Source organism: Marinicauda salina (assembly GCF_003122085.1).
Taxonomy (GTDB): Bacteria; Pseudomonadota; Alphaproteobacteria; order Caulobacterales; family Maricaulaceae; genus Maricicauda_A; species Maricicauda_A salina.
On record NZ_QEXV01000003.1, the window covers coordinates 224,672 to 333,774 of the forward strand.

The 109,103-nt window shown below is 69.0% G+C and carries 113 protein-coding genes and 2 tRNA genes (2 of these 115 running past the window's edge); 56 read left to right on the top strand and 59 right to left on the bottom strand.

Annotated features, from left to right (window positions below; translation table 11 throughout):
* Both DDZ18_RS06540 and DDZ18_RS06545 read right to left on the bottom strand, forming a co-directional pair.
* A protein-coding gene (locus DDZ18_RS06540) for a DNA polymerase III subunit chi (RefSeq protein WP_109252570.1) crosses the window boundary here: on the bottom strand, positions 1–339 show its 5' portion. 111 nt of this gene lie to the left of the window's left edge; the window shows 339 of its 450 coding nt (coding positions 1–339); its start codon is at positions 337–339; its stop codon lies off the left edge, out of view.
* Positions 340–515: 176 nt separating this feature from the next.
* Positions 516–1,994 carry a leucyl aminopeptidase gene (locus DDZ18_RS06545; protein WP_109253075.1) on the bottom strand — a complete coding sequence of 493 codons (1,479 nt, stop codon included), beginning with the start codon at positions 1,992–1,994 and terminating at the stop codon, positions 516–518.
* 155 nt (positions 1,995–2,149) lie between these two features.
* On the opposite strand from DDZ18_RS06545, the gene DDZ18_RS06550 reads away from it, so the two are divergent.
* The 6 genes from DDZ18_RS06550 (at position 2,150) to rsmA (ending at position 9,777) form a co-directional block, all read left to right on the top strand.
* Positions 2,150–3,256: an LptF/LptG family permease gene (locus tag DDZ18_RS06550; RefSeq protein ID WP_109252571.1), complete on the top strand. Its 1,107-nt coding sequence runs from the start codon at positions 2,150–2,152 to the stop codon at positions 3,254–3,256.
* Positions 3,253–4,350 (top strand): LptF/LptG family permease, encoded by a 1,098-nt coding sequence (locus DDZ18_RS06555; RefSeq protein ID WP_233245743.1) that lies wholly within the window; start codon positions 3,253–3,255, stop codon positions 4,348–4,350. The genes DDZ18_RS06550 and DDZ18_RS06555 overlap by 4 nt, the downstream gene beginning before the upstream one ends.
* A gap of 88 nt (positions 4,351–4,438) precedes the next feature.
* Entirely contained in the window at positions 4,439–6,604 is a 2,166-nt protein-coding gene (locus DDZ18_RS06560; protein WP_109252572.1) for an LPS-assembly protein LptD, read from the top strand.
* 83 nt (positions 6,605–6,687) lie between these two features.
* Positions 6,688–7,926 (top strand): peptidylprolyl isomerase, encoded by a 1,239-nt coding sequence (locus DDZ18_RS06565; RefSeq protein ID WP_109252573.1) that lies wholly within the window; start codon positions 6,688–6,690, stop codon positions 7,924–7,926.
* Positions 7,923–8,927 (top strand): 4-hydroxythreonine-4-phosphate dehydrogenase PdxA, encoded by a 1,005-nt coding sequence (gene pdxA, locus DDZ18_RS06570; RefSeq protein WP_109252574.1) that lies wholly within the window; start codon positions 7,923–7,925, stop codon positions 8,925–8,927. The genes DDZ18_RS06565 and pdxA overlap by 4 nt, the downstream gene beginning before the upstream one ends.
* Entirely contained in the window at positions 8,914–9,777 is an 864-nt protein-coding gene (gene rsmA, locus DDZ18_RS06575) for a 16S rRNA (adenine(1518)-N(6)/adenine(1519)-N(6))-dimethyltransferase RsmA (protein WP_109252575.1), read from the top strand. Before pdxA ends, rsmA begins: the two co-directional genes overlap by 14 nt.
* A 6-nt stretch (positions 9,778–9,783) precedes the next feature.
* Here the strand turns inward: rsmA and DDZ18_RS06580 are convergent, their stop codons facing one another.
* The 10 genes from DDZ18_RS06580 to DDZ18_RS06625 all read right to left on the bottom strand — a co-directional run bounded on the left by DDZ18_RS06580 (position 9,784) and on the right by DDZ18_RS06625 (position 18,492).
* A complete protein-coding gene (locus tag DDZ18_RS06580) occupies positions 9,784–11,760 on the bottom strand; it encodes a S9 family peptidase (protein ID WP_109252576.1) in 1,977 nt (658 codons plus the stop codon).
* A gap of 54 nt (positions 11,761–11,814) precedes the next feature.
* Positions 11,815–12,489, bottom strand: a complete 675-nt coding sequence (gmk, locus tag DDZ18_RS06585; RefSeq protein WP_109252577.1) for a guanylate kinase — start codon at positions 12,487–12,489, stop codon at positions 11,815–11,817.
* Between the two features lie 3 nt (positions 12,490–12,492).
* Positions 12,493–13,380: a YicC/YloC family endoribonuclease gene (locus DDZ18_RS06590; RefSeq protein ID WP_109252578.1), complete on the bottom strand. Its 888-nt coding sequence runs from the start codon at positions 13,378–13,380 to the stop codon at positions 12,493–12,495.
* A gap of 1 nt (position 13,381) precedes the next feature.
* Positions 13,382–14,431 carry an endolytic transglycosylase MltG gene (gene mltG, locus DDZ18_RS06595; RefSeq protein ID WP_109252579.1) on the bottom strand — a complete coding sequence of 350 codons (1,050 nt, stop codon included), beginning with the start codon at positions 14,429–14,431 and terminating at the stop codon, positions 13,382–13,384.
* 14 nt (positions 14,432–14,445) lie between these two features.
* A complete protein-coding gene (gene fabF, locus DDZ18_RS06600; RefSeq protein WP_109252580.1) occupies positions 14,446–15,735 on the bottom strand; it encodes a beta-ketoacyl-ACP synthase II in 1,290 nt (429 codons plus the stop codon).
* Between the two features lie 14 nt (positions 15,736–15,749).
* Positions 15,750–15,986, bottom strand: coding sequence for an acyl carrier protein (locus DDZ18_RS06605; RefSeq protein WP_109252581.1), 237 nt, complete (start codon positions 15,984–15,986; stop codon positions 15,750–15,752).
* Between the two features lie 188 nt (positions 15,987–16,174).
* Positions 16,175–16,912, bottom strand: a complete 738-nt coding sequence (gene fabG, locus DDZ18_RS06610; RefSeq protein ID WP_109252582.1) for a 3-oxoacyl-[acyl-carrier-protein] reductase — start codon at positions 16,910–16,912, stop codon at positions 16,175–16,177.
* Positions 16,913–16,917: 5 nt separating this feature from the next.
* On the bottom strand, positions 16,918–17,862 hold the full coding sequence (fabD, locus tag DDZ18_RS06615) for an ACP S-malonyltransferase (RefSeq protein ID WP_109252583.1): 945 nt from the start codon (positions 17,860–17,862) through the stop codon (positions 16,918–16,920).
* An 86-nt stretch (positions 17,863–17,948) separates the two neighbouring features.
* On the bottom strand, positions 17,949–18,239 hold the full coding sequence (locus DDZ18_RS06620) for a type II toxin-antitoxin system RelE/ParE family toxin (RefSeq protein WP_109252584.1): 291 nt from the start codon (positions 18,237–18,239) through the stop codon (positions 17,949–17,951).
* The gene (locus DDZ18_RS06625) at positions 18,232–18,492 is read right to left on the bottom strand and encodes a type II toxin-antitoxin system ParD family antitoxin (RefSeq protein WP_109252585.1); all 261 of its coding nucleotides are present in this window, start codon (positions 18,490–18,492) and stop codon (positions 18,232–18,234) included. The genes DDZ18_RS06620 and DDZ18_RS06625 overlap by 8 nt, the downstream gene beginning before the upstream one ends.
* Before the next feature lie 226 nt (positions 18,493–18,718).
* Between DDZ18_RS06625 and rpsF the strand changes: the two genes are divergently transcribed.
* The 13 genes from rpsF to DDZ18_RS06690 all read left to right on the top strand — a co-directional run bounded on the left by rpsF (position 18,719) and on the right by DDZ18_RS06690 (position 29,992).
* Complete coding sequence (gene rpsF, locus DDZ18_RS06630; RefSeq protein WP_109252586.1) at positions 18,719–19,069, top strand: 30S ribosomal protein S6; 351 nt, start codon at positions 18,719–18,721, stop codon at positions 19,067–19,069.
* Between the two features lie 12 nt (positions 19,070–19,081).
* On the top strand, positions 19,082–19,336 hold the full coding sequence (gene rpsR, locus DDZ18_RS06635; protein ID WP_109252587.1) for a 30S ribosomal protein S18: 255 nt from the start codon (positions 19,082–19,084) through the stop codon (positions 19,334–19,336).
* Between the two features lie 14 nt (positions 19,337–19,350).
* A complete protein-coding gene (gene rplI, locus DDZ18_RS06640; RefSeq protein WP_109252588.1) occupies positions 19,351–20,004 on the top strand; it encodes a 50S ribosomal protein L9 in 654 nt (217 codons plus the stop codon).
* A gap of 84 nt (positions 20,005–20,088) precedes the next feature.
* Positions 20,089–20,577 carry a GNAT family N-acetyltransferase gene (locus tag DDZ18_RS06645; RefSeq protein WP_109252589.1) on the top strand — a complete coding sequence of 163 codons (489 nt, stop codon included), beginning with the start codon at positions 20,089–20,091 and terminating at the stop codon, positions 20,575–20,577.
* 78 nt (positions 20,578–20,655) lie between these two features.
* Positions 20,656–22,125: a replicative DNA helicase gene (locus DDZ18_RS06650; RefSeq protein ID WP_109252590.1), complete on the top strand. Its 1,470-nt coding sequence runs from the start codon at positions 20,656–20,658 to the stop codon at positions 22,123–22,125.
* 52 nt (positions 22,126–22,177) lie between these two features.
* The gene (gene alr / locus DDZ18_RS06655) at positions 22,178–23,227 is read left to right on the top strand and encodes an alanine racemase (protein WP_269845070.1); all 1,050 of its coding nucleotides are present in this window, start codon (positions 22,178–22,180) and stop codon (positions 23,225–23,227) included.
* Complete coding sequence (locus DDZ18_RS06660) at positions 23,227–23,994, top strand: MlaE family ABC transporter permease (RefSeq protein WP_109252592.1); 768 nt, start codon at positions 23,227–23,229, stop codon at positions 23,992–23,994. The genes alr and DDZ18_RS06660 overlap by 1 nt, the downstream gene beginning before the upstream one ends.
* Positions 23,995–23,999: 5 nt before the next feature.
* The gene (locus DDZ18_RS06665; protein ID WP_109253077.1) at positions 24,000–24,749 is read left to right on the top strand and encodes an ABC transporter ATP-binding protein; all 750 of its coding nucleotides are present in this window, start codon (positions 24,000–24,002) and stop codon (positions 24,747–24,749) included.
* Between the two features lie 66 nt (positions 24,750–24,815).
* Positions 24,816–26,183 (top strand): DNA repair protein RadA, encoded by a 1,368-nt coding sequence (gene radA, locus DDZ18_RS06670; RefSeq protein ID WP_109252593.1) that lies wholly within the window; start codon positions 24,816–24,818, stop codon positions 26,181–26,183.
* A 27-nt stretch (positions 26,184–26,210) separates the two neighbouring features.
* Positions 26,211–26,795, top strand: coding sequence for a CvpA family protein (locus tag DDZ18_RS06675; protein ID WP_109252594.1), 585 nt, complete (start codon positions 26,211–26,213; stop codon positions 26,793–26,795).
* Positions 26,792–28,258, top strand: a complete 1,467-nt coding sequence (gene purF / locus DDZ18_RS06680) for an amidophosphoribosyltransferase (RefSeq protein WP_109252595.1) — start codon at positions 26,792–26,794, stop codon at positions 28,256–28,258. Before DDZ18_RS06675 ends, purF begins: the two co-directional genes overlap by 4 nt.
* The gene (locus DDZ18_RS06685) at positions 28,255–28,971 is read left to right on the top strand and encodes an SDR family NAD(P)-dependent oxidoreductase (RefSeq protein ID WP_109252596.1); all 717 of its coding nucleotides are present in this window, start codon (positions 28,255–28,257) and stop codon (positions 28,969–28,971) included. The genes purF and DDZ18_RS06685 overlap by 4 nt, the downstream gene beginning before the upstream one ends.
* Before the next feature lie 79 nt (positions 28,972–29,050).
* Positions 29,051–29,992 (top strand): hypothetical protein, encoded by a 942-nt coding sequence (locus DDZ18_RS06690; protein WP_146190620.1) that lies wholly within the window; start codon positions 29,051–29,053, stop codon positions 29,990–29,992.
* On the opposite strand, the gene der is transcribed toward DDZ18_RS06690, so the two are convergent.
* The 8 genes from der to DDZ18_RS06730 all read right to left on the bottom strand — a co-directional run bounded on the left by der (position 29,989) and on the right by DDZ18_RS06730 (position 36,409).
* On the bottom strand, positions 29,989–31,374 hold the full coding sequence (der, locus tag DDZ18_RS06695; protein ID WP_109252598.1) for a ribosome biogenesis GTPase Der: 1,386 nt from the start codon (positions 31,372–31,374) through the stop codon (positions 29,989–29,991). The two genes, DDZ18_RS06690 and der, sit on opposite strands and share 4 nt — an antisense overlap.
* A 23-nt stretch (positions 31,375–31,397) precedes the next feature.
* The gene (locus DDZ18_RS06700) at positions 31,398–32,801 is read right to left on the bottom strand and encodes an outer membrane protein assembly factor BamB family protein (RefSeq protein WP_109252599.1); all 1,404 of its coding nucleotides are present in this window, start codon (positions 32,799–32,801) and stop codon (positions 31,398–31,400) included.
* On the bottom strand, positions 32,798–33,484 hold the full coding sequence (locus DDZ18_RS06705; RefSeq protein WP_158272088.1) for a tetratricopeptide repeat protein: 687 nt from the start codon (positions 33,482–33,484) through the stop codon (positions 32,798–32,800). The genes DDZ18_RS06700 and DDZ18_RS06705 overlap by 4 nt, the downstream gene beginning before the upstream one ends.
* An 80-nt stretch (positions 33,485–33,564) precedes the next feature.
* The gene (gene panB / locus DDZ18_RS06710; RefSeq protein ID WP_109252601.1) at positions 33,565–34,392 is read right to left on the bottom strand and encodes a 3-methyl-2-oxobutanoate hydroxymethyltransferase; all 828 of its coding nucleotides are present in this window, start codon (positions 34,390–34,392) and stop codon (positions 33,565–33,567) included.
* 75 nt (positions 34,393–34,467) lie between these two features.
* Entirely contained in the window at positions 34,468–34,806 is a 339-nt protein-coding gene (locus tag DDZ18_RS06715; RefSeq protein WP_109252602.1) for a hypothetical protein, read from the bottom strand.
* On the bottom strand, positions 34,803–35,345 hold the full coding sequence (locus DDZ18_RS06720; protein ID WP_109252603.1) for an RNA polymerase sigma factor: 543 nt from the start codon (positions 35,343–35,345) through the stop codon (positions 34,803–34,805). Before DDZ18_RS06720 ends, DDZ18_RS06715 begins: the two co-directional genes overlap by 4 nt.
* Positions 35,346–35,375: 30 nt before the next feature.
* Positions 35,376–35,768 carry a DUF6249 domain-containing protein gene (locus DDZ18_RS06725; RefSeq protein ID WP_109252604.1) on the bottom strand — a complete coding sequence of 131 codons (393 nt, stop codon included), beginning with the start codon at positions 35,766–35,768 and terminating at the stop codon, positions 35,376–35,378.
* Positions 35,769–35,824: 56 nt separating this feature from the next.
* Complete coding sequence (locus DDZ18_RS06730; RefSeq protein WP_109252605.1) at positions 35,825–36,409, bottom strand: NnrU family protein; 585 nt, start codon at positions 36,407–36,409, stop codon at positions 35,825–35,827.
* Between the two features lie 107 nt (positions 36,410–36,516).
* Between DDZ18_RS06730 and DDZ18_RS06735 the strand changes: the two genes are divergently transcribed.
* The gene (locus DDZ18_RS06735; RefSeq protein WP_109252606.1) at positions 36,517–36,747 is read left to right on the top strand and encodes a hypothetical protein; all 231 of its coding nucleotides are present in this window, start codon (positions 36,517–36,519) and stop codon (positions 36,745–36,747) included.
* A gap of 18 nt (positions 36,748–36,765) precedes the next feature.
* On the opposite strand, the gene DDZ18_RS06740 is transcribed toward DDZ18_RS06735, so the two are convergent.
* The gene (locus DDZ18_RS06740; protein WP_109252607.1) at positions 36,766–39,495 is read right to left on the bottom strand and encodes a cation-transporting P-type ATPase; all 2,730 of its coding nucleotides are present in this window, start codon (positions 39,493–39,495) and stop codon (positions 36,766–36,768) included.
* Between the two features lie 132 nt (positions 39,496–39,627).
* Positions 39,628–41,199: a glutamine-hydrolyzing GMP synthase gene (gene guaA / locus DDZ18_RS06745; RefSeq protein ID WP_109252608.1), complete on the bottom strand. Its 1,572-nt coding sequence runs from the start codon at positions 41,197–41,199 to the stop codon at positions 39,628–39,630.
* Positions 41,200–41,351: 152 nt separating this feature from the next.
* Here guaA and DDZ18_RS06750 point away from each other — a divergent pair, with 152 nt between their 5' ends.
* The 4 genes from DDZ18_RS06750 (at position 41,352) to DDZ18_RS06765 (ending at position 44,941) form a co-directional block, all read left to right on the top strand.
* A complete protein-coding gene (locus DDZ18_RS06750) occupies positions 41,352–42,149 on the top strand; it encodes a sulfotransferase family protein (RefSeq protein ID WP_109252609.1) in 798 nt (265 codons plus the stop codon).
* Complete coding sequence (locus DDZ18_RS06755; RefSeq protein WP_109252610.1) at positions 42,142–42,972, top strand: sulfotransferase family protein; 831 nt, start codon at positions 42,142–42,144, stop codon at positions 42,970–42,972. Before DDZ18_RS06750 ends, DDZ18_RS06755 begins: the two co-directional genes overlap by 8 nt.
* Before the next feature lie 22 nt (positions 42,973–42,994).
* Positions 42,995–44,113 carry a serine hydrolase domain-containing protein gene (locus DDZ18_RS06760; RefSeq protein WP_158272089.1) on the top strand — a complete coding sequence of 373 codons (1,119 nt, stop codon included), beginning with the start codon at positions 42,995–42,997 and terminating at the stop codon, positions 44,111–44,113.
* A 105-nt stretch (positions 44,114–44,218) separates the two neighbouring features.
* Positions 44,219–44,941 (top strand): sterol desaturase family protein, encoded by a 723-nt coding sequence (locus tag DDZ18_RS06765; RefSeq protein ID WP_109252612.1) that lies wholly within the window; start codon positions 44,219–44,221, stop codon positions 44,939–44,941.
* A 3-nt stretch (positions 44,942–44,944) separates the two neighbouring features.
* Here the strand turns inward: DDZ18_RS06765 and DDZ18_RS06770 are convergent, their stop codons facing one another.
* From DDZ18_RS06770 to DDZ18_RS06790, 5 genes are all read right to left on the bottom strand, one after another.
* A complete protein-coding gene (locus DDZ18_RS06770; RefSeq protein ID WP_233245744.1) occupies positions 44,945–45,217 on the bottom strand; it encodes a DUF2442 domain-containing protein in 273 nt (90 codons plus the stop codon).
* A 318-nt stretch (positions 45,218–45,535) separates the two neighbouring features.
* Entirely contained in the window at positions 45,536–46,849 is a 1,314-nt protein-coding gene (locus DDZ18_RS06775) for an RsmB/NOP family class I SAM-dependent RNA methyltransferase (RefSeq protein ID WP_109252613.1), read from the bottom strand.
* Between the two features lie 3 nt (positions 46,850–46,852).
* Complete coding sequence (locus DDZ18_RS06780) at positions 46,853–47,284, bottom strand: MAPEG family protein (RefSeq protein ID WP_109252614.1); 432 nt, start codon at positions 47,282–47,284, stop codon at positions 46,853–46,855.
* A gap of 39 nt (positions 47,285–47,323) precedes the next feature.
* On the bottom strand, positions 47,324–48,799 hold the full coding sequence (guaB, locus tag DDZ18_RS06785) for an IMP dehydrogenase (protein ID WP_109252615.1): 1,476 nt from the start codon (positions 48,797–48,799) through the stop codon (positions 47,324–47,326).
* Positions 48,800–48,870: 71 nt separating this feature from the next.
* On the bottom strand, positions 48,871–49,665 hold the full coding sequence (locus tag DDZ18_RS06790; protein WP_109252616.1) for a sulfite exporter TauE/SafE family protein: 795 nt from the start codon (positions 49,663–49,665) through the stop codon (positions 48,871–48,873).
* 139 nt (positions 49,666–49,804) lie between these two features.
* Between DDZ18_RS06790 and DDZ18_RS06795 the strand changes: the two genes are divergently transcribed.
* On the top strand, positions 49,805–50,677 hold the full coding sequence (locus DDZ18_RS06795; protein ID WP_109252617.1) for an MBL fold metallo-hydrolase: 873 nt from the start codon (positions 49,805–49,807) through the stop codon (positions 50,675–50,677).
* 31 nt (positions 50,678–50,708) lie between these two features.
* On the opposite strand, the gene DDZ18_RS14210 is transcribed toward DDZ18_RS06795, so the two are convergent.
* From DDZ18_RS14210 to DDZ18_RS06805, 3 genes are read right to left on the bottom strand one after another with little or no spacing between them, the layout of a single operon-like run.
* Positions 50,709–50,831, bottom strand: a complete 123-nt coding sequence (locus tag DDZ18_RS14210; protein ID WP_269845061.1) for a hypothetical protein — start codon at positions 50,829–50,831, stop codon at positions 50,709–50,711.
* Positions 50,832–50,888: 57 nt separating this feature from the next.
* Complete coding sequence (locus DDZ18_RS06800; RefSeq protein ID WP_109252618.1) at positions 50,889–51,647, bottom strand: RlmE family RNA methyltransferase; 759 nt, start codon at positions 51,645–51,647, stop codon at positions 50,889–50,891.
* Positions 51,644–52,744, bottom strand: a complete 1,101-nt coding sequence (locus DDZ18_RS06805) for a Ppx/GppA phosphatase family protein (RefSeq protein WP_109252619.1) — start codon at positions 52,742–52,744, stop codon at positions 51,644–51,646. The genes DDZ18_RS06800 and DDZ18_RS06805 overlap by 4 nt, the downstream gene beginning before the upstream one ends.
* Positions 52,745–52,941: 197 nt before the next feature.
* Between DDZ18_RS06805 and hspQ the strand changes: the two genes are divergently transcribed.
* Positions 52,942–53,274: a heat shock protein HspQ gene (hspQ, locus tag DDZ18_RS06810; protein ID WP_109252620.1), complete on the top strand. Its 333-nt coding sequence runs from the start codon at positions 52,942–52,944 to the stop codon at positions 53,272–53,274.
* A 6-nt stretch (positions 53,275–53,280) separates the two neighbouring features.
* Here hspQ and DDZ18_RS06815 read toward each other — a convergent pair whose 3' ends face one another.
* From DDZ18_RS06815 to DDZ18_RS06830, 4 genes are read right to left on the bottom strand one after another with little or no spacing between them, the layout of a single operon-like run.
* The gene (locus DDZ18_RS06815; protein ID WP_109252621.1) at positions 53,281–54,294 is read right to left on the bottom strand and encodes a fumarylacetoacetate hydrolase family protein; all 1,014 of its coding nucleotides are present in this window, start codon (positions 54,292–54,294) and stop codon (positions 53,281–53,283) included.
* Between the two features lie 59 nt (positions 54,295–54,353).
* The gene (locus DDZ18_RS06820) at positions 54,354–55,379 is read right to left on the bottom strand and encodes a sulfotransferase family protein (RefSeq protein ID WP_109252622.1); all 1,026 of its coding nucleotides are present in this window, start codon (positions 55,377–55,379) and stop codon (positions 54,354–54,356) included.
* Positions 55,380–55,393: 14 nt separating this feature from the next.
* A complete protein-coding gene (locus DDZ18_RS06825) occupies positions 55,394–56,041 on the bottom strand; it encodes a carbonic anhydrase (protein ID WP_233245745.1) in 648 nt (215 codons plus the stop codon).
* 48 nt (positions 56,042–56,089) lie between these two features.
* Positions 56,090–57,238 (bottom strand): homogentisate 1,2-dioxygenase, encoded by a 1,149-nt coding sequence (locus DDZ18_RS06830; RefSeq protein WP_109252623.1) that lies wholly within the window; start codon positions 57,236–57,238, stop codon positions 56,090–56,092.
* Between the two features lie 219 nt (positions 57,239–57,457).
* Here DDZ18_RS06830 and DDZ18_RS06835 point away from each other — a divergent pair, with 219 nt between their 5' ends.
* Both DDZ18_RS06835 and DDZ18_RS06840 read left to right on the top strand, forming a co-directional pair.
* Complete coding sequence (locus DDZ18_RS06835; protein ID WP_269845062.1) at positions 57,458–58,039, top strand: helix-turn-helix domain-containing protein; 582 nt, start codon at positions 57,458–57,460, stop codon at positions 58,037–58,039.
* An 86-nt stretch (positions 58,040–58,125) separates the two neighbouring features.
* On the top strand, positions 58,126–58,752 hold the full coding sequence (locus tag DDZ18_RS06840; protein WP_109252625.1) for a helix-turn-helix domain-containing protein: 627 nt from the start codon (positions 58,126–58,128) through the stop codon (positions 58,750–58,752).
* 4 nt (positions 58,753–58,756) lie between these two features.
* On the opposite strand, the gene DDZ18_RS06845 is transcribed toward DDZ18_RS06840, so the two are convergent.
* The gene (locus tag DDZ18_RS06845) at positions 58,757–58,954 is read right to left on the bottom strand and encodes a putative 2OG-Fe(II) oxygenase (RefSeq protein WP_109252626.1); all 198 of its coding nucleotides are present in this window, start codon (positions 58,952–58,954) and stop codon (positions 58,757–58,759) included.
* Positions 58,955–59,255: 301 nt separating this feature from the next.
* Here DDZ18_RS06845 and DDZ18_RS06850 point away from each other — a divergent pair, with 301 nt between their 5' ends.
* A complete protein-coding gene (locus DDZ18_RS06850; RefSeq protein WP_158272091.1) occupies positions 59,256–60,092 on the top strand; it encodes a tellurite resistance TerB family protein in 837 nt (278 codons plus the stop codon).
* Here DDZ18_RS06850 and DDZ18_RS06855 read toward each other — a convergent pair whose 3' ends face one another.
* The 4 genes from DDZ18_RS06855 to DDZ18_RS06870 form a co-directional block, all read right to left on the bottom strand.
* Entirely contained in the window at positions 60,093–61,157 is a 1,065-nt protein-coding gene (locus DDZ18_RS06855; protein WP_109252628.1) for an isoaspartyl peptidase/L-asparaginase family protein, read from the bottom strand.
* Positions 61,158–61,224: 67 nt separating this feature from the next.
* Complete coding sequence (locus DDZ18_RS06860) at positions 61,225–61,788, bottom strand: isochorismatase family protein (protein ID WP_109252629.1); 564 nt, start codon at positions 61,786–61,788, stop codon at positions 61,225–61,227.
* 2 nt (positions 61,789–61,790) lie between these two features.
* Entirely contained in the window at positions 61,791–62,465 is a 675-nt protein-coding gene (locus DDZ18_RS06865) for a GNAT family N-acetyltransferase (RefSeq protein ID WP_109252630.1), read from the bottom strand.
* Complete coding sequence (locus DDZ18_RS06870) at positions 62,446–63,066, bottom strand: hypothetical protein (RefSeq protein WP_109252631.1); 621 nt, start codon at positions 63,064–63,066, stop codon at positions 62,446–62,448. The genes DDZ18_RS06865 and DDZ18_RS06870 overlap by 20 nt, the downstream gene beginning before the upstream one ends.
* A 168-nt stretch (positions 63,067–63,234) precedes the next feature.
* Here DDZ18_RS06870 and DDZ18_RS06875 point away from each other — a divergent pair, with 168 nt between their 5' ends.
* A complete protein-coding gene (locus DDZ18_RS06875; protein WP_109252632.1) occupies positions 63,235–64,224 on the top strand; it encodes a LysR family transcriptional regulator in 990 nt (329 codons plus the stop codon).
* A gap of 9 nt (positions 64,225–64,233) precedes the next feature.
* On the opposite strand, the gene DDZ18_RS06880 is transcribed toward DDZ18_RS06875, so the two are convergent.
* Complete coding sequence (locus tag DDZ18_RS06880; protein WP_109252633.1) at positions 64,234–65,208, bottom strand: NADPH:quinone oxidoreductase family protein; 975 nt, start codon at positions 65,206–65,208, stop codon at positions 64,234–64,236.
* A 213-nt stretch (positions 65,209–65,421) separates the two neighbouring features.
* Between DDZ18_RS06880 and DDZ18_RS06885 the strand changes: the two genes are divergently transcribed.
* The 5 genes from DDZ18_RS06885 to DDZ18_RS06905 all read left to right on the top strand — a co-directional run bounded on the left by DDZ18_RS06885 (position 65,422) and on the right by DDZ18_RS06905 (position 71,976).
* The gene (locus DDZ18_RS06885) at positions 65,422–66,216 is read left to right on the top strand and encodes an outer membrane protein (protein ID WP_109252634.1); all 795 of its coding nucleotides are present in this window, start codon (positions 65,422–65,424) and stop codon (positions 66,214–66,216) included.
* A 145-nt stretch (positions 66,217–66,361) separates the two neighbouring features.
* Positions 66,362–66,673, top strand: a complete 312-nt coding sequence (locus DDZ18_RS06890; protein ID WP_109252635.1) for a hypothetical protein — start codon at positions 66,362–66,364, stop codon at positions 66,671–66,673.
* 231 nt (positions 66,674–66,904) lie between these two features.
* Positions 66,905–69,511 carry a TonB-dependent receptor gene (locus tag DDZ18_RS06895; RefSeq protein ID WP_109252636.1) on the top strand — a complete coding sequence of 869 codons (2,607 nt, stop codon included), beginning with the start codon at positions 66,905–66,907 and terminating at the stop codon, positions 69,509–69,511.
* Between the two features lie 100 nt (positions 69,512–69,611).
* Positions 69,612–71,609, top strand: a complete 1,998-nt coding sequence (locus tag DDZ18_RS06900) for a tetratricopeptide repeat-containing sulfotransferase family protein (protein WP_233245746.1) — start codon at positions 69,612–69,614, stop codon at positions 71,607–71,609.
* Positions 71,610–71,655: 46 nt separating this feature from the next.
* Complete coding sequence (locus tag DDZ18_RS06905) at positions 71,656–71,976, top strand: antibiotic biosynthesis monooxygenase family protein (protein ID WP_109252637.1); 321 nt, start codon at positions 71,656–71,658, stop codon at positions 71,974–71,976.
* Here the strand turns inward: DDZ18_RS06905 and DDZ18_RS06910 are convergent.
* Positions 71,973–72,485 carry a protoglobin domain-containing protein gene (locus DDZ18_RS06910; protein ID WP_109252638.1) on the bottom strand — a complete coding sequence of 171 codons (513 nt, stop codon included), beginning with the start codon at positions 72,483–72,485 and terminating at the stop codon, positions 71,973–71,975. The two genes, DDZ18_RS06905 and DDZ18_RS06910, sit on opposite strands and share 4 nt — an antisense overlap.
* A gap of 258 nt (positions 72,486–72,743) precedes the next feature.
* On the opposite strand from DDZ18_RS06910, the gene DDZ18_RS06915 reads away from it, so the two are divergent.
* The 6 genes from DDZ18_RS06915 (at position 72,744) to DDZ18_RS06940 (ending at position 77,607) form a co-directional block, all read left to right on the top strand.
* Positions 72,744–74,690, top strand: coding sequence for a PAS domain-containing hybrid sensor histidine kinase/response regulator (locus tag DDZ18_RS06915; RefSeq protein WP_158272092.1), 1,947 nt, complete (start codon positions 72,744–72,746; stop codon positions 74,688–74,690).
* On the top strand, positions 74,687–75,061 hold the full coding sequence (locus DDZ18_RS06920) for a response regulator (RefSeq protein WP_109252640.1): 375 nt from the start codon (positions 74,687–74,689) through the stop codon (positions 75,059–75,061). The genes DDZ18_RS06915 and DDZ18_RS06920 overlap by 4 nt, the downstream gene beginning before the upstream one ends.
* A gap of 42 nt (positions 75,062–75,103) precedes the next feature.
* Positions 75,104–75,550 carry an RrF2 family transcriptional regulator gene (locus tag DDZ18_RS06925; protein WP_233245747.1) on the top strand — a complete coding sequence of 149 codons (447 nt, stop codon included), beginning with the start codon at positions 75,104–75,106 and terminating at the stop codon, positions 75,548–75,550.
* A 143-nt stretch (positions 75,551–75,693) separates the two neighbouring features.
* Entirely contained in the window at positions 75,694–76,350 is a 657-nt protein-coding gene (locus DDZ18_RS06930; RefSeq protein ID WP_109253082.1) for a peroxiredoxin, read from the top strand.
* A gap of 175 nt (positions 76,351–76,525) precedes the next feature.
* Entirely contained in the window at positions 76,526–77,125 is a 600-nt protein-coding gene (locus DDZ18_RS06935) for an SAM-dependent methyltransferase (RefSeq protein ID WP_109252641.1), read from the top strand.
* Between the two features lie 17 nt (positions 77,126–77,142).
* On the top strand, positions 77,143–77,607 hold the full coding sequence (locus DDZ18_RS06940; protein WP_109252642.1) for a hypothetical protein: 465 nt from the start codon (positions 77,143–77,145) through the stop codon (positions 77,605–77,607).
* Positions 77,608–77,629: 22 nt separating this feature from the next.
* Here the strand turns inward: DDZ18_RS06940 and DDZ18_RS06945 are convergent, their stop codons facing one another.
* The gene (locus DDZ18_RS06945; RefSeq protein WP_109252643.1) at positions 77,630–78,100 is read right to left on the bottom strand and encodes an MAPEG family protein; all 471 of its coding nucleotides are present in this window, start codon (positions 78,098–78,100) and stop codon (positions 77,630–77,632) included.
* 141 nt (positions 78,101–78,241) lie between these two features.
* On the opposite strand from DDZ18_RS06945, the gene DDZ18_RS06950 reads away from it, so the two are divergent.
* On the top strand, positions 78,242–78,607 hold the full coding sequence (locus DDZ18_RS06950) for a hypothetical protein (protein ID WP_158272093.1): 366 nt from the start codon (positions 78,242–78,244) through the stop codon (positions 78,605–78,607).
* Between the two features lie 129 nt (positions 78,608–78,736).
* Here the strand turns inward: DDZ18_RS06950 and DDZ18_RS06955 are convergent, their stop codons facing one another.
* Positions 78,737–79,426: an outer membrane beta-barrel protein gene (locus DDZ18_RS06955; protein WP_158272094.1), complete on the bottom strand. Its 690-nt coding sequence runs from the start codon at positions 79,424–79,426 to the stop codon at positions 78,737–78,739.
* A gap of 22 nt (positions 79,427–79,448) precedes the next feature.
* Positions 79,449–80,009 carry a PEGA domain-containing protein gene (locus tag DDZ18_RS06960; RefSeq protein WP_233245748.1) on the bottom strand — a complete coding sequence of 187 codons (561 nt, stop codon included), beginning with the start codon at positions 80,007–80,009 and terminating at the stop codon, positions 79,449–79,451.
* 534 nt (positions 80,010–80,543) lie between these two features.
* Between DDZ18_RS06960 and DDZ18_RS06965 the strand changes: the two genes are divergently transcribed.
* Positions 80,544–81,461 carry a retropepsin-like aspartic protease gene (locus DDZ18_RS06965; RefSeq protein ID WP_109252647.1) on the top strand — a complete coding sequence of 306 codons (918 nt, stop codon included), beginning with the start codon at positions 80,544–80,546 and terminating at the stop codon, positions 81,459–81,461.
* Positions 81,462–81,524: 63 nt separating this feature from the next.
* Here the strand turns inward: DDZ18_RS06965 and DDZ18_RS06970 are convergent.
* Positions 81,525–81,600: transfer RNA gene (locus DDZ18_RS06970), tRNA-Phe, on the bottom strand.
* Between the two features lie 226 nt (positions 81,601–81,826).
* On the opposite strand from DDZ18_RS06970, the gene DDZ18_RS06975 reads away from it, so the two are divergent.
* Positions 81,827–84,502, top strand: coding sequence for a TonB-dependent receptor (locus DDZ18_RS06975; RefSeq protein ID WP_109252648.1), 2,676 nt, complete (start codon positions 81,827–81,829; stop codon positions 84,500–84,502).
* A 523-nt stretch (positions 84,503–85,025) separates the two neighbouring features.
* Here the strand turns inward: DDZ18_RS06975 and DDZ18_RS06980 are convergent.
* The 9 genes from DDZ18_RS06980 to DDZ18_RS13965 all read right to left on the bottom strand — a co-directional run bounded on the left by DDZ18_RS06980 (position 85,026) and on the right by DDZ18_RS13965 (position 90,038).
* On the bottom strand, positions 85,026–85,223 hold the full coding sequence (locus DDZ18_RS06980) for a DNA gyrase inhibitor YacG (RefSeq protein ID WP_109252649.1): 198 nt from the start codon (positions 85,221–85,223) through the stop codon (positions 85,026–85,028).
* Positions 85,220–86,281, bottom strand: coding sequence for a ribonuclease E/G (locus tag DDZ18_RS06985; RefSeq protein ID WP_109252650.1), 1,062 nt, complete (start codon positions 86,279–86,281; stop codon positions 85,220–85,222). Before DDZ18_RS06985 ends, DDZ18_RS06980 begins: the two co-directional genes overlap by 4 nt.
* Positions 86,278–86,874 (bottom strand): Maf family protein, encoded by a 597-nt coding sequence (locus DDZ18_RS06990; protein WP_109252651.1) that lies wholly within the window; start codon positions 86,872–86,874, stop codon positions 86,278–86,280. The genes DDZ18_RS06985 and DDZ18_RS06990 overlap by 4 nt, the downstream gene beginning before the upstream one ends.
* A gap of 4 nt (positions 86,875–86,878) precedes the next feature.
* Complete coding sequence (gene infA, locus DDZ18_RS06995) at positions 86,879–87,097, bottom strand: translation initiation factor IF-1 (protein WP_109252652.1); 219 nt, start codon at positions 87,095–87,097, stop codon at positions 86,879–86,881.
* Positions 87,098–87,204: 107 nt separating this feature from the next.
* Positions 87,205–87,651: an arsenate-mycothiol transferase ArsC gene (locus DDZ18_RS07000; protein ID WP_233245749.1), complete on the bottom strand. Its 447-nt coding sequence runs from the start codon at positions 87,649–87,651 to the stop codon at positions 87,205–87,207.
* Positions 87,648–88,124, bottom strand: a complete 477-nt coding sequence (locus tag DDZ18_RS07005; protein ID WP_109252653.1) for a UPF0262 family protein — start codon at positions 88,122–88,124, stop codon at positions 87,648–87,650. Before DDZ18_RS07005 ends, DDZ18_RS07000 begins: the two co-directional genes overlap by 4 nt.
* Positions 88,125–88,127: 3 nt before the next feature.
* The gene (locus tag DDZ18_RS07010) at positions 88,128–88,562 is read right to left on the bottom strand and encodes a DUF2948 family protein (protein ID WP_109252654.1); all 435 of its coding nucleotides are present in this window, start codon (positions 88,560–88,562) and stop codon (positions 88,128–88,130) included.
* Complete coding sequence (murA, locus tag DDZ18_RS07015) at positions 88,559–89,836, bottom strand: UDP-N-acetylglucosamine 1-carboxyvinyltransferase (RefSeq protein WP_109252655.1); 1,278 nt, start codon at positions 89,834–89,836, stop codon at positions 88,559–88,561. The genes DDZ18_RS07010 and murA overlap by 4 nt, the downstream gene beginning before the upstream one ends.
* 61 nt (positions 89,837–89,897) lie before the next feature.
* On the bottom strand, positions 89,898–90,038 hold the full coding sequence (locus DDZ18_RS13965; protein WP_199241139.1) for a hypothetical protein: 141 nt from the start codon (positions 90,036–90,038) through the stop codon (positions 89,898–89,900).
* 114 nt (positions 90,039–90,152) lie between these two features.
* On the opposite strand from DDZ18_RS13965, the gene DDZ18_RS07020 reads away from it, so the two are divergent.
* The 5 genes from DDZ18_RS07020 to DDZ18_RS07040 all read left to right on the top strand — a co-directional run bounded on the left by DDZ18_RS07020 (position 90,153) and on the right by DDZ18_RS07040 (position 95,104).
* Positions 90,153–90,227 (top strand) — tRNA-Thr (locus DDZ18_RS07020).
* 114 nt (positions 90,228–90,341) lie between these two features.
* A complete protein-coding gene (locus tag DDZ18_RS07025; protein ID WP_109252656.1) occupies positions 90,342–91,772 on the top strand; it encodes an NfeD family protein in 1,431 nt (476 codons plus the stop codon).
* A gap of 24 nt (positions 91,773–91,796) precedes the next feature.
* Complete coding sequence (locus DDZ18_RS07030; protein ID WP_109252657.1) at positions 91,797–92,573, top strand: slipin family protein; 777 nt, start codon at positions 91,797–91,799, stop codon at positions 92,571–92,573.
* 59 nt (positions 92,574–92,632) lie between these two features.
* Positions 92,633–93,634, top strand: a complete 1,002-nt coding sequence (locus DDZ18_RS07035; RefSeq protein WP_109252658.1) for an alpha/beta fold hydrolase — start codon at positions 92,633–92,635, stop codon at positions 93,632–93,634.
* 105 nt (positions 93,635–93,739) lie between these two features.
* On the top strand, positions 93,740–95,104 hold the full coding sequence (locus tag DDZ18_RS07040; protein WP_109252659.1) for a class I SAM-dependent methyltransferase: 1,365 nt from the start codon (positions 93,740–93,742) through the stop codon (positions 95,102–95,104).
* Between the two features lie 7 nt (positions 95,105–95,111).
* On the opposite strand, the gene DDZ18_RS07045 is transcribed toward DDZ18_RS07040, so the two are convergent.
* Positions 95,112–96,482 carry a DUF2793 domain-containing protein gene (locus DDZ18_RS07045; RefSeq protein WP_109252660.1) on the bottom strand — a complete coding sequence of 457 codons (1,371 nt, stop codon included), beginning with the start codon at positions 96,480–96,482 and terminating at the stop codon, positions 95,112–95,114.
* A gap of 158 nt (positions 96,483–96,640) precedes the next feature.
* On the opposite strand from DDZ18_RS07045, the gene DDZ18_RS07050 reads away from it, so the two are divergent.
* Positions 96,641–98,611, top strand: coding sequence for a methylmalonyl-CoA mutase family protein (locus DDZ18_RS07050; RefSeq protein ID WP_109252661.1), 1,971 nt, complete (start codon positions 96,641–96,643; stop codon positions 98,609–98,611).
* A complete protein-coding gene (gene scpA, locus DDZ18_RS07055; protein WP_109252662.1) occupies positions 98,608–100,746 on the top strand; it encodes a methylmalonyl-CoA mutase in 2,139 nt (712 codons plus the stop codon). Before DDZ18_RS07050 ends, scpA begins: the two co-directional genes overlap by 4 nt.
* 708 nt (positions 100,747–101,454) lie before the next feature.
* On the opposite strand, the gene DDZ18_RS07060 is transcribed toward scpA, so the two are convergent.
* Positions 101,455–102,693 carry a DUF445 domain-containing protein gene (locus DDZ18_RS07060; protein WP_158272095.1) on the bottom strand — a complete coding sequence of 413 codons (1,239 nt, stop codon included), beginning with the start codon at positions 102,691–102,693 and terminating at the stop codon, positions 101,455–101,457.
* Positions 102,694–102,789: 96 nt separating this feature from the next.
* Here DDZ18_RS07060 and DDZ18_RS07065 point away from each other — a divergent pair, with 96 nt between their 5' ends.
* Genes DDZ18_RS07065 through meaB form a run of 4 tightly spaced genes read left to right on the top strand, consistent with a single transcriptional unit; the run spans position 102,790 to position 105,091 of the window.
* A complete protein-coding gene (locus tag DDZ18_RS07065) occupies positions 102,790–103,110 on the top strand; it encodes a heavy metal-binding domain-containing protein (protein WP_109252664.1) in 321 nt (106 codons plus the stop codon).
* Entirely contained in the window at positions 103,107–103,580 is a 474-nt protein-coding gene (locus DDZ18_RS07070) for a hypothetical protein (RefSeq protein WP_109252665.1), read from the top strand. Before DDZ18_RS07065 ends, DDZ18_RS07070 begins: the two co-directional genes overlap by 4 nt.
* A gap of 3 nt (positions 103,581–103,583) precedes the next feature.
* Positions 103,584–104,078, top strand: a complete 495-nt coding sequence (locus tag DDZ18_RS07075; protein WP_109252666.1) for a CC0125/CC1285 family lipoprotein — start codon at positions 103,584–103,586, stop codon at positions 104,076–104,078.
* 50 nt (positions 104,079–104,128) lie between these two features.
* Positions 104,129–105,091, top strand: a complete 963-nt coding sequence (gene meaB / locus DDZ18_RS07080; protein ID WP_109252667.1) for a methylmalonyl Co-A mutase-associated GTPase MeaB — start codon at positions 104,129–104,131, stop codon at positions 105,089–105,091.
* A 6-nt stretch (positions 105,092–105,097) separates the two neighbouring features.
* On the opposite strand, the gene DDZ18_RS07085 is transcribed toward meaB, so the two are convergent.
* The 3 genes from DDZ18_RS07085 to DDZ18_RS07095 all read right to left on the bottom strand — a co-directional run bounded on the left by DDZ18_RS07085 (position 105,098) and on the right by DDZ18_RS07095 (position 108,202).
* On the bottom strand, positions 105,098–105,598 hold the full coding sequence (locus tag DDZ18_RS07085; protein ID WP_109252668.1) for a hypothetical protein: 501 nt from the start codon (positions 105,596–105,598) through the stop codon (positions 105,098–105,100).
* 1 nt (position 105,599) lies between these two features.
* Entirely contained in the window at positions 105,600–106,718 is a 1,119-nt protein-coding gene (locus DDZ18_RS07090; RefSeq protein WP_109252669.1) for a BON domain-containing protein, read from the bottom strand.
* 74 nt (positions 106,719–106,792) lie between these two features.
* Entirely contained in the window at positions 106,793–108,202 is a 1,410-nt protein-coding gene (locus DDZ18_RS07095; protein ID WP_109252670.1) for a helix-turn-helix domain-containing protein, read from the bottom strand.
* A 134-nt stretch (positions 108,203–108,336) separates the two neighbouring features.
* On the opposite strand from DDZ18_RS07095, the gene aceA reads away from it, so the two are divergent.
* On the top strand, positions 108,337–109,103 hold the 5' portion of the coding sequence (aceA, locus tag DDZ18_RS07100; protein WP_109252671.1) for an isocitrate lyase. The gene runs 532 nt beyond the window's last position; only the first 767 of its 1,299 coding nucleotides appear in the window; it begins with the start codon at positions 108,337–108,339; the stop codon falls past the right edge of the window.

Genomic DNA, 109,103 nt, shown 5'->3' on the forward strand with positions numbered 1-109,103 from the left:
ATCGGCGTCCTCGAACATCACGACCACGCGCTCCCAGCCGTCCATCTCGCCGGGATCGGCGCCGTCGAGGCAGAACAGCATGCTCGCCTGATTGACGTTGCGCGGCTCGCCGGCGAGCAGGACGGGCTGGCGCGCCGCGTCGGCGCCGGTGGCCAGCCCGTGCGGCAGGAAGCTGTCGTCGCGCCAGGTCCACAGCCGGGCGTCGAGCGACTCGATGCGGTTTTCGTCGGGCGAGACGACGAGCGCGCGCCCGCCGCGTTCGAGCAGCTTGTGAAGAAGCTCCGGCAAGGCCTCGTCAACGCTGGCGCGTTCGAGATGGTAGAACCAGAGTTCGGTCATTCAGCCCGCTCGCCCTCCAACACGCCTCCCTCATCCTGAGGAGCCCGATTTCCCGTCCTTCGAGACGCTCCCCCGGATCAAGTCCGGGGTCGCCTCAGGATGAGGGAAATCGGGCGTCTCGAAGGATCGGGCCACCTCCCCGGCAAGCGGGGGAGCAAAGTGACCGGAGCGCCCGATCACCCCTCGTAATAATCCCGCACCATGCGGTCGAGCAGGCGCACGCCGAAGCCGGTGCCGAAGGCGGGCAGGCGCGGATCCTCGGAGTCCGACCACATGCCCGCGCCGGCGATGTCGATATGGCACCAGGGCTTGTCGTTGACGAAGCGCTGCAGGAACACCGCCGCGGCGATCGAGCCGGCGTTGCGGCCCTTCCCGAGATTCTTCATGTCGGCGATCTTGGAATCGATCTGGCGGTCGTATTCGGGCCCGACCGGCAGACGCCAGACCTTCTCGTCGGAGGCGACGCCCGCCTTCGACATGTTGGCGGCGAGATCGTCGTCATTGGAGAAGATGCCCGCGTATTCGTGACCCAGCGAGATCAGGATCGCGCCGGTGAGCGTGGCCAGGTCGACGATGAATTTCGGGTCGAAGCGGTCCTGCGTGTACCAGAGCGCGTCGGCCAGCACGAGCCGGCCCTCGGCGTCGGTGTTGAGGATCTCGATGGTCTGGCCCGACATCGAGGTGACGATGTCGCCCGGGCGCTGGGCGTTTCCGTCGGGCATGTTCTCCACCAGCCCGATGACGCCGACGACATTGGCCTTCACCTTGCGGCCCGCCAGCGCGTGCATCAGGCCGACCACGGCGGCCGAGCCGCCCATGTCGCCCTTCATGTCCTCCATGCCCGGTCCGGGCTTGATCGAGATGCCGCCGGTGTCGAAGCACACGCCCTTGCCGACGAAGGCGAGCGGCGCGTCGCCGTCCTTGCCGCCGTTCCAGCGCATGATCACCATCTGCGACTTGCGCACCGAGCCCTGGCCGACGCCGAGCAGCGCGCCCATGCCGAGCTTCTTCATCGCCGCCTCGTCGAGCACCTCGACCTCGGCGCCGAGCGGCTCGAGCAGCTTCTTGCAGCGCTTGGCGTATTCTTCCGGGTAGAGGACGTTCGCCGGCTCCATGACGAGATCGCGGGCGGTCTCGACGCCGTCGGCGACGGCCTCCCAGCCCTTCCAGGCCTTCTTCGCGCCCTTCTCGTCGTCGACGACGACCTCGACGGTCTTGAGCGAGGGCTTCTTGTCGGCGGCGAGCTTCGTCCGGTACTGGTCGAAGCGATAGGCGGCCAGGCGCGCGCCGAGGCCGGCGCGGGCGGCGGCCTCGAGATCGGCCGCGCCGTCGAGCCTGAGCGACAGCGTCTTCGCGCCCGAGGTGAGCAGGCGCTTGGTCACCGCTGCGGCGGCCTTCTCGATCACATTGCCGTGGGCGTCCTTCTTCTCGCCCAGCCCGAACAGGATGATCCGGTCGGCGTCGACGCCCGACGGCGCGGCGAGCTCGAGGACCTCGGCGGCCTCGCCCTTGAACCGCGACGCCTGCAGCGCGCGCGAGAGCGCGCCGCCGCTGTCGGAATCGAGCGAACGGGCCGCCTCCGACAGAACGGCGTCGGCGTACGCCGGAACGGCGATCGCATCGCCCGTGGCGCTTTCAGCGAACTTGATTTTCATGATCATCCTCGTGTCTCGTTTGCGGCGCGAAGGCGCGCCCGACGGCGGTCAGGCGCGGAGCCGGGTCGGCCGGATCGCTCGCGTCGAGCGAGTGGTATCCGATCGAAAGCCGCGTTAGAAGACCGTCCTTCCGCCTGCGTCAACGGCCCCGCCCAATGAAGCTCTTCCAACGCTACGTGTTCCGGCAGGCGCTGTGGCCGTTTCTCACGGCGATCCTGGCGCTGTCGGCGCTGGCGATCCTGACGCAGTCGCTGTCGAATCTCGATCTGATCACGGACGAAGGCGGCACGGCGCTGCTGTTCGCCTGGATCACGCTTCTGGCCATGCCGCAGGTGATCGCGCTGATCGTTCCCATCGCGCTGTTCATCGGCTGCGCTGTGGCGCTCAACCGGCTCACCACCGATTCGGAGTTCATCGTCGGCGCGGCGGCCGGATTGAGCCGCTTCGGGCGCCTGACGCCGTTCATCCGGCTGGCGATCTACGTCGCGCTCGCCAACCTGGTGATCAATCTCTTCGTCCAGCCCGCCTCCTTCCGGGAAATGCGCCAGGCGCTCTACGAGATCCGGACCGACCTCGCCGCGAGCTTCATGCGCGAGGGCGAGTTCGTGCCCCTGGGCGGCGAGGTCACCTTCTTCGCGCGCGAGATCGGCGAGAATCGGGTGATGCATGACATCTTCATCGAGGACGGCCGCGGCCGGGGCGGCGTCGCCTACTCCGCCTCGGAGGGCGTCATCACCCAAACCGCCGAGGGGCCGGTCATGCTGCTCAACGACGGCGTTCTCACCCAGATCGACGAGAACGGCGAGCTCTCGACGTTGAGCTTCGAACGATACGAATTCGATCTGACCGCCTTCATCGATCCCGGCGCGGCCTTCTTCTTCAAGGAAAGCGACAAGTATCTCTCCGAGCTGCTTGACCCCACGGCCACCGACCTCGCCCGGGCGAGCAGCCGCGACAGCCTGCTGGCGGAGGGCCATTACCGGCTTTCCTCGCCGCTCTACAATATCGCCTTCGCCCTGATCGCGGCGGCGGCCTATTTCTCGGTGGAGTTCCGACGAACCGGCTACGGGCGGTTCATCGCCGCGGCGAGCGCCGCCGCGCTCATGCTGCGTCTGCTGGGATTCGCCGTCCAGGCCGCCGCGGCCGGCGATTCTGGTCTCAACGCGCTGCAGTACGCCGTTCCCGTGCTGGGCTCGATCGGGGCCGTCCTCGTGATCAGCCGGCCGATGCGGCGGTTCCGGGCGGCGGGAGCGCACGCGTGAGCATCATCAACCGCTATCTCCTGATGCAGACCCTGTGGGGCGTCCTCGGCGCCGCGGCGGTCGTGAGCGCGGTGATCCTGCTTGTCGATTTCGTCGAGACCTCGCGCGACATCGCCACGCGCGTCGACATCTCCGCGCTGCGCGCCTTCTGGCTGACGCTGCTTCGCGCGCCGATGCTGATCCAGGAGACCCTGCCCTTCATCATGCTCTTCGGCGTGCTGTGGACCTTCTTCCGCCTCAACCGCCAGAGCGAGCTCATCGTCCTGCGCGCCTCGGGCGTGTCGGCCTGGCGCATCCTCGCGCCGCCGCTCCTGCTCGCCGTGGTGATCGGTCTGCTCGGCGCGACGGCGCTCAATCCGCTGGGCGCGGCGACGAACGCCCGGTTCGAACTCGCGCGCGAGCGCCTGCTCGGCGGCCGAACCGGCGTGGCGGCGCTGGCGACCGGGCCGGTCTGGCTGCGCGAACCCACCCAGGACGGCTACGCCATCATCACCGCCGACGGGCTCGACGCCGGGGAGTCGGCGCTTTCGGACCCGATCATCCGGATCTACGAGGCCGGCGCGGCCGGCTCGCCGGAATTCGCCCGGCGCATCACGGCGTCGCGCGCCGTCCTCAGCGGCGGCTTCTGGTCCATGACGGACGCCGTCGAACACCGCCCCGGCGAGGCCCGCGTGGAGCTCGGCGACATCGCCCTGCCGACGACGATCGGCCGCCAGGCGCTGTTCGAACGCGCGCGCTCGCCCGGCGGGGTCTCGTTCTGGCGGCTTCCCGGCATCGCCGCCTCGGCGCAGGAGGCGGGGCTTTCCTCGCGGGCCTACGAGCTCAGGTGGCAGGCGCTGCTCTCCCAGCCGCTCATGCTCGCAGCGGCGACGCTGCTCGCCGTGGCCGCGACCCTGCGCCTGACGCGGTTGGGTGGAACGGCGGCGTTCGCGATCGCGGGCGGGCTCGCGGGATTCGTGCTCTACTTCATGCAGGAATTGATGATCAATCTCGGCTCGGCGGGCGCGGTGAACCCCGTGACCGCGGCCTGGACGGCCCCCGCGCTGTTCAGCCTGGCCGGGCTGTTCTTCATCGCGTCCACTGAGGACGGGTGATGCGTGGACGCGCCGCGGCCGATCCGATACAGCTGCGGCGTTCGGGACTTGCGCGGAGGGGCCGGCGGGCATGTTCACGCCATTGAGGATGCTTTGCTCCGCCCTCGCGCTCCTCGCCGCGGACGCCGCCGCCGCCCAGGACGCCCCCGCCGATTCGCGCGAGCCGGTCTATCTGGAGGCGGACGAACTCGTCGAGGACCGCCGAGAGGGCCTTTATATCGCGCGCGGCGACGTGCGGATGCGCTCGGGCGATCGCGTCCTGATCGCCCGCGAGATCGTCTACAATCCCGGGCTCGGCCGGGTCACCGCGCGCGGCGGCGTCGAGATCTACGAAGGCGACCAGCCCGCACAGCTGTCCGACGAGATCGTTCTCGATGACGCGCTCAGCGAGGGCGTCGCGCGCAGCTTCGCGACAATGCTGGAGAACAACGGCCGGGCGGCGGCCTCCCACGCGCTGCGCCGCCCCGACGGCTCGGTGGAGCTGTCGAGCGCCTACTACACGGCGTGCGAACTGTGCGAGAGCGGCGAAGGCACGCCGACCTGGCGGCTGAGGGCGAGCCGCGTGGTCCGCGACCGCGACGCGCAGATGATCTACTACCGCGACGCGCGCCTCGAGATCCTCGGCGCGCCGGTTTTCTACGCGCCGGTCTTCTCCCACCCGGACCCGTCCACGCCGCGGCGCTCGGGCCTGCTGATGCCGCGCATCGACATCTCCAACCGGCTCGGCTTCGTCTACCAGCAGCCCTATGTCTGGATCATCTCGCCGTCGCAGGACCTGACGATCGCCCCGCAGCTCATGACCGAGGCGAATCCGCTGCTGGAGCTCGAATACCGCAAGCGCTTCTACTCCGGCGAGCTGCGCGTCGAGACCAGCTTCACCTACGAACGCGAATTCGACGAGGACGGCTTCTTCGGCGAAGAGGAGCCGAGGGGTCATGTCTTCGCGGTCGGCGAATTCGATATCACCGACCAGTGGCGCTGGGGGTTCGGGGCGCAGGCCGCGACCGAGGATCTCTATCTGCGCCGCTACAGCTATGAAGAAGAACCGGTCGCCTATCGCTCCTTCTACACCGCCGACAAGCGCCGCCTGATCAGCCAGCTCTATGTCCAGGGCAAGGGCGACCGCTTCTACGCCGACATCGCCGCAGCGCGCATCACCTCGCTGATCGAGTGGGAGGACGACGACACGCTGCCGATGATCGCGCCGCTGTCGCGCTTCGATGTGGACCTGCCGTTTCCCGACTGGGCCGGCCGGCTCGACGGCGGCCTGTCCACGGTCGGCCTGCGCCGCGAGGACGGCGACGACTACGTGCGCGCGAGCGCGGATGTCGAGTGGGCGCGCCCGACCGTGCTGCCGGGCGGCCTGCGCCTCGAGCCGTTCGCGCTCGGCCGCGTCGACGCCTACTCGGTGACCGAGACCGACGGCGCCGGCGTCGAGCTCGACACGCGCAATTTCACGCGCGCGATGGGCGCGGCCGGCGCCGAACTTTCCTGGCCGTTCGTGCGGCGGGCGTCATGGGGCGACGTGATCGTCGCGCCGACGGTCAACCTGGCCGCCGCGTCCGAACTCGCCGACGACCGCATCGCGCCGAATGTCGACAGCCTCGTGGTGGAGCTCGATCGTTCGAACCTGTTCTCGCGCAACCGCGCGTCCGGCTACGACGTCTGGGAGGAAGGCGTCCGGCTGGACGTCGGCCTCAGCGCCGAGATGGATTCGCCCGGCGGCGGCCTGCCCTCGGTGGAGGTGTTCGGCGGCCGGAGCCGCAGGCTCGACGGGGATCCGGCCTTCAGCGAAGGCTCCGGCCTGTTCGAGGAGGACTCCGACTGGATCGCCGAGATGAAGGTCGATTTCGGCTATCTCGAGACCGAGGCCCGCACGCGGCTCGACTCCGAGGACGCGAGCATCAACCGGCTGGATCTCAGCACGCGCCTCGACGTCTGGCGCATATCCGCCGACGCCGACTACACCCGCCTGGCCGACGACGCGGTCTTCAGCGGCGACGGGCGCGAGGAGCTCCGCTTCAGCGCCGCCTTCCAGGTGCGCGACTCCTGGAGCGTGTCCTACTCGGTCACGCGCGACCTGGCGAACGACATCAGTCGCAGGGTCCAGGCGGCGGTGATCTATCGCGACGAATGCACGGACTTCCGGATCGTCTACGAGCGCGACGACTTCGACATTGGCAATCTCGGCCCCTCCGAGTCCGTCCAGCTGCAGCTCACGCTTTTCACGCTCGGCGGTGTTGACGGAGATTGATGTCCGCTCCAGCCGAGATGCGTCGTTGCCTCACAGTGGATGATCGGTATCTTCGCGCGGAACACGAACGGGAACAGGCCGACATGGCTATAAGATACGCGGTTCTGGCGCTATGCGCCGCCCTCCTGACGGCGGCGGTCGCGCCGCGCGCGCCGGCACAGCAGGTCGAGGGCATCGCCGCCGTCGTCAATGACGAGCCGATCACGACGCTCGATGTGCGCGACCGGATGCGGCTGATCATCTTCTCCGCCGGCGTACAGCCGACCGAAGAGGCGCTGGTCCGCATCCAGGACCAGGCCCTGCGCGGGTTGATCGACGAGACCCTGCAGCTGCAGCAGGCCCGCGAATACGAGGTCGAGGTCACCCAGGAGGAGGTGGATGCGGCGATCGCCGATATCGCCGAGCGCAACGGTTCGACGGTCGAGGAGATCGAGCAGCAGCTGACGTCGAACGGCATCAGCGTGGCCACCCTCCGCCAGCAGATCCGCGCCGAGACCGCCTGGCAGATCCTCGTCAGCGGCCGCTATCGCAGCCGCGTGCGCATCTCCGAACAGCAGATCCAGATGACGCTCGAGCGGATGGCGCAAAACGCCTCGGAGCCCCAGTACCGCCTCGGCGAAATCCTCATCGAGGTCACCGGCCAGAACGAGGACCGGGCGCGCGGGATGGTCCAGACGGTCTACGAGCAGCTCAATCAGGGCGTCTCGTTCACGACGCTCGCCCAGCAATTCTCCGACGCGCCGTCGGCGGCGAACGGCGGCGACACTGGCTGGCTGACGGAAAGCCAGCTGCGCCCGCAGATCGCCGAGGCCGTCCAGGAATTGCCGGGTCCCGGCTCCATCTCCCCGCCCATCCGCGTGCCCGGCGGATACCGGATCATCGCCCTCATCGACAGCCGCGAAGGCGCGGCCGTCGAGCAGCTCACGCTCAAGCAGATCACCCTGCCCGCCTCGCAGATCGACGAGGACAGCCGCAGCCGGCTCGAGCGGGAAGTCGACCGGCTCGAGGGGTGCGAGGGCGTCGAGGCGGCCGCCGGACAGGTCGAGGGCGCCATCGCGACCGACCTGGGCACGATCGGCGCGAACGCCGTCATCCCCCGGATCCGCGACGCCCTCTCGGGTCTCGAGCCGGGGCAGGCGACCGACCTGATCGAGACCGCGGCGGGCCTGCAGGTCTTCGTGCTGTGCGACCGGTCGATCGGCGGCGCGGGCATTCCGAGCGCCGATCAGATCGAGAACCAGCTCACCAACCAGCAGCTCTCCCTGCTGTCGCGCCGCTGGCTCCGCGACGTCCGGCGGGAAGCCACGATCGATATCCGTTGAATGACGCTCCGCTCGCGCTGACCATGGGCGATCCCGCCGGGATCGGACCGGAGATCGCGCTCAAGGCCTGGAACGCGCTGCGCGCCCGCAGGGAGGCGTGTTTCGCCGTGACCGGCGATCCCGACGCGATGGCGCGCGCCGCGCGCGCGCTGGATCTCACCGCCCCGCAGGTCATCGCGCACATGCGCGAGGCCGCCGCCGCGTTTCCCGAGCGCCTTCCCGTCCTGCCCGTCCAGGACGCCTCGGCGAGCCCGGAAGCCGCGACGATCGCCGCGATCGAGCGCGCCGTCGAACTCGCGCTCTCCGGCGAGGCCGGCGGCGTCGTGACCAATCCCGTCTCCAAGGCCGCGCTGTACGCGGCCGGCTTCACCTTTCCCGGCCATACCGAGTTCATCGACCACCTGACGCGATCGGCCGGGACGAGCGGGCCGCGCGGGCCCGTGATGATGCTCGCCGCGCCGGAGCTGAAGACGGCGCTGGTCACCATCCACCTGCCGCTGCGCGAGGCGATCGCGGCGATCACGACGGAACGGATCATTCATGTCGCCCGGGTCGTCCAGCAGGCGCTGACGCGCGATTTCGGCCTCGCCGAGCCGCGCCTGGCCGTCGCCGGCCTCAACCCCCACGCCGGCGAAGGCGGCGCGCTCGGCCGCGAGGAGATCGAGATCGTCGCCCCGGCGATCGAGGCGCTCGTCGCCGAGGGGGTCGCCGCGACCGGGCCGCACCCGCCCGACACCATGTTCCACGCCGAGGCGCGCGCGAAATACGACGCCGCGATCTGCCTCTATCACGACCAGGGCCTGATCCCGGTGAAGACGCTGAACTTCCACGGCGGCGTCAACGTCACGCTCGGCCTGCCGATCGTGCGCACCTCGCCCGATCACGGCGTCGCCTACGACATCGCCGGAGAGGGAATCGCGCGCGCCGACAGCCTGATCGCCGCCATCCGGATGGCCGGCGAGATGGCGCACAACCGGGCCCGGGCCGATGACAACGCGTGACCCGGCCGATCTGCCGCCGCTGCGCGAGGTGATCGCCCGGCACGGCCTGCGCGCGGAGAAGCGCTTCGGCCAGCATTTCCTGCTCGACCTCAACCTCACCGCCAAGATCGCGCGGCTGTGCGGCGACATGACCGAGGCGACGGTGTTCGAGATCGGTCCCGGCCCCGGCGGCCTCACCCGCGCCCTGCTTGCCGAAGGCGCCGGGCGGGTGATCGCCATCGAGAAGGACCGGCGCTTCGCCGCCGCTCTGGCCGAACTCCCGGACGTCTGGCCCGGCCGCCGCGACATCGTCGAGGCCGACGCGCTCGACGTCGACGAGCCCGCGCTGGCGCCAATGAGCCCGCGGATCATCGCCTCCAACCTGCCCTACAATGTCGGCACGGCCCTGCTCATCAAGTGGCTCGAGGCCGAGCCCGTCTGGTGGGACCGCATGGTGCTGATGTTCCAGAAGGAGGTCGCCGAGCGCGTCGTCGCCGCGGTCGGAGACAAGGCCTATGGCCGGCTCGCGATCCTCACCGCCGCGCGCGCCTCGGCGCGCTACGCCTTCACCGTGCCCGCGCGCGCCTTCACCCCGCCGCCCAAGGTCGACAGCGCGGTCGTCGTGTTCGAGCCCCTGCCCGCGGAGGCGCGCTTCGACGATCTCGACGCGCTCAAGGCGGTCACCGAGAGCGCCTTCGGCCAGCGTCGCAAGACGCTGCGCCGCTCGCTGTCGGCAGCCGCGGCGAAGGCGGGAACCGCCGCCGAAGCGCTCCTGGCCGCCGCCGACATCGATCCCGCCGCGCGCGCCGAAACGATCGAGCCGGCCGGCTTCTTCCGGCTCGCGCGCGCCTGGCGCGCGGCGAAGGGCTGAGCCCGCCTACTCCGCCGCCTCGGACGCCGCCTCAGAGTCGCCGGCCTCGCCCTTCAGGTGGGTGTCGAGAAACTCGACATAGGCCTCCGACGCGGTGATCCGGTTCTCGCGCTTGAGGAAGCCGTGACCCTCGTCGGGGAAGACGATGTACTCGACCGTGGCGCCGTTCTCGCGGGCCGCCGCGACGAGTTCGTCGCTCTCCACCTGCAGCACGCGCGGATCGTTGGCGCCCTGGATCACCAGCATCGGCTTGACGATCTGGTCGGCGTGGAAGAGCGGCGAGATCGCACGATGCCGCTCGGCGTCCTCGGCGGGATCGCCCATCTCGTCGTAGAGCGCCTCGCGGAAGGCCTCCCACCAGGGCGGGATCGATTGGAGCGTGCGCACCCAGTTGGTGACGCCGAAGATGTCGATGCCGGCGTCGAACGCCTCGGGACGGAAGGCGAGCGCGGCGGCCGTCAGGTAGCCGCCGTACGAGCCGCCGATCACGCCGACCGCGTCGTCCTGCACCCAGTCGAGCGAGCGCAGCCAGTCTCCCGCGGCGACCACGTCGCCGAGATCCTCCTCGCCATGGCGCCGGTCGTCCATGTGGAAGAAGGTCTTGCCGTAGCCCGACGAGCCGCGATTGTTCACCGCGTAGACGGCGTAGCCGTGATTGACCATGTGCTGGATCGTCGGCGAGTAGCCGACCCGGCTCTGGCCGCCCGGCCCGCCATGGACCCAGACCATCGCGGGCACAGGGGCGTCGGCGGTCGCGCCGTGCGGGCGGTAGAGCACGCCCGGGATTTCCAGCCCGTCGAAGCTCTCGAAGCGCACCACCTGCGCGGGGACGAGGTCGGTCTCGTCGATGGCCGGATTGAGGGCGTCGGTGAGACGCGCGTGATCGCCGCTCTCGAGATCGACGATGTGGATGTTCGCCGGCGAGGTCGCCGCATCGATGGTGAAGGCGATGCGCTGTTCGTCGCGATCGAACCGAACCTGGCCGAGATCGCCCTCGGGCAGCGGCGGCAGCAGCACTTCGCCGCCGGTCTCGGTGTCGACGATGGTCACCTCGGTGCGCGCATCGGCGTTGATCGCGCTGACCCGGTAACGGCCGGACGGGGAGTCGGAGACGTACATGACGTCCCAGTCCGCCTCGATCAGGGGCGCCGTCTCGCCGGTCTCCAGGTCGCGGGTCCAGGCCTGGTTGAACTCGCCGTGCTCGTTGGTGGCGTAGACGAGCGTTTCGGAGTCCGCCGTGAAATCGTAGACGCCGTAGGCGATGTCGCCCTCGTGCTCGGTGATCAGCTCCGGTTCGGCGGCCTCGGCCTCGAGATCGACCAGGAAGATGTTGCTGTCGGCCGAGGTGCGCGGACGCGTGAGCGCAAGCCAGCGCCCGTCCGGGCTGATGTCGGAGAGCTGATAGGCGTCGACGTTCTCGAACACCAGCGCGCGCTCGTAATCGTCTGCGTCGTAGGCGTAGAGGTCGAAGGCCGCCGCATCGCGCTCGTTGGTGGCGATCCAGAAGGCCTCGCCGTCTTCGGCCCAGCCCATGAAGTTCGCCTTCACCTCCTCGCCGGGGGTGAGGTCCTCGAGCGTTCCGTGGGTCTCGCGCGCGTAGATGTGGGTGAGCTCGTCGCCGCCCTCGTCGGCGGAGACCAGCGCGCGGCCGTCATCGGGAAACCAGCTCACCGCGAAGGTCGCGTCGTCCTCTGAACCCGTCAGCGCGGTCTGCTCGCCGGTCGCCGGGTCGAGCGCATAGGCGTTGTAGACGCCGGTCTCGTCCGAGCTGATGAGCAGCGTGCCGTCGGCCGCCCGGAAGCCGTGGCCGTTCGACGACGCCATCACATAGCTGGTCGTCTCGAAGAACGCCGCGGCGTCGTAGGTCTGGACCGCGTCGTCTCCGGTCCGCGGGGCGGCGCCGTCGGCCGCCTCCTCTCCGGAGGGCGAACAGGCGACGGCGAAGCCGAGCGCGGCGGCGGCGAAGATGCGAGCGCGATTCATGGAGTCCTCCCCTGGCGACGTCGGCGGGAACGCTGCGCCGCGCGCCGGGGGGAGTCAATTATCGTAGCGGTCCGGACCTTCGCCGGTGAGCGCCTCGACGAATCCCTCGAGCCAGGGATGGCGGACCCGCCTCAGACGCTCTGCGTGAAGAATCTCCGACAACTTCTCGAGCGCCCTTGAGAAATCATCGTTGAGGATGACGTAGTCATACTCGTCCCAGTGCGCGATCTCGCTCCTGGCGCGCGCCATGCGTCCCTCGACGATCTCGTCGGTGTCCTGGCCGCGCTTGGTCAGCCGCTCGCGCAGCAGCGTCAGCGACGGCGGCAGGATGAAGATGCGCACCACGTCGTCGGGGCTGTGTTCGGCGAGCGCGCGCGCGCCCTGCCAGTCGATGTCGAAGACGACGTCCCGGCCGTCCTCGAGCGCTTCCTCGACCGGGGTCTTGGGCGTGCCGTAATAGTGGTCGAACACCTTCGCCCACTCGTAGAACCCGCCCTCGTCGACCTTGGCGAGGAACGCGTCCTCGCTCATGAAATAGTAGTCCTCGCCGTCGACCTCGCCCGGTCGCGGCGGGCGCGTCGTCGCCGACACCGACAGCACGAGATCGGGATTGAGCGCGATCAGGCGTTTCGACAGCGTCGTCTTTCCTGCGCCCGACGGGCTCGACAGCACGAGCATCAGCCCGCGCCTGCGTCCGCGGAACACCGGTCCGGTGAGGGCCTCGCTCATCGCCTACTCCACGTTCTGGACCTGCTCGCGCATCTGATCGATCACCGCCTTGAGGCCCAGCCCCAGATCGGTCAGCTCGCGATCGGTCGATTTCGAGCACAGCGTGTTGGCTTCCCGGTTGAATTCCTGGGACAGGAAATCGAGCTTGCGCCCGCACGGCGACCCGCCGGACAGAAGCGCCCGCGCCGCCTCGACATGGGCGGCGAGCCGGTCGAGCTCCTCGCGCACGTCGGCGCGGACGGCCAGCGCGGCGGCCTCCTGGGCGAGCCGGTCCTCGTCGAGCCCCGACGGCAGAAGCTCGTCGAACTTCGCCTTGATGCGGTCGCGGATCGCGGCGGGCTGGCTGGCCGCGTGAGCGGCGGCGCGTTCACGGAGCGCCTCGATCTCGGCGACCTGGCCCTCGATCACGCCCGCAAGCGCGGCGCCCTCCTCGCGACGCGCGGCCTCGAGCCCGTCGAGCGCCTCGTCCAGAGCCGCCAGCGTCGCCGCATCCAGCTCGGCGGCGCGCTCGGGATCCGGCGCGGCGTCCTCGGAGACGATCACGCCGCGCAGCCCCAGCAGGCCGTCAGCCCGCGGCGGTTCGGCGAGCCCTTCATGGGCGAGTTTCCGGCCGGCTTCAGCGAGCGCGCGCAGGCGCGCCTCGTCGAGATGCAGGCTGTCGGCGCCGGCGGGCTCCTCGAAGGTGACGTTGACGGTGACCGCTCCGCGCGAGAAGCGCGCCTTCACGCGGTTGCGCAGCTCGGCCTCGAGATGATCGAGGACGGCCGGCGTGCGCAGGCGCGCGTCGAGCCCCCTGGCGTTCACCGATCGCGCCTCGATGGTGACCGAGCCGAAATCGCCGGCGCGCTGGGCGCGCGCGAAACCCGTCATGCCCGAAACCGGGGCGGCCATTTCAGCCCTCCGCCTCGCGCTCGATGCGCCGCCAGCGCGCGACATTGCGATTGTGCTCGGAGATCGTCTCGGCGAAGGCGTGGCCGCCCGTGCCGTCGGCGACGAAATAGAGGAAATCGGTCTCCGGCGGGTTCAGCACCGCGGCGATCGACTCGCGCCCGGGATTGGCGATCGGCGTGGGCGGCAAGCCCCTGATCTGATACGTGTTGTAGGGATTATCCACATCGTCGAGCTCGGAGCGTCTCAGCCCGCGGCCGAGGGGCTCGCCCTGCGTCAGCCCGTAGATGATCGTGGGATCGCTCTGCAGGCGCATTCCCCGGCGCAGCCGGTTCGTGAACACGCCGGCGACGAGCGGGCGCTCCTCGGGCACGCCGGTCTCCTTCTCCACGATCGAGGCGAGGATGAGCGCCTCTTCGCGCGTGTCGAACGGCAGATCGCTCGCGCGTTCCGCCCAGAGCTCGTCCATCAGCGCGTCCTGGGCGGCCGCCATGCGGTCGATCACCGCCTGCCGCTCGGTCCCCCGCGTGACCATGTAGGTCTCGGGCAGCAGCGAGCCTTCGGCGGGAACCGTCTCGATCTCGCCCGTGAGAACGGGTTCCTCCTCGACGATGGCGACGATCATGGCGCTCGTCAGACCCTCGGGCGCGGTCACGGGGTAATGGATCGTCTCGCCGAAGCGGAGAATGTCGTAGATCTCCGCCATCGAGGCGTTCTCGGGAATGGCGTACTCGCCGGCGCGCAGGCTGCGCTCGCCGCCGTCGAGCATCACGTTGATCCGGAAGATCAGCCCGTTCGAGACGAGGTCCTCGCGCTCGAGCTGGGCGGCGATGCTCGCCAGCCCGGCGCCCCGCGGCAGCAGGACGACGGCGTCCTCTTCAGCCGGACCGGGCTGATTGAAGGCGTGGCCCAGCCAGACATAGCCCGCCACGCCCGCGGCGACGCCCGCCGCGGCGAGGCCGGCGAACGCCATCATGAGCCGCTTGAAGAACCGGCCGAGCCCGCCTCGCGGCCGGCCGTCCGTCTGCGCCTGGTCGGAGGATTCGTCGTTCATGATCTCGCGCGCCCTCAGTCGGGCCGGGAGAATATCACGGACGCGTTGGTGCCGCCGAAGCCGAAGGAGTTGGACAGCACTGCTTCCAGATCCTTCTTCACCGGCGTGTGCGGCGCGAGATTGATCGGGCTCTCCACCGACGGGTTGTCCAGGTTGAGCGTCGGCGGGCAGACGCCGTCGCGCATCGCCAGGATGGAGAAGATCGCCTCGACGGCCCCGGCCGCGCCCAGCAGATGGCCGACCGCCGACTTCGTCGAGGACATCACCAGATCGCCGGCCTGGTCGCCGAACAGGCGCTCGACGGCGCCGAGCTCGATCTCGTCGCCCTTGGGCGTCGAGGTGCCGTGGGCGTTGATGTAGCCGATCCGCTTCTTGTCGACGCCGGCATTCTTCAGCGCCGCCTTCATGGCGCGGAACCCGCCGTCGCCGTCCTCGGCCGGCGCGGTGATGTGATAGGCGTCGCCGGAAAGCCCGTAACCGTTGACCTCGGCGTAGATCGTCGCGCCGCGGGCCTTGGCGCGCTCGTACTCCTCGAGCACGACGATGCCGGAACCCTCGCCCATCACGAAGCCGTCGCGATCCTTGTCATAGGGACGCGAGGCCGCCTTCGGATCGTCGTTGAAGCCGGTGGACAGCGCCCGGGCCGCGGCGAAGCCCGCGAAGCCCAGCCGCGTGATCGCGGCTTCCGCGCCGCCGGCGACCATCAGGTCGGCGTCGTCATGGGCGATCAGGCGCGCGGCGTCGCCGATGGCGTGCGCGCCTGTCGAACACGCCGTGACCACGGCGTGGTTCGGGCCCTTGAGGCCATGACGGATCGACACCTGGCCCGAGGCCAGGTTGATCAGCATGGACGGGATCACGAAGGGCGAAAGCTTGCGCGGGCCCTTCTCCTTGAGCGTGATGGCGGCGTCGTAGATCGTCTGGAGACCGCCGATTCCCGAGCCGATAAGAACGCCGGCGCGCTCGCGGGCCTCTTCGTCCTCGGGCTCCCAGCCGGAGTGCGCGAGCGCCTCGTCGGCCGCGGCGATCCCGTAGAGGATGAACTCGTCGATGCGCCGCTGCTCGCGCGGCGGCATCACCGCATCGGGATCGAACGCGCCCGCGACATCGGGCCCGCCCCCGTTGCGGCCGTCGACGCGGGGCACGATGCCCGCGATCCGACAGCTCAGATCCTCGGTCTCGAAATGCTCGATGCGGGCGAGGCCCGACCGGCCCTCCAGAAGGCGCGACCAGACGGTCTCGACCCCGCAACCCAGCGGCGTGACCAGTCCGAGACCGGTGACGACGACGCGGCGCTTCGACATGAAAACTCCGGGCCTTAGCCGGACTTCTCGGAGATGAACTTTACGGCGTCGCCGACCGTCTTGATGTGCTCGGCGGCGTCATCGGGAATCTCGATGTCGAACTCTTCCTCGAACGCCATGACCAGCTCGACATTGTCCAGCGAGTCCGCGCCGAGATCGTCGATGAAGGACGCCTTCTCGGTGACCTTGTCGTCCTCGACGTCGAGATGCTCCACGACGATCTTCTTCACACGCTCCAAAACGTCAGCCATGTCGGACCCTTCTCAAAATAATTTCGCGGCCTGAAGAACGCCGCTCGGGACTACGGGAGCACGACCCGGGAACCGGCCCCCGAACGGAGTGCGCGGGCTGATAACACGCCTTTCCCGGCTATGCCAGCAGCCGCGACGACTTCCGAGCCGGGAGCGCACGCGGGCGCGGCGACCCCGACTCGCGCGCGTCAGATCATGGCCATGCCGCCATTGACGTGCAATGTCTGGCCGGTCACGTAACCCGCTTCATCGCTGGCGAGATAGACGCAGGCCGCGGCGATGTCCTCGCCGGCGCCCAGCCGGCCGGCGGGAATCCGGCCCAGGATCGAGTCCTTCTGGTCGTCGGTGAGCGCGTCGGTCATCGGCGAGGCGATGAAGCCCGGCGCGACGCAATTGGCCGTCACCCCGCGCGCGGCGACCTCCTGGGCGATCGACTTGGTGAAGCCGATCATGCCCGCCTTCGAGGCGGCGTAGTTGGACTGGCCGGGATTGCCGGTCACGCCCACGACCGAGGTGATCCCGATGATGCGCCCCCAGCGCGCCTTCATCATGCCGCGCATGACGCCCTTGGTGAGGCGGTAGTGGGCCTCGAGATTGACCTTGATGACGGTCTCCCAGTCCTCGTCCTTCATTCGCATCAGCAGCTGGTCGCGCGTGACGCCGGCGTTGGAGATGAGGATGTCGAGCCCGTCCATCGCCTCGCTCGCCTGCTTGGGCAGGGCGTCGACGGCCTCGGCGTCCGAGAGATTGCAGGGAGTCACGTGAGCGCGCTCGCCGAGCTCGCCGGCGAGCTCGGCGAGCTTCTCCTCGCGCGTGCCCGACAGCGCGACGGTCGCGCCCTGGGCGTGGAGCGCGCGGGCGATGGCGCCGCCCAGCCCGCCGGTGGCGCCGGTGACGAGGGCTTTCTTTCCGGTGAGATCGAACATCGCGTCTATTCCTTCATCGACTGGGCGAAGGCCTCGAGGTCCTCGGGCGTGTTGAGCGCCACGCCCTGAGCCTCCTTGGTGGTGCGCTTGAGCATCGAGGTGAGCACCTTGCCGGCGCCCGCCTCGGCGAAGCGGTCGACGCCGTGATCGGCCATCCACAACACGCTCTCACGCCAGCGCACGCGGGCGGTGACCTGCTCGACGAGCTGGGCCTGGATGAGATCGGCGTCGTCGATCGCCTCGGCGCTCACATTGGTCACGACGGGGACCTTCGGCGGACGGATCTCGGTCTTCCTCAGCGCCTCGGCCATGGCCTCGGCGGCGGGCTGCATCAGAACCGAGTGGAACGGCGCGGACACGGGCAGAAGCGTCGCCTTCTTCAGCCCCTCGGCCTTGGCGGCTTCCATGGCGGCCTCGACGGCGGCCTTGTAGCCGGAGATCACGATCTGACCGGGCGCGTTGTCGTTGGCGATCTGGACAGGGCCTTCCTCGGAGCCGGCCTCGACGGCCTTCTCCGCCAGCGCCTCGTCGGCGCCGAGCAGCGCGGCCATCGCGCCCTCGCCCACAGGCACGGCCTGCTGCATGGAGCGGCCGCGCAGCTTCAACAGCTTCGCCGCGTCGTCGAGCGACAGCGCGCCCGCCGCGCACAGCGCCGAGTATTCGCCCAGCGAGTGGCCGGCGACGTATTTCGCCGCGGTCACCGGCACGTCGAATTCCTTCTCAAGCACCTGCATGACCGCCACCGAACACGCCATCAGCGCGGGCTGGGCGTTCTCGGTGAGCGTGAGCGTCTCCATCGGCCCGTCGCGCATGAGCCCGGACAGGTTCTCGCCGAGCGCGTCGTCGACGGTCTCGAACACCGATTTCGCCACCGGGAAGGCGTCGGCCAGCGCCTGGCCCATGCCGACGGCCTGACTGCCCTGGCCGGGAAAGATGAATGCGAGCGCCATGCGCGTCGTCCTCCGCGTCGTTCTCGTCGGCGGGCTCGATAGACCGGGCGGAGGCGCGGTGGCAAGGCGGGAGGGACCGCGTGCGTCTAAAGATGCCGCTCGGGGTCCATCCTCATATGGAGAATACGCACGACTTCAATCGCCTGTCCGAGAGGGCGGTAGATCACCAGATGCGACTCCGCTCTCACCATCCGGTAGGTTGCGCGCACGCTTTCAAGGCTCCGCCCGCGCTCGGGAAATTCGAGCAGCGAGAGCAGGGTTTCGTTGAGCGTCCGCAGGTAGCGATCCGCCTGATCTTCTGACCATCGGTCCGCGGCGTAGCGCCAGATATCGGTCAGATCGCGCCGGGCGAGCGGACGAAGGCGCAGCTCAGGCACGCTTCGGGGCTTCGCCGCGCAGCTCTGTCAGGAATTCGTCCATGTCGAACGGTTCAGCCGGTCCGCTCTCCTCGCCTGCAAGAATCGCCGTGCGCAATTGCTCGCGCTCAAGGGCGCGCCGTTCGAGCAATCGCAACGAATCCCGCACGACCTCGCTCGCCGACGCGTAGCGTCCGCTCGCCACCTCGCGCTCGATAAACGCACCAAGCTCATCGCTGATGATGATCGAGGTATTCTTCATGGCGCTCATCATATACCAGTTTCTGGCAGGCTCGACCAGCGCCCGGCGTCCAGCGCCGCCGCCTCCATCGCTTGCCCTTTAAGCGCGCATCCTGTATCTCCCGCGCCTCCACGGGCTGCGGTCTTCGCAGGCGCAACCGGTTTCCCGCGTGGTGCGGGCCGGGCCATGCGAAGAGCCATCGCGGTCGGTCCGACCCTTCGGCCGATCCGCGCCGCAGCCGAACCAGAAGGGACCAGAGATGGCCTATTACGAGCACGTGTTCGTCGCGCGTCCCGACGTCGCGCCGGCGCAAGTCGAAAGCCTGCTCGAGGAGCTCAAGCAGCTCGTCGAGGAGAAGGGCGGCAAGGTCGGCAAGACCGAGTACTGGGGTCTGCGCACCCTCGCCTACCGCATCAAGAAGAACCGCAAGGGCCATTACGGCCTGATCGACATGGAGGCCGGGCCGGAAGCGCTCGACGCCCTCGACTATCGTCAGCGCTACGCCGACGACATCATGCGTCACATCACCGTCAGGGTCGAAGAGCTCAGCGAAGAGCCCTCCGCGATCCTGCGCAAGGGCGACGACAAGAAGCGCCGCGACCGCCGATAGGAGCCCGGAACCATGGCTGATCTCTCGATTTCGAACATCCCCGCGCGGCGCGCCTTCTCGCGCCGGCGCAAGGTGTGCCCGTTCTCGTCCGACGACGCGCCGAAGATCGACTACAAGGACGTCAAGCTGCTGCAGCGCTACCTCTCGGAGCGCGGCAAGATCGTGCCGTCGCGCATCACCGCGGTGTCGGCCAAGAAGCAGCGCGAACTCGCCCGCGCCATCAAGCGCGCCCGTTTCCTGGGCCTGCTGCCCTACGCGGTCGATTAAGGGAGGACGGAGCAATGGAAGTCGTTCTTCTCGAACGAGTCGACAAGCTCGGCGGCATCGGCGACGTCGTCACCGTGAAGCCGGGTTTCGCCCGCAACTTCCTGCTGCCGCAGGAAAAGGCGCTGCGCGCGACCAAGGCCAATCTCGAGCGCTTCGAACGCGAGCGGGAGGCGCTGGAGAAGCGCAACGCCGAACGCGCCGAAGCCGCGCGCAAGGAAAGCGAGCACCTGGACGGGGCGAGCTTCGTGCTGATCCGCCAGGCCTCCGAATCCGGCCAGCTCTACGGCTCGGTCTCCACGCGCGACATCGCCGAAACGGTCTCGACGGATGACTACAAGGTGACCCGCGACAAGGTCGACCTGAACAATCCGATCAAGACGCTGGGCCTGCACGAGATCCGTCTCGTGCTGCACCCCGACGTCGACGTCGCCGTGACGATCAACGTCGCGCGCACGCCCGACGAGGCCGAGCGCCAGGCCAAGGGCGAGGACGTCATCGCCTCGGCGGCCGAAGAGGACAAGGCGCTGGCCGAAGCCCAAGCCGCCCAGCTGTTCGAGGAAGGCGCCGAGCCCGAAGAACTCGCCGCCTCCGAGGGCGAGGAAGAGACCGAGGAAGGCGGCGAGGCCGAAACCGCCGAAGCCGCCGACGAGGACGCCGACAAGGCCTAGGCCGGGTCCGGCGCATATCGGTTCGACAAACGGGCGGCTCCTCGCGGGGCCGCCCGTTTTTCGTCGGCGGGAGGAAGGCGAGATATGACCGTGCGCGTGCGAGCCTATCGCCAGGACGACGCTCCGGCGCTGGCCCGCGTGCTGTTCGACGCGGTGCGCATCGGCGCGGCGGAGCATTACACCTACGCCCAGCGCGAAGCCTGGGCGCCGCAGCCGCCCGACCCGGCCGGCCTGGCCGCCCGCCTCTCCGAACAGACCTGCTTCGTCGCCGAGGATGCGCGCGGCGTCGCCGGGTTCGCCGCGTACGACGCGTCCGGCCATCTCGACCTGCTCCATGTCCGCCCCGACCTGCGCGGAACCGGAACAGCCGGCCTCCTGCATGACGCCGTCATCGACCACGCCCGCGCCGCCGGCCTGACGGCGCTCACCGTGGAGGCGAGCCATCCCGCGCGGCGATTTCTGGCGCGGCTCGGCTGGACGTTGATCGAAACGCAGACTGTCACGCGAAACGGCGTCGGACTGCAGAATCACCGGATGATTTTCATCATCGTCGGAGATGCGTGCGATGCCTGACGTCCGCGGCCGTCTGTGGAAAGACGGCGGAAAACTTCGACTTCAAACCCGGCCGCGTCTGGCCCTATACCCGAGCCCATGACCGCAGAGACCGCCGACCACCATCAGACCGACGAAGGTCACGCCCCGCCGCACAATATCGACGCGGAACAGGCGTTTCTCGGCGCGCTGCTGTACGAGAACGAGATCTATCACCGGGTCGCCGACTGGCTCAGGCCGGAGCATTTCTACGACCCCCTGCACGGGCGCATCTACGAGGCCGCGAGCCAGCTCATCACGCGCGGCTCGCTCGCCGACGCGGTCGTCCTGAAATCACGCTTCGAACGCGACGAGGGGCTCAAGGAGATCGGCGGGCCGATCTATCTCGTCGACCTCATGCGCGAGGCGCCCGAGCCCGCCAGCGCGCCGGAATACGCCCGCCTGGTCTACGACCTCGCCCTGCGCCGCGCGCTCATCTCGCTGGGCTCGGAAATCTCCAAGACCGCGACCGACGCCGAGACCGACACCCACGCCAACGCGCTGATCGAGCAGGCCGAACGCTCGCTGTTCCAGCTCGCCGAGAGCGGCACCGCGTCGAAGGGCTTCATGGCTTTCCACGAGGCGCTGGGCGAGTCCGTGGAGATGGCCGCGGCCGCCTACAAGCGCGGCGGCGGGCTGTCGGGCATCTCGTCGGGCCTCAACAGCCTGGACGCCAAGCTCGGCGGACTGCACCGCTCCGACCTGATCATCCTCGCCGGCCGGCCCTCGATGGGGAAATCCTCGCTCGCGCTCAACATCGCCTTCGCCGTGGCGCGCGCCCACCAGGCGGAGGAACTGCCCGACGGCACGCTGCGCACCGCCAATGGCGGCGTCGTGGGCTTCTTCTCGCTGGAGATGTCGGCCGAGCAGCTCGCCACGCGCCTGATCGCCGACTTCACCGGCATTCCCGGCTATCACATCCGCCAGGGCAAGATCGACGCGGCCCAGTACGAGGACATCCGCGAGGCGGTCGGCGAGATCCAGCACACGCCGCTCTTCATCGACGACACCGGCGGCCTGTCGATCGGCGCGCTGGCCGCCCGCGCCCGGCGTCTGAAGCGCACCCACGGCCTCGACGTCATCGTGGTGGACTATCTCCAGCTCATCACCTCGTCGAACACGCGCTCGGACAGCCGCGTCCAGGAGGTCTCGGAGATCACACAGGCGCTCAAGGCGCTGGCCAAGGAGCTCGACGTGCCGGTGATCGCGCTCTCCCAGCTCTCCCGCCAGGTCGAGCAGCGCGACGACAAGAAGCCCCAGCTCTCCGACCTGCGCGAGTCGGGCTCGATCGAGCAGGACGCCGATGTCGTCATGTTCGTCTATCGCGAGGCCTACTACCTCGAGCGCCAGGAGCCCAAGGAAGGCACCGAGGAGCACCTCAAGTGGGAAGACGAGATGCGCGAGATCCGCAAGCTCGCCGAGGTGATCATCGGCAAGCAGCGCCATGGCCCGATCGGCACGGTGAAGCTCGCCTTCGATCCGGAGCGCACCAAGTTCTCCGATCTCGAGCACCCCGGGCGGTACGATTAGCGCCGACTTCGCCTCCAGCGCCGCCGGATCGACGAGCGCGCCGCGCCTGATCATCGACCGGGACGCGCTGGCGCGTAACTACGCCCGCCTCGTCGAACGCGCCGCGCCCGCCCAGGTCGCCGCGGTGGTGAAGGCCGACGCCTACGGGCTCGGCGCCGCGGCGATCGCGCCGCGGCTGGCGCGCGAGGGCTGCCGGGCCTTCTTCGTCGCCACCGCCGAGGAAGGCGCGAACCTGCGCGCCGCCATCGGCCACCGCGAGGCCGAGATCTTCGTCTTCAACGGCTACATGCCCGGCGACGCGGCGCTCTATCCCGAGCATCGCCTCACCGCCATCCTCAACGATCCGGATCAGCTGGAGCTGTTCGCCGCGGAACAAACCGGTCCGTGCGCGATCCATGTCGACAGCGGCATCAACCGGCTCGGCTTCAGCACCGCGCAGGTCGAGGCGCTGGCCGCGCGCGCGGACCTGCTCGAGCGCCTCGATCTCCGGCTGGTTCTCAGCCACCTCGCCTGCGCCGACGAGCCCGATCACCCGATGAACCGCGAGCAGCTCTCGCGCTTCACCGCGGCAGCCGGGCGCCTGCCCGCGACGCGGCTCAGCCTCGCCAACACCGGCGGCGTGCTGCTCGGAGCCGACTATCACCTCGATATGGCGCGGCCCGGAATCGGCCTCTATGGCGGCAGCCCGTTCGCCGAGGCCGACCACCCGTTCGAGCCCGTCGTGCGGGTCGAAGCGCCGGTCCTGCAAGTGCGCGCGCTCGAGCCCGGCGACGCGGTCGGCTACGGCGCGACCTATGTCGCCGATCGGCAACGCAGCGCGGCGACGGTCGCGCTCGGCTACGCCGACGGCTTGCCTCGCGCCGTCGGAGGGTCAGGATACGGCCGGATCGCAGGGCGAAAGGCGCCCGTGCTGGGGCGTATATCGATGGACCTGACCGTGCTGGACGTGACCGGGCTCGAGGCCGACGCGGCTCCGGGAAGCCCCGCCGTTTTCCTCGGCGAGGACCTTGACGCCATCGCGCGGGCCGCCGGCACGATCGGCTACGAGCTGCTCACCCGGCTCGGCGCCCGGTTCCAGCGCGTCTACGAGGGAGCGGCGTGATGAACCCGGTCCAGGCTCTCGGCGCCGGCGCGATCTCGCTGCTCCGCAGCGCGGGACGCATCACGCTGTTCGCCGGCGAAGCGCTGGCCGCGGCCGCCCGGCCGCCCTGGTTCGCCGGCCAGTTCGCCGGCCAGGTGCTCAGGATCGGCTTTCTCTCCCTGCCCGTCGTCGGGCTGACCGCGCTGTTCACCGGCGCGGCGCTGGCGCTGAACATCTATACCGGCGGGGCGCGCTTCAACGCCGAGAGCTTCGTGCCCAACATCGTCGCCATCGGCATCGTGCGCGAGCTCGGCCCGGTGATCGCCGCGCTGATGCTCGCCGGGCGGGTTTCGTCGGGCATCGCCGCCGAGATCGGCGCCATGCGCGCGACCGAGCAGATCGACGCCCTGCACACGCTGTCGACCGACCCGATGCGCTACCTCATCGCCCCGCGCATCCTCGCCGGGCTGGTGACCCTGCCGCTGCTGGTGACGATCGCCGACATCATCGGCGTGTTCGGCGGCTATCTCGTCGCGGTGAACACGCTCGACTTCGACGGCACGGTCTATATCCGCAACACGGTGGATACGCTGGAACGCTGGGATTTCCTCTCGGGCCTGATCAAGGCCGCGGCGTTCGGATTCCTGCTCACGCTGATGGGCTGCTATCACGGCTTCCACGCCAAGGGCGGCGCCCAGGGCGTGGGCCGCGCCGCGACTCACGCCGTCGTGTCCGCGGCCGTGCTGATCTTCGCCGCCAACTTCCTGCTCACCTCGCTCTTCGTGTGACCGCGATGCCCGATCCCAAGGTCAAGATCGCCTGGAAGAAGGTCACCAAGCGCTTCGACGACAAGCTCGTGCTCGACGGGCTGAATCTCGAGGCGCACGAAGGCCGCTCGCTGGTGATCATCGGCGGCTCGGGCTCGGGCAAGTCGGTGACCATCAAGCTCGCGCTCGGCCTGCTCGCGCCGGACGCCGGCCGCGTCGAGATCGACGGGCGCAAGATCTCCTGCAATCGCGAGGACGATCCCGGCGTCTCCCAGATCGGCATGCTGTTCCAGTCGGGCGCGCTGTTCGACTCGCTCAATATCTGGCGCAACGTGGCCTTCCGCCTGCTCAACGCCGACCACATGAAGCCGAAGCTGGCGCGCGAGCGCGCCATCGAGGCGATGGAGCAGGTCGAGCTTTCGCCGTCGGTGGCCGAGCAGAACCCGAGCGAGCTGTCGGGCGGCATGCTCAAGCGCGTCGCGCTCGCCCGCGCGATCGTCACCAACCCGAAGATCCTGTTCTTCGACGAGCCGACGACCGGGCTCGATCCCGTCACCGCCGACGTGATCAACAAGCTCATCGTGCGCCAAGTGAAGAATCTCGGCGCCACGGCGGTGAGCATCACCCACGACATGGCCTCGATGCGCACGATCGCCGACGACGTCGCCATGATCCGCGACGGGAAAATCCTCTGGCGCGGCCCGCTCGAGGACGTGAACACCTGCGTCGAGCCGGAAGTCTGCCGCTTCGTCGAGGGCCGCAGCGACGGCGACTGATGCGCGCGCTGCGGCGCGCCGCCGTTCATGTTATGTTCGAGTGTTGATTCCCGAAGGATCGAGCGCGTGCCCCGTTCCGACACTGTCTTCGTCTGCCAGTCCTGCGGCGCGGTCCACGCCAAGTGGGCGGGCCGATGCGACGATTGCGGGGCGTGGAACACGCTCGCCGAGGAGACCCAGGACGCCGCACCGATGGGAACGGCGGCGAAGGCCAAGCCGCGCGCCCGCCGCTCGCGCATGGAGCTCGTCGATCTCGGCTCCGAGACCGACGACCCGCAGCGCTTCGAGACCGGCATCGCCGAGTTCGACCGGGTCGCCGGCGGCGGTCTCGTGCCCGGCTCGGCCGCGCTCGTCGGCGGCGATCCCGGCATCGGCAAGTCGACGCTGCTGCTACAGGGCGTGGCCCGGCTGGCCCAGTCCGGCGTGAAGACGGTCTATGTCTCGGGCGAGGAGGCCGCCGACCAGGTGCGCCGACGCGCCCGGCGGCTGGGGCTGGCCGACGCGCCGGTCGGCCTGGCCGCGGAAACCTCGCTCGAGGTCATCCTCGACGGCCTCAAGGCGGAGAAGCCCGACGTCGCGGTCATCGATTCGATCCAGACCCTGTGGTCGGACCAGCTCGCCGCCGCGCCGGGCACGGTCGCCCAGGTGCGCGCCTGCGCCCAGGAGCTCGTGCGCTTCGCCAAGAAGCGCAACACCGCGGTGATCCTCGTGGGCCACGTCACCAAGGACGGCCAGATCGCGGGCCCGCGGGTAGTCGAGCACATGGTCGACGCCGTGCTCTATTTCGAGGGCGAGCGCTCGCACCAGTTCCGCATCCTGCGCGCGGTGAAAAACCGCTTCGGGCCGACCGACGAGATCGGCGTGTTCGAGATGGCCGACGCCGGACTGCAGGAAGTGACCAATCCCTCCGCGCTCTTCCTCGACCAGCGCGGCGACGCGGCCTCCGGCGCGGCGGTGTTCGCCGGCATGGAGGGCACGCGCCCGGTTCTCACCGAGATCCAGGCGCTCGTCGCGCCTGCGGCGTTCGGCACGCCGCGGCGCGCCGTCGTGGGCTGGGATTCGGGCCGGCTCGCCATGGTGCTCGCCGTGCTCGAGGCCCGATGCGGCCTTGGCTTCGGCGGGCGTGACGTTTATTTGAACGTGGCCGGCGGGCTGAAAATCGCCGAGCCGGCGGCGGACCTGGCGGTGGCGGCGGCCTTGGTTTCATCTCACTTCGATACGCCTCTCCCCGCGGACGGGGTGGTGTTCGGCGAAATCGCGCTGTCGGGCGACGTGCGCCTGGTCGGGCGCAGCGACGCGCGCCTGAAGGAAGCCGCCAAGCTGGGATTCACGCAGGCGATCGCGCCGCCGGGCGCCGAGGCGGGCGGGCTCGCCGTCGCCGAGGTGGACACGGTGCGCGCGCTGGTGCGAAAGCTGGAGCCGGCCGCGGACTGACGCACGCCGGGTCGTCGGGAGGGGGACATGGACGCATCAATGGCCGGTTTCGATCTCTTCGCTCTGATCGTGCTCTTCATTTCGGGCGTGATGGCGCTGCTGCGCGGTTTCGTGCGCGAGGCGCTGACGGTGACCGCCTTCGTCGCCGCCGCGCTGGCGGCGCTGTGGACGCGGCCGGTGTTCGCCGGGCTGACGATGAGCATGGTGGACTCCGCCCTCGTCGCGAACCTGCTGGCGATGGGCGTGGTGTTCATCGTCATCTACCTCGCCGTCAGCTTCGTCACCGCCTCGCTGCAGAAGAACGTCAAGAAGGGCGAGGACGTGAACGTGCTCGACCGCACGCTCGGCTTCGTGTTCGGGCTTGTGCGCGGGCTGGTCCTGCTCGGCCTGCTGGTGCTCGTGTTCAAGAACACCATGCCCGGCGCCACGCCCGACTGGATGCGCGGGGCGCGCATCTACCCGCTCGCCAACGCCACCGCCACCATGCTGCAGGCCCTGGCGCCCGACGGCTCCTGGGCGCGCGAGGGCGCTGAAGGCGAACAGCAGGAAGACCTTGACGACGACCCGCTCGGACGCCTTATCGAGCGCTCCACGGAGAATCCGCGCCGATGACATTCCCCTCCCTCGCCTACGACCCGCATTCCGACCGTCCGCGCGAGGAATGCGGCGTTTTCGCCGTGCGCGGGCTCGACGAAGCCTCCGTGCTCGTCGCGTTCGGGCTGCACGCGCTGCAGCATCGCGGCCAGGAGGCCTGCGGCGTCACCAGCTATGACGGCGTGCGGTTCCACTCCGAGCGCCATCTCGGCCTCGTGGGCGAGCACTTCACCGATCCCGAGACGCTGCAGACGCTGAAGGGCCACATGGCCATCGGCCATGTGCGCTATTCGACCTCGGGCGGCACGGTGCTGCGCAACGTCCAGCCGCTCTACGCCGACGTGCGCGGGGGCGGCGTGGCGGTGGCGCACAACGGCAATCTCACGAATTCCCGCCAGCTGCGCGAAGAGCTCGTCTCGCGCGGGGCGATCTTCCAGTCGACCTCGGACACCGAGGTCATCATCCAGCTCGCCGCGCGCTCGCAGAAGACCAAGGCGGCCGATCGCCTGCTGGCCGCGCTGAAGCAGGTTGAAGGCGCCTTCGCCCTGGTGGCGCTGGCCAACGACAAGCTGATCGGCGCGCGCGACCCGCTCGGCATCCGCCCGCTGGTCATGGGCGAGCTCGACGGCGCGGTGATCTTCGCCAGCGAGACCTGCGCGCTCGACATGATCGGCGCGACCTTCCTGCGCGAGGTCGCCCCCGGCGAGGCCGTGATCGTCTCCGACGACGGGGTGGAGAGCCGCCGCTACGCCCCCGAGCAGCCCGCCCGACCCTGCGCCTTCGAGTACATCTATTTCGCGCGGCCCGATTCGGTGATCGACGGGCGCTCCGTCTACGAGACCCGCAAGCGGATGGGCGCGCGCCTTGCCCAGGAGGCGCCCGCCGACATCGACGTCGTCGTGCCGGTGCCGGACTCGGGCATGGCCAGCGCGCTCGGCTTCGCCGAGGAGATCGGCAAGCCGTTCGATCTGGGCATCATCCGCTCGCACTTTGTCGGGCGGACCTTCATCCAGCCGACCCAGGCCAAGCGCGATCTCGGCGTGCGCCGCAAGCACGCCGCCAACGCCGCGGTGCTCAAGGGCAAGCGCGTGCTGCTGATCGACGACTCGATCGTGCGCGGCACGACCTCGAGCAAGATCGTGCGCATGGTGCGCGAAGCCGGCGCGACCGAGGTGCATTTCCGCTCGGCCTGTCCGCCGATCACGCACCCGGACTTCTACGGCATCGACATGCCGATGCGCGAAGAGCTGCTCGCCGCGAGCCACGAGCCGGAACGCATGCGCGAGAAGCTCGAGGCCGACTCGCTCGGCTTCCTCTCCGTCGACGGGCTCTACTGGGCGGTGTGCGGCGAAGCCCGCAATGATCGCCAGCCGCAGCTCGCCGACCACTACTTCACCGGCGAATACCCGACGCGGCTCGTTGACCGCGATCGCGACTTCTTCGCCAAGGAACAGCAGCTCTCGCTTCTGGTCGACGCATGAGCAAGGACAAGCCGCTCGACGGCCGCGTCGCGCTGGTCACAGGCGCCTCGCGCGGCATCGGTTTCGCCGTGGCGAAAGCGCTGGCGGAAGCCGGCGCGCACGTCATCGCCACCGCGCGCACCCAGGGCGGGCTGGAGGAGCTCGACGACGCCATCCGCGCCGAGGGCGGCGCCTGCACGCTCGTCCCGATGGACCTCGCCGCGCCGGATTCGATCGAGAAGCTCGCCGAGATCGTCGCCGAGCGCTGGGGCCGGCTCGACATCCTCGTCTGCAACGCCGGGGTTCTGGGGACGATCACCCCGGCCCACCAGATCACGGCGAAGACCTGGAACGAGGTGATGGGGATCAACCTCATCGCCCCGGCGCGCTTCATTCGCGCCTTCGAGCCGCTGCTGAGAAAATCCGACGCCGGCCGCGCCGTGTTCACCACATCGGGCGCGGCGACCAACCGGCGCGCCTACTGGGCGGCCTATTCGGCGTCGAAGTCCGCGCTCGACGCGCTGGTCCAGTGCTGGGCCGGCGAGCTCGCCGAGAGCGATGTGCGCGCCAATCTCGTCGACCCCGGCCGCACGCGCACGAAGATGCGCGCGAAGGCCGCGCCGGGCGAGGATCCCATGACCCTGCCCCATCCCGACGAGATCGCGCCGGTCTTCGTGGGGCTCTGCCTGCCCTCGGAGACCCGCAACGGCGAGATCGTCGCCGCGCAGGGCTAGAGCCCGCCTCCATTCCATCGCAGTTGTCGCCTCGAGCCTCCCTCAGTAAGGTCACGTGGAGGGTTAACGGGGGGATTGGATGACTGCAGAGGCTGCGCCCACGGCGCCTGCCGCGCCCAACGCGTTCGAACGCGCGCTGGGAGCGCTCTTCATTCCCACCATGCTGTCGTCGGTCATCGCGTTCGTCGCGCTGCTGGACGAGCACTTCAATCTCGCGATCCGGCTTTCGATCCTGGTGAAGCTCCTGACCGACGCCTACGCGTGGGTCAGAAGCTGGCTGTTCGACCTCTTGCCGTTCGTGGTGCCGCCGCTCGTCCAGGATGCGCTGGTGATCGGCTCGCTGGTGTTCGTCGCGCTCAATCTCGAAAGCCTGCGCAGAACGCGTCGGCCTTGGGTGATCAGCCTCGTGCGGCACGCGATCACCTTCGCGCGCGACAAGAACGACGCCGAGAAGCGTTACTTCCAGAACCTGTACATTTACGCGATCGTGCCGGTAATTTCTTTTGTCATTGCATGCATTTATATCGCGACATCGGTGTCCGGCTCCATCGACATTCCGTTCCTGAACCGGCTGGAGGCCGACTCCCTCCTGTATCAGTCCGCCATCGCCGGCGGTTTATTCGTCGCGAGCGCCAGCATACTCATCGCGATCTTCTTCTCGATGGCGTTCCTGCTCGAGGATGTGAACTGCGTCGTCGACCCCAAGACCAAAGAAAAGGCGTGCGACGACCGGATCGACACGATCGATCCGCTGCCGCTTCGGATCATTTTCTACATCTATCTCGTGGTGGTGGCGCTGGGCGTCGTCGCGGCGGCCTTCATGACGGTGCTGATCTCGAGCATCATCACGTCCCTCTTCCGCTCGTGGCGATCGATCGGGCTGCTGGCGGGCGGTCTCTGCGCCCTGATCGGCCTGAACTTCCTGTTCCTGAACTATCTCGACCCGATCCTGCTGGATCCGCCGCCCGCGCTTCGGGACCTGATCAACGCCGATCTCTCGCGGCTCGTCGAAGACCGCTAGCGCCGCCGCCCCCGACCGCCGGACGCGTCGGCGTAGGGGTTCTTGCCAGCCTTCACGATCAGCCGGATGGGCACGCCCGGCAGGTCGAAGGCCTCGCGCAGGCCGTTGACGAGATAGCGCTTGTAGCTCTCCGGCAGGTGCGCCGCGCGCGTGCAGATGAGCACGAAGGTCGGCGGCCGCGCCTTGGTCTGGGCGATGTATTTCGGCCGGATCGGGCGGCCGTCGACGGCCGGCGGGGGATGGCGCTCGACCATCTCGCGCAGCCAGTCGTTGAGATCGGACGTCTTGACCTTGGCCGCCCAGTCGGCGTGCAGCGCCGCGACGGCGGGCATGATCCTGTCCAGCCCGCGGCCGGTCTTCGCCGAGACCGGCACGAGCGGCGCGCCCTTCACCTGCGGCAGCAGGCGCTCGAATTCCTCGCGCAGCTCGGCGAGCTTGGCCTGCTTGTCCTCGACCAGATCCCACTTCGAGATCAGCACGACCAGGCCGCGCCCCTCCTCGACGACGCGGTCGGCGATGGTGAGATCCTGCTTCTCGAACGGCCGCTCGGCGTCGACCAGCAGCAGCACGATCTCGGCGAAGCGGATGGCGCGCAGCGTGTCGGCGGCGCTCATCCGCTCGAGCCGGTCGGAAACCTTGCCCCGCTTCCTGAGCCCCGCCGTGTCGTGAAGACGAACCCGCCGGCCGTCCCATTCCCAGGCGACGGCGACGGCGTCGCGCGTAAGGCCGGGCTCGGGGCCGGTGATCAGGCGCTCCTCGCCGATCAGCGCGTTGACCAGCGTCGACTTGCCGACATTCGGCCGACCGACGACGGCGATGCGCAGCGGCGCGCCGTCCTCGTCCTCCTCTGCGCCGTCCTCTTCCGGCGCCGCGGTCTCGAGGCGGTCGCCCCCCTCCAGAGCCTCGCGCACGGCGGCGTAGAGATCGGCCATGCCCTCGCCATGGGCCGCCGAGATGGGCACCGGTTCGCCCAGTCCCAGCGACCACGCCTCGGTGACGCCCTCCTCGCCGCGCCGGCCCTCGCACTTGTTGACGGCGAGCACGACCGGCTTGTCGGCCCGGCGCAGCACCTCGGCGAAACGCTCGTCGAGCGCGGTCACGCCCTCGCGTCCGTCGATCAGGAGGATGCAGACATCGGCGTGGGCGAGCGCGGCCTCGGTCTGGGCGCGCATGCGCGCCTCGAGCCCCTCGCCCGCGTCCTCGTAGCCCGCCGTGTCGATGAGCCGAAGCTCGAGATCGCCGATCCGGCCCCGCGCCTCGCGACGATCGCGGGTGACGCCGGGCCGGTCGTCGACGATGGCCAGGGGCTTGCCGGCGAGCCGGTTGAACAGCGTCGACTTGCCCACATTGGGGCGGCCGACCACGGCCAGCGTGGGCGCCATGGCTTCAAGTCCTCTCCGCGCCTTCAGCGCAGCGCGATCAGACGCGCTTCGTCGGTCAGAAAATAGACCGTCTCACCGGCGATGATGGGCGCGATATAGACATTGTCGCCGAGATCGCGCGACCCGATCCGCTCGCCGGTCGCGGGATCGAGCATCATCATCGTGCCGCGCGAGTTCGCCAGCACGAGCCGCCCGCCGGCGAGAATCGGCCCGGCCCAGGCGATGCGGTGCTTCCGACGGTCCGCGTCGCGGAACGACGCCAGCTCGGTGATCCACCGCACCGCGCCGGTGTCGCGCTCCATGGCGACGACTTCGGCCTCGGTGGTGACGAAGAACAGGAAATCCCCGGCGACCCAGGGCGCATGCAGGCCGCCCGCCGGCTGGGACCAGATGCGCTCGCCGGTCCGGATGTCGAAGCCCGCCATCTGGCCGGAATGGCTCATGGCGAAGACCTGATCGTCGATGATCACCGGGCTCGCGGCGATGTCGTTGATCGTCGACATCGGGGTGAGGCCGCCCGCCCGCGTCAGCGAATCCGACCACAGCACGGTTCCGTTCTGCACGCGCAGGGCCACGATCTCGCCCGACGAGTACGGCGCGATCACCACTTCGCCGCGAACGGCGGGGCTCGCCGCGGTCAGCAGGCGCGCGGTTTCGGCGATGCCGCGATGGGTCCAGAGCACCTCGCCCCCGTCCGCGTCGAGCGCGAGCAGTTCATTGTCGTTGGTGCTCACGAAGACCCGGCCCTCCACCGCAGTGGGCGCCGAATGGAACGGCGTGAGCGCGCTCTGGCGCCACAGCTCCTCGCCGGTTTCGGCGTCGAGCGCGTAGAGCGTTTCGCCGCCCGCGTGGGCGATCAGGCGCCCGGCGTCGACGGCGAGTCCCCCGCCGAAGGTGAGGATGCGTTCGCCGCTGCCGATGAACGGGACCCATCCGCCGCCCTCGCGGTCCTCGCCGGTGATCAGCCGCCGGTTCCAGAGCTCCTCGCCGGTTTCGGCGTCGCGCGCGGTGACGCGCCCCGCCCCGTCGATGGCGTAAATGACGCCCTCGGCCAGAACCGGCCGCGCGGTGAGGCGGTGGTCGCGGCCCGAACCCGCGCCGATCCGCTGCCGCCAGAGCACGTCGAGATCGCCGGAGGCCTGGGTGTGCTGCATGGCGTGCGTGGCGTAGCCGTCAGGCTGCGGCCAGCGGTCGTTGACGTAGGCGCGCGGCACCGCGACCGGCGCGCCGAAGGACTCGCCCCGGTTCAGGCGCTCCTCGAACTCCATGATGGAGATGCGCTCGGACTCGGCCGGCGCGTTCGGGTCGTCCGTCTCCGGGCCGCCGAACGGATTGAGGTCCCGGATGCGCTCGCCCGCTCCGCAGCCGGCGAGGACCAGCGCCGACGCCGCAAGAAGCGCCAGCGCGATGCGATGGGCCAGTGTCACGCGTCACTCTCCTCGTCCGCCGCCGCGGTCCCGGCCGGCGCGTTCTGCTCGATATAGGCCAGCGCCTCGCGCGCCCGTCGCGATTGATTGGGCGAGCCGTCGAGCGCGAGGCTGAGCAATTCGTAGTGACTGCGCGCCTCTTCCCAGCGCGCCTCGCGCATGGCCGCAGCGCCGGCGAGTTCGCGCGCCAGCGGCCCGAACGCCGCATCGCCGCCCATGAGCGGTTCGAGGCGCAGCATCACGTCGTCATAGGACAGGTCGTCGAAGCCGGCGAGCACGCCGCGATACCGCGCGAGATCGCGCGTGAGCCGGTCGGGGGCGCGCTCGGCGGCCTGCTCGTAGAGCTGCGCGGCGCGGGCGGCGTCGCCCTGTTCCAGCGCGATGGCGGCGCCCTCCATGAGCGCGAGCGTGGCGTAGCCGCGCGGCCCCTCCTCGGCGAGGGTCGCGAAGGCCTCGTCGGCCGCGTCGAGCCGGCCGGCCTCGAACGCCTCCTGGCCTGCGATGAAGGCGTCGGACGCGCGCGACTGGACCCCGCCGCGCCAGAATTCGTAACCCTGATAGCCGGCCACGCCCGCCACGATCGCGGCGGCGGCTCCGGCGACCCAGGGACCCCAGCTGCGAAGAAGCTGCTGATACCGCTCGTGGCGCAGCTCTTCCTCGACCTCGTCGAATATGTCGACCAATGCGGCGCTCCGCCTCTCGACCAAAGAATGCGGCGGACCCTAGCCGCGTTGGAATCGCCCCGCAATACGCGCCTGCGGCGTCAGGACTTTTTGGCGCCGTAGACCTGATCCGGACCGGGGAAGGCCCGCGCGCGCACATCGTCGGCGTAGGCCTTGACCGCCTGCTCGGTGAGCGACTTCAGATCGCCGTAGCGCTTGACGAAGCGCGGCGTCCAGTCGAACTGGCCGAGCATGTCGTTGGTCACCAGGATTTGGCCGTCGCAGGCCGCCGATGCGCCGATGCCGATGGTCGGCGCGGAAACCTTTTCGGTGATCTCGGCGGCGAGGTCCTCGGCGACGCCCTCGATGACGAGGGCGAACGCCCCGGCCTCGTCGGCGGCGACCGCCTCGTCGAGTACGCGCGCGCGCTCGTCGGCCTTGCGGCCCTTGGCCTTGAATCCGCCTTCGACGAGGGCCGCCTGCGGGCGCAATCCGACATGGCCCATCACGGGCAGGCCGCGCTCGACCAGGAAGCGGACGGTCTCGCCGATATAGACCCCGCTCTCGACCTTCACCGCCTGGGCGCCCGTCTCGCGCAGAACGCGGGCGGCGTTGTCGAAGGCCTGCTCCTTCGAGCGTTCGTAGCTGGAGAACGGCATGTCGACGACCACCAGCGCGCGCTTCGAGCCGCGCATCACCGCCTGTCCGTGCAGGATCATCATCTCCAGCGTCACGGGAATGGTGTTGGGCAGGCCGTGAACGACCATGCCCAGCGAGTCCCCCACCAGCAGGACGTCGCAATGCGGGTCGAGCAGGCCCGCCGTCGGCGCGTCGTAGGCGGTCAGGCAGACGAGCGGATCGCCGCCCTTGCGCGCCCGGATCTCCGGCGGAGTCAGGCGTTTGACCGGGGTTTCGGACTGAGCGGACATGGACGGCCTCTCCCTGCTAGGCGGGCCGACCCTAGCTGTCTTCGCGCATGCAAAAAAGCCTTGTGCGCCGCAAGGTCAGGCGAAGCCGCGACGCGGAAGGACCCAGGCGAAGCCGAGCGCGATCGCGGCCATCGCGACGGTCACGATCGCCTCGGGCCCCATGAAACCCGCCAGTTCGCCCAGCAGCCCGCCCATCTGCTCGACGGGCGTGTCGAGGAGGCGCTCCAGCTGCGTGCCCGCCACGGCCGAACCGCTGGCGCCGGCGCCGCCGAGCAGCAGGAACCGCCGGCGTTCCGGCCGCGCGAGATGCGCGACGACGTCCTCGACGAACGCGGGGTCGTCCTCGGGCGGCGCGGCTTCGGCGAACATCGCCTGAAGCCGGGCGTCGAAGGGATCCTGCTCGATCTCGGTCACGCCGCCTTCTCCTTCTCCTCGAACCACGTCTTGAGCTTGTCTCGTCCGCGGTTCACATGGGACTTCACCGTGCCCAGGGGAATGCCGGTGACGTCAGCCGCCTCCGAGTGGCTCATGCCGCACGCGTAGCACATCACCACGCACGCCCTTTCGTCTTCCTTCAGCGTCGCCAGCGCCCGGTCGAGATCGACCTTGCCGCCGGCGTCGCGGGGCGCCTCGCTGGTCTCGGCGGGCTGTTCCTGGAACCGCTCCAGCGCCCGATCGGCGGCCTTGCGCTTGCGCGCCGACTGCAGGAACTCCGTGTAGGCGATCCGGCACAGCCACGCCTTGAAGCTTCCATCGCCCTTGAAGCCGTCGATCTTGTTGAAGGCGCGTATGAACGCGTCCTGGGCCAGATCGTCGGCGAGCGCGTGGTTTCGACACAGACGCATCATCATCGCCCTCACGAGGGACTGGTGACGGCGCACGAGTTCGCCGAAGGCGCGCGTGTCGCGCGCCGCCACCACCAGAGCGACAAGCTCCTCGTCGCTTGCAGCCAAGCCGCATCCCCCTGAGCGGGCGGCTCCGACCTAGTCGGATGAACCGCGCTTTTCACGGTTGAACCAACCGAACACTAGCAGAACCACGCCGATGAAGCCCGGAAAGGCGGCGACGCCGGCCATGATCGGCATCACCTCGGAGGCCTCCTCGGGCTCCACCGCGGCGATCGAGCCGCCCAGCACGAGCAGCGCCAGGGCGATCGCGATCATGATCGCGCCCGCCTTGAGGTCGCCGCCGCCCGTCTTCTTCGGCATGCCGAGCGCGCGGATCGTTTCGGGCGTGAGCTGCTGGCCCGAGCGCGCGGCTTCGCGCACGGTCTCGAGCACGTTCTGCCGGTTCTTCGATGCGAAATGCATGCTCACCCAGACGATGGCCACAACCATCAGAAACAGGGAGACCGGTACGACGATATCAGGACCCATCTTTGAGTTCCTCTCTTCGCATTGTCTGGACCAACCGTTCGGCGTCCTTGCGAATCCTAGATGCCCGGGGGCGCGGTTTCGGATGCAAACCCGACCACGGCCACGCCGAACAGCTGCATGTGGAACCAGGCCAGCGCCGCCGCCGCGCCGAGGCCGAGGACGATGGCGACGAAATCGGCGCCCCAGTTTCCGGAGTCCTCGAACTGGCCGCCGCGCGCGTAGGCCGTCACCAGCGTGAGCAGCGACCACGCGCCGAGCGCGCCGAACAGGATCAGCGAGGCGCGCTCGCCGTTCGCCAGGAAGTGGGCGACCGCCCAGAGGAAGATGCCCAGCGTCATCGGGTGCCGGATAAGGGAGCGGATATGCGTCGGCAGATAGGCCGCCACCACAAGCACCAGAGATATCGGCACGGCGACCAGCGCGAAGGACCGCGTCCACACCGGCGGGTTCCAGACCGTGGCCGACGGGTGGGCGAGGATGTGGCCGTACACGATCAGCGCCAGCCCGACGGCGCTCACGATCGAGTAGACGATGAAGAAACCCGTCTCGCCCAGCATCCGCGCGAATGCGCCGCGCAGGCCGAGCATGCGCAGCGAATGAATTCCGATGAACACGATCAGTCCGGTGACGAGTACGCCCAAGAGCCCCTCCCTTTACGGGCTGCAATCTAAGGCGACTCCCGGCCGCATGGCGACCGCTTTCCGGGCGGGTATTATGATTTCACTCCATCGTGTTGGAAAAACGCCTCTTGCCCGGCCTCGTCATCTTCCTCGTCCGCCACGCCTTGCTCGGCTTCGCGATCGGCGTCGTCTTCACCGGCGTGCTGCTGGCGTTCGACGTCGCGCGCCTGCGCTCGCTGATGCTCGGCTCGCCGTCGGGATGGCTGGGGGCGGGCCTGCTCGCCTTCTTCGTCGGCTCGACCTTCGCCGCCGCCCAGATGGGCATGGCGGTGATGCTGAGCGGGCGGGAGGACGACTGAGCGTCGCAGCGACTCCGCTCAGTCGCCCGCTCCCGGAGCGGGCGCCGGCGGCGGCCGCCGGAAGGCGAGCCGCATCTGCTTCTCGGTTTCGATCAGGACGAAGAACACCGCGCCCACGGCGACGATGAGCGCGCCGTCCGTCAGCGCCACCGCATGCGTGCCGAATATCGCCTGCATCGGCGGCAGATAGGTGATGGCGAACTGCGCCGCCGTGACGGCGACGACGCAGGCCCAGACCACCTTCGTCCCCTTCGCCGCCGACCAGGTCAGCGAGGCCCCGTAAATATTGCGAATGAAGAAGAGGTGGAAGATCTCCAGCACCACCAGCGTGTTCATCGCCATGGTCTGGGCGAGCGCCGGCGGATAGCCCCGGTCGATCGCGTAGAAATACATTCCGAACACCGCGACGAGGAACAGCGTCGCGACCATCACGACGTGCCAGACCAGCGCGCCGGTGAGCAGCGGCTGGCCGCGCGGGCGCGGCGGCCGGCGCATGACTCCGGGCTCGGACGGTTCGAAGGCGAGCGCCAGGCCCAGCGTCACCGCCGTGACGAGATTGATCCACAGGATCTGAACCGCCGTGATGGGCAGGGCCATCCCGGCGAACAGCGCGACCATGATCGTCGCGGCCTCGCCCGCATTGGTCGGCAGCGTCCAGCTGATCACCTTCTTGATATTGTCGTAGACGGTGCGTCCCTCGCGCACCGCCGAGGCGATGGAGGCGAAATTGTCGTCGGCGAGCACGAGCTCGGCGGCCTCCTTGGCGGCCTCGCTGCCCTTGCGGCCCATGGCGATCCCGGCGTCGGCGCGCTTGAGCGCGGGGGCGTCGTTCACTCCGTCCCCGGTCATCGCGACCGTCAGGCCGCGGGCCTGCAGGGAGGTGACCAGACGCAGCTTGTGGGCGGGCGACGTGCGGGCGAAGACGTCCGTCTCGACCACGGCCAGGGCGAGCGCGGCATCGTCCATCGACTCGATCTCGGCCCCGGTCAGGATTCGGGACGTGTTCCTCAACCCGATCATGCCGGCGATGGCGCGGGCCGTGGCGGCGTGGTCGCCCGTGACCATCTTCACGCTTATGCCCGCCGCGTGACATTCGGCGACGGCTTCGATCGCTTCGGGCCGCGGCGGATCGATCAGCCCGACGAGGCCGATCAGCGTGAGCCGCCCTTCGAGATCGGCGGGCGTCAGCGCCGTCTGATCCTGCGGCGCGGCGCGGACGGCGACGGCGATCACGCGCTGCCCCCCGGCGGCCAATGTCTCGACCTGGTCGCGCCAGTGGTCCCCGTCGAGCGCCTCGACATCTCCGCCGGCCGCGCGCTGATCGGCGCACATCCCCAGCACCGCTTCCGGCGCGCCCTTGACGTGGATGCAGGCCTGGCCGTCCCCGTCGGCATGGAGCGTCGCCATGTAGCGGTGAGCCGCGTCGAAGGGGATCGCGTCGACGCGGCGCCACTCCGAAAACGGCGCGGCCCCGGCGCCGGTGATCTTTCCGGCGAGCGCCATCAGCGCGCCCTCCATCGGATCGCCCTCGACGCGCCAGCCGTCATGCGCCTCGTGCAGCGCCGCGTCATTGCAAAGCCCCGCCGCGCGGGCGAACTCCATCAGCACCGCGTGCTCGCCGGGATCGGCGTCGGCCTCGCGCCAGCGCACCGCGCCTTCGGGCGCATAGCCCTCCCCGCCCACCGAATAGACGCGCTCCGCCGCGGCGAGGCTCGCGGCCATCATCTCGTTGCGCGTGAGCGTGCCCGTCTTGTCGGTGCAGATGACGGACACCGACCCCAGCGTCTCGATCGCGGGCAGCCGGCGGACGATGGCGTTGCACCGCGCCATGGCCTGAACGCCGACCGCCAGCGTGATCGTCAGCACCGCCGGCAGGCCTTCCGGGATCGCCGCCACCGCCAGACCGACCACCGCCATGAAGAGTTCCGAGAACGGAAGATGGCCGACGAAATACCCGTAGGTCAGCAGCGCCCCGGCGACGATCAGGATGAAGACGGTCAGCCATCGGGCGAAGCGGTCCATCTGCGCGACCAGCGGCGTGGTCAGGACCTGAACTTCCGACAGCATCCCGCTGATCCGCCCGATCTGGGTGGACCCGCCGGTCGCCGCGACCACGCCGCGTCCCGTCCCCGCCGCGACGAGCGTGCCCGAGAACAGCACCGAGGCGCGATCGCCGAGCGCGGCGTCTTCGGCGACCGGCGCGACCGCCTTGTCCACGGGCGCCGACTCGCCGGTGAGGATCGCCTCCTGGACCCTCAGCCCGCGCGCCTCAAGCAGGCGCAGATCGGCGGGGACGCGATCGCCGGCCTCCACCAGCACGACATCCCCCGGCGCCAGCTCGGCGGCGTCGACGGTGCGGCGGCGGCCGTCGCGCAGCACCGCCGAGCGCGGCGCGAGCATGCCGCGGATCGCCTCCATCGCCTGTTCGGCCCGGCCCTCCTGGACGAAGCCGATAACGGCGTTGACCAGGACCACCGCGAGGATCACCCCGGTGTCGACCCAGTGGCCGAGCGCCGCGGTGACCGCAGCCGACGCGATCAGCACGTAGATCAGCACGTGATGGAAATGCGCGAGGAAGCGCAGGACCACGCTGCGCCTCGGCGGTTCGGGCAACCGGTTCGGCCCGTGCTCGGCGAGACGCCGGGCGGCTTCCTCCGAGCTCAGCCCTTCCCGCGCGGACTCGAGCGCGCGCAGCGCGTCCTCATCGGACAGCGCGTGGAAGGCGGCGGCGTCGGGCTCGCCCGGCATCGGCTTGAAATCAACCTCTCAAGGATCGGTGCGCATCCCCTCGGGGGAGCGATGCGACGCCGGCGATTCTCGCCGCGCCCGCATCCGACGCCATGAGATAAGTCGTCGCGGATACTCCGACGCCAGAGCCCCCTACTCCCACTCGATGGTCCCCGGCGGCTTGGACGTCACGTCGTAGACGACGCGGTTGACGCCGCGCACCGCGTTGATGATGCGCGTCGCCGTGCGCCCCAGGAAGTCGTGGTCGAAGGGGAAGTAGTCGGCCGTCATGCCGTCGACGCTGGTCACCGCGCGCAGCGCCAGCACGTGGTCGTAGGTGCGCGTATCCCCCATCACGCCCACGGTCTGGACGGGCAGCAGCACGCAGAAGGCCTGCCAGATCGAGTCGTAGAGCCCGGCGTTGCGGATCTCCTCGATATAGATCCGGTCGGCGTGGCGCAGCGTGTCGGCCTTGTCCTTGGTGACCGCGCCGGGAATGCGGATCGCCAGGCCCGGGCCCGGGAAGGGATGGCGGCCGACGAAGCTCTCGGGCAGGCCGAGTTCGCGGCCGAGATCGCGCACCTCGTCCTTGAACAGCTCGCGCAGCGGCTCGACGAGATTCATGTTCATGCGCTCGGGCAGCCCGCCGACATTGTGGTGCGACTTGATCGTCACGCTCGGCCCGCCGGCGAAGCTGACGCTCTCGATGACGTCGGGGTAGAGCGTGCCCTGGGCGAGGAAATCCGCGCCGCCGGCGGCCTTGGCCTTCTCCTCGAACACGTCGATGAAAAGCCCGCCGATGATCTTGCGCTTCTTCTCGGGATCGTCGACGCCGGCGAGCGCGGTGAGGAAGCGGTCTTCCTCGTCGGCGGCGACGAGCGGGATGTTGTAGTGCTCGCGGAACAGCGAGACGACCTGTTCCGCCTCGCCCTCGCGCATCAGCCCGGTGTCGACGAAGACGCAGGTGAGCTGGTCGCCGATCGCCTCGTGGATGAGCACCGCGGCGACCGAGGAATCCACCCCGCCCGACAGCCCGCAGATGACGCGGCCGTCGCCGACCTGGTCGCGGATCTTGGCGATCGCCTCGTCCTTGAAGGCGGCCATCGTCCAATCGCCCTTCAGCCCGGCGATCCGGTGAGTGAAGTTCCTGAGGATCACCGCACCGCGCGGCGTATTCATGACCTCGGGGTGGAACTGGACGCCGTAGAAGCGCCGGCCCTCGTCGGCGATGGCTGCGAAGGGGGCGTGGCGCGTCGCGGCGATCGGGTGGAAGCCTTGGGGAAGCGCGTTCACGCGGTCGCCGTGGGACATCCACACGCGCTCCTCGTGACCCACGCCGCCGACGCCGTCGAAGAGCGGGCTCTCGGCGACGATCTCGATGTCGGCGCGGCCGAACTCGCGCTCGATCGCCGGCTCCACCGAGCCGCCGAGCTGGGCGACCATGGTCTGCTCGCCATAGCAGATGCCAAGCACGGGGACGCCTATCTCGAAGACGCGCTGCGGCGCGCGCGGCGTGCCCTCGCCGTGGACGCTCGCCGGACCGCCCGACAGGATCACCGCGGCCGGGCCGAATTCCGCGAGGAAGTCCTCGTCGACATTGTTGAACGGGTGGATCTCGCAATAGACCCCGCTCTCGCGGAGCCGGCGGGCGATGAGCTGGGTGACCTGGCTGCCGAAGTCGATCACCAGCACGCGTTCGTGGTGTTTGTGGATGTCCGTCGTCATGGCGCGCGGATTAGCGCGGTTCAGGCGGATGCGCCAGAGGGTTCCGCGCACGCCGCGCCGCAGCGGCGGATGAACAGGAATTCAGGAACCGGCAATCCGCGCGTCATGCGAAACCCCCGCATCCTCGCGCCGGGAATCGCGAAGGAAGCGGCATGGGTGTTTCGGCCTCGCAGGCGCCGATCTTCATCGGCGGCGCGCCCCGCTCGGGCACGACGCTGGTGCGGGCGATGCTCAACGCCTCGGGACGCGTCCGGTGCGGACCGGAGCTGCGCGTCATCCCCGCCCTGTGCCACCTGGCCGGTCAGATCCGGGCGAGCGCGCTGCCTGTCCTCCAGCGCCAGGCGGGGCTGACGCCCCAACGGATGGACGATCTGTTCGCCGAGACCATCTCCGGTTTCCTGGACGGCGCGGGCGGCGGCGACCCCTCGCGCCGCGTCGCGGAGAAGACGCCGGCGAACGTGCTGCATTTCCCGACCTTGCGACAGCTCTTCCCGGAGAGCCCGCTGGTCGCCGTCGTGCGCGACGGCCGCGACGTGGTCGCCTCACTCCTCGATTGCGACTGGATGGACGCGCGCACCGGCCGGCCGATGGACATCGTCGTCGATCCGGCCGCCGCGGCGCGGCTCTGGCTTCGAAGCGTCGAAGCCAGCGAAGCGATGGCCCGCGATCCGCGCCTGCACGTCGTCCGCTACGAAGGTCTCGTCGCCTCGCCCGGGGACGCGCTCGAGGCGCTGTTCAACCGTCTCGGCGAACCCTTCGATGCGGCGGCGCTCGACCATGCACGCGTCTTCGACCCGGCCGCCGGCCAGAACGAGACCAGCGCCGCGCGCGTCAGCCAGCCCCTCGACACGGCTTCGGTCGGTCGCTGGCGACGTGATCTGACGCGCGATCAGCTGCGAACGGTCGAGGCTGTCATTGCGCCGGCGCTGGACCGCCTCGGCTATGAATGAGCCTGCGCCGGCGCAGCTTGTCTTCCTCGGCGGATGTCCGCGGTCCGGCCTGACGCTGCTGCGCCGCCTCCTCGACGCGCATCCCGACATCCATTGCGGTTCGGACAGCGGGATCGCACCAGGCGTCTGCATGCAATGGCGAGACTTCGCCGACCGGCTCGGCGGGCTGCACGCGCGCGATTTCGGTCTGTCCGCGGAAGCGGTTCGAACACAGATGGCGGAGCTGCTGGCGGGTCTCCTGACGCCGGAAGGGGCCCGCATCGTGTGCGAAAAGACCAGCGTCAATGTCGTCGCCTTCACCGAGCTGGCCCGGCTCCTTCCCGAGGCGAAGTTCGTTCATGTCGTTCGAGACGGGCGCGACGTCGCCGCCTCCCTGCTCGAGCGCGACTGGCGCGACGGCCACGGCCGGCGCTTCCCTCACGTGAGCGATCCCGATCGCGCCCTGCTCTACTGGGCCGAGTTCGTCCGCCGGGGCCTGGAAGCCGAAACCGCGATCGTCGCCGACCGGATCCTGCGCGTGCGCTACGAGGATCTCGTGCGCCGCCCCCGCCGCGCGCTGAAGCGGCTGACCGGCTTCATCGGCGCGCCGATGCGCGAAGAGATGCTCGCCGCGCCGCCGCGCGAGATGGAGCTGGTCGGGGCGGAGCGGGACAGCCTGCCGCTGCTGCGCCAGCCGATCACGACGAAGCGGACGGGACGAGGGCCTGCGGCGCTGACCGCGCGCGCCGGCGGCCTGGCGCCGGTCGCGGCGGCGCTGCGCGCGCTTGGCTATGCGAGCGACGTCGACGGGATTCAACATCGAGCTGCGCCGCCGGGCTGCTAGGCTGGCTCCGGGAGACGAAGGCATGATCCGGATTGCAGCCATCACCGCGACCGCGTTCTGGGCCGTTTCAGGCGCAGCCGCCCAGGCGCAGGCCGACCTGTCGGCCTGCAGCGTGGAATCGGCCGTCGCGGAAATCGATGACGTGATGACCGGTTTCGGCGCCGACGGCCATGCCGGCGCGGTGATCGTCGAGGTCGAAGGCGAAGTGATCCTGAGCCGCGGCTATGGCCTCGCCGAGCGCGACGGCGAAACGCCCTTTACACCCGACACGATCGCCCAGATCGGGTCGCTGACGAAGCAGTTCACCGCCACCGCCGTCCTGCTGCTCGCCGATCGCGGCGCGATCGCGCTCGACGACCCGATCGGGGCCCATATCGATTCAGCCGACGGGCCGGTGGCCGACGTGACCATTCACCAGCTGTTGACGCACAGCGGGGGGCTTCCGGAGTATTGCGGCCGCGACTTCGACGCGGCGAGCCGGGCGAGCCTTTTCGGCGATTGCCTGTCCGGACCGCTCCTGTTCGAGCCGGGGACCGACACCGCCTACTCCAATGCGGGCTACAGCGTCCTCGCCGCGCTGGTCGAGACCGTCTCGGGCGAGGACCTCGAGACGTTCCTCGAAACCGAGATCCTGGAGCCCAACGGACTGGCGGATACCGGCTACCATTTCGACGAATCCGACCGCGCCCGCCTTGCGCACGGCTATCTCGACGGCCGGGACCAGGGCGTCATCTCCGATCGCATCGCCGCGCTCGGCGACACCTGGTGGAACCTCAAGGGCAATGGCGGCATGCAGGCCTCGACCGAGGACATGCATCGCTGGCGGCGCGTGCTGCAGGGCCGGGGCGCGCTGCCCGATCCGGTGGTCGAACGACTCCGCACGCCGGCCGCGCCGTTCGAGGACGGCGTCGCGGAGGGCTATGGATGGTTCTTCCGAGACGACGGTACGGGCGAGGCCCGCCAGATGAGCCATGCCGGCTCGGACGGGGTGTTCTTCTCGTACTACTGGGACCGGCTCGTCGACGGCGTGTTCCTGTATTTCGTCAGCAGCACCGGCGAGGAGGCAGGCGTCGACGCGCTCCGCGCCGCGCGCGGCGTGCTTCGGGAAGCCTTCGTCGAGGATTGCCCCGCGCCGGATTAGGCGCGTTTCTCCGTCACGCAGGGATCGAGACCGCTCGCTGCGGCCCGCCGCAAATGGAGACAATCTCCGCGCGATCGGCTAGACACGCAAGCGGAGGGCTGATCGATGGTTTTCGTCTACCTGCTGACCTTCGGCCTGTTCGTCTTGCTCTTCACGCGCGAGGTGATCGCGCCCGCGTCGGGGGCGAGCTGCGACAAGCGCTGGCGGCTGTTCGCGGGCGCGATCAACATCCTCAATATCGTCGTGGTGCTGACCGCCGGCGTCATCTTCAGCGGCTGGATCGACGCCAACAGCCTCGTCACGCTTCCGCCCCGCTTCGGCGTGATCGGGACGAGTTTCGCCGTCTTCCTGACCGCCGGATTCGTCACCTACTGGTGGCACCGGCTCATGCACGCCTCCGACACGATCTGGCGGATGGTGCATCAGCTCCATCACAGCCCGTCGCGCGTCGAGACGCTGACGGCCTTCTACGTCCATCCGCTCGACAGCTTCGCGGCCGCCTTCCTGAACGCCGTCGTGGCCTACTGGATCCTCGGCGCGTCGGCCTGGGCGACCGGTCTGGCCTTCTTCTACGTCTCGGTGTTCAACCTGATCGCCCACGCCGACATGCGCACGCCCTACTGGTTGGGCTTCTTCCTCCAGCGCCCGGAGATGCACCGCATCCACCACGAGCGCGGCGCTCACCGGAACAATTACGGCCTGCCGATCTTCGACATGCTGTTCGGAACCTGGTGCAATCCGACCGGCGCGCCGGTCGCGTGCGGCTTCTCCGAGCCGAACGAGTACCGCGTCCGCGACATGCTGCTGATGCGCGACGTGGGGGAGTAGGCGTCAGGCCGGATGACCCGCTGCCTCCAGCGCGCCCGACCGCTTCAGCCGGTCGTGCAGCGCCCAGGGCGCCAGATCGAATCCGTTGGGCCAGGTCGGCGCGCCGGCCTCGAGGAAGACACGGGCGAAGTAGTCCGGATCGCGAAGCGGCTCCACCATCGTCCCGCCGCGCGCGAGCAGGTCCGACAAATCGGCGACGCCGCGCGACCCATCGGAGAAGGTCAGGCGCAGCTTGTGGGAACCGGCCGGCTGGACGTCGAGCACCTTAATCAGCATCGATGCCTTCAATTTTTGTCGAAAGCTCAATTCGCCTACTCTATGCGAGATCACCTATGCGAGCAGACACAATGCGCACATCATATTTCATAATTCTCTCCGCTATTCCGATCCTATCAAATTGTGGCGCACCACCCTCTAGCGAAGCCGATGGATTACCGAGCCTTCGCGAATGCGCTGAGCGCGGTGAACAGTATTTCCGCGATATCGGCTCTTACCCGAGATTGAGTGATGGCCGGCTCGCCGAGAACGTCGCGGCCGAGAGATGTAGACGGTCAAGGCTAGCGTTCGGGAGCGAGGAACGCTGAAACTCCTCGACTAACCCCCCTTCTCCATCACGCACACGTAAAACCCGTCCGTGCCGGTGCGCGCCGGGGTGAGCTGGAGCGCGCCGTGGCGGCCCTCGCAGGCGCCGACCTGGATCTCGCCCTCGTCGGTGAGCTCGCCGGAGGCCTGGATCGCCTCGATCGCCGAAACCGGTTCGAACTCGGGATGGAGCTGCAGGAAGTCGGTGATGCGGTCCTCGTTCTCCTCGGGCAGAACCGAGCAGGTGACATAGACGAGGCGGCCGCCCGCCTTCACGTATTTCGACGCATTTTCAAGAACTTCCTGTTGTTCCTTGATGCGCTTGTAGAGGGCGTCGGACTTCAGGCGCCATTTCGAATCCGGCCGCCTTCGCCAGGTGCCCGAGCCGGTGCACGGCGCGTCGACGAAGACGACGTCCATCTTGCGCTCGAGATCGGAGAGCGCCTCGGCTTCCGCCCCGTCGCGGACCTGCACGTCGCGCACGCCGGCGCGCTTGAGCCTCGGCCAGATCGCGCGCAGCCGACGCCAGTCCCTGTCCCAGGCGTAGACCTGCCCGGCGTTTCCCATCATCGCGGCGAGCGCGAGCGTCTTGCCGCCGGCCCCAGCGCAGTAGTCGAGCACCTGGCCGGCCTCGCCGGTCGCCGCGGCCAGCGCGGCGATCTGGCTGCCGAGATCCTGCACCTCGACCCAGCCCTTGCCGTAGGCGGGGATGGAATCGGCCGGCGGCGCCTTGGCCCGCGGATCGGTTTCGGGAATGCGGATGGCGGATTTGACCAGCTCGCTGGCGCGGGCGTCCTTGAGTTTGGCGACGACGGCGGCGAGCGCCTTGTCGGGGTCGGTCTTGAGGCGATTGACGCGGAGATCGACGGGCGCGCGGGCGGCCATCGCCCGGCCCTCCAGGGCGGCGTCCTCGCCGAAGGCGCGGCTGAAGCTCTGCTCGAGCCAGTCGGGGATCTCGGCGAGCACGTGGAGCGGCGCGTTCTCCACCGGCCGGGCGAGGCCGGCGCGCTCGGCCGCGCTCATGGGCTCCGGGGCGTGCTCGTCATCGGCGAACATCGCCTCGATCTCGTCGACCGACAGGCCCCAGGCGAGATGAAGCGCGCCCAGCACCAGCGCGCGCGGCGCATCCTCGCTCATGACGAAACGCGCCGAGGCGCGCCGACGGAGCGCATCCAGCGCCAGTCCGGAGATCCAGGCGCGGTCCTTCGAGCCGGCGAAGCGGTGGGCCTTGCCCCAGTCTCGCAGCGCGGTCTTGACCGGCTGGTGTCGGTCGAGGACGGCGTCGACGACCTCGATCGCCGCCGCGACGCGGCCGCCGTCCTTCATGGGCTAGCCTCCGCCGAAGACGGCGACGGCGAGCCTCGCCCACATCACCAGGATCGCCAGGAAGCCGACGAAGTACATCATGAAGCGCGTCCGGATGCGGTTCGTCGTGAGATAGACGAAGGCGTGCACGATGCGCGAGGCGATGAAGACCCAGGCCGCCGCGATCATCCACATGTCCTGGACGGCCAGCGCCATGCCGAGGATCGCCGCGACGAAGAAGTAGGTCGGCGACTCGTACTGGTTGTTGAGCGTGTTGGAGAGCTGCTGGACCTTCTTCGGGTAATTCAGCTGGCCCAGCGCGACGTCCTCCTCCTTCACCGCGCCCGAGCCGAGCGCGCCGGCGCGCGCCCGCACCGTCATGAAGGACAGGATGAAGTAGAACAGCGCCTGCGCGAACATCGGCGCAAGCAGCGGATAGGTCTCCAGATAGTCCATGTCGCCCTCCCCGGCGGCCCCTGAGCGCGCCGCAGCGGGTTACTGCGGCGTCGGATAGTTCGGCGCCTCGCGCGTGATCGCCACGTCGTGGACGTGGCTTTCGCGAAGCCCGGCGTTCGTGATCCTCACGAAAACCGCCTTCTTCTGGAAGTCCTTGATCGTCGCCGCGCCGGTATAGCCCATCGCCGCGCGCAGGCCGCCGACCATCTGGTGGAGGATCGGCGAGACCGGCCCCTTGTAGGCGACCTGACCCTCGATGCCCTCGGGCACCAGCTTCATCCGGTCGGTGACTTCCTTCTGGAAGTAGCGATCGGCCGAGCCGCGGGCCATCGCGCCGACGCTGCCCATGCCGCGATAGGCCTTGTAGGAGCGGCCCTGGTAGAGAAAGACCTCGCCGGGGGCCTCCTCGGCGCCGGCGAGCATCGAGCCCATCATCACGCAATCGGCGCCGGCGGCGATCGCCTTGGCGATATCGCCGGAGAACTTGATTCCGCCGTCGGCGATGATCGAGCCGCCGCTCTCGTCGGCGGCCTTGCGGCAATCCATGATGGCGGTGAGCTGGGGCACGCCGACGCCGGCGACGACGCGCGTGGTGCAGATCGAGCCCGGCCCGATGCCGACCTTCACGCAATCCGCGCCGACGTCGAACAGCGCCTTGGCGCCGTCATGGGTGGCGACGTTGCCGGCGACGACCTGGGTCTTGTTCGAGGCGCGCTTGATGCGGGCGACCTGGTCGACGACGGATTTCGACATGCCGTGAGCGGTGTCGATGACGACGACGTCGACGCCGGCGTCGATGAGGTGCTCGGCGCGCTCGAAGCCCGCATCGCCCACGGTGGTCGCCGCGGCGACGCGCAGGCGGCCCTGTTCGTCCTTGGCCGCGTTCGGATGGGCCTGGGCCTTCTCCATGTCCTTGACCGTCATCAGGCCGACGCAGCGGCCGGCGTCGTCGACGACCAGCAGGCGCTCGATGCGGTGGCGATGCAGCAGGCGCCGGGCCTCGGCCTGGTCGATATGGGGTTTGACGGTGACCAGCCCCTCGCGGGTCATCAGGCTGGCGACGGTCGCGTTCATGTCGTCGGCGAACCGGACGTCGCGATTCGTGATGATGCCGACGAGCTTGCCGGGCTGGCCCTCCGAGCCGCCCTCGACGACGGGGATGCCGGAGATCCTGTGATGGTCCATCAGGGCGCGCAGCTCGGCGAGGCTCGCCTCGGGATGGATGGTGATCGGATTGACCACCATGCCGCTCTCGTAGCGCTTCACCCGCCGGACCTCTTCGGCCTGGCCCTCATTGGTGAAGTTGCGGTGGATGACGCCCACGCCGCCGGCCTGGGCCATCGCGATCGCCAGCGGCGCCTCGGTGACGGTGTCCATCGCCGCCGACAGGATCGGGATGTTCAAACCGATCGAACCGGTCAGGCGGGTGCGGACGTCTGCGGTTGCGGGCAGGACTTCGGACGGGCCGGGTTGCAAGAGCACGTCGTCGAAGGTGAGCCCTTCGCGAATCTCCATCGGGAGACCTCCATCTCTCTTGCGGGGCCGCTTTAGTCGGGATCGCTCCGGCTGGCAAGACCGCGTAGCGGTCAGGCGAACAGGACGAGCGCGCCGCGGATCGCGATGAACAGGCCGAAGCCGATGACCACGGCCGAAAACAGGTATTTCAGCGCGTTCCGCCGCCCGCCGAGAACCCGCGCCAGCCAGGCGCCCAGCAGACCGCCGGCGAATCCGCCCGCGATGAACAGGCCGGCCACGGGCCAGTCGACCCATCCCGCGAGCGCATAGTTCGCCGCCGTAGTGGCGCCGAACGCGGTCACGGCGACCAGAGAGGAGCCGATCGAGTTGAGCAGCGGCATCGCCGTCGCCGCGATCAGGCCGGGCACCACGAGGAATCCGCCGCCGATGCCGAAGAAGCCCGACAGCGCGCCGACCAGCGTGCCGCTGGCGCCGAGCCGGGGCAGCAGCCGGGCGGCGCTGTCGCGCGTGAGCTTCACCTCGGCGTCCTCGCCGCCGGCCTGCCGGCGCAGCATCGCCGCGCCGACCGCGATCATGATCAGGCCGAACAGGGTGAGCAGAAGCTGGCCTTCGGTGATCTTTCCGAGCGTCGAGCCCAGCGCCGCGCCGACGACGCCGAACGCGGCGAAGACCAGCGCGCAGCGCCATTTCACCGTGCCCGCCCGGGCGTGGAACACGAGGTTGAACGCCGCGCTGACAGCCACGGCGAAGGCCGAGGTGCCGATCGCGGCGTGCGGGTCGTCCATCCCCACGACATAGACGAGCAGCGGCACCGCGAGAATCGAACCGCCGCCGCCGATCAGGCCGAGCACGAGCCCGACCACGGCGCCCGACAGCAGGCTTGCGATAAGCGAGGCCTCGAACATGACGGCTCCTCGTCTAGGATGGACCCGCGGCGCGGGATGCGGCGCAGCGACGCGGCGCTTCATCAGGTGTTGCTAAATTAGTTTTCACTAATACATTGGTCAACGAGAAACGCGAACGCCAGGAACGAGGCAGTCAGTCATGTCCCGAGAACCGTCCATCCAGGCCTTCTTCGACGAGCCGACCAACACGGTGAGCTATCTCGTCTGGGACCCGGAAACCGCCGATGCGGCCGTGATCGATCCGGTGCTCGACTACGACCCGGCGAGCGGGAAGGCCTCGGCCGACTCCGCGCAGGCGATTCTCGACGCCGCCGAGAAACAGGGGCTCAGCATCCAGTGGGTGCTGGAGACCCATGCTCACGCCGACCATCTCAGCGGCGCGCCCTACATCAAGGAGAAGACCGGCGCGCCGGTCGGGATCGGCGAGCGGATCTCCGAGGTGCAGACGATCTTCCGGCCGGTCTTCGGCGCCGACGACGTGTCCGGCGAGGGCGCCGAATTCGACCGCCTGTTCAAGGACGGCGAGACGTTCGAGATCGGCGGCCTCGAGGCCGAGGTGATCGCCACGCCCGGCCACACGCCGGCCTGCATCAGCTACAAGATCGGCTCGAACGTGTTCGTCGGCGACACGCTGTTCATGCCCGACTTCGGCACCGCGCGCGCCGATTTCCCGGGCGGCGACGCGCGCACGCTGTTCCGCTCCATCCAGAAGCTGCTCTCGCTGCCGGGCGAGACGAAGCTCTTCATGTGCCACGACTACAAGACGGACACCCGCGACAGCTATGCGTGGGAGACGACCGTGGCCGAGGAGCGCGAGAACAACATCCACGTCCACGAGGGCGTTACGGAAGAGGCGTTCGTGAAGATGCGCGAAACGCGCGATTCGACGCTGTCGGCGCCGAAGCTGCTCCTGCCGTCGATCCAGACCAATATCCGCGCAGGCGCGCTGCCGCCCGCCGACGGCGAGGGCCGGCGTTTCCTGCGCATTCCGGTCACGCTCGTCGACGGCTGAGCCGGCCCGGGAGGCCGCCCGCGTCGCGACCTCAGCTGATCGCGGCGTAGGCGGCGGCGATCGCGAAGAACAGCGCGATCATCAATGCGATCACGCCCCAGCGTATGCTGTGCGGACGAACGAACCCCTCGTCGTGATGTTCACCGTCATCCATTACGGATGCTCCGTGCGTCACATCGGCCCATTAACGCGCAGCGACGAAAAAATTTCCCTAAGGCCGCGGTGAGTCGGTTTCAACCGCCTTTCCGGAACCGCGGAAACCGATCGCGACCAGATAGGTCTCGGCGCTTTCGGACCGGCTGGCCTCGGGCTTGTAGTGGCGGACGGTCTCGAAACGCTGCTTCAGCTCGTCGAGCAGGGATTGCTCGGCGCCGCCCTGGAACACCTTCGCCACGAAGGCGCCGCCGGGGCGCAGGGTGGACATGGCGAAATCCGCCGCCGCCTCCACCAGTGCCATGATTCTCAGGTGATCGGTCTGCTTGTGCCCGGTCGTCCAGGGCGCGAGGTCGGAGAGAACCACATCGGCCGGACCGCCCAATGCCTCGCTGACGCGATCGGGCGCGCCCGGCTCGGTGAAGTCGTCCTGCAGCAGGACCGCGCCGGGGATCGGCTCGATCTCGAGCAGATCGACGCCGACCACGCTCGCCGCGCCGCGCTTGAGCGCGACCTGCACCCAGCCGCCCGGCGCCGCGCCGAGATCGACCACGGCCGCTCCGGGCTTGAGAATGCGGAAGCGATCGTCGATCTCGGCGAGCTTGTAGGCGGCGCGGGAGCGGTAGCCCTCCATCTTGGCGCGCCGGACATACGGGTCGTTCAGCTGCCGCTCGAGCCAGCGCTTGGACGACAGCTTGCGTCCGCGCGCGGTCTTCACCCGGGTGTGCAGCTGCTTGGCCGCGCGCTTGTCGCCGCCCTTCGAGACCGGCCCCGAGCGCCGGCGCCGGCGGCGATCGTCTCCGCCCTCGTCGCTCATGCGTCGCCTCCGCCGCCACGCTTGCGCCCCCGCCGGCGCCCGCGCCGGCGCTTCGGCCGCATCAGGTTGAGCAGCATGCCCTCGCGCAGGCCGCGATCGCCGACGCGGAGGCGCTCGCACGGCCAGGCGTCCATCACCGATTCGAGGATCGCGCTGCCGGCGAGCACGAGATCGGCGCGCTCGGTTCCGATGCAGCCCTCCTCGGCGCGGCCGGCGGCGTCCTTGGCCGCCAGGCGGGCGCAGGCCGCGCGCGCCTCTTCGGCGCTCATCCACAGCCCGTCGACGCGGGAGCGGTCATAGCGCTCGAGCTCGAGATGCACGCCGGCGACCGACGTGACCGTGCCCGACGTCCCGACCATGTGGGCGCGGCCGTCCTCGAAAAGCGGGCGCAGCCGCCGCGCCCCGCGCGGCGCGTTCATCTGCTCGTTCACATAGACCTTCATGTGCTCGTACCACTCGGCCCGATTCTCGTCGGGCTCCGGGAAGCGCTCGGACAGGCTGACGACGCCGACCGGCATCGTCATCCATCCCCGCAGCGGCGGACGCCCGCCCTGCTGGAAGCCGCCGCGCGCGCGCCACTCGGCGAGATCGACCCAGCACAGCTCCGTCGACCCGCCGCCGATATCGACCACGATCGCCGCGTCCATCGCCTCGTCGAGCAGGTCGAGACTGCCCTGGACGGCCAGGCGGGCCTCCTCCTCCGGCGTGATCGGCTCGAGTTCGAGGCCGGTCTCCGCGCGCACGCGGTCAAGGAAGACATCGGCGTTCGACGCCGCCCGGCAGGCCTCGGTCGCGATGGCGCGGACATGGGCGACCTTCCGGCGCTCGAGCCGGTTGGCGCAGGCGGTGAGCGCCGCCAGCGCCCGGTCCATCGCCGCGTCGGAGAGGCGGCCGCTCGCGCCCATCCCCTCGCCCAGCCGGACGATGCGTGAATAGGCGTCCACGACGCGGAACCCGCGATGGGTCCGCTTCGCCACCAGCATGCGGCAATTGTTCGTCCCGAGGTCGATGGCCCCGTAGAGCGGACCGCCCGCTCCGCGGCGGTTGCGGCCGGGACGCGGGCGCGCCGGGCCGTCCCCGGCGGCGTCCTTCGCCATGAATCACCTTCCTGTTCTGCCCGTCGAGCGGCGCGTCGCGCGGCCTTCGGAGCCGGCGCGGCCCCGCGCCGTCGCGGGCGGAAACGTCCTGTTGTCGAAATGATAGCATGATGGGCGATGCGCGAAAGCGGCCCGCGCCGCTGGAGCGCTGTCGGCGCCGAGCTATGTTGGACGGTATGGAAAGCGCAACGCCTGACATGCGCGAAGCGAAATTCGCGATCGGCGATGTCGTCAGACACCGCATGTTCCCGTTTCGCGGGATCGTCTTCGACGTCGACCCCGAGTTCGCGAACACCGAGGAATGGTGGCTGGCGATCCCGCCCGAGATCCGCCCGCGCAAGGACCAGCCCTTCTACCACGTGCTCGCCGAGAACGAGGAGACCTACTACACGGCCTACGTCTCGGAGCAGAACCTCGTGCCCGACGCGCACAACGGCGCGGTCGGCCATCCCGGCGCGAAGGAGCTGTTCGAGGGCTTCGACGGCGCGCGCTACGTGCTCAAGGCCGAGGCGTCCGGCAAGGCGAACTGAGCGCCCTCAGCGCTCGTAGCGCACCACGTCCTGCTCGATCGCGCCGAAGATCGACCTGCCCTCGGCGTCGGTCATCTCGATGCGGATGGTGTCGCCCGGCGTCATGAAGCGGGTTTTCGGCTCGCCGTCGTAAATCGTTTCGATCATTCGGATTTCGGCGATGCAGGAATAGCCCTTCCCGCCTTCGCTGACCGGCTTGCCCGGCCCGTCGTCGAGCTTGTTCGACACCGTGCCCGAGCCGACGATCGTGCCCGCCGTCAGCGGCCGGCTCTTTGCGACGTGGCTCACCAGGCGGGGGAAGTCGAACGTCATGTCGACATGGCAGTCGGGCTCGCCGAAGCGTTCGCCGTTGAGCGTCGAGCGCAGCGGCAGGTGGATCTTGCCCCCGTCCCAGGCCTCGCCGAGCTCGTCGGGCGTGACCGCCACAGGCGAGAACGCGCTGGGCGGCTTGGACTGGAAGAAGCCGAAGCCCTTGGCCAGCTCGGCGGGGATGAGGCCGCGCAGGCTCACGTCGTTGACGATCATGATCAGCCGGATCTTCGACTTGGCCTCTTCCGGCGTCAGGCCCTGCGGGCCGTCGCCGGTGATCACGGCGACCTCGGCCTCGAAGTCGCAGCCCCAGGAGTCATCGGCCAGCGGAATGGGATCGCGCGGGGCGAGGAAGGAGTCCGAGCCGCCCTGGTACATCAGCGGGTCTTCCCAGAAGCTGTCGGGCAGCTCGGCGCCGCGCGCCTTCCGCACCAGTTCGACGTGGTTCACGTAAGCCGAGCCGTCGGCCCATTGATAGGCGCGCGGCAGCGGCGAGAGCGCCTCATGCTCGTGAAAGCGCTCGCGCGGGATCGCCTCGCGCTCGAGCTCGTCGGCCAGCGTGCGCAGCGCCGGCTCGGCGCGCTCCCAGTCGTCGAGCGCGGCCTGCAGCGTCGGCGCGACATGGCTCGCGTCGGCGCACCAGGCGAGATCCTTCGAGACCACGACGAGACGGCCGTCGCGAGTGTCGTTCTTGAGGCTGGCGAGTTTCATCAGCGGCGCTCCGCGGCTTGTCGGTTGAAGGGGACGGCGCGTCCCCCGGCTCGGTCGGACTAGATCAGGGCGTTGGCGAGATAGGCGCTTCGCGGCGTGCTCGGCAAGACCTGGAAGCTCCACTCGACGATGCGGCCGAGATCGTCGCCGAGCTGCTCGCGCACCGCCGCGCCCTCCGAGCGCCGGGTCTCGGCGCCGAAGGCGCGTCCGGGATCCTTGGCGTCGCGCGCCATCAGGGGACCCGAGACGACCTCCGCGATGCGGTCTTCTCCAAGCCCGATGTCGAAAAAGGCGTCGGCCGCGGCGAGCGCTTCGGCCGGGCGCGCGATGAAGGCGTCGCCGTCCAGCCAGGCGGCGCGCCCGGTTCCGAGCGCGGCCTGGGCGGCGCGCATCTGCTCGATCTCCATGTGCCAGACCAGAGCGGCGACCTGCATGTCGGTCAGGCCGAAGAGCTGCTCGCCCGGGATGCGTCCCGCCGACAGGCCGTCGCGGGCGAACAGCGCGAACATCCGCCGCGCGAAAGCGCGGCCGGGCTCGGCCTTCTTGGCGATCGAGACGATGAACGCCTCGATGTCGGAGGTCAGGAACAGATGCTTCGCGTCGGGGAACGCTTGAGCCGCCTCGCCGACGAGATTGTTGACGATGTTGGTCGGCTTGATGACGGCGCGCTCGCCCGCGCCCGCCGTCCTGCCGAGCGTGCGGAACGTCGGCGCGGCGAGCTGCTGGAACCGGGCCGTGTGGCCGTGGCGCTTCAGGCTCGCCAGCGCCATCAGCGCCGCCGGCTCGCGCAGGCAGACCGACGCGCCCTCCGCGCTCAGGCACCGCGCGAGCAGGGTCGAGCCGCAGAAGGCCGAATGCCAGATGAAGACCGGGGCGCGATCCGGCGCGGGAATCGAACCGGACGCCAATTCGCCGAGCGCGATGTCGGCGCTCTCCAGGCTGGTCCGGTCGAGCCGCTCGTCGAGAAACGGCGTGTCCTCGAGCTGGCCGCGCGCGAGCTTGACGAAACGCGCGCGCCCGGCCTGGAGGTCGAGGGCGTCGAGATGCCAGGCGGAGTCGGCGAGCAGAGCCGCGGGATCGGTCATCGAAGCGCTCGCCGTCACAGCGCGACGGGGGCGAATTCGCCGTCGACGGTCAGCCATTCGAGCTCGCCGTCGGCGATGCCGAAGCGCGCGCCGTGGAGCTTGAGACGCCCGTCGGCGAGGCGTTCGGCGACGAAGGGATAGGTCTTCAGGCGCTCGATCGACCGACGGATCGAGCATAGCTCGACCCGCTCGGAGAGCGCGTCCTCATCCGTCAGCTGCGGCTCCTCGGAGCGCGCATCGGCGAGCGCTTCGCCCAGCGGTTCGATCCACTGATTGATGAAGACCGCGTCCGCGTCCTCGCCGCCGCCCGCCACGCACGCCTTCACGCCGCCGCATTGGCGATGGCCCAGCACCAGGATGTTCGGCACCTCGAGCTTCTTGACGGCGAACTCGAGCGCGGCGGACACGCCGTGATGCCCGCCGTCGGGCTCGAAGGGCGGGACGATGTTGGCGACGTTGCGCACCACAAAAAGCTCGCCGGGACGGGCGTCGAACACCTGGGCGGGATCGACCCGGCTGTCGCAGCAGGCGATCACCAGCGTATGCGGATGCTGGCCGTCCTCCGCCAGCGTTTCGAACAGGGCGTGCTGGCGCGGGTAGAGCTCGCTTCGGAACCGCGAGAATCCCTCGGTGAGGGGCGAAGGCATGGAACGCTTGGGCATCGGACGCACCCTAACGCGGGCCGGCGATTCCGCCAGCCGCGCGTTCGATCACTCAGCCGCTTCGCGGGCGCGCCAGGAATTGACGTAGTCGGCGTTCTCCACGCTCGCCGCGCCCTCGCCGACCTCCAGCGGATCGCGCGTGTCGATCATCACCGCGTACTCGTCGGTCGCGGGCTTGGACTGCTCCATCATGTTCTTGAGCGCCTTGGGATGCGGCCCGTGAGTGAAGCCCGACGGGTGGAAGGTCATCATGCCCGCATCGATGTTGTCGCGGCTGAAGAAGTCGCCGGCGTGGTAGAACAGCACCTCGTCGTAATCGTCGTTGTTGTGGAAGAACGGCACCTTGAGCGCGCCGGGGTCGGTCTCGAAGGGCCGCGGCGCGAAGGTGCACACGACGAAGCGGTCCGACAGGAAGGTCGTGTGCGCGCTCGGCGGCAGGTGATAGCGGTGGCTCATCAGCGGGCGGATGTCGCGCACGTTGAGCCGCACCGGGTGCAGCTCGCCGTGCCAGCCCACGGCGTCCAGCGGATTGAACGGATAGGTGATGCGGCTGACCTGGCCGCGCTTCTTGACCTCGACGGTCCAGTCGCGCCCGGCGTCGGCCTGCTGGGCGCGGAACGCCTCGTCCATCGCCGGCACGTCGAACACGGCCGGGTCGAAAATGGCGTGCGGGCCGACCAGCCCCTTGTCGGGCAGGGTGTAGTGCGTGTTCGTCGCCTCGACCATCAGCACCGAGGTCGCCGCGTTCGGGTCGAGCCGCCACATCGTTCCGCGCGGCAGCACGATGTAGTCGCCGGCCTCGTAGGCGAGCCGGCCGAAATCGCAGAAGAGATCGCCGGAACCTTCATGGATGAACAGCAGCTGGTCGCCGTCGCCGTTTCGCGCCAGCGCCTCCATCGCAGTGTCCAGTTTCCAGAACCGGATATCGCACGACGCGTTGTGCAGCACGGAGGCGGCGCTCCACGGCGAGGCCTCGGCGATATTGAGCTTCGCCAGGTCGAAGGCGCGCGGTTGCAGCGGGCCCTCGAACTTCACCCAGCCGGTGGGCGGGTTCCGGTGATGGAGGAAGGCGGCCGGGCCGAAGAACCCCTCCTTCGACATCTCGCGCTCATAGGGCCCCTCCTCGGGAAAGTCGGCGTGCGCCTGGCGCGAAGCCTGGCCTTCCGTGCGCGACGCGTAGATCCATTTGCGAGCCATGCGAGCCTCCATCGCGGGCGGCGCGACGCCGCCTTCCGAACGCGGCCGAAGATAGTTTCATTTGTAACTAAAAGGAAGAGGCCTCGCGCGAGGCCGCCTGTGCCGAGGCGGTTTGCAGAATGCCGCATTCCGATTATGGCCGTATGCCTTCCGAAAAGTCGCGAGCCGCGACGAAAACGAAAAGGGTGGAAGATGAGGGGAAACAAGGATTGGGGGTCGATGTTGCGCGCATTGCGCATGCGGACGCATTTGAAGCAGGACGCCCTCGCGGCGCATCTCGACGTCAGCCAGAGCTATATCTCGCGTCTGGAGGGGGGCTATGTCCGCCCTTCAGCGGCGCTGCAGGAGAAGATCGAACAGCTGTGCGCGGACCCGCGCAACCGCCCGATGTTCGACGACTGGCGGATGACCGTGCGCCGGGCGTTCGATTTCAGCACCATCATCAGTCGCGACGGCGACACCGTAATCGCGATCGAGTTTTCTCGCGGGTTCAAGGACCTCGGAGAGCCTTTCTCGGCCGTGGAGGCCGGAGTCGATCTCGAGGGCGCGCTCAGCCCCGACGCCGACGTTCAGTTCACGCGGTTCAACGATTTCGGTCTGTTCGCCGGCGAGGTATCGGCGATCGACACCATCTGGCGGCAGGGGGCCGGCGAGAGGGCCATCTGCTTCCAGGCGATGAACACGGCCGTGCGCGACGACTGGCGACGCTGGCACGTCCACACCTCTCATCGGCGGATTTCGCAGTCGGACTACGACGCCCGCAGGCGCGCCGGCGAGGAGACCCTGGTCCTCGAGGAGTGAGCGCCGGCGCCGGCTTGCCCGGCCGCCGGATCGACCTAACTCAACCGTATTGTTCAATGTTTCCAGCAAGCAACGTCTGAGGGGACATGTCTGAAGCCAGGGACTGGGGATCCGAGCTGCGCGCCCTGCGCGTTCGCCTGAATCTGAAACAGGACGCGCTGGCGACACACCTGAACGTGAGCCAGGGCTACGTCTCGCGGCTGGAGAACGGCCTCGCGACGCCCTCCGCGGACATGTGCGCGGCGCTGGAGCGCCTGCTCTCGGACCCCGGCAACCGCCCCGTGTTCGACGACTGGCGCCGCTCGGTGGCGATCTCGGAAACGATCAGCTCCCTCATCCGCTTCGACGAGGGGGCGATCCGCGCCGTCGAGTTCTCCCAGGGCTTTCGCGCGTTCGGCGGGTCGTTCGACGCGGCCTATGACGGCATGCCGCTCAACGGCGCCATCGGCGAGGACGCCGACGCCCAGTTCGAGCGGCTCCTGGACCGGGGGCTGTTCACCGGCGACGCAGCGGCGGCCATCAGCGTCTGGAGCACGCTCGCGAACGGCCAGCCCGTCTTCCTGAGATCGAAAAGCGTCCCGGTCCGCGACGACTGGGGCGCATGGCACGTCCATTCCAGCCACCGGCTGATCGACGAAGCGCAGTACTGCGCCGTCAAGGAGTCGGAGCGCGACACGGTCGTGATGCCCAACGGCGACGAAGTCCGGTTCTGACGCCCTACGCCACCTGCCTGAGGAGGATATTCATCGCGATCGAGATCCGGTCGCGTTGACCATTGTGCGGCCGTACGGCGTGCATGAGCCAGGATGGGAACAGCACGAGCAGCCCCGGTTCGGGCTGAATGTGATGCTGAGAGATCGGCTGGCCGCGCGGTCGCTCCCCCATCACCACGTCCGCCGCCCCAATCCGGTTCATGGGGAAGCGCGCGATCCCCTCTATTGAACACCGCCGATTTTCAAATGCGGAGCGCAACAGCTAGATGGCCGCCTTCAACGCGGGCGGCGAGCGGGGACGATCAGCGGGGTGGCGAAGAGAATGCTGACATCACCTCCTACTTTGCCAGCGGCATGGATATCTGGATAAGCGCTCACGTGCGTCTCCCCTTGCTCCGAGAATAGCGCGAGATCGCAATACCATCCCATACGACACAAGCAGCTCGCTTTTCTCATACTAGATTTTATGAGAGCATATGCCTCTACCATTGGTGGTGTTTGACATGCTCGAATTTCGAAAACTCCTCACCCTCATCGGCGAAAAGCGTCCAGATGTCGCTGCTCCTGCAAACCTGCAAGTGGAAGTGAAGGCGCCGGACGAAGCCGAGATGGTGCCGGAGCATGCCAACGAACCGGAGCCTTCGTTCGGATTTGCCGAAGGTCAGTGTTTTGGGATTGAGTATGTAGCTTCGGATGGCGAGGAGTCGCGCCGCCGCATTACTGTCTGGGATATCAAGCTCGGGAAAAATGGCATCCCCTGCCTTCTCGCTCGTTGCCATGAACGCAACGCTACCCGCCAATTCCGCATCGACCGAATTCAATCCATCATCGACTTGGATGGCGAAATCTTCGAACCGCCAACCGAATTCTTGATTGAGATATTTGGGATGGACCCCGTATTTGCACGTGCCGCTGAAACCGGTAGCGTGGACATGCCCGAGTTTCGAGAGCAAGCCAGAATTCAAGCTGAACGCGCTGAACGCTGGCAACAGATTCGAGACATTGTAGTCCCCGAAATGAAGATCCTCGCCGCGCTATCGCTCTCCGATGGCTATATGCAAGCCGATGAGCGCGGTGAAATAGTCGCACACTTGCTAAGCCTTATTGCGCACTTGGAACCGTCTCTTGAAGAGGAAGACCGGTTGGTCGAACTGGTCAAGCGCCAGCGCCCGTCCCCGGGAGCCGTGGACCGCGCTATCGAGCAAGTGGGCAAATATCCTCGGGAACGACTAGATGCGCTCTGGGCGACATGCGTCCGAGTCATCGAAGCGGATGGTCAAATTCTAGAGGAAGAGCTCGAATTTCTGCGCACTCTCGGAGTTCAGCCCTACACGCATTGACTACTCCTCGTCTCCGTAGATCGCCACGACCGGCTCGCCGCCCGCGACGAGCGCGGCGCGGTACATGCCCGGCGTGTTGAAGCTCCACACCGGCCGGTCGCGGTGCAGCATCACGATCCCGCCGTCGCCGCCCATCGCGGCGAGTTCGTCCTGGATCACGCGATCGGCGATCGCCTGGGCGTCGGCCTCGCCGTCGGCTTCGGCGCGCTCGATCGCGGTGCAGATGCGCGCGGCGATATTGAGCCGGATGAAGAACTCGCCCGTGCCGGTCGCCGACAGCCCGCAGGCCTGATTGGCGTAGGTGCCCGCCCCGATGATCGGGGAGTCGCCGATGCGGCCCCACTGCTTGGCGGTCGTGCCGCCGGTCGAGGTGCCCGCGACGATCTCGCCGGACTGGTCGATGGCGACCACGCCGACGGTGCCGAAGGCGTGCTCGCGCTCCATCAGGTCGAGCGCGCCTTCCCGGATCGGCTCGGGCTCCGGCGCGCCTTCCGGGCGCGGGGGAACCGGCAGGCCCTGCGCCTCGACGGCGCGCGCCATCGACGCCCAGCGCCGCTCGGTGAAGAAATAGGCCGGCTCCACGAGTTCAAGCGCCTGGTCGGCGGCGAACGTCTCCGCGCCCTCGCCCGCGAGCATCACGTGCGGGCTCTCCTCCATCACCGCGCGCGCGAGCGAGATGGGATGGCGCACCGTCGTCACGCCCGCGGCCGCGCCGGCCTGGCGGTCCGAGCCGCGCATGATCGAGGAGTCGAGCTCGTTGCGGCCCGCCGCGGTGAACACCGCGCCGCGGCCCGCGTTGAACTTGGGATCATCCTCGAGGCCGCGGATCACGTGCTCGACCGCGTCCAGCGCCGAACCGCCCTCGGAGAGGATTCCGGCCCCGCGGGAGAGCGCCGCGTCGAGCGCGTCCCGGTAGGCCGCCTCGGTCTCGGCGTCCATGTCGCCGCGCTCGATCACGCCGGCGCCGCCGTGAATGACGATCGCCCAGCGCGTGTCGTCCTCGGACTGGGCGCACGCCGCGCCCGAGGCGAACACGAACAATCCGATCACAAATGAACGCAGCATCCCGGTCTCCCCTGTGTTTCGAACACGCAAGGAAGCATGCGGCCGGGATGCGGACAAGCAGGCGGGTTCAGGCGCGCGCGGCCAGCGACGGCGTTTCGCCGAGATCCCCATTGAACTCGGCCCGGCGGACGAGACGGCCGAGCTTGCGGGCGGTCTCGATGCAAAGCAGCCGCGTGTGGTGCGCGCTCCATTCGCCGACCTCGGCGGAGCCGACCGCTTCCTCGAGCAGGCTGAGCCGGTGGCCGCGATCCTGCGCGTCGTAGAGCGTCGTCGTCAGCGACATGGGCGCGGAAAAGCCCATCATGACGACCCCGCTCTCCATGGCGCCGTCGAGCACGCTTTCCAGCTCCGGATGGGCGTAGGCCGAAACGCCGGCGCGCTTGAGCAGGACCTCGCCCGGGCGCGGCTCGCAGCCGGGAACTGCCTGGGGAAGCCCCTGCCCCGGGATCATCGGTCCGCCGCGATGAAGCTGGGTGTGCACGACGTGCCAGCCCGACCGTCGGGCATTGGCGAGGATGTCGGCGCAGACCGCCGCGATCGCCTCCCCGTCAGGATCGGCCCACGGACGATGACGGGCGACGAACTCCATCTGGAGATCCATGCACAACAGGACGGGGATGCCGAAGACCATGCCTAGTTCGTCTCCTCCTTGATCCCCTTCCGCGCGGCGGCCGGGCTTTCCGGGACCGGCGCCGCCTTGACGCGGCGTCCCGACATGTCCGCCGCGCCGCGTTCGACGGAATGATCGAGCGGGCCGGGCTCATCCCACGCCCCCTCGGGGCGATCCAGCGTCAGAGGCTCGGTCTCCGTGGTCAACGCCTTCGGGTGAAGCGCGTAGCGCCCCTCGACCTCGATATAAACGCGATCGGAAAACACGAACGTTCCGCGGTGCTCCCTGTGGATCAGACCATACCGCTTCCAGTACGGCAGAAGCGGCTTCTGAATCTGACCGATCAACTTACGATACCCCTTGCGACGGATGATTTCTATCGCTTCGTCCATGAGCCGGCGCGTGATCCGGCCCGAGCGGTGGCCGTCGCGCACGCAGACGCGTTCGATCTTGGCGAAATCGCAGAACCAGCGAATGCGCAGGGTCGCGACCGGCTCGCCGTCGCGCTCGGCGAGAAGGTGCGTCGCTCCGGCCAGGTCGTTGCCGTCGTATTCCTCGCCATAGGGACAGTCCTGCTCGGCGACATAGACGAGCGCGCGCACCATGAACACCTTCTGGAGGTCGTCCATGGTCCGCGCGACGCGCAGCGTCACCGCGGAGTCGTCAGCCGGCGCCGCGCTAGGCCGCGAACCGTCCATCCGGGCCTCCTTCATGATGTTCGAGTCCATCCTCGGGGCGCTGCGGCAGCCAGCCCAGCCAGGACGGCGGGCCCTTCGGCGAGTCGAGGGAGGCGATCACCATCCGCCCTTCCCGGCTCATCGGGCGGGCGAACAGCGGAATATGGTAGAAGGCCCTCCGCCGCGCTTCCGTGATGGCGCGCGACAGGGCGCGCTTGGCGACGTCGTCGGCCGCAGCGACGCACCAGGGATAGAGCGCCGCAGCGGGTTCGTCGGGCTCCGTCAGGTGGTCGAGGCTCGGGCTGGCGGGCGTGAAGCGGCCGTGCATCAGCGCCTCGAACCCCGCCGCGTTCAGGTAGAGAAGCGCGATGAATCCCTCCGCGGCGCCGTCCTCGCCGCGGCGGATGAAGAAGCAGCGCTCGGTCTTGCGCTCGCACGCCAGCACATCGTCGGCGTCGGCGAGCTCGTCGCCGAGCGCGCCGGTTCCGATGGCGATCGCGTCCTCGACATCGGCGCGGCTGGACGATGCGCGAAAGCCGTGCTTGAGGAAAATGTCGCGCAGAAGCTGCGTCCGGGCGGCGTCTCCGCCGGCCCGCGCGGCGCTCATATTGTCATCAGGCATAGAAGACCCCACCCTAGGCCAAGTCGCGGTTCCACCCATGGTTAATAGATCGTTAAATGGTTAATAATTCGTTAATCTCGTCTTAGTTTTTTCTTAACGCATTCCTGGCGTCAGCTGCTGCAACGAACTTGGAATAACCCCTATGCTGAAATCGAAGGTTGGGTTCTGATGCACGGCAAAGCGCCTCTTTTCGACTGGGACGATCTGCGCGTGTTCCACGCGCTCGTCGCCGCGGGCTCGATGAGCAAGGCGGCGCAGCGCCTGGGCGTCGGCCAGCCGACGGTCAGCCGTCGACTGGAGGCGCTGGAGACGCGAATCGGCGCCCGCCTCGTGACCCGGGGCGCTGAAGGCGTCGAGCTGACCGATGTCGGCGAGCGGATCTGGACGTTCGTCCAGACCATGCAGAGCAGCGCCTCCGACATCGAGCGCGTCGCCCACCAGGCCGACAAGGCCGACGCCGGCAAGGTGCGCATCGCCGCGCCCGACGGCATCGCGGGCTTCTGGCTGGCCCGCCACCTGGCCGGTTTCGTGGAGGCCAATCCGCGCATCAAGCTGGAGCTGATGACCCGGGGCCAAGGCGATTCCGCCGCCGAAGACGACGCCGACATCGTTCTCCAGCTCTCGGAGACCAAGCGGATGAGCATGGTCGCCCACGAGATCGCGACGCTGCACTACGTCCCGTTCACCTCGCGCGCCTATCTGGACACCTACGGCCCGCCCAGCGGACTGGCCGACATCCTCAACCACCGCCTGGGCGACCTGGTGAACTATCGCCGGCAGCAGTCGCACTGGCCGTCGGAGGCCTCGGCCATCAAGCAGATGATGAAGCCGTCCCTGACGACGGATTCATCGGCGGCGCTGATCGAGGGCGTCCGCTGCGGCGCGCTGATCGCGATGCTGCCGACCTACGCCTCGGCCGTCGCCCCCGAGCTGATCCATCTCGATCTCGATCTCGAAGTGCCGATCACGCTCTGGCTGGTCTATCACCCCGACCAGCGCCGGGTGACGCGCGTGCGCAAGACCCTCGACTGGCTCCGCGAGATCTTCGATACGTCGCGCTATCCCTGGTTCCGCAAGGACTACGTCTCGCCGAGCGATTTCGCCGAGATCGAGACCATCGTCATTCGCGGCGAACGGCCGAAGCCGCGGCTGATCTGACCGGCCGGGCTACGGCGTGAGCACGACCTTGCCCATGACGCGGCGCTGCATGATGTCGTCGAAGGCCTGCTTGAAATCGTCGAGCGGATAGGCCGCCGAGATGCGCGGCTTGATCTTTCCCGCCTCGTAGAGGTCGAACAGCGCCTTCATGTTGGCGGCGTTCTCGCGCGGATTGCGTCCCGCCCACGCGCCCCAGAACACCCCCTGGATGTCGCGGCTGTTCAGCAGGGCGAGATTGAGCGGGATCTTCGGGATGTCGCCGGCGGCGAAACCGACGACGAGATAGCGGCCCTCCCAGCCGACGGCGCGCAGGGCCGGCTCGGCGAGATCGCCGCCGACCGGGTCGTAGACGACGTCGACGCCCTTGCCGTCGGTCAGCTCCTTGGCGCGCGCCTTCAGGTCCTCGCTGGCGTAGTTGATGCCCGCGTCCGCGCCGCTCTCCTTCGCCACATCGAGCTTCTCGTCGCTGCTCGCCGCGGCGATCACGGTCGCCCCCATCGCCTTGGCGATCTGCACGGCGGCGAGGCCGACCCCGCCGGCCGCGCCGAGCACGAGCAGCGTCTCGCCGGCCTTCAGGTCGGCGCGCTGCTTCAGCGCGTGATAGCTCGTCCCGTAGATCGTGGTCAGCGCCGCGCCCTCCTCGAAGCTCATCGAGTCCGGCATCGGGACGATCTGTGCGGCGGGCGCGGCGACCTTCTCGGCGAAGCCGCCGAGCATCGTCGCGGCGATGACGCGATCGCCGGGTTTGAACCCGGAGACGTTCGCGCCGATCTCGGAAACCTCGCCGGCGATCTCCATGCCCGGGATGAAGGGCGTGTCCGGACGCATCTGGTACTTGCCCTCGACCAGCAGGATGTCCGGGAAGTTCACCCCCGCCGCCCTGACGTCGATGACGACCATTCCCTCGCCGGCCGGCGGCGCGTCGGCTTCGGCGACCTTGAGCTGATCGTAGGGGGCGAACTCTTCGCAGATCAGGGCGCGCATCTCGCGATCCTCCGGCTGGCTTGCTGCGTCGGGCGCGCAGTGTCGCGAATTTGAATGCCGCGTCCAGCCGTCGCTGTGACCCCGACGCCGCAGCCCGGGGGAATTGAACGCCGGCCCTTGCCCGGCCGCCGGACCGGACCATTTACCGCCCCCGGAGGCCCGCACCGGGCCGCCGCAACAATCCCGTCGGTTTCCCTCCACCGGAGATGAAAGATGAAACTCCTCCTCACGACCACGGCGCTGACCGCCGCGGCGACGTTCGCCGCGCCCGCCTCGGCGCAGATGATGTACGACTTCGATCAATACGTGTCGGGCTCGCTCGGCTACGCCATGCAGCACGACAGCGACAACGCCGGCGCCTTCACCAGAGACTTCACCACCGGCAATATCGGCGGCGCGCTGGGCGGCGCCACGCTCCCCGCGGGCACTGATGTCGGCTGGACGACCGAGTTCGAGGGCGGCCTGTTCGCCGCCGCCGCCTATGGCTGGCGTTTCGACAACGGGTTCCGTGTCGAAGCCGAGGTCTCCTACGACCAGAACGACGTCGACACCCATGACGGCGTGACCGCCGGCGGCATCGCGCTCGACGACGTCGACGCCGCCGTCCTGATCACCGGCGCCGACCCGCTCGGCGTCACGGTCGGCGATCTCGTCGCCGACGGCCAGGGCGACATCTCCAACTTCGCCGTGGCGGTGAACGCCTATTACGACTTCCGCATGCCGGACTCGCCGTTCTCCATCTATGGCGGCGCCGGCGTCGGCGTCATGGAGTCCGATATCGAGTTCGCGCCGTCCTCGACGGGCATCGTCGAAGACACCGAGACCGGCGGCTTCTTCCAGCTCATGGTCGGCGGCGCATACGCCGTCTCCGAGACGACCGAGTTCTACGCCGGCTACCGCTATCGCCAGAGCGAGGACCTCGAGGTCGACTCCTCCCTGATCCCCGCGACTCTCGAGATCGAGAACAAGGACTCGATCATCGAGGCGGGCGTGCGCTTCACGTTCTGATCTCCCCGCTCGGAACGGTTTCGAAGCGGAAAGGGCCTCGCCTCCGGGCGGGGCCCTTTTCCTTTCGCGCGCCCGACCGGCCTCCTCGCCGCAGACGAGCGGCGGCGATCCGCGCTATGCTTCGGGCGGAAAGGGGAGCGCGAGCATGGAATTCGAGTGGGGCGCCCTGTTCGAGGGCGAAGCGATGCGGACCTGGATCCGGATCATGCAGTGGGTCTGGGCCCTCGGCGCGATCTGGATCGCGACCCTGCTGCTCCGGAACGGCTTCACCGATCTCGACGAGATCATCCGCTCCCGCCACGCCACGCCGCTCGAGCGCCTGCACGCCCGCGTCCGCAAGCCCGTGCGCGCCGCCGCCCTGCTCGCGGCGGCTGTTTTCGGCGCGACCAGCTTCGCCCTGCCGCTGTGGTTCCAGGGCGCGATCGTCATCCTGGTCTGGCGTCAAGTCGGCGGCTGACGCCCGCCCCCTTCGGCGCCGCGTCTTGCTGCGGCGCAATACCGCAGCTCTTCGCCTTATCCGGCTGGAAGTGAACGATGTTCGCGGACGCTGAGCGCGATCGTGGTGCGCTGCAGTGCGACATCGACGCAACACCTGCCGAAAAGCCTCGGGTGGCCGCGTGGTCATCGCTGACTATTGCAGGTATATCCGCGAGCTACCTCACAGCGGAAAGGGATGGTGCATCAAATAATGATGAAATCGAAGGCACTTGCAACTACAGCGCTTTCTTCGCTCGCTGCAGTTCTCGCCAGCGGCGTTTCTTCGGCTCAGGTCGAAGTCATCCAGGTCACGGCGACGAAGACTGAATCGACCACTCAGGATATTCCGGTCGCGGTCAGCGCCCTCGACTCGAGCGCTCTCGAAGAGCTCGATGTCGACGTCTTCACCGACTATCTCGTCGAGCTGCCCGGCGTCACCGCCGGCGGCGGCGGCCCCGGCCAGAACACCATCTATATCCGGGGCCTCGCCTCGACGACGCCGAACCTGACGGTCGCCGGCGTCGCGGGCCTGTCGCCGAACGTCGCCTTCTATCTCGACGAACAGCCGCTGGTTCAGCCGGGACGCAATCTCGACGTCTACGCAGCCGACCTCGAGCGCGTGGAGGTCCTTCCCGGTCCGCAGGGCACGCTGTACGGCTCGAGCTCGCAGGCCGGCACGGTGCGGATGATCACCAACAAGCCGGTCATCGGCCAGTTCGAGGCCTATTCGAACTTCGGCTTCTCGTTCACCGAAGGCGGTGAGATGAGCAACAAGGCCGAGGCGGTCGTGAACCTGCCGGTCGGCGACAACTTCGCCATTCGCGGCGTCGTCTTCGTCGACGACCAGGGCGGTTACATCGACAACGTCCCGGGCACGGTCGACACCTCCGAATCCGCGCGCTTCCGCCCCGAAGGCACCGTGCGCTCGAACGGCGTGCCGGTCTCGTCGACCCGCGCCGGCTTCCAGTCGACCGCCGACCTGTCGGACGTCACCTTCCTCGAGGCGAACAACGAGCGCCTCGTCGAGGACGACTTCAACGACACGACCTACTCGGGCTTCCGCCTGTCGGGCCGCTACGAGTTCAACGCCGACTGGCGCGCCACCGTGTCCTACATGCAGCAGCAGCTGGACAGCGAAGGCGTGTTCTTCCAGGACCCGAACCTCGGCGACTGGGAGATCCAGCGCTACGCGCCGGACGAGCTGGACGACCAGTTCGACAACATCGCGTGGACTCTGGAAGGCCGCGTCGGCGCGCTCGAAATGCTCTACACGGGCGCCTACACCGATCGCGACACCGACCAGGTCATCGACTACACCGACTACATGTTCGTGGGTCAGTACTTCCCGTACTACACCTGCGACGGCTCGGTGACCTATCCGGGCTCGGCCGATCCGTCGGGCGTGTGCCAGCCGCCGACGTCGTTCGTCGCCTCGGTGACCAACACCACGGTCGAAAGCCACGAATTCCGCGTGATCACGCCGCAGGAGCGGCGCATCCGTGCGACCGTCGGCGCGTTCACCCGCTCGATCGAGCTGGAAGAGCGCAACGACTACACCTACACGGGGTCGTCGGAAGCCGATCCGTTCGGTCCGTTCGCGCCGAACTTCCCGTTCCAGACCGGCTACTTCTCCGATCCCGGCCCGTTCCCGGAGGACGTGATCTTCCGCAACGACGTCCGCCGCACGGACGACGAGCAGGGCGTGTTCGGCGAAGCCACGTTCGAACTGGTTCCGGACCGGTTCGCGCTGACGCTCGGCGCGCGCTGGTACGACATCGAAGTGGACCTGCAGGGCAGCGCCAACTCGTCCTTCTTCAACTCGTTCAGCGCCGTCGACCAGCAGGCGTTCGGCACCGACATCTCCGATCTGTACAACGGGGACGGCGTCTACACCTTCCGCGGGACGGGTCAGCCGCAGCCGACCTTCACGCTGGACGACACGCTGGCCGACATCCAGGCCGCCGGCCTTACGGCGGACCAGGCCCAGCAGGTCTACAACGCGCTTCGCGCGCCTGACGTCGCGGCCACCGACGGCACCATCTTCAAGGTGACCGGCACGTGGACGCCGACCGAGGACCTGCTGTTCTACGCCACCTGGTCGGAAGGCTTCCGTCCGGGCCTGCTCAACCGCCCCGGCGGCGCGCAGGGCCCCAACGGCTTCACCGTTCCGTTCGCGCTCGACACCGACGACGTGACCAACTGGGAAGCCGGCTGGAAGACGCTGCTCTTCGATCAGCAGCTGCAGTTCAACGGCAACGCCTTCTTCGTGGAGGTCGAGCGCCTGCAGACCACGATCTTCGATCCGAGCATCGTCAACCTGTTCTTCTCGGACAACGCGGCGAACGCCGAGATCATGGGCGTCGAGGGCGACTTCAACTGGGCGCCCGCGAGCATCCCGGGTCTCACCGTCGCCGGCGCGTTCTCGATCCTCGACACGGAGATCACCGAGGTCCTGACCCCGACTGACGACGTCGTCGAAGGCGCCGAACTCGCGTTCGCTCCGGACTTCCAGGCGAACCTCCGGGCGCGTTACGAGTGGACCGCGTTCGGCGACAAGACGGCGCACGTCCAGCCGCAGCTGGTCTATTCGTCGGATAGCCGTTCGGACGTGATCGAGATCAACTCGGCTCCGGTCGACAGCTACACGACGCTGGGCCTGCGCACCGGTCTCTCGACCGATCGCTGGTCGGTGGAGCTGTTCGGCGACAACCTCACCAACGAGGCCGCCGAGCTGTCGAACAACTTCGTGTTCGACCGCGAACGCACGACCGTCATGCGCCCGCGCACCTTCGGCGTGCGCGTCGGCGTCCAGTACTAGGTCGCGCAGACAGCGCGGTTGTCGTCCAACCGCGCCGTCGGCTAACTGGAAAGCGTCCCGCTCCGCGGGGCGCTTTCTCTTTTTCTGCAGGGAGCCTCGCTTGTCGCAGACCAATGACGCACACGCCGCCGCGCGCGAGAAGGCGCAGGCGGCCATGTACGCCGGGCGCTTCGAGGAGGCCCTGCTCGCCCTGCAGCCGGTGATCCAGGACGCCGACGACGACGCCGACGCGCTCTACATGGCCGCGGTCAGCGCGCGCTATCTAAAGCGCCCCGACGAGGCCGCCGCGCTGCTCAAGCGCATCAAGGCCGCCGCGCCGGAGTTCGGCCGCGCCCACCAGGAGGAGGGCCACCTGCTGCGCGACAGCGGCGACGCGGCCGGCGCGCTCGCCGCCTACCAGCGCGCGGTGCGCGCCAACCCGGCGCTGCATGCGGCGTGGACCGAGCAGGCGAAACTGCTCGACGCGCAGGGACGTAGCGGCGAGGCCGCCCAGGCCCGCGCCCAGGCGGACCGCCTGCAGCGCCTGCCCAAGGAGCTGCTCGCGGCGTGGCACCATCTCTACGAGAACCGGCTTCTGAAGGCGGAGAATCTCTGCCGCGCCTGGCTCCAGCGCCACCCGAAGGACGTCGAGGGCATGCGCCTGCTGGCCGAGGTCGGCGTCCGGCTCGGCGTTCTCGAGGACGCCGACTTCCTTCTGGAGAGCGCCGTCGCCTTCGAGCCGGACAACGTGCCCGCCCGGATCGACTACATCCAGGTGCTGCGCAAGCGCCAGAAATACGAGGCTGCGCTCGAACAGGCCAAGGAGCTCTACAAGCGCGACCCGCGCAATCCGACCTTCGTCTCCCAGCTGGCCATCCAGCGCATGCAGACCGGCGATTACGAGGGCGCCCTCGGTCTGTTCAACGAGGTCCTCGCGATGGTCCCGAACGACCCGGCGACCCTCACCTCGAAAGGTCACGCCCTCAAGACGTGGGGCAAGCATGACGAGGCGGTGGAGTCGTACCGCGCCGCGTGCCGGGCGCGGCCCGAGCACGGCGACGCCTGGTACGGCCTGGCCAATCTCAAGACCTATCGCTTCACCGATGACGAGATCGACCAGATGCGCCGCCTCGAGGCCGGCGACGATCTCGGCTTCCAGGACCGCATCTATATCTGCTTCGCGCTCGGCAAGGCTTACGAGGACCGGGAGGACTACGAGGCGTCCTTCCGCTTCTACGAACGCGGCAACGACCTCAAGCGGCTCCAGACGCGCTACACCGCCGAGCAGATGGACGAGGAGCTGGAGGCCCAGCGCACGGTCTGCACGCCGGAGCTGTTCTCGAAGCAGGCCGGCAAGGGCTGCCCGGCGCCCGACCCGATCTTCATCGTCGGCCTGCCGCGCGCGGGCTCGACCCTGCTCGAGCAGATCCTCGCCTCCCACAGCCAGGTCGACGGCACGCTGGAGCTGCCCAACATCCTCGCGCTGTCCCACCGCCTCCGCGGCCGCAAGCGCGTCTCCGACAAGACCCGCTATCCGCGGATCCTACACGAGCTGACGGCCGACCAACTGCGGGAGCTCGGCGAGGACTACATCGAGAACACCCGCATCCACCGCAAGGGCGCGCCCTTCTTCACCGACAAGATGCCGAACAATTTCCGGCATATCGGGCTGATCAAGCTGATCCTGCCCAATGCGAAGATCATCGATGCGCGCCGCCATCCGATGGCGTGCTGCTTCTCGGGCTTCAAGCAGCTCTTCGCCGAGGGCCAGGAGTTCACCTACGGGCTGGATGAGATCGGCCGCTATTATCGCGGCTATGTCGAGCTGATGCGCCACTGGGACGAGGTGCTGCCCGGCGAGATCCTGCGCGTGCAGTACGAGGACGTCGTCGAGGACCTGGAGGGCCAGGTCCGCCGCATCCTCGATTTCTGCGGGCTCGAGTTCGAACCGCAATGCGTGGAGTTCCACAAGACCGAGCGCGAAGTCAGGACCGCGAGTTCGGAACAGGTCCGCCAGCCGATCTACAAGGAAGGCGTCGAGCAGTGGCGCCATTACGAGCCCTGGCTCGACCCGCTCAAGGACGCGCTCGGCCCGGCGCTGGACAACTACCGCGACTAGATCGCGCCGGGTTTTCCCGCGGGCGCGCGCGGCCTAGCCTGAGGCCATGACGATCGCGGTCCTCTATCGCTGGCGCGTGCAGCCCGGCATGGAAGACCAGTTCCGCGAGGGCTGGGTCGAGGGCACGCGCGCAATCCACGCGCGCTGCGGCTCCTTCGGGGCGCGGCTCCACGAATCTGGCGACGGCGTGTTCTGGTCCTATGCGAGCTGGCCCGACGAAGAGACCCGGAAGGCGTGCTTCGCCGACGGCTCGATCTTCTCCGCGCCCGGCTTCGGAAAGATGCGCGAGGCGGTCGCCGAAACCTTCGACGAGATCCCGCTGACGATCACGGACGACCTGCTGGCCGAGCCCGGCGGTCGAACCTAGATCTCCACGGTCTCGTCCCGCCGGTTCCAGATCTCGCGCGTGTAGACGGAGATGGCGAGGTCCATGTCCAGACTGACGACGCGCGTGATCGAGGTCAGCATGTCGGTCAGGCGGCGATCGCCGCGAAACTGGTCGGACACCGCGCCCATCAGCTCGCACTGAAAGAAGTTGTATCCCGCAATGTAGAGGTAGGGCGCGACGCCGCGGTCATAGTGCGCGCGCCCGATGCGGAGCGCGTGGGCCATGTAGTCCGCATCGAGCCGGCATTCGAACAGGCGCTTCCAGTGCGCCATCTGGCGGGCCTTCAGGCTTTCCACCATGGCCGGTTCGGCGAAGATGCGCCGGCCTTCGGGGAAGGTCCGCATGTGGCCGTAGAAGCGCTCGACGATGCCGTCGAGGAAGACGTCGAGCGTTCGCGCGACCGGCCTCAGCGTCGCGCGAACGCGATCGTCGACGCCCAGCATGGCGAGCTTGCGGTTGAGCACCTTTTCCGAGGCCTGCGCATTCATCTCGATGTCTCCCCGCGCGATCCCGCCGTCCGCCGGACGCGTCTGTTATCCGAACATGCCGGCGCTTCTAGAACGACGAGTGTTACATTTCCGTAGGCGATTGATTCGAAAATGAAATTGAGCGCGTTCATCGAGCGGGCGCTGCGACCAAGGGATCGCATGGGGCGAGCGGACAGCAACAGGTCCACCACGGACGGCGCGGCCGGAACCGATCCTCGCGCCGAGGCTGAACGCCGCCGGATCAGCGCCGAGGAGGCGATGCGGATCGAGCGAAGCCGCCTGGTCGAGGCCCAGCGCATCGCGAAGATCGGGTCCTGGGAGCTCGATTTCGCTTCCGAAGAGCTGCGCTGGTCCGACGAGGTCTTCCGGATCTTCGAGGTCGACCCGGCCTTCGTCGCGCCGTCGTACGATCGCTTCCTCGCGCTCATTCACCCCGACGACCGCGCCGACGTCGACGCGGCCTTCAGGCGTTCGCTCGAAACCCGCAAGCCCTACCGGATCTCGCACCGGCTGGTGATGTCCGACGGCCGCATCAAGTGGGTCGAGGAACAGTGCGAGACGACGTTCGACGCCGAGGGCGCGCCGGTGATCTCGCGCGGGACCGTCCAGGACGTCACGGAAGCCCGCCTCGCGCAGGAGGCGCTCAGGCGCAGCGAACAGACCCTGTCCTCCATCCTGCGGGCGTCTCCGGAAGCGATCGTCATCGCCGAGGAGGACGGCCGCATCCGGATCTTCAGCGACGGAGCCGAAGCGATCTTCCGTCGTCCGCGCGCCGAGGCGGTCGGCGAACCGCTGACCGCGCTCGCCGCACCTCAATCGCGCGCGGTCGTCCGCACCCTCCTCGACGCCGGCGCGCCGCAGGCGACCGAGACGGCGCTCGCCTCGAGCCGCCGCGAAATCCTTGCGCGCCGCGCAACGGGGGACACGTTTCCCGCCGAGATCTCGGTATCGCGGGTCGCAAGCGAGGAAGGCCTCGTCTTCACCGCGATCGTCCGCGACCTGTCCGAACGCAAGGCCTACGAGGCCGCCCTGCAGGGCGCAAAGGCGCGCGCCGAAGCCGCCAGCGACGCCAAGTCAGCCTTCCTGGCGACGATGAGTCACGAGATCCGCACGCCGATGAACGGCGTGCTCGGCATGCTGTCCCTGCTGGTCGGCTCGGACCTGGACGACAAGCAGCGCCGGATGGCCGAGATCGCCCTGGATTCGGGCCGCGCGCTGATGAGCATTCTCAACGACGTGCTCGATTACTCGAAGATCGAGGCCGGCGGGCTGAGCATCGACATCGCCGAATTCGACACGCGCGACGTGCTTCGCAAGGTGCACTCGCTCCACCGGCTGCGCGCGGAGGAGAAGGCGCTCGATTTCCGCCTCGAGATCGCCGACGACCTTCCCCGCTGGCTCCTCGGCGACGAGGGACGGATCCAGCAGATCCTGCACAACCTCGTCGGCAACGCGGTGAAGTTCACCGAACGCGGCGCGGTGGTCCTGCGAGCGAGAACCGAAGCCGCGAACGCCCCACCGGACGGGTTCGTGCTGGAAGTCGAGGACACCGGCCCGGGCATGAGCGAGGCCGAGATCGATCGCGCCTTCGAGCGCTTCTCCCAGAGCGACTCCTCGACGACCCGCCGATATGAAGGCGCCGGTCTCGGCCTGACGATCGTCAGGGGACTGGTCGACGCGATGAAGGGAGACATCGCCGTGCGCTCGGCGCCCGGGGAAGGCTCCTGCTTCACCGTCACCCTCCCGCTCCCCGCCCCGCCGCGGTCGCGCGACGCTGACCGGTCAATCGCGGCGGCCCCGGAGCCCGGCGCCGCGCTCGGGCGGCTGCGCGTCCTCATCGCCGAGGACGACGGCCCCAGCGCGGAGACCCTCGGCCTGCTGCTGGCGGAACAGGACATTTCCGCCCGCCTCGCGCAGAACGGCCGCGAGGCGGTCGCCTGCTTCGAGCCGGGACGGTTCGACCTGGTGTTGATGGACATCCGCATGCCGGAGATCGACGGCGAGACGGCGCTGCGCTTCATGCGCGAACGCGAACGCGAGGCCGACGCCGCGCCGACGCCGATCATCGCGTGCACCGCCTACGCCGGCGACGACCTGACGGCGCGCTATCTCGACGCCGGCTTCGACGCGGTGCTGCCCAAGCCCGTCGAAGCCGAAGCGCTGCGCAGCGCCCTGTCCGAAGCGCGGGAGCGCAAGAGCGCATGACGGACCGGTCGCCCCGCGTGCTCGTCGTCGACGACGACGACGCCAATCGCCAGCTGGCGGTCTGGGCGCTCGAGGCGGCGTGCGAGGTGGCCGAGCACGCCGGCGGCGAAGGCGCCGCCGAGCGCATCGTCGAGTCGCGGCCGGACGCCGTCCTGCTCGACCTGCGCATGCCGAAGGTGAACGGCCTCGACGTCGTCCGCGAGCTGGCCGACCGCGCACCGGACCTGCTCCCGCGCGTCGTCGTCATCACCGCCGAAACGAGCCAGCCCGCGGTCGACGAGATCGCCGCCGCCCCGGTGGCGGGCGTCTTCCCGCGACCCTGGGAGCCCGACGAGTTTCTCGACCTGGTCAGGCGCTGCTGCGGGAGGTGAGGCCTCGCGCGCTTGCGCGGCCGCACCGGACGCCGCACCTTGATGGGCATGCGTCTCACCAATTTCTCGAACTACGCGCTGCGCCTGCTCCAGTTCGCCGCGCTGCGCGCGCCCGAACATGTCCGCGTGGAGGACGTCGCGCGCGCGCACGGCATCTCGCGCCACCACCTGCTCAAAGCCGCGAACACGCTGTCGCGCCACGACTTCGTGACCGTCATTCGCGGCCGCGGCGGAGGCGTGAAGCTGGCGCGCCCGCCGGCGGCGATCACCGTCGGCGCGGTCGTGCGGGTCACCGAGGGCCCGATCGAGCTGGTCGAATGCTTCAACGCCGAGACCAACACCTGCCCGCTGCGCGGGGTCTGCCGCCTGTCGCGAGCCCTCGACGCAGCGCTCGAGTCGTTCCTGCAGTCGCTCGACTCGGTGACTATCGCCGACATCGCCGCCAATCGCGGCGATCTCCTGAGGCGGCTCGCCCCGGCGCAGGAATAGGCGATCCCTATGAGGCATATTGTCGCCATTGGCGCGTTCTATGGGCTCGATCAATAAAACTCGTAAGACGTTTGCGACTTTTTGTGGTCATCTCTCCTCAACGCATCGGGCGGCGCGGCCGCCCCCGAACCAAGGAGATGATCATGACCGACCAGCAACAAGACCTGCAGCCGGCCCTGCCCCGCCTCAACGAGCCGGCGCCGGACTTCAACGCGAAGACCACGCACGGCCCGCGCTCGCTCGCCGACTACAAGGGCAAGTGGCTGGTGCTGTTCTCGCACCCGGCCGACTTCACCCCGGTGTGCACGACGGAGTTCATGGCCTTCGCCAAACGCGCCGAGCAGTTCAAGGCGCTCGACACCGAACTCCTCGGGCTTTCGATCGACAGCAATTTCGCCCACATCGCCTGGACGCGGAACATCAAGGAGCATTTCGGCGTCGAGATCCCCTTCCCGATCATCGAGGACCTCTCGATGAAAGTCGCCAACGCCTACGGCATGATCCAGCCGGGCGCGAGCGACACGTCGGCGGTGCGCGCGACCTTCATCATCGATCCGGAGGGCGTGCTGCGCGCGATGGTCTACTACCCGATGTCGAACGGCCGCAGCGTGGATGAATTCCTGCGCCTGATCGAGGCGCTGCAGACCTCGGACGAGCACGGCGTCGCCACGCCGGAAGCCTGGAAGCCGGGCGAGAAGGTGATCGTGCCGCCGCCCCAGACGCAGGCCGAGGCGGACAAGCGCGAAGGCGAAGGCTACGAGTACACCGACTGGTACTTCTCCAAGAAGGACGTGGCCTGAGCCCGAAGACGTTCGGAGGCGGCGGAGACCCCGTCGCCTCCGGTCCTCCGCGGCGCGCCGGTCCGCCTTGTCCTCCCCGGACCAGCAGGGGCGAGCCGGCGCGCCGCCCGCTTCAAGCATGCGACGATCCCGGACGCAGCGCGCCCGGGATCGCCGATTCGGAAGGGAGACGCCCATGTGGGACGAACGCTACGCGACCGAAGCCTATGTCTACGGCGAGGCGCCCAACGCCTTCCTGGCGTCCTGTCTCGAGCGCCTGCGCCCGGGCGATCGCGCCCTCGCCGTCGCCGACGGCGAGGGCCGCAACGGGGTCTGGCTCGCCGAGCAGGGCCTGGACGTCGTCTCGGTCGACGCCTCCGCCGTGGGGCTCGAAAAGGCGCGCCGCCTCGCCGGGAAACGCGGCGTCTTCCCCGAATTCATCCAGGCCGACCTGTTCGCGTGGGACTGGCCCGAGGCCGCCTTCGACGTCGTCGCCGCGATCTTCATCCAGTTCGCCGGGCCCGGGGACCGACCGCGCCTGTTCGAGTCGATGAAGCGGAGCCTCAAGCCCGGCGGCGCGTTGATCCTGCAGGGCTATCGCCCCGAGCAGGTCGCGCTGGGAACCGGCGGGCCGCCCGCGCCGGAGAACATGTACACGGAGACCATGCTGCGCGACGCCTTCGCCGATTTCGAGATCGCGCACCTGCGCGCGCACGACGACGTGATCGAAGAAGGCGCGGGCCATTCCGGCCTGTCGGCGCTCATCGATCTCGTCGCGCTCAAGCCTGACGCCTGAAACCGAAGGAGCCCGCCATGAACAAGGCCCTGACCGCCGCCCTCGCCGCCGTGCTGCTCGCCTCGCCGGCCTGCGCCGAGGAGCCCGAACCCGCCCCGCCCGCGAACGACACAGAGGCCTCCGCCCTGCTCACCGTGCTGACGTCGGCCGATCCGCAGACCCAGCTGATGGCGCTCATCCTCACCCGCGCCAGCGTGCAGGCCGGCGCCGACACGCAGGTCCTGCTGTGCAGCGCGGCGGGCGACCTGGCGCTGAGCGAACCGCCCGAGGCGGCGACCGCGCCGCTCGCCCCGCGCGGGATGAGCCCGCACGGCCTGCTCCGGGGCCTGATCGCCGACGGGGTCGAGGTGCAGGTCTGCGCGATCTACCTGCCGAACAGCCCGCACGCGGACGACGACCTGGTCGCGGGCGTCGGGGTTGCGACGCCGCCGGCCATCGCCGCGCGCATGACCGATCCGGACGTGAAGCTGTTCACCTTCTAGGCGCCGACTCCGGGCGCGGACCTCACAGCGCGCCAAGCCCGGCGATCAGGACCATCACGGCCATCGCGATCACGGCGAGCGAACCGACCGTGTAGAAGGTCGCGCGCACCTCGTGGCTGCGCGCCGTGGCGTAGGCGACGGCGTGGGCCAGGCGCGCCAGAACGAACCCGTACATGAGCAGGGCGGCGAGCCAGAACGCCGGATCGATCAGCACGAACAAGAGCCCGATCGCGAGAAAGGCCGGGATGTTCTCCAGGTCGTTGCGGTGCATGCGCCGCGAGCGGTCGACATCGTCGTTGATCTCGAGCTGGGCGGGATCGGGATTGCGATTGAGCGGCCCGGCGCGGAGATCCTCGGGGCTCGCCCAGCCGCCGCCCGCCTTCATCATCCGCCAGACCGTCATCCAGCCCTGCCCCATGATCTTCAGCACCATGAGCGCCGCGGCGACGAGATAGGTCGCGAAGACGGGGTTGTCGGGAGTGAGCAGGTCCATGGGGCGGCCTTTCGGCGGGAGGGCGCGGGGCGTGACGCGCTCACATTACTTGCACGGCGGCCGACGCCGCGCCAGCGCGGCGACGCCGCGGCGAGTGCGACGGACGCGACCGGCTTGACCCGCGCAGGTGGCGGACCTGTCATGCTATCAGACGAATCCGTGGCGGGAGACCGCGTGATGAGCGAGACCGGCCGACGCTACCCGCCGCTGCGCGAGAAGGCGCAGCTGCGCACGCGCTACGTCCATCCGTCGGAAAGGCGACGACGTCGGAGACGCCTCGCCGCAATGGCGCTCGGCGGCCTGCTGCTCGGCGCGGCGATCGGCGCGGCGTTCATCCCGGAAGTGCGCGCCCCGATTATACGCGTCGTCTCGGAGCTACCCGATCGGGATTGCCGCGATTTCACGACGCAATGGGATGCGCAGCGTTTCCACGATCAGAGCCTGTGGCCCGGTCGGCATCGCCTGGACGACGACGGCGACGGCCGGGTCTGCGAAATGCTGCCGTGATTCAATGCGCACCGCGGCTGCACGCGGTCGGTGATGAAAACGCCTCATTGATGACCCATGGAGCCGACCCGCAAGCAGCCCGTGATCAGAACCGCTCGGGCTGACTGCCGACGATGACCCTGCAGCGCCTCAAAATCGTCTGATATAGGCGATCGACACGCGGTCGACATTGAGTTCGTCAAGGTCTTCAAGCTCATACCGCGTGTAGTCGACACGAACGGCGTTCGGGCCGCTGAAGCGCCACTCGCCTCCGACTCCGAACGCGAAGCCTTCCGTCTCCTCGTCGAAATCGATTTCTTCAATCACCGACCCGTCGTCGAGCTTGGCTCGGCTATTTATGCCGAAACGCGCATAACCTGCTCGTGCGAACACCGTGAACTCTTCGCTGACTGGGTATTGGAGCTTTCCGAACGCGGCGAGGCTGTACTCGAGTTCGGCGGTCGCACGCGCACCGAACGGCGCCCCGTCAACAGTTCCGCTTATGTCGACGAGGTTTTCATCCCCAATGCCGAACAACCCTTCGACCTCTACGCCGAAATATTGATGAAAGTCGTATCCGCTAAGCAGGCTGACCGCCTGAAGCGTGGCATTGTCCTCGATCTTTACCGTATCGAGCGTAGCGCTGCTGGCGTCCGCGGCGTCGCGCACAGCGGCTTCAAGCTCATCGGCGCTCGGGTCGAGCAAGGCGCCGTAATCGACATTGGTCAGCGAAAAGCCGACGCCGAGGTAACCGCGGCCCGGCTCGGGCTGCTGGGCAGAGGCGGCTCCACTGGTGCAGATGGCCAGAACAGCGCTGGCGCCAATCAGGAACCTTTTCATGATGTCATTCCTTGTCGATCCGCTATCCGTCGTCTCGGGCGCGTTGCTGAGTACGGAAGAAAGGCGAGTATCTCTCCCAATCCTCGTCGGTCGGCCCATCGTGTGCGCCTTCATCTCCAGGCGACGCGCTTTCGCTTTGAGAAGCGGAAGCACGCATAACCGCTTCTTCTGAATCGGTGTCAGTACGTGGTCGCGGCTCCGATCGCCTCTCAGGGGACGTTTGACCCGCGGCTGTCAGCGCAGGGGAGCTAACGCTTTCAGGTTCTTCAAGTTCTGGCTCGCTCTGACCGACGGACTCCAGCGTCACCTCGATCGGGTTCGGCACGAGGTCATTCATCGCGCCGGTCCCGGCGTCCACGGCGGCGCCGATCAATCCGCCGACCAGGACGTTCCCCGCCATCCCGGCGCCTCCGGCCCCGGAGACCTGGTGCGTAACGTTGACTTCGACCGTCTCGAAGCCCGGCTTCTCGATCGTTGCGACGAACTCGGAACGTCGCGGCATCTTGATTGCGCATGGCGTGCTTCGGCAGGAGTAGCCGTTCGACGTCGAGACTGAGGCCCCTGCCGGAGTCGTCTCGACCACGAGCGTGTCATTCGTACCCCGCGTTATAGTTGTGCACGCGCCAAGGCACCCAGCCAACACAGCGATTACAATGTATAATTTCACTATCTCGCCCCCAGCGATGAATTATTCGATCCGCACCCTATTAGAGTTGTGGTTTTACGACAATGCTGGTGGCGACGCTGGCGATGGCCGACCCGTCAGCGCCAACTCAATCTTGATCGCGAATGGTGCATCACGCTTTCGCCATCGCCCGAGTGGGGGCGGCCAATCTCTTGTTATTCCGGTACGTTACAGAAGACGGAGTTCTGAAACCGATCGTCAGGCTTCAGTCGCGTCCGCTGCGCAGCGTCCCGCGCGGCGTGTTGCGGAGACGGAGAAGGATGTGGGTCTCCGTTTTCCCCGTCAGCAGTCGAGAGCACGCGCCTGGCGCAGGCGCGAAGGAATGCGCGACGCCGCAGTGCAGACATTTACTCCCGGGCGTGGTTGGGGCAGATCAAACCGAATGTTCCGTCCATCCATTCATTTTTTTCAGAACCCGGGAGCATCCGACCGATGATATTGCGCCGCCTGGCCGGCTTGTTGTCCGGCGTTCTTCTCATGTCCACGCCTGCGCTCGCCTTCTCGGCCGAGCCCGCACGGCTTCCGATCAGCTACCTGGAAGAGCGTATCCTCGTTCCCGTTCAGATCGCCGGCGTCGGCGAACGCTATTTCATCCTGGACACCGCCGCGGGCCGATCCGTGATCTCCGCCGATTTGCGCGCGGGGCTGGAGCTTGCGCCCGAGGACATCGATCAGCTCGAGGTGCAGGGAGCCACCGGCTCAACGACGTTGGAAGTCGTCACCCTGCCGGGCCTGTCCCTCGGCGGTCTCGTCCATGATGACGTGAGCGCCGTGGTCGCCGATCTCGGCGCATTCCGCGCGTATGACGGCCGCCGGGTCGAGGGCATTCTCGGGGTCGACATTCTCTCGCGCTACGACGTGGCGATCGATGTCCCCGGCGCGACGGTGACCCTCTTCCAGGGCCCGGCTTCGCATGCGGAGCTGGGCGTCGTCGAAGACGGCCTCGCATTCCATTCCGGGGTCCAGCCGGGTTTCGTCCAGTTCAACGCGACGCTGGAGGGCGAGCCCGTCGCCGCGGTGCTCGACAGCGCGGCCCGGGTCGGCACCCTGAACTGGCGCGCGGCCGGGCTGGCCGGACTGTCCGCAGACAGCGACGCCGTTACGGTCAGGGATGGCGGGTCGCGCGGCATCGACGGCCGGGGCGCGGAAAGCTACACGGCGCCGGTGAATGGCATCTGTCTCGGACCGCGGTGCTACCCGGCGATGGACGTGAAGATCGCCGACCTGCCCGTCTTCGAGGTTCTCGGCATCGCGGGGGCGCCCGCCATGCTTGTCGGCGCGGCGTTCATGGCCGACTGCCCCGTGCTCATCGCCTATTCGACCGAAACCCTGCACGTGTGCGCCGACTGACCGCGCTGGCCGCCGGCGCCGCTCGCAGGCGAGAGGACGCGCGGCTTCATCGGGCGGGGAAAATGGTGCCCAGGGGCGGAATCGAACCACCGACACGCGGATTTTCAATCCGCTGCTCTACCAACTGAGCTACCTGGGCGCCGCGGCCCGCCCCTGGCGGGGCGGTGCGGAACGCGCGGTTTATAGGACCGGCCGGGGCCGCTGTCCATGCCCGCCGCGCCCGGAATCTGCACGCGGGCGCACCCGGGCCGCAAGCGCGCGGGATCGCGATCACATCGCTGCTTCCGACTTGCAGTCGCAGAAAGCGGCTGCTAACTCCCGCCCCGGCCATCCTGCCGCATATCCTGATGACCGGGACCTCCTCCATGCGCCTTCTCCGCACGAGCGCGGCGAGCCTGCTCGCGCTTTCGACCGCCGCCCCCGCCCTCGCCCAGCCCGCCGACGACGGCGAAGTGATCACCGTGATCGGCGGCCGCGCGCCGGGCGCGGACATCGCCGATCGCCCGGTGACGACGATCTCGCGCGAGGACCTCGCCGCCCGGGGCTTCGACGATCCCGGCGACGCGCTCGCCTTCCTGCCCTCGGTCGTCGGCTCGGAGTTCAACGACGATCCCGGCACCCAGAACGACACCTCGGGAACCTCCAGCGTCAATCTGCGCGGGCTCGGGCTGGGCGCGACGCTGGTGCTCATGAACGGCCAGCGCCAGACGCCCGCCAGCGTGGCGTCCGACGACGGGGCGAGCATCGTCGACATGAACGCGCTCGTGCCCGCCATCGCGATCGAACGCGTCTCCGTGCTCAAGGACGGCGCCTCGCCGGTCTACGGATCCGACGCGGTCGCCGGCGTCGTCGACGTGACCACGCGCGACCGCTTCGAGGGCGTCGAAGCGAGCGCCGAGCTGCGCGGACCCACGGAGTATGACGGCGCGGGCGGAGGCTACGAGCTCGCCGCGATCGCCGGGCGCGATTTCGGCGGCGCGCATCTCACCGCCGCCGTCGAGTGGCTCGACCGGCGCGGGCTCGAGGGCTTCCAGACCGACTTCGTGCCCGGCACGGGCCTGTCGGCGCTGGGCCAGCCCGGCGCCTATTTCGTCACCGATCCGGGCGGGGGCTTCGCCGTGGCGAACCCCGACGGGTCGCCGATCCCGGTGATCGACCGGGACTGCGAGGCCGGCGGCGGAAACCCGCTGGTGCTGGGCGCCGACACCGCCTTCGGGACGCCGGGCTATTGCCGGCTCGATTACGGCCAGTTCTTCTCGGTGGTCACCGACGAGGAGCGGCTGTCAGGCTTCGCCGCGCTTTCGACGCGGATCGGCGAGACCGAGATCACGCTGCGCGGGAGCGGCGCCGACCAGCTCGTCGAACGCGGCAACTCGCCCTCGCTGCCCAATCTCAATTTCCCGCTCATCCCGGCGAGCCATCCCGGCAATTATTTCGGCCGCGATGTGGTCTGGCTGGGCCGCCCGCAGGGCGTTGAGGCCGGCGCGGCGCGCCGCCAGTTCGACCACGACACCTGGCGGATCGCCGCCGAGGCCGAGCGCGGCTTCACGCTCGGCGGGATCGCCTGGACGGGAACGGCGCGCGCGACCTACTCGCGCAACGATCTCACCGCGACGATCACCGACACGCTGGCGCCGAATTTCGACGCCGCGCTCGCCGGGTTCGGCGGGGCCGACTGCCCCGTGCGCGAAGCCGGACAGGGCGTCGCCGCCGGCGATCAGTCCGCGGGCTGCTTCTACTTCAACCCGTTCGGCTCGGGCGGCCTCGTGGAGGATCCCTCCGATCCGCGCTTCAACGATCCCGCCGTTCTCGATTACATCATCGGCGAGGACGTCCGCACCTCGCGCGCCGATCTCGCCGTGTTCGAGGCGGTCGCGGCGACGGACGCGCTGTTCGCCCTGCCCGCCGGCGACGTGTCGGCCGCGTTCGGCGTCCAGCTGCGCCGCGAGACGCTGCGGGTCGATCACGGCGCGGACTTCAACGCCGACGATTTCCTGTTCATCATCGGCGGTCCGGACTTCTCCGGGGCGCGCGACGCCCGCGCGGTCTTCGCCGACGCGATCGTTCCCGTCACCGACCGGCTCGAGCTTCAGCTCGCCGCCCGTCACGAGGATCTCGACGGCTTCTCCTCGACCGATCCGAAGATCGCCGCAGTGTTCGACGCGAGCGATCAGCTGACGCTCAGGGGCTCCTGGTCGCGCTCCTTCCGCGCGCCGTCGCTGCACCAGCAGGTCTCGGCGACGACGACCCTGCAATCGCTCGATATCAACGCGCAGAGCCTGTTCCGCCCGGTGCGCACCATCGGCGATCCCGATCTCGATCCCGAGACCGCCGACACCTTCACGCTCGGCGCGGTGTTCGAGCGCGCGGGCTTCACCGCCAGCCTCGATCTCTGGCGGGTCGAGTACAAAGACCTGATCGTCGAGGAGAGCGCCAACGCCATCCTCGCCGCCGATCTCGAAGACGACGGCGTGTTCAACGATCCCCGCGTCGAGCTGTCGGGAACCGGCGACGTGGTGCTGGTGCGCGCGGCGTTCACAAACGCCCCCGAGGTCGAGGCCCAGGGGATCGACGCCGCGTTCGAGACCGCGCCGGTCGGCTTCGCCGGCGGCGATCTGACCGTCTCGGCGCGCGGCTCCTATATCGACGAGTTCACGCTGATCGACCCCGTGCTCAACCGCGAGATCGACGCGGCGGGGAATCGCAACTTCACCAATTTCGCCCGCTCGGTTCCCGAGTTCCGCGGCGACGTGAACGCGGCGTGGACGCGCGGACCCTGGCGCGCGGTCGCCGGGGTGCGCCATATCTCGAGCTATGACGACGACGAGAACGCCGGCGCGGAGATCGACGCCTGGACCGTGCTGGACGCGCAGATCGGCTATTCGGCGCAAGTCGCGGGCAAGACGGTCGATCTCACTTTCGGCGCGCTCAACCTGACCGACGAGGCCGCGCCCGCCGTCGCCACGCCGCTGGGCTACGACACCAAGATCCACGACCCGCGCGGCCGCGTGGCCTATGTGCGGGTGTCGGTGCGGCGGTGACGGACCGCTTGGTCTGATTGCGCGGCGGCGCCGACTCCCTCCCCCTGATGGAGCCGGGCGAGGAGAGCTGAATTCCCGGACGCGCCGCAGGCGCGATCCGGGACCTCTCTGCGAATAGTCGCCCGGAGGCCCCGGCTCTCCCCCGGATCAAGTCCGGGGTCGGCCGGGGTTTCATCGGCACGCCCCCCACCCCGGCCCTCCCCCGAGGGGGAGGGAGAGCGCGCTCGAACGCCTTCACCAACTCGCGTCAGCCGCAGCCGCAACATGACTCCCTCCCCTTGATGGGGGTGAGCCGCCCGAGAATGCGCCGGTGGCGCTTTCGAAGCGGCGAACGCGAGCGCAGCAAGCGGAATGGGGTGAGGATCGAAGAGCGCTCCACGCTCGCCCACAAGGCCCTCGATCAAGTCCGGGGCAGGCTCTGAGGAGCCCTGTCCCTCGTGCTTCGAGACGCTCCCCCGGATCAGGTCCGGGGTCGCCCTCAGCATGAGGGAACAGGGCGTCTCGAAGGACGAGGGCCGACGCCCTACTCCCCGTCTTCGCCCGCCTCCGGCGGCATGGCCTCGGGGGGAACGGGCTCGCCGGGAATCGCGTAGGCGCCGGTGAACCACTTGCCGAGATCGGCGTCGGCGCAGCGCTTCGAGCAGAACGGCTTGTATTCCGGATCGGTCGGCTTGCCGCAGATCGGGCAGCGCGGCCCCTTGGCTTGCTTCTTCTTCGTCATGCCGGCCTCGCCTCAAATGCGCGCGGACCGTAGCCCTCGCCCGCGACCAGCTCAAACCGCGGCCCCAGCCGGTCGGTCATCGCCTTGCGCCAGCCGATCGCATCGGCGTCGAGCCAGGCGAAGACCTCGTCTCCCGCCGAGAGGCGCAGGCGCGCCGACCGGTTCGCCCGCCCCTCGCGCTCCAGCGCGCGCAGGGCCGCCAGCGCGCGGGTCTCGACGCTGTCGGCGCCGAAGCGTTCCCAGCAGATCTCGTGCAGCGCCCGGCCCAGCCGCTGGCGCGACAACTCGACGATGGCGAAGCGCGAGGGCGGCGCGACGTCGATCTTGGCGGGATCGTTGCGGAAGCCGCCCTTCACCGCGTCCATGAGCGCGCTCTGATCGGCCTTCTTCTTCAGGGGCAGGAAGTCGATCGCCACGACCCCGCCGATGCCGCGCAGGCGGACCTGGCGGGCGGCCTCGCGGGCGGCGGCCTTGTTGACCTCGGCGGCGAACTTCGCCCCGCCCGACGGCGCCTTGCGGCCGGCCGCGTCGACATCGATGGCGGTGAGCGCGGTGACGGGCTCGATCACCAGCCGTCCGCCGCCGGGCAGCGGCGCCTCGGCTTCGAGCGCGGCGTCGAACAGCGCCTCCATGTCGAGATCGGCCTCGTCTGGCGTGCGCACCGGCGCCTCGTAGAACATCGACAGGCGCTCCTCGACGGGCGGCGCGGGCACGACGGTCTCGGGCGCCTCGCCGGGCTCGACCTCGAACAGGCGCAGGGTCGGGCCCTTCTCCTGGAAGGCCTCGCGGGCGATCTGCACGCCGATCGCCGCGCCCTCGCGGACGCCCTCCGGGCGGGCCTTGCCGAACGGCAGAAACCCGTCGGGCCCGCGGCCGATATCGCAGAAGGCGCCGTTGAGCGACGCCTCCACGCGGCGCACGCGGGCGCGGAACACCTCGCCGCGAACGGCGCGGACGCCGCGCTCGCTCCAGCGCTCGAGATGCAGCTCGACGGCGCGGTCGCCGTCGATCACCGCCGCGCGCGTCTCGCCGACACTGCGTTCGACGACGATCCTCATGACGGGCGATATCCCAGGCCGATCAGGAGCTGGCGCGTCTCGTAGACCGGCAGCCCGACGACGGCGGTGTAGGAGCCGATCAGGTTCTCCACGAAAGCCCCGGCGCGGCCCTGGACGCCGTAGCCCCCGGCCTTGCCCTCCCATTCGCCGCTGTCGAGATAGGCCGCGATCTCCTCGTCGCTCAGCCGTTTGAACGCGATGCGCGCCTCGCCCACGCGGCTCGCCTCGCGGCCGTCGGGCGCGCGCACGGCGACGCCGGTATGGACGCGGTGATTGCGCCCGCTCAGGCGCCTGAGGCAGGCCTCGGCCTCCTCGCGGGTTTCGGTCTTGGGCAGGATGCGCCGGCCGACGGAGACGACGGTGTCGCTCGCCAGGACGTAATCGCCGGGATGGTCGGCGGCGGCGAGTTTCTCCTCAGCCAGGCGCAGGGCGAGCGCCCGCGGCGTCTCGCCGGGCCGTTCGGTCTCGTCGATATGGGTGGGCGCGACCCGGTCGGGTTCAAAGCCGATCTGGGCGAGCAGCTCGCGGCGCCTCGGCGAGGCGCTGGCGAGAACGAGAGCCGCGCCGCCGGATCGCTCCGTGCGGCTCGCCACGGGTCTACTTGAAGCGATAGGTGATGCGCCCCTTGGTCAGGTCGTAGGGCGTCATCTCCACGAGCACCTTGTCGCCCGCCAGCACGCGGATGCGGTTCTTGCGCATCTTGCCCGCGGTGTGCGCGATGATCTCGTGGTCGTTCTCCAGGCGGACCTTGAAGGTCGCGTTCGGCAGAAGTTCGATGACTTCGCCGGGAAACTCGAGCAGTTCTTCCTTCGCCATGCGGCTCCTCTTGTATCAGCCCCGCCGCCCGCGGGCGGCGGCCGCGCCGCGCCTGCGCGGTTGCGTTTGCGCGCTATATAGGGGTTCCCGGGGTCATTCGTCGAGCGTCACGACTCGCCGGGCGCGGCGGACGCATACGCCGCGATGCGCGCGGCCACGGCGTCGCGCGCGTCGCGATAGGCCGCAAGACGCGCCTCGCGCGGGCCCGTTTCCTGCGTCGGATCGGCGACCGGCCAGTCCTCGAACGCCGCCCCGCAGGCTTCGGCGAAGGCGCGCGCCGGCTCCCGCGCGGCCTCGGCGAGCGAGACGACCAGCTCGACCGGCGCGGCGCGCGCATCGTCGAGATCGCGGCATTCGAAGGCGCCGAGATCGACGCCGACCTCGGCCATCACGCGAATCATGAAGCCGTCGGGGAAGCCCGCCGGGCGCACGCCGCAGGACAGCGCCTGCGCGTCAGCGCCGAACCGGGCCCGCCAGAAGGCCTCGGCCATCGGCGAGCGCACCGCGTTGCGCTCGCACACGAAGACGACGGCGGGCGGGGCTCCCGCAGTCACGCGCCCCTCCGGTGCAGCGCGCAGATCAGCGTGAAGAGCCGGCGCGAGGTGTCGAAATCGACCTCGATCTTGCCTTCCAGGCGCTCGCGCAGGAGCTCGGAGCCCTCGTTGTGGACGCCGCGGCGGCCCATATCGATCGCCTCGATCTGGCCGAGCGTGGCGTCGCGGACGGCTTCGTAATAGCTGTCGCACATCAGGAAATAGTCCTTGATGATGCGCCGGAGCGGGCCGAGCGAGAACACGAAGACGCGCACCGGATCGCCGTCCTCGCGCTTGACGTCGAAGACGAGGCGCTGGTCCTCGATCGCCAGGCGCAGCGCGTACGGCCCGGCCGGCGAGTCCGCGGGCCGGAACACGTTCGATTCCAGGAGATCGGCGATCGCCACCCGGCGCTCGTGCTCGACGTTCTCGTCGGCCTTGCCGATCGTGACGGCGTCGAGCTCGACATGGACCAGGTGCTGGCGGTCGCTCATGCCTCAGACGTCCGGATGGGCGGGCCGCCGGCGCGCGCGCCAGGGCTCGGAGACGTCGGCGAGCGCCATGTCGACGCACTCGACGTCGAGGCGCAGCGCGCCCCCGCCGGCGAAGTTGAACACCAGCGCGCCGCCGGGCGACTCGGTCTCTTCGAAGGTCACCGCGAGCAGCGAGACGACGGCGTCGGGACTGTTGCGCTTCAGCCGGAAGGACTGCGCCGACAAAACGCCGCCGATCTGGACGGCGGCGCGCACGCGCTCGCCGCGCCCGCGATCGCCGGCCTCCCAGCGGAAACGGTTGAAGGCGAGCGTGAAGCGCCGCGCCTTCGGCTCGTAGTAGAAATCGCCGAGCGTTCCCACGGCGTCCTGGAGCGCCGCCGACAGGATCTCGACGTCGTCGGGGCTCTCGGCCTTGAGACGCAAGGGGCGTGTGCTCATGCGTCCTGCTCCGTGTCCTTCTCGCGGCGCACGTTCGCGCCGCAGGCCGACAGCTTCTCCTCGAGGCGCTCGAACCCGCGGTCGAGATGATAGATGCGCCGGATCACCGTCTCACCCTCGGCGGCGAGACCGGCGATGACAAGACTGACGGATGCGCGCAGGTCGGTGGCCATCACCGGCGCGCCCTTCAGCCGAGCCGGGCCGCGCACGACGGCCTCGTTGCCGCGCACGTCGATATTGGCGCCGAGCCGGGCGAGCTCCGGGGCGTGCATGAAGCGGTTCTCGAAGATGGTTTCGCGGATCACCGAGGCGCCGTCGGCCAGCGTCATCAGCGTCATGAACTGCGCCTGCAGGTCGGTCGGAAAACCCGGATAGGGCGCAGTGTGGATATCGACGGGTTTGAGCGGCCCGTCGCGCGAGACCTCCACGACGCCGTCGCCCTCGACGACCTTGACGCCGGCGTGCTCCAGCGCGCTCCACAGCGCCTCGTTGTGCTCGGGCCGGACATTGGTCAGGCGCACGTCGCCGCCGGTGGCCGCCGCGGCGATCGCATAGGTGCCCGTCTCGATCCGGTCGGGCACGACCGGCCAGGTCGCCCCCGACAGCCGCTCCACCCCTTCGATACGGATGGTCGGCGAGCCCGCGCCGGAGACCTTCGCCCCCATGGCGTTGAGGCACTCGGCGAGATCGGCGATCTCGGGCTCGCGCGCGCAGTTGTCGAGCACGGTCTCGCCGCGGGCCAGCACGGCGGCGAGCATGGCGTGCTCGGTCGCGCCGACCGACACCATCGGGAACACGACATGGCCGCCCGCAAGCCCGCCGCGCGGCGTCTTCGCCAGGACATAGCCCTCGGAAAGCTCGATCTCGGCGCCCATCGCCTCGAGCGCCTGCAAGTGCAGGTCGACCGGCCGGGCGCCGATCGCGCAGCCGCCGGGCAGCGAGACCTTCGCCTCGCCGCGGCGCGCGAGCAGCGGGCCGAGCACGTTGAAGGTCGCGCGCATCTTGCGGACAAGCTCGTAGGGCGCGAAGCCCGAGGACAGCCGGCCGCCGTCGAGATGCAGCACCGAGCCGGAGCGCTCCTCGACCGACACGCCCAGCCGCGCCAGCAAATGCCCCATGAAGCGCGTGTCGGCGAGCCGGGGCATGTTCTCCAGCACGAGCGGCTCGTCGGTGAGCAGGCTCGCGGCCATGAGCTTGAGCGCGGAGTTCTTCGCCCCGGAGATCGGCAGGTCGCCCGTGAGCCGGGCGCCGCCGCGTATGACCAGTCTGTCCATCTCGCCTCGTCCCGCCTTGCTTCCGCCCCGCGCGCTTCCCTGCGTGCGGGAGACGGCGAAATCAGGGCGACTTGTCCTTCGCCGGGGATTTCTTCGCAGCCTTGCGCCGCCTCAGGTTCTTGCGCAGCGCCTCGGCGAGGCGATCCTCGCGATCGTCCGCAGGCTGTTTCGAGCCGGATTTGCTGTCTTCGCGCTGGCCCATGACGGCTCGAATGCCCAAGCGTGCGATCGGCGTCAAGCCCGGCCTTGGCGCGGGCGTCGCGATCAGGTATAGCCCCGGGCTCCGACGCGTTCGGCGCCCCGCGCCGCCCGTCACGCCGCCGTAGCTCAGGGGTAGAGCGTTCCCTTGGTAAGGGAGAGGTCGAGTGTTCAATTCACTCCGGCGGCACCATTTTTCTTCGTCGAAGACAGGCTGATCCGCCGCACCGCCCCCGCGCACGAAACCCGTTGTCGTTGCGCCTGAACGGTTTACCCTCATGGACGAATTCCGCGCCCGGAGACGGTGATGCCGGTTCTGCGTCCAGCCCTGCGCCTGCTCGCGGCGATCATGCTGATCGCGGGGCTGGCCGGCGTGGTCGCGCACGGCCTCGCGCAGGAATCCGACGACGCCCCGCAGGTCCATGTCGCCGAGTTGGTCGGGCCGATCGGACCGGCGACGGCGACCTATCTCATCCGCGCGATCGAGGAGGCCGAGGCCGAAGGCGCGGCGGCGGTGATCCTCGAGACCGATACGCCCGGCGGGCTCGACGCGGCGATGCGCGACATCAACCAGGCGATCCTCGGCGCCGACGTCCCCGTCATCCTCTATGTCTCGCCGGCCGGCGCGCGGGCGGCCAGCGCCGGCGCCTTTATCATGTACGCCAGCCATCTCGCCGCCATGGCGCCGGGCACCAGCGTCGGCGCGGCGACGCCCGTGCAGATGGGCGGCGGCGAGGCGCCCGTCCCCTCCACCGAACCGGCCGCGGAGCCCGCGGACGAGGACGGCGAGGAAGGCGGCGACGCTTCCGAAGCCGAGCCGGATACGCCCGCCGCCGATGCGCCCGGCAACGCCCAGGCGCTCAGGAACAAGGCCGTCAACGACGCGGCGGCCTATATCCGCTCGCTGGCCGAACTCAGGGGCCGCAACGCCGACTGGGCCGAGCGCGCCGTGCGCGAGGCCGCCTCGCTCACCGCCGACCAGGCGCTCGAGCAGGGCGTGATCGAGATCCGCGCCGACGACATCGAGGCGCTCCTGGCGCAAGCCGACGGGCGCACCGTCGCGCTCGCCTCGGGCGAGACGACGCTGGCGGTGGCGGGCGCCGACATCGTGCGCGTGGAGAAGACCTTCGCCGAGGAGTTCCTGGCCACGATCACCGATCCGAACCTCGCCCTGCTGCTGGTCAATCTCGGCTTCCTGGGCCTGGTGGTGAGCTTCTATAACGGGCTTGAGCCGGTGACCCTGATCGCCGGGGCGATCTGCCTGATCGTCGGCTTCTACGGGCTCAACACGCTTCCTCTGAACTACGCCGGCGCGGCGCTCATCGTCATGGGACTCGGCCTGCTGGTCGCGGAGGCCTTCGTGGTGTCCTACGGCCTGCTCACCGCGGGCGGGCTGATCGCCTTCGTCATCGGCGCGCTGATGCTGGTCGACACCGACGTGCCGGCCTTCCGCATTCACTGGGCCTGGGTGATCGGCATGGCCGCCGGGCTCGGCGGCGTGACGATCCTGGCGCTGAGCTACGGGCTCGCCGCCCAGCTGCGCCGATCCCACGCGGGCTCGGAATCGATGGTCGGCGACAAGGGCAAGGTCACCGACTGGTCGGGCCGGGAAGGCCACGTGCTCGTCCAGGGCGAGCACTGGCGCGCGGTGTCCGACGACGCGCTCTCGCCCGGCGACGCGGTGACGGTCATCGCCGTCGACGGGCTCACGCTCACCGTCAAGGCGGCCGGCGGGTAGCCGCGCCGCGCAAGGGAGGTCTTCATGTTCGATCTGGGATTCGATCTCGGCTTCATCATCGTCGCCGTGGTCATCATCGCCTCGATCCTGTCGGCGGCGATCAAGATCCTGCGCGAGTACGAGCGCGCCGTGGTCTTCACCCTCGGCCGCTACACCGGAACGGCCGGGCCCGGCCTGATCATCCTGATCCCGTTCATCCAGCAGATGGTGCGCGTCGACACCCGCACCTTCGCCGAGGACGTGCCCAGCCAGGACGTGATCAGCCAGGACAATGTCTCGGTGAAGGTGAACGCGGTCATTTACTACCGCATCGTGACGCCGGAATTCGCCATCATCCGGGTCGAGGACTTCCGCATGGCGACGAGCCAGCTCGCGCAGACCACGCTGCGTTCCGTACTCGGCAAGCACGATCTCGACGAGATGCTGTCCGAGCGCGACAAGCTCAACGCCGACATCCAGCAGATCCTCGACGAGCAGACCGAGGCCTGGGGCATCAAGGTGTCCAACGTCGAGATCAAGCATGTCGATCTCGACACCTCGATGATCCGCGCCATCGCGCGCCAGGCCGAGGCCGAGCGCGAGCGGCGCGCCAAGGTCATCTCGGCCGAGGGCGAACAGCAGGCCGCCCAGAAGCTCTCCGAAGCCGCGAAGATTCTCGCATCGGAGGAAGGCTCGATGCAGCTGCGCTATCTCGGCACCCTCACCGAGCTCGGCAATGAGGGCTCGAGCACGATCGTCTTCCCGATGCCCATCGACCTTCTGAGCCAGATGGTTCCCAAGCCGGACGGGTCGAAGAGCTGACGCGGCGGAAACGGCCCGGTGATGCTCGACCGGCCGGCCGGGTCGGCTAGGGTGCGGGAATGACTTCGCTGTTTCCCGAGATCGAGGCGCGCGAGACCGGCCGGCTTTCCGTTACCGACGGCCACGAGCTCTACTGGGAGCGCGCCGGCGCGCCCGGCGGGCGTCCCCTCCTCTTCCTGCACGGCGGGCCCGGATCGGGCTCGGCGCCGAAGCACCGGCGCTACGCCGATCCCGCGACCTGGGAGACCATCCAGTTCGATCAGCGCGGCTGCGGCCGCTCGACGCCGCTGTTCTCGCTGGAGGCCAACACGACGGCCGACCTCGTCGCCGACATCGAGGCCCTGCGCGCGCACCTGGGGATCGAACGCTGGACCGTGTTCGGTCCCTCCTGGGGCTCGACGCTCGCGCTCGCCTACGCCGAGGCCCATCCCGACCGCGTCGAGGCGCTGATCGTCGAGGGCGTGTTCCTGGCGACGCCGCGCGAACTGGCCTGGTGGCACACCCGCGCCGGCGCCGGAGCGGTCTTTCCCGACGCGCTCGAGACGCTGTTCGGCGACGCCCCGGAGGCGATGCGCACCAACCCGCAGCGCTTCATCGGCTGGGCGCTCGACGCCATGCGGACCGAACTGGCCCACGGCGCGCCCGCGCTCGAGGCCCTGGCCGATCCCGACGCGCCGCTCGACGATCTGCGGCGCTCGCTGATCTATCGCTGGAGCGAGTACGAGGAGCGCCTGTCCTGGATGGAGATCACGCCGGAGCAGATCCGGAAGAGCTTCGCCGAAAAGGGCCGCGACTGGCTGATCGGCCATTCGCTGATCGAGGCCCACTATTTCGCCAACGCGTGCTTTCTCGAGCCGGATCAACTCATGCGCGACTCGTCGCGCCTGACCATGCCGGTTCACATCATCCAGAGCCGGTATGATCTCGTCTGCCCCTTCGCGGCGGCCTGGCGGCTGGCGCGCGCGGTGGAGCAGGGGCGGCTTCACATGGTTTCAAACAGCGGTCATGCGATGACGGAGCCGGCGCATAAGGCGGTGCGGGAGGCGCTGAAACAACTTTAGGATTTGTTTTTTGTATGCCGTAGCGCATAATCAACTCCATCCATTATCTGGAGTTGACGAATTTCACGCGTACACATCTCTTGTTTCGTCGACGATTCCGCGGTGATGCGGATGCAGGCATGGAACTGGGCGGTATCGCTGCGCAGCACCGGAACTTGCTGTCGCGTCTTCATGCATCACACACCAGGTGCCCTCTCCCGCAATCAAAGACGCCTCTTTAAAGACCTTGGTATAAGCCTCATCGAAGCGAAACCTATCGGCAAAGGGCCCGCACGCTACTGCAACAAGATCCGTCAACTATCGACGCCTGAGCTTCTTGACACCGATTTCGTCATTCTCAGCGATGCTGATATTTTATTTCTAACTGACCCAGCGGAATGGGCACTTCCGAACTGCTTTCGCGCCAAACCAGTTGACCTACCAAATCCACCGGAAACTGCTTGGCGCAAGCTTTTCAAAGAAACCGCGCTCATTGATCGGATAAGCGAACAACCCCTTGAAATTGCTCCAGGCTCCAGCACATTTTCGACAAATTTCAATGGTGGTCTTTATATAATTCCTACATCAATGACTGAATATTTGAGCAATAGTTGGGAAAGATACGCGCTGATGTGTCTTAGCCGAGAAGATGTACTTGGTAGCGCGCTCCACCACTCTGATCAAATAGCAATGGGAATGGCTCTCGCTGAACACAGAGTTGATATCAGGCCTCTCCCGACAGGCGCTAACCTCCCCACGCATCTAGGCGCTGAACACCTTGCCCGGATTCCACGCCAGACCGTATCTGGTCTGCACTATCACGGACATGTCGATAACCACGGTCGGCCGCTTACTACCGGCGTGGATTGGATCGATCACGCTATCACTGAATCGCGCCAAATATTGGATAAAGGGCGTCGCTCCGCGTTTTCAAACTCAATCTTCTGGGATTTCAGGTATGCTCGATTCCCAAAGCTTGGATCGGGGCTCGGCTCCCGCAATGAGCCGCTTTCTTACAAGCGCGAGCTCCTAGCCCGCTATTTTGATTCAAGACCCCAAGGCAAAGTCCTCGATGTCGGTTGCGGAGACATTGAGGCCACACGGAACTTGCAGATAGCAGATTACACCGGCATTGATACATCAGCTGAGGCAATTGCGATCGCACAAAAGAAAAGACCAGATTGGTCATTTTATCAAGAGTCGACAAATACATATCCCAACTTATTTTTTGATTATACATTGTGTCTTGATGTTTTTATACATCAGCCCAAAAAAGAAGATTCCATTAAATTAGCGAATGAAATTTGTCGCATCACGCGGCGCGAAATTTTATTTACTTCCCATACTATATCACAGGATCGAAGTGGTATATCATTTGATAGTTATGATGTGCCGCAATTCTTTTCTCAGATCATTGAGATCAATAATGTTACAAAAATCGGAACCTATCGCGATGTAGATGTATTTATTGCTAAAAAATTTTACTTCTAGGAAAAGCTCACTGGAGAACTGCCATTACGCTCACCAGCTCAACTGTGGCGTTTGTAGCAAACTTCTCTCGCACAAATACAAGGTTGGAGTTTGATATCGGAGAAGGTTTCGTCGACGGAATAATTGTCACGCCTGCTCCGCTCAGAATGCCTGCAACTGCCGTACCGGAAGCTGAGACATAGTCACCCTTCTCCCCATTAGGAGATACGGCCACATCGTCACCGGCCGATGCGCTGAGCAGATTCGCTTTCACCATAACCCCCGACTGCCGGAACGCGTAGCCGAACACCTGCATCATCATCGGCGAGATATCGATGGCCGCGACCCATTCATTGCTCGGCGCCAGCTCGCCAAGGCGGACGGTGTCGCCCGCCGCCCAGCCGGCGATGTCGGCCGCATCGGTCACTTGCAGCTGCGAATTCCCCGCGCCCCAGTCCGGAATCGCCTTCATCCAGGCGGCCTCCTCCGGGGCTTTCGACGCGTTCCAGATGCGCAGATAGCTCGATCCCGACCAGACGTCATGCTTGGCGAAGATGTCCGCCGAGGCGCCCGATATCGTGATGACGTCGCCCGACACCGCATAGATCGTCGCGGTGCGCGGGAGCTCGGAGTGCTCGGCGTCGACGCGCCAGATCGCATTCACCCCCTTGCCGCCCGGCGTGAACATGAGCGCGCCGGCGGGCGTCCCCGCGATCGACACGCCGCGCGAGAAGTCGACCCCGCCGGTGGCGCGGTCGATGCTGAGCGCGGTCTGCCAGGCCTGCCCGTCCGGGCTCACCTTCACCGCGAGATCGTCGTCGCCGACGAGGCCGATCTCCGCGCGGCCCGACGCGCCGGACTGCAGCAGCAGGGAGACCACGTTGGCGGCGGCCTCCTTGTCGAAGGCGACGCGCAGATCGCCGCTGCCGCCGGCGCCGGCGGCGAGCGCGGTCCACAGCGCCGCGTTGAGCCGGGCGGCGAAGGGGTTGGCGGCGTCGGCCGCCGTTCCCAGCCCGAGCCGCGACAGATTCTGCAGCGTCTCGATCAACTCCTCCGCAGGCCGCCACGCCGCCCCGTCGAACACCACCGTGCGCGCCTCGTCGACGACCCAGACGGCGAGCCCGCCGTCCGGCGCGTAGCGCGCCCACGCCCCGTCCTGGAACACGGCGAGATCGTTCTCGGCGAAATCGTCCCAGCGCGCGCCCGACGCGCCGGCGGGCAGGATCCACGCCTCGCCGTCGGCCGGGTCGGCGGGCTCGGCGGCGGTCGTGCGGCTGAGCGCGCGCGGCCCGACCAGCGCGTCGAGCCGGCGCAGGGCCTCGTTGACGGTGACGTGCTTCTGGGCCTGGGCGGGCATCAGCCAGGGCAGGCCCAGCCGCGGGGTGGAATCGTCGGACATGGGCGGTGTTCCTTTCGCGCTTCGCGGCGCGTTCAAGGCTAAGCCCCGTCGGGACGCCGGGGATTGGCGCGACGAGCCTCCCCGGCGCGACCGCGCGCTTGACGCGACGGTTTTCCCGCGCCTTACCTCCCGGCCCCGTCCGGTGTAGGGAAGTGCGCATGACCGAAGCTATCCGCCCCATGGCCGAGGGATTTCCGCCGGCCGACGACGCCGAATGGCGCGCCCTCGCAGACGAAGCGCTCAAGGGCGCCGATTTCGACCGGCTGGTCCGGCGCACCGTCGACGGAATCGCCCGCGGCCCGCTGTTCGCGCGCGGCGATCTCGCCGATGTCGAGGCCGCCGGCGCGCCCGGCGCAGCGCCCTTCGTTCGCGGGCTCGCCGCCGAGCGCGATGCACACCTGCCCTGGGGGATCCGCCAGGCGGTCGACGACCCGGATCCGGCCGACGCCAACGCCGCGATTCTCGACGAGCTGCACGGCGGCGCGAGCGAGATCGAATTGAGGCTCGACCCCGCGGGAGAGGACGGCGTGGCGGTGCGCACGCTCGACGAGCTCAAGCGCACGCTCGACGGCGTCCTGCTCGATCTCGCCCCGGTTCATCTCGCGCCGGCGCGGCTCAACCCGCAATACGGTGCGATGCTGCTGGCGCTCTTTGAAGACGCCGGGCTCGACGGGACAAACCTTCACGGCGGGCTCGGCCTGTCGCCGATCGGGCGCAAGTCGCGGCTCGGCGGCGGCGCGGAGAAGCTGCCCGACCGCCTGAAGCGCACCGCCGAGGCGGCGGCGTATTGCGCGGAGACTTTCCCCCGCCTCGGCGTCGTCGACATCACCGCCGGCGCGCCGCACGAGGCCGGCGGCTCGGAAGCCCAGGAGATCGCCTTCTGCGCGGCCGGCGGCGCCTCCTACATGCGCGTCTTCCTCGATCACGGACTGAGCCCCGACCAGGCGGCGAACGCGCTCGTCTTCTCCCTCTCCGCGGACGCCGACATCCATCTCACCATCGCCAAGCTGCGCGCGGCGCGGCGCGTCTGGGCGCGGGTGACGGAGAGCTTCGGCTGCTCGCCGGCAGCCCGCGGCATGCGCGTCCACGTCCACACCTCGGCGCGGATGATGACCGCGCGCGATCCCTGGACGAACCTGATCCGCGTGAGCTGCGCCGCCCTCGGCGCGGCGGCCGGCGGGGCGGATTCGATCACCGTGCGCCCGCTCACCCACGCCCGGCCCGGCCGGCCGACGAGTTTCGCCCGGCGGCTGGCGCGCAATCTCCAGATCCTGCTGGCCGAGGAAAGTCATATCGGCAAGGTCGCCGATCCGGCCGGCGGCGGGTATCTGCACGAGACGCTGGGCGCGCGCCTGGCCGAAGCCGGCTGGGGCGTGTTCCAGGAGATCGAGCGCCGCGGCGGCCTGTTCGAGACCGTCAAGGCCGGCTGGCTGCAGGCCGAGATCGCGAAGGTCCGCGCGCAGCGCGAGACAGCCTACGCCGAGGGCCGGGAGTCGCTGATCGGGCTGAGCCAGTATCCCGTCCTCGGCGCCGAGCCGATCGAGACGCTGCCGCGCGACTACGCCCCGCCCGCGCTCGACGCGCCCGAACTCGAGCCGCAGCCCTTCGCGGGCAAGATCGCCGCGGCCAGGTCCGGCGCGCAGATCCGCCCGCTCTCGACGCCCGAGCCGGAATGGGAGCCGGTCGCCTTTATGCGCTTCGCCGAACCCTTCGAGGCGCTGCGCGACGCCGCCGACGCCTTCGCCGAGAAAACGGGCGCGCGGCCGCGGGCCTTCCTCGCGACGCTGGGCGGGCTGGCCGACTTCAACGCGCGCGCGACCTTCGCCGAAAACCGGCTCGCCGCCGGCGGCGTGGAAGCGACGGGCGCGGAGGCGCGGGAGTCGGTCGAAGCGACGGTAAAAGCCTTCGCGGACTCCGGCGCGCAGCTCGCCGTCATCTGCGGAACCGACGCCGCCTACGAAGCCGACGCCGCCGATCTCGCCAAGGCGCTGAGAGCCGCTGGCGCGGACGCCGTCTGGGTCGCCGGAAAGCCCGCCGACATCGCCGGCGTCGACCACTATATTCATATGCGAAGCAATGCGCTGGACGATCTCGCCAGAGCGCACGCGGCGACGGGAGTGAAGGCATGACCCGGCATCCCGACTTCACCGCCATCGATCTCGAGCCCGCCCATAACGGCGAGGGCGAGGCCGCGACGCGCGACGCCTGGCGCACCCCGGAGGGGATCGCGGTCAAGCCGGCCTATTCCGAATCCGACCGCGAAGCGCTCGACTTCGTCGACGGCCGGCCGGGGATCGCGCCCTACGTGCGCGGCCCCTACCCGACCATGTACGTCCAGCGCCCGTGGACCATCCGGCAATACGCCGGATTCTCGACGGCGAGGGACTCCAACGCCTTCTACCGGCGCAATCTCGCCGCCGGACAGAAGGGGCTGTCGATCGCCTTCGATCTCGCGACCCATCGCGGCTACGATTCCGACAATCCCCGGGTGAAGGGCGATGTCGGCATGGCCGGCGTGGCCATCGATTCCATCCTCGACATGCGCGAGCTGTTCGACGGCATCCCGCTCGGCGAGATGAGCGTGTCGATGACGATGAACGGCGCGGTCCTGCCGGTGATGGCGCTCTATATCGCCGCCGCCGAGGAACAAGGCGTTTCGCACACGAAGCTTTCAGGCACGATCCAGAACGACATCCTGAAAGAGTTCATGGTGCGCAACACCTACATCTACCCGCCGGGCCCCTCGATGCGGATCGTCTCCGACATCATGGCCTACACGGCGAAGGAGATGCCGCGCTTCAACTCGATCTCGATCTCGGGCTACCACATGCTCGAGGCCGGCGCGCCGGCCGACATCGAGCTCGCCTACACCATCGCCGACGGGCTGGAATACGTGAAGGCCGGCGTCGACGCCGGTCTCGACGTCGACGCCTTCGCGCCGCGCCTGTCCTTCTTCTTCGGCATCTCGATGAATTATTTCATGGAGATCGCCAAGCTGCGCGCCGCCCGCCTCATCTGGGCCAAGCTGATGCGCGAGCGCTTCCAGCCGCAGAACCCGAAATCGCTGTCGCTGCGCACGCACTGCCAGACCTCGGGCTGGTCGCTCACCGCCCAGGACGTGTTCAACAATGTCGCGCGCACCGCGATCGAGGCGATGGCCGCCGTCGACGGCCACACCCAGTCGCTGCACACCAACTCGCTTGACGAGGCGCTGGCGCTGCCGACCGACTTCTCCGCGCGCATCGCGCGCAACACCCAGCTCGTGCTCGCCAGCGAAGCCCACATGACCGACGCCATCGATCCCTGGGGCGGCAGCTTTTATGTCGAGCGGCTGACCCACGATCTCGCCGCGCGCGCGCTCGATCATATCCACGAGATCGACGAGCTCGGCGGCATGGCGAAGGCGATCGAGGAAGGCACGCCCAAGCTCCGCATCGAGGAGGCCGCGGCGAAGGCCCAGGCGCGCATCGACAGCGGCCAGCAGACCATCGTCGGCGTCAACAAGTTCCGCCTGACCGAGCCCGAGGACGTGCCCGTGCTCAAGGTCGACAACGCCAAGGTCCGGGCCGAGCAGATCGAAAAGCTGAAGAGGCTCCGCGCCGAGCGCGACCCCGCCGATGTCGACGCCGCCCTCGCCGCGCTCGCGAAGGCCGCCGACGAGGGCTCCGGCAATCTGCTTGAGCTGGCCGTCGCCGCGGCGCGGGCCCACGCCACCGTCGGGGAGATTTCCGATGCGCTCGAAACCGCCTACGGTCGCCACACCGCCGAGATCCAGTCCGTCCAGGGGGTGTATTTGAAGACGTCCGGCGACGACGCGAAGGTGAAGGCCGCGCTCGAGGCCGCCGACCGCTTCGCGGAGACCGAGGGCCGGCGGCCGCGCATCCTCATCGCCAAGATGGGCCAGGACGGCCATGACCGCGGCCAGAAGGTCGTCGCCTCGGCCTTCGCCGATCTCGGCTGGGACGTCGATATCGGCCCGCTCTTCCAGACGCCCGAAGAAGCCGCCATGCAGGCGATCGAGAACGACGTCCACGTCGTCGCCGCCTCCTCGCTGGCGGCGGGCCATCTCACGCTCGTGCCGGAATTGAAGGCCGCGCTCGCCGATCACGGCCGCGAGGACATGCTCATCGTGGTGGGCGGCGTCATCCCGCCCGAGGACGTCGACACCTTGAAGCAGATGGGCGCGGCGGCCGTCTTCCCGCCGGGCACGGTGATCGCCGACGCCGCCGTGGAACTGATCGAGCGGATGGAGGGGCGGGATTAGGCGCCTGCGCTCAGTCGGACTCGCGAACGGACCACAGCTGCGTCCCGTCATCACCGGGCTTGTCCCGGTGATCCAGGCCGCATCGACTGGATGGCCGGAACAAGTCCGGCCATGACGATATAGGCCCACCATCAACTCGCGAGACTGCTCCCGCGCGCCCCTTCGTCCTTCTCCCTCCGCGGCTCCGGCCGGCGGAGCGCCGGGCGCTGAGCATTTGACGCGCGAGCGCCGCCATCGCCTCCCTCCCCTTGATGGGGGTGAGGCCGGGGCGGGGCTGAAATCCCGGACGCGCCGAAGGCGCGATCCGGGACCTCCCGGCGATTGTTCTCCCGGAGGCCCCGGCTCTCCCCCGGATCGAGTCCGGGGTCGGCCGGGGTTCAGGACAAGCCTCACCCCACCCTCACCCTCCCCTCGAGGGGAGGGAGTCGCCGGCGCGGCGATGAGCGGCCGCCGATCGCCCCATGACGCCCGTGCGGCCGGGCCAGTGGACTTGGCCGCCCTTCCGGGCCTCCGGATCGCTCGCCTGCGCGAGGGCGGGCAAGTGCGAGGCCGAGGGGGCTGAATCGCCCTCCCTCCCCTTGATGGGGAGGGAAGGCCGCGAAGCGGCCAGGGTGGGGTGACGGCCGAAGGGCGCTCTACGCTCGCCCCCCACCCGACCCGGCCTGCGGCCGGGCCACCCTCCCCACGAGGGGGAGGGAGGGTGAAATCTCACACCCACGTCGTCAGCGCGTGCAGGGTCACGCCGACGAGGCCGCCGATCAGCGTGCCGTTGAGGCGGATATACTGCAGGTCGCGGCCGACATTGGCCTCGAGCTTGTCCACCACGGTGTCGGCGTCCCAGCTCGCGATGGTCTCCGAGACGATGCGCGCGACGTCGCGGCCGTGGCGCTCGGCGAGATGGACGAGCGCGGGGCGGAGCCGCGCGTTGAAGGCCGCGCGCGCCTCGGCGTCGGACAGGATCGCCTCGCCGAGCCCTGCGAGCCCGTCGGCGATCCAGCCGGCCGCCTTCGAGTCCGCGCCCTTGCCGGCGTCGGCGATGACGGCGGCCCTGGCCTCGCGCCAGCCCTGGTCGGCGACGTCGGCGAGCGCGGGATGGGCGAGCGCCTCGGCGACGATCCGCTCCAGGCGCGCCTGCAGCGCGGCGTCCTCGCGCAGGTCGCGGGCGAAGTCCTCGACGATCTCGGTCAGCCGCTTGCGCGCGGGATGGTCGGGCTCGACGGCCATGTCGTGGAGCAGGTCCTCGATGGCGCCGATCAGCCCGTCGGCGACCTTGCGGTCCATGCGGGTGAAGCGCAGCACGGCATGGCTCTGCTCGCGCACCGCGGCGCGGATGCGCTCCTCGTGGGTCTCCAGCGCGGCGAAGCCTTCCTTGAGCGCGGCGTTCAGCAGGATCTGGTGCTTGCCCTCGGCGGTGAGCGCCTCCAGCACCGAACCGACGACCGGCGCGATCCGCGCGCCGGTCGTCTGCTCGGCGACGCGCCGGCGCCAGAAGCGCGCGACCGCCTCGTCATCCAGCAATGAGAGCAGGTCGGGCGCGGCGGCGACGAGGCCGCGGGCGAGCCGGTCGGCCTGGGAGCGGTCGGCGAGCCATTCGCCGATGCGCGCGCCGGGATCGCCGTCCTCCAGCCGCTCGGCCACCAGCGCGGGATCGAGGAAATTCTCCGCGATGAAGCGCCCGACGGCGTCGGCGATGCGCTGCTTGTTGCGGGGAATGACCGCCGTGTGGGGGATGGGCAGGCCCAGCGGCCGGCGGAAGATGGCGGTCACCGCGAACCAGTCGGCGAGCCCGCCCACCAGCCCGGCTTCGGCGAAGGCGCGGACATAGCCCCACACGCCTTCGTCGCGCCCCCAGACATGGGTCGCGGCGAACACGGCCGCCATCACGATCAGCGCCATCGTGGCGGCGATGCGCATGCGCGCCGTCGGGGTGAAGCCGGGGCTCGTCATCGTTCGACTCATAACGCGAGTCCGGATCGGCCGCGCGGTGTCGTCGCGCCGCGGGCTCGGCTAGGCTCGGCCGCAGACAGCCAGCAGGAGACCCGCATGATCGTCACCACCACGCCGTCGGTCGAAGGCAAGCCCATCCGCGACTATCACGGCGTCGTCACCGGCGAGGCCATTCTCGGCGCGCATGTCTTCCGAGACATGTTCGCCGGCATCCGCGATCTCGTCGGCGGGCGCTCGGGCAGCTACGAGAAATCGCTGCGCGAGGCGCGCGAAATCGCGCTGCAGGAGCTGGCCGACGAGGCGTCCCGGCTGGGCGCCGACGCCGTGGTGGGCGTCGACCTCGACTACGAGGTGATCGGCCAGCAGGGCTCGATGCTGATGGTCTCGGCCTCGGGCACGGCGGTGAGCCTGGGATGAGCCCGGCGCCGACCCGCCGGGCCGATCCCCTCGGGCTCGTCCTGTCGCTGATCTTCGCGCCGCTGGTCGCGGCGCTGATCGGCGCGGCGGCGTTCCTGACCGCCATTCCCGCCCTGCCCGCCGAGGGCGCCGAAGTTCTGGGCGAGGCGCTCGTCATCGGCACGCTCGTGGTGAGCGTGATCGTCTGCTACCTGCTTGGCGGCCCGCTGATCCTCGCCGTCTGGCTGCTCGCCCATCTCACAGGCCGGCGCGGCGTCCTGGCCATGGGGCTCTTCGAAGCCGGGGCCGGCCTGATGTTCAGCGCGCAGATCTTCGGTCCGCTCCGATCCGTCAGGTTCGGCGTCGCCGACGAAACGGGCGTGGTTCCCCCCATGCTCGCCGCCGGCGCGCTCGCGGGCTTCACAGTCGGGCTGATCATCGCCAAGCTGGGCTATCGCGACGCGCCCGCCGCGGCGGATCCGGAGGACTGATCCATGCCCCGACTGCTCGAAGCCGGTTTTCTCGCCGTTCTGCTGGCGGCCTGCGCGGCCACCCAGACCGTCTACGGCCCCGCCGCCGACACCGAACGCGCGATCGGCTACAGCGAGCAGCGCATCGAGAGCGATCGTTGGCGGGTGAGCTTCACCGCCGGACCGGACGCGAGCGCGGCCACCGCCGAGCGCCTGGCGCTGAGGCGGGCCGCCGAGCTCACCCTCGAGAGCGGAAACGAGTGGTTCGAGATCGTCCGCCGCGCCAGCGACCGCGAGGGCAGCGGCGACTCGCCGGTCAGCGTCGGCGGCGCGGTCGGCGGCGCGGTGGGATCGGGCGGCTACAGCTCGAGCGGCGTCGGGCTCGGCGTCAGCTTCAGTCCCGGCCGCGAGCGGCGCACCACGATCACGCTCGAGATCATCGCCGGCTCCGGCGAGGCGCCCGCCCGTCCAAGCGTCTACGACGCACGCGAGGTCCTGAGCGGGTTCACGCCCGGCTAGGCTCTCGCGCGGCTTGCCTCGCGCGGGCGAAGCGTCTTTAACCGCCGCCCATGAGCGATCTCGCCGACCAGCTCGTCTCCGGCGACCGCGCCGCCCTGGCGCGCGCGATCACGCTCGTTGAGTCGACGAAGGTCGACCACCAGGCCGAGGCGCGCGCCCTGCTCACCGCGGCCATGGACCGGACGGGCAAGGCCTGGCGCGTCGGGCTGACGGGCGTGCCCGGGGTCGGCAAGTCGACGCTGATCGAAAAGCTCGGAACCAGGCTCACCGGCGAGGGTCATCGCGTCGCCGTCCTGGCCGTCGACCCCTCCTCGACCCGCACGAAGGGCTCCATCCTCGGCGACAAGACGCGCATGGGCGCGCTGGCGACCGATCGCAACGCCTTCATCCGCCCCTCGCCCGCCGCCGGCACGCTCGGCGGGGTGGCGGGAAAGACCCGCGAATCCATGCTGCTGTGCGAAGCGGCGGGCTATGACGTCGTCATCGTCGAGACCGTCGGCGTGGGCCAGTCGGAAACCGTCGTCGCCGACATGGTCGACGTCTTCGTCGCGATGATGCTGCCCGGCGCCGGCGACGAGCTGCAGGGCATCAAGAAGGGGCTGATCGAGCTCGCCGACATCCTGTTCGTCAACAAGGCCGAGGGCGAGAACGCGACGCGCGCGCGGCGCTCGGCGAAGGATCTCGAGGCCGCGCTCCACCTGCTGGCGCCGGCCTCGCCGCACTGGTCGCCGGTCGTACTCACCGGCTCGGCGCTGTCGGGCGACGGGATCGCCGCATTGTGGGAGGCGATCGAGACCCACCGCGCCGCGCTCAAGCGCGCCGGCGCGCTCGACGAGAAGCGCCGCGCCCAGCAGGTGCGCTGGTTCCACGCCATGGTCGAGGAACGCGTCGTCGCGGCGTTCAGAGCCGACTCCGCCGTGAAGGCCGCACTGCCCGGTCTCGAGGACGCCGTCGCGCAGGGCCGCCTGCCCGCGAGCGAGGCCGCCGAGCGGCTGCTCGGGGAATGGCGCTGAGGCGGATTACGATCCGCCGGTCAACGTTTTTGCCTGCGCCACCCAGTCGTCTCGCCTGATCCGGCCGCGACCATCGATGGCGGCGTCGTAGTGATCGATGTCGGACTCGCTCCAGGCCGCGATCTCGGAGATCCGGGTCACGCCCAGCGCCTTGAGCTTCTCCGCGGCGCGCGGCCCCAGCCCCTTGATCTCGGTGAGGTCGTCCGGCTCGCCGCCTGACGGCGCCGCCTCCTCTTCAGGTTCGACGGAGGACGCCGCCGCGGCGGACGGGGCTCCCGAGGGCGACGCGGCGACCGGGGCCGGCTTCACCTCAGGCTCGGGCGCGCGCGCTGAGGCCCCGGGACCGGCGGCCTCGGCCGTCGCGCCCGTCGAGGGAGCCGGCGCGGGGCTCGGCGCGGACGCCTGCCGGGGCGCGTCGGACTGGCCGCGCGCGACCCACCCCACGATCACGCCGCCGGCGAAGGCGAGCAGCAGCAGGATCCACATCTGCCAAGTCAGCCAGAGCATCTCAGTCACCTCCGTCGTCGTTCAACGCCTGCGATTCGGGTTCGGTTTCCTGGTCCGCGCCGTCGTCTTCCTCGACGCCCGGGTCGGGATTCGGCGCGTTCACCTCGAACGCGAGCGCGCGCTCTTCTTCGCGCGGCGCCGTCGCCGTCTCGATGAGCATGCGGTCGGCGCCGCCGGCGGCCAGCGCGTCGGCGATGGCCGCGGCGCGCCTGATCGCCAGCGTCTCCGCGTCCGCGCCTTCGGCGACGCGCACCCGAACCGTCAGGACGAGGTCCTCGCAACGGGCGAACGCCTCGCCGGCGCGGCGCAGCGCGGCGCGCGACTGCTCGCCGATGCCGACGCCGCCGGGCGAGAACGCCACCGCTCGCCGGCCCAGCGCGGCGGTGATCGCCAGCTCGCACAGCGGCGCGTCCGTGATCCGGCTCTCATAAGCCGCGCCGGCCGGGCGAACGAGCGCGGCGGCGGCGAAGCCCTCCGGCGGATCGTCGAACGCCGCCCGGATGAGATCGGCGGTCTGGGCGTTGCCCGCCAGCCCGGTGAGCGCGACCCGGTCGCCGCGCATCACGGCCGCGCCGGCGTCGAGGCGCGCGAGCTCCGACAGCATCAGCCGGACCGTAGCCTCCCAGCCCTCGGGCGCGCCGCCGGGCGCCAGCTGGAGCCTGATGTCGACGCGTTCCGAAAACAGCCGCCGCGCGGCCTGCTCGATTCGGTCGCGGCCTTCGGCGTCGGGCGCGAAGCCGGTCAGCGTCAGCCGCCCGCCGATCAGGTCGGCGTGCAGGCCGAACACGGCGTCGGACGCGGGAAGCCGGGTGAGGTCGACCACCTTGGTGACGCCGCCGGCGACGACGCCGCCGGCCCACGCCGCGGTGCGCACGGCCTCCAGCGCGGAGTCGCGCGCCTGACGGTTGGGCGCGCGTCCGGAGAGAATGGCGACCTGGCCGTTCATCTCCAGAGACGCCCATTCGTCGGCGCGAATGTCGTACAGCGCAGCCTCGGCGGCCGTCTGCAGCCGGGCTTCCAGCGAGCGGGCCGACAGCGGGCTGGCGTAGATGGCCAGACCGGCGAGCACGATGAACAGACCGAACGCGATGAGCAGCGTCTGGCGTCGCGGCGAAAGCATGGAGACCATTCCCGAGGCGGCTTGGGCGTGAACCGGTCGCGAGCATAAACCGAACCGGCGGGGCGACGGGAAGCCTAATCCCGCGAGAAGGTGAACGGGGCGGCGCCGCGCACGTGCGGATCGAGCTTCAGCGCGCGCTGCATGGGCGGAAAGGCGCGCTCGGCGCAGTCCTCGCGTTCGCACAGCCGGCAGGCGATCCCGGCCGGGGTCGGCTCGGCCGCCTTGCCGGGGTCGTAGACCAGCCGGTCCGCATCGGCGGCGTCGCAGCCCACGGCGACCGCCTGGAGCGCGGAGCCGCCGCCGGGAAGCGGCCGGGCGACGGCTTTCGCCATCGACAGGAAGCGCGCCCCGTCGGGCATCTCCAGAAGCTGGACATGAACGCGCTCGGGCATGCGGAAGGCGTCGTGGATGCGCCATCGCGCGCAGCCGCCGCCCGAGCGCGCGAACGGCAGCACGCCGCCGCCGAAGCGCTTCGAGACGTTTCCCGCCTGGTCGACGCGCACCATGAAGAAGGCCACGCCCCGCGCGCCGGGGCGGTTGAGCGTGGTGAGCCGGTGGCAGACCTGCTCGAAGCTCGCGTCGAACCGGGCGCACAGGCGCTCGATGTCGTAGCCGGTCTTCTCCGCGGCCTCCCGGAAGGCGTCATAGGGCATCATCACCGCCGCACCGGCATAGTTGGCGAGGCTCGCGCGGAACAGCCGCCGGGCGTCGTCGCCGGACAGCTCGGCGCCCGCCGCCGTCTCGTCGAGCGTCTCGCCCGCCTCCAGCAGGATCAGCGTCACCGCGGCGTGAAAGACGCGCGCCTCGTGGGAGAGCCGTTCCGACAGCATCAGCTTGCGGGCGTGGAAGTCGAAGCGGCGCAACGCCCCGCCCATCGTCTCGTCGTCATAAACGCGCACCGCCGCGCCGTGCTCGGCGCGCAGCCGCGTGTTCAGACCCGCCATGAGATCGCCGGGCTCGAGCTGGGCGCGCAGCGTCTCCGCGGCGGTCTCGAGGTCCGGGAAATGATTCTGCGCCGCATCGAGCGCGTCGCGGACTTCCTCCAGCGGCGAGAGGCCGCCCGCCGCGTCGCCGCCGCCGGAGACGCGGATGGCCAGGTCGGCCGCCGCGGCGTTGGTCTCGCGATAGGCCTGGTGCAGGCGCGACAACGCCTCGGCCGCCCGCGGATGGGCGTCGGAAAGGTCGCGCAGATCGCGCTCGTCGAGCCCGACGCCGGACAGCACCGGATCGGCGGCGGCCTCCCTCAGATCGGTCAGCAGCTGCCGGTCGGTCTCGGCGGCGAAGGCGCGCACATCGATGTCGAACGCGTCGGCGAGCCCGAGCAGAACGCGCGCGGTGACCGGCCGCTGGTTGCGCTCGAGCAGGGTCAGATAACTGGGCGAGATGCCGAGCGACTCGGCGAAGGCCGCCTGGGTCAGGCCCAGATCGCGGCGCAGCCGGCGCAGCCGCGCGCCGGCGAAGAGCTTCTCCGGCTCCGCCGTCATGTCATTTTCTTTACATACTGACACTCTTTCATCGTCATTACCGGTACATCGTATCCGCTTTTCTTGCAACGAAGAATGGACAGACGACCGGCGGCGGTCACACTGACACTACATAGCGATCAGGAGATTCCGCGATGACCACGTTCCAGGACCTCGTTCCCGCCGCAGCGTCCGACCGCTTCGAGAGCGTCGAGCGGAACTACACCGCCGACGACGTCGTCGCGCTGCGCGGCTCCGTCCAGCTCTCCCACACGCTCGCCGAGCGCGGCGCGGTGAAGCTCTGGGAGCTCCTGCGGTCCGAGCCATACGTCAATGCGCTCGGCGCGCTGTCAGGCAACCAGGCCATGCAGATGGTGCGCGCCGGGCTCAAGGCGATCTATCTCTCCGGCTGGCAGGTCGCCGCCGACGCCAACACCGCCGGGGCGATGTATCCCGACCAGTCGCTCTACCCGGCCAACTCGGCGCCGGAGCTGGCGCGCAAGATCAACCGCACGCTTCAGCGCGCCGACCAGGTCGAGGTCGCCGAGTCCGGCCAGGCCTCGCGCGACTGGTTCGCGCCGATCGTCGCCGACGCCGAGGCCGGCTTCGGCGGCACGCTCAACTGCTTCGAGATCATGAAGGCCTTCATCGAGGCCGGCGTCGCCGGGGTTCATTTCGAGGACCAGGTCGCCGCGGAGAAGAAGTGCGGCCATCTCGGCGGCAAGGTGCTCATTCCCACCGCCCAGCACGAGCGCAATCTCAACGCCGCCCGGCTCGCCGCCGACGTCATGGGGACGCCCACCCTGATCGTCGCGCGCACGGACGCGGAGTCCGCCACGCTGATCAATTCCGACATCGACGAGCGCGACCACGAATTCATCGACTTCGAGGCCGGCCGCACCTCGGAAGGCTTCTACCGCCT

What these genes read in the sequence shown, in the direction of transcription:
- DDZ18_RS06545 (WP_109253075.1), bottom strand. Translation starts at nt 1,994, where the DNA reads ATGAAAATCAAGTTCGCTGAAAGCGCCACGGGCGATGCGATCGCCGTT.
- DDZ18_RS06550 (WP_109252571.1), top strand. Translation starts at nt 2,150, where the DNA reads ATGAAGCTCTTCCAACGCTACGTGTTCCGGCAGGCGCTGTGGCCGTTT.
- DDZ18_RS06560 (WP_109252572.1), top strand. Translation starts at nt 4,439, where the DNA reads ATGCTTTGCTCCGCCCTCGCGCTCCTCGCCGCGGACGCCGCCGCCGCC.
- DDZ18_RS06565 (WP_109252573.1), top strand. Translation starts at nt 6,688, where the DNA reads ATGGCTATAAGATACGCGGTTCTGGCGCTATGCGCCGCCCTCCTGACG.
- rsmA (WP_109252575.1), top strand. Translation starts at nt 8,914, where the DNA reads ATGACAACGCGTGACCCGGCCGATCTGCCGCCGCTGCGCGAGGTGATC.
- DDZ18_RS06580 (WP_109252576.1), bottom strand. Translation starts at nt 11,760, where the DNA reads ATGAATCGCGCTCGCATCTTCGCCGCCGCCGCGCTCGGCTTCGCCGTC.
- gmk (WP_109252577.1), bottom strand. Translation starts at nt 12,489, where the DNA reads ATGAGCGAGGCCCTCACCGGACCGGTGTTCCGCGGACGCAGGCGCGGG.
- DDZ18_RS06590 (WP_109252578.1), bottom strand. Translation starts at nt 13,380, where the DNA reads ATGGCCGCCCCGGTTTCGGGCATGACGGGTTTCGCGCGCGCCCAGCGC.
- mltG (WP_109252579.1), bottom strand. Translation starts at nt 14,431, where the DNA reads ATGAACGACGAATCCTCCGACCAGGCGCAGACGGACGGCCGGCCGCGA.
- fabF (WP_109252580.1), bottom strand. Translation starts at nt 15,735, where the DNA reads ATGTCGAAGCGCCGCGTCGTCGTCACCGGTCTCGGACTGGTCACGCCG.
- DDZ18_RS06605 (WP_109252581.1), bottom strand. Translation starts at nt 15,986, where the DNA reads ATGGCTGACGTTTTGGAGCGTGTGAAGAAGATCGTCGTGGAGCATCTC.
- fabG (WP_109252582.1), bottom strand. Translation starts at nt 16,912, where the DNA reads ATGTTCGATCTCACCGGAAAGAAAGCCCTCGTCACCGGCGCCACCGGC.
- fabD (WP_109252583.1), bottom strand. Translation starts at nt 17,862, where the DNA reads ATGGCGCTCGCATTCATCTTTCCCGGCCAGGGCAGTCAGGCCGTCGGC.
- DDZ18_RS06625 (WP_109252585.1), bottom strand. Translation starts at nt 18,492, where the DNA reads ATGATGAGCGCCATGAAGAATACCTCGATCATCATCAGCGATGAGCTT.
- rpsF (WP_109252586.1), top strand. Translation starts at nt 18,719, where the DNA reads ATGGCCTATTACGAGCACGTGTTCGTCGCGCGTCCCGACGTCGCGCCG.
- rpsR (WP_109252587.1), top strand. Translation starts at nt 19,082, where the DNA reads ATGGCTGATCTCTCGATTTCGAACATCCCCGCGCGGCGCGCCTTCTCG.
- rplI (WP_109252588.1), top strand. Translation starts at nt 19,351, where the DNA reads ATGGAAGTCGTTCTTCTCGAACGAGTCGACAAGCTCGGCGGCATCGGC.
- DDZ18_RS06645 (WP_109252589.1), top strand. Translation starts at nt 20,089, where the DNA reads ATGACCGTGCGCGTGCGAGCCTATCGCCAGGACGACGCTCCGGCGCTG.
- DDZ18_RS06650 (WP_109252590.1), top strand. Translation starts at nt 20,656, where the DNA reads ATGACCGCAGAGACCGCCGACCACCATCAGACCGACGAAGGTCACGCC.
- DDZ18_RS06660 (WP_109252592.1), top strand. Translation starts at nt 23,227, where the DNA reads ATGAACCCGGTCCAGGCTCTCGGCGCCGGCGCGATCTCGCTGCTCCGC.
- DDZ18_RS06665 (WP_109253077.1), top strand. Translation starts at nt 24,000, where the DNA reads ATGCCCGATCCCAAGGTCAAGATCGCCTGGAAGAAGGTCACCAAGCGC.
- DDZ18_RS06675 (WP_109252594.1), top strand. Translation starts at nt 26,211, where the DNA reads ATGGACGCATCAATGGCCGGTTTCGATCTCTTCGCTCTGATCGTGCTC.
- purF (WP_109252595.1), top strand. Translation starts at nt 26,792, where the DNA reads ATGACATTCCCCTCCCTCGCCTACGACCCGCATTCCGACCGTCCGCGC.
- DDZ18_RS06685 (WP_109252596.1), top strand. Translation starts at nt 28,255, where the DNA reads ATGAGCAAGGACAAGCCGCTCGACGGCCGCGTCGCGCTGGTCACAGGC.
- DDZ18_RS06690 (WP_146190620.1), top strand. Translation starts at nt 29,051, where the DNA reads ATGACTGCAGAGGCTGCGCCCACGGCGCCTGCCGCGCCCAACGCGTTC.
- der (WP_109252598.1), bottom strand. Translation starts at nt 31,374, where the DNA reads ATGGCGCCCACGCTGGCCGTGGTCGGCCGCCCCAATGTGGGCAAGTCG.
- panB (WP_109252601.1), bottom strand. Translation starts at nt 34,392, where the DNA reads ATGTCCGCTCAGTCCGAAACCCCGGTCAAACGCCTGACTCCGCCGGAG.
- DDZ18_RS06725 (WP_109252604.1), bottom strand. Translation starts at nt 35,768, where the DNA reads ATGGGTCCTGATATCGTCGTACCGGTCTCCCTGTTTCTGATGGTTGTG.
- DDZ18_RS06740 (WP_109252607.1), bottom strand. Translation starts at nt 39,495, where the DNA reads ATGCCGGGCGAGCCCGACGCCGCCGCCTTCCACGCGCTGTCCGATGAG.
- guaA (WP_109252608.1), bottom strand. Translation starts at nt 41,199, where the DNA reads ATGACGACGGACATCCACAAACACCACGAACGCGTGCTGGTGATCGAC.
- DDZ18_RS06750 (WP_109252609.1), top strand. Translation starts at nt 41,352, where the DNA reads ATGGGTGTTTCGGCCTCGCAGGCGCCGATCTTCATCGGCGGCGCGCCC.
- DDZ18_RS06755 (WP_109252610.1), top strand. Translation starts at nt 42,142, where the DNA reads ATGAATGAGCCTGCGCCGGCGCAGCTTGTCTTCCTCGGCGGATGTCCG.
- DDZ18_RS06760 (WP_158272089.1), top strand. Translation starts at nt 42,995, where the DNA reads ATGATCCGGATTGCAGCCATCACCGCGACCGCGTTCTGGGCCGTTTCA.
- DDZ18_RS06765 (WP_109252612.1), top strand. Translation starts at nt 44,219, where the DNA reads ATGGTTTTCGTCTACCTGCTGACCTTCGGCCTGTTCGTCTTGCTCTTC.
- DDZ18_RS06770 (WP_233245744.1), bottom strand. Translation starts at nt 45,217, where the DNA reads ATGCTGATTAAGGTGCTCGACGTCCAGCCGGCCGGTTCCCACAAGCTG.
- DDZ18_RS06775 (WP_109252613.1), bottom strand. Translation starts at nt 46,849, where the DNA reads ATGAAGGACGGCGGCCGCGTCGCGGCGGCGATCGAGGTCGTCGACGCC.
- DDZ18_RS06780 (WP_109252614.1), bottom strand. Translation starts at nt 47,284, where the DNA reads ATGGACTATCTGGAGACCTATCCGCTGCTTGCGCCGATGTTCGCGCAG.
- guaB (WP_109252615.1), bottom strand. Translation starts at nt 48,799, where the DNA reads ATGGAGATTCGCGAAGGGCTCACCTTCGACGACGTGCTCTTGCAACCC.
- DDZ18_RS06790 (WP_109252616.1), bottom strand. Translation starts at nt 49,665, where the DNA reads ATGTTCGAGGCCTCGCTTATCGCAAGCCTGCTGTCGGGCGCCGTGGTC.
- DDZ18_RS06795 (WP_109252617.1), top strand. Translation starts at nt 49,805, where the DNA reads ATGTCCCGAGAACCGTCCATCCAGGCCTTCTTCGACGAGCCGACCAAC.
- DDZ18_RS14210 (WP_269845061.1), bottom strand. Translation starts at nt 50,831, where the DNA reads ATGGATGACGGTGAACATCACGACGAGGGGTTCGTTCGTCCGCACAGC.
- DDZ18_RS06800 (WP_109252618.1), bottom strand. Translation starts at nt 51,647, where the DNA reads ATGAGCGACGAGGGCGGAGACGATCGCCGCCGGCGCCGGCGCTCGGGG.
- DDZ18_RS06805 (WP_109252619.1), bottom strand. Translation starts at nt 52,744, where the DNA reads ATGGCGAAGGACGCCGCCGGGGACGGCCCGGCGCGCCCGCGTCCCGGC.
- hspQ (WP_109252620.1), top strand. Translation starts at nt 52,942, where the DNA reads ATGCGCGAAGCGAAATTCGCGATCGGCGATGTCGTCAGACACCGCATG.
- DDZ18_RS06815 (WP_109252621.1), bottom strand. Translation starts at nt 54,294, where the DNA reads ATGAAACTCGCCAGCCTCAAGAACGACACTCGCGACGGCCGTCTCGTC.
- DDZ18_RS06820 (WP_109252622.1), bottom strand. Translation starts at nt 55,379, where the DNA reads ATGACCGATCCCGCGGCTCTGCTCGCCGACTCCGCCTGGCATCTCGAC.
- DDZ18_RS06825 (WP_233245745.1), bottom strand. Translation starts at nt 56,041, where the DNA reads ATGCCCAAGCGTTCCATGCCTTCGCCCCTCACCGAGGGATTCTCGCGG.
- DDZ18_RS06830 (WP_109252623.1), bottom strand. Translation starts at nt 57,238, where the DNA reads ATGGCTCGCAAATGGATCTACGCGTCGCGCACGGAAGGCCAGGCTTCG.
- DDZ18_RS06835 (WP_269845062.1), top strand. Translation starts at nt 57,458, where the DNA reads ATGTTGCGCGCATTGCGCATGCGGACGCATTTGAAGCAGGACGCCCTC.
- DDZ18_RS06840 (WP_109252625.1), top strand. Translation starts at nt 58,126, where the DNA reads ATGTCTGAAGCCAGGGACTGGGGATCCGAGCTGCGCGCCCTGCGCGTT.
- DDZ18_RS06845 (WP_109252626.1), bottom strand. Translation starts at nt 58,954, where the DNA reads ATGAACCGGATTGGGGCGGCGGACGTGGTGATGGGGGAGCGACCGCGC.
- DDZ18_RS06850 (WP_158272091.1), top strand. Translation starts at nt 59,256, where the DNA reads ATGCTCGAATTTCGAAAACTCCTCACCCTCATCGGCGAAAAGCGTCCA.
- DDZ18_RS06855 (WP_109252628.1), bottom strand. Translation starts at nt 61,157, where the DNA reads ATGCTGCGTTCATTTGTGATCGGATTGTTCGTGTTCGCCTCGGGCGCG.
- DDZ18_RS06860 (WP_109252629.1), bottom strand. Translation starts at nt 61,788, where the DNA reads ATGGTCTTCGGCATCCCCGTCCTGTTGTGCATGGATCTCCAGATGGAG.
- DDZ18_RS06865 (WP_109252630.1), bottom strand. Translation starts at nt 62,465, where the DNA reads ATGGACGGTTCGCGGCCTAGCGCGGCGCCGGCTGACGACTCCGCGGTG.
- DDZ18_RS06870 (WP_109252631.1), bottom strand. Translation starts at nt 63,066, where the DNA reads ATGCCTGATGACAATATGAGCGCCGCGCGGGCCGGCGGAGACGCCGCC.
- DDZ18_RS06875 (WP_109252632.1), top strand. Translation starts at nt 63,235, where the DNA reads ATGCACGGCAAAGCGCCTCTTTTCGACTGGGACGATCTGCGCGTGTTC.
- DDZ18_RS06880 (WP_109252633.1), bottom strand. Translation starts at nt 65,208, where the DNA reads ATGCGCGCCCTGATCTGCGAAGAGTTCGCCCCCTACGATCAGCTCAAG.
- DDZ18_RS06885 (WP_109252634.1), top strand. Translation starts at nt 65,422, where the DNA reads ATGAAACTCCTCCTCACGACCACGGCGCTGACCGCCGCGGCGACGTTC.
- DDZ18_RS06890 (WP_109252635.1), top strand. Translation starts at nt 66,362, where the DNA reads ATGGAATTCGAGTGGGGCGCCCTGTTCGAGGGCGAAGCGATGCGGACC.
- DDZ18_RS06895 (WP_109252636.1), top strand. Translation starts at nt 66,905, where the DNA reads ATGATGAAATCGAAGGCACTTGCAACTACAGCGCTTTCTTCGCTCGCT.
- DDZ18_RS06905 (WP_109252637.1), top strand. Translation starts at nt 71,656, where the DNA reads ATGACGATCGCGGTCCTCTATCGCTGGCGCGTGCAGCCCGGCATGGAA.
- DDZ18_RS06910 (WP_109252638.1), bottom strand. Translation starts at nt 72,485, where the DNA reads ATGAATGCGCAGGCCTCGGAAAAGGTGCTCAACCGCAAGCTCGCCATG.
- DDZ18_RS06915 (WP_158272092.1), top strand. Translation starts at nt 72,744, where the DNA reads ATGCGGATCGAGCGAAGCCGCCTGGTCGAGGCCCAGCGCATCGCGAAG.
- DDZ18_RS06920 (WP_109252640.1), top strand. Translation starts at nt 74,687, where the DNA reads ATGACGGACCGGTCGCCCCGCGTGCTCGTCGTCGACGACGACGACGCC.
- DDZ18_RS06925 (WP_233245747.1), top strand. Translation starts at nt 75,104, where the DNA reads ATGGGCATGCGTCTCACCAATTTCTCGAACTACGCGCTGCGCCTGCTC.
- DDZ18_RS06930 (WP_109253082.1), top strand. Translation starts at nt 75,694, where the DNA reads ATGACCGACCAGCAACAAGACCTGCAGCCGGCCCTGCCCCGCCTCAAC.
- DDZ18_RS06935 (WP_109252641.1), top strand. Translation starts at nt 76,526, where the DNA reads ATGTGGGACGAACGCTACGCGACCGAAGCCTATGTCTACGGCGAGGCG.
- DDZ18_RS06940 (WP_109252642.1), top strand. Translation starts at nt 77,143, where the DNA reads ATGAACAAGGCCCTGACCGCCGCCCTCGCCGCCGTGCTGCTCGCCTCG.
- DDZ18_RS06945 (WP_109252643.1), bottom strand. Translation starts at nt 78,100, where the DNA reads ATGGACCTGCTCACTCCCGACAACCCCGTCTTCGCGACCTATCTCGTC.
- DDZ18_RS06950 (WP_158272093.1), top strand. Translation starts at nt 78,242, where the DNA reads ATGCTATCAGACGAATCCGTGGCGGGAGACCGCGTGATGAGCGAGACC.
- DDZ18_RS06955 (WP_158272094.1), bottom strand. Translation starts at nt 79,426, where the DNA reads ATGAAAAGGTTCCTGATTGGCGCCAGCGCTGTTCTGGCCATCTGCACC.
- DDZ18_RS06965 (WP_109252647.1), top strand. Translation starts at nt 80,544, where the DNA reads ATGATATTGCGCCGCCTGGCCGGCTTGTTGTCCGGCGTTCTTCTCATG.
- DDZ18_RS06975 (WP_109252648.1), top strand. Translation starts at nt 81,827, where the DNA reads ATGCGCCTTCTCCGCACGAGCGCGGCGAGCCTGCTCGCGCTTTCGACC.
- DDZ18_RS06980 (WP_109252649.1), bottom strand. Translation starts at nt 85,223, where the DNA reads ATGACGAAGAAGAAGCAAGCCAAGGGGCCGCGCTGCCCGATCTGCGGC.
- DDZ18_RS06985 (WP_109252650.1), bottom strand. Translation starts at nt 86,281, where the DNA reads ATGAGGATCGTCGTCGAACGCAGTGTCGGCGAGACGCGCGCGGCGGTG.
- infA (WP_109252652.1), bottom strand. Translation starts at nt 87,097, where the DNA reads ATGGCGAAGGAAGAACTGCTCGAGTTTCCCGGCGAAGTCATCGAACTT.
- DDZ18_RS07005 (WP_109252653.1), bottom strand. Translation starts at nt 88,124, where the DNA reads ATGAGCGACCGCCAGCACCTGGTCCATGTCGAGCTCGACGCCGTCACG.
- DDZ18_RS07010 (WP_109252654.1), bottom strand. Translation starts at nt 88,562, where the DNA reads ATGAGCACACGCCCCTTGCGTCTCAAGGCCGAGAGCCCCGACGACGTC.
- murA (WP_109252655.1), bottom strand. Translation starts at nt 89,836, where the DNA reads ATGGACAGACTGGTCATACGCGGCGGCGCCCGGCTCACGGGCGACCTG.
- DDZ18_RS13965 (WP_199241139.1), bottom strand. Translation starts at nt 90,038, where the DNA reads ATGGGCCAGCGCGAAGACAGCAAATCCGGCTCGAAACAGCCTGCGGAC.
- DDZ18_RS07025 (WP_109252656.1), top strand. Translation starts at nt 90,342, where the DNA reads ATGCCGGTTCTGCGTCCAGCCCTGCGCCTGCTCGCGGCGATCATGCTG.
- DDZ18_RS07030 (WP_109252657.1), top strand. Translation starts at nt 91,797, where the DNA reads ATGTTCGATCTGGGATTCGATCTCGGCTTCATCATCGTCGCCGTGGTC.
- DDZ18_RS07035 (WP_109252658.1), top strand. Translation starts at nt 92,633, where the DNA reads ATGACTTCGCTGTTTCCCGAGATCGAGGCGCGCGAGACCGGCCGGCTT.
- DDZ18_RS07040 (WP_109252659.1), top strand. Translation starts at nt 93,740, where the DNA reads ATGCGGATGCAGGCATGGAACTGGGCGGTATCGCTGCGCAGCACCGGA.
- DDZ18_RS07045 (WP_109252660.1), bottom strand. Translation starts at nt 96,482, where the DNA reads ATGTCCGACGATTCCACCCCGCGGCTGGGCCTGCCCTGGCTGATGCCC.
- DDZ18_RS07050 (WP_109252661.1), top strand. Translation starts at nt 96,641, where the DNA reads ATGACCGAAGCTATCCGCCCCATGGCCGAGGGATTTCCGCCGGCCGAC.
- scpA (WP_109252662.1), top strand. Translation starts at nt 98,608, where the DNA reads ATGACCCGGCATCCCGACTTCACCGCCATCGATCTCGAGCCCGCCCAT.
- DDZ18_RS07060 (WP_158272095.1), bottom strand. Translation starts at nt 102,693, where the DNA reads ATGACGAGCCCCGGCTTCACCCCGACGGCGCGCATGCGCATCGCCGCC.
- DDZ18_RS07065 (WP_109252664.1), top strand. Translation starts at nt 102,790, where the DNA reads ATGATCGTCACCACCACGCCGTCGGTCGAAGGCAAGCCCATCCGCGAC.
- DDZ18_RS07070 (WP_109252665.1), top strand. Translation starts at nt 103,107, where the DNA reads ATGAGCCCGGCGCCGACCCGCCGGGCCGATCCCCTCGGGCTCGTCCTG.
- DDZ18_RS07075 (WP_109252666.1), top strand. Translation starts at nt 103,584, where the DNA reads ATGCCCCGACTGCTCGAAGCCGGTTTTCTCGCCGTTCTGCTGGCGGCC.
- meaB (WP_109252667.1), top strand. Translation starts at nt 104,129, where the DNA reads ATGAGCGATCTCGCCGACCAGCTCGTCTCCGGCGACCGCGCCGCCCTG.
- DDZ18_RS07085 (WP_109252668.1), bottom strand. Translation starts at nt 105,598, where the DNA reads ATGCTCTGGCTGACTTGGCAGATGTGGATCCTGCTGCTGCTCGCCTTC.
- DDZ18_RS07090 (WP_109252669.1), bottom strand. Translation starts at nt 106,718, where the DNA reads ATGCTTTCGCCGCGACGCCAGACGCTGCTCATCGCGTTCGGTCTGTTC.
- DDZ18_RS07095 (WP_109252670.1), bottom strand. Translation starts at nt 108,202, where the DNA reads ATGACGGCGGAGCCGGAGAAGCTCTTCGCCGGCGCGCGGCTGCGCCGG.